This is a genomic window from Stenotrophomonas riyadhensis (assembly GCF_040256885.1).
GTDB classification, from domain to species: Bacteria; Pseudomonadota; Gammaproteobacteria; order Xanthomonadales; family Xanthomonadaceae; genus Stenotrophomonas; species Stenotrophomonas riyadhensis.
Window position 1 is genome coordinate 3,410,907 of the sequence record NZ_CP155568.1, and the last position, 113,001, is coordinate 3,523,907.

Annotated in this window: 96 protein-coding genes, 1 pseudogene and 2 riboswitches (2 of these 99 running past the window's edge); of the genes and pseudogenes, 42 read left to right on the forward strand and 55 right to left on the reverse strand. The window is 66.6% G+C overall.

What is annotated here, in order from left to right:
• Positions 1 to 498, reverse strand: partial view of a response regulator transcription factor gene (locus SriyCCGPB3_RS15940; RefSeq protein WP_110713146.1) — the 5' portion only. It extends 216 nt beyond the left edge of the window; the window shows 498 of its 714 coding nt (coding positions 1-498); it begins with the start codon at positions 496 to 498; the stop codon falls past the left edge of the window.
• Positions 499 to 601: 103 nt separating this feature from the next.
• Between SriyCCGPB3_RS15940 and SriyCCGPB3_RS15945 the strand changes: the two genes are divergently transcribed.
• The 4 genes from SriyCCGPB3_RS15945 to SriyCCGPB3_RS15960 all read left to right on the forward strand — a co-directional run bounded on the left by SriyCCGPB3_RS15945 (position 602) and on the right by SriyCCGPB3_RS15960 (position 7,417).
• On the forward strand, positions 602 to 2,332 hold the full coding sequence (locus SriyCCGPB3_RS15945) for an ArnT family glycosyltransferase (RefSeq protein ID WP_433963277.1): 1,731 nt from the start codon (positions 602 to 604) through the stop codon (positions 2,330 to 2,332).
• 111 nt (positions 2,333 to 2,443) lie between these two features.
• A complete protein-coding gene (locus SriyCCGPB3_RS15950) occupies positions 2,444 to 3,196 on the forward strand; it encodes a phosphatase PAP2 family protein (RefSeq protein WP_164162838.1) in 753 nt (250 codons plus the stop codon).
• Positions 3,193 to 4,842, forward strand: a complete 1,650-nt coding sequence (locus tag SriyCCGPB3_RS15955; protein WP_164162839.1) for a phosphoethanolamine transferase — start codon at positions 3,193 to 3,195, stop codon at positions 4,840 to 4,842. Before SriyCCGPB3_RS15950 ends, SriyCCGPB3_RS15955 begins: the two co-directional genes overlap by 4 nt.
• A gap of 610 nt (positions 4,843 to 5,452) precedes the next feature.
• Positions 5,453 to 7,417 (forward strand): M2 family metallopeptidase, encoded by a 1,965-nt coding sequence (locus SriyCCGPB3_RS15960; RefSeq protein WP_350259494.1) that lies wholly within the window; start codon positions 5,453 to 5,455, stop codon positions 7,415 to 7,417.
• A gap of 119 nt (positions 7,418 to 7,536) precedes the next feature.
• Here the strand turns inward: SriyCCGPB3_RS15960 and SriyCCGPB3_RS15965 are convergent, their stop codons facing one another.
• From SriyCCGPB3_RS15965 to SriyCCGPB3_RS15975, 3 genes are all read right to left on the reverse strand, one after another.
• The gene (locus SriyCCGPB3_RS15965) at positions 7,537 to 7,929 is read right to left on the reverse strand and encodes a hypothetical protein (protein ID WP_180847977.1); all 393 of its coding nucleotides are present in this window, start codon (positions 7,927 to 7,929) and stop codon (positions 7,537 to 7,539) included.
• Between the two features lie 68 nt (positions 7,930 to 7,997).
• Positions 7,998 to 8,894: a siderophore-interacting protein gene (locus SriyCCGPB3_RS15970; protein ID WP_110713154.1), complete on the reverse strand. Its 897-nt coding sequence runs from the start codon at positions 8,892 to 8,894 to the stop codon at positions 7,998 to 8,000.
• Between the two features lie 141 nt (positions 8,895 to 9,035).
• Positions 9,036 to 10,262 carry a multidrug effflux MFS transporter gene (locus SriyCCGPB3_RS15975; RefSeq protein WP_350259495.1) on the reverse strand — a complete coding sequence of 409 codons (1,227 nt, stop codon included), beginning with the start codon at positions 10,260 to 10,262 and terminating at the stop codon, positions 9,036 to 9,038.
• A gap of 300 nt (positions 10,263 to 10,562) precedes the next feature.
• Positions 10,563 to 10,665: riboswitch (glycine riboswitch) on the forward strand.
• A 62-nt stretch (positions 10,666 to 10,727) separates the two neighbouring features.
• Here SriyCCGPB3_RS15975 and gcvP point away from each other — a divergent pair.
• On the forward strand, positions 10,728 to 13,595 hold the full coding sequence (gcvP, locus tag SriyCCGPB3_RS15980) for an aminomethyl-transferring glycine dehydrogenase (RefSeq protein WP_180855354.1): 2,868 nt from the start codon (positions 10,728 to 10,730) through the stop codon (positions 13,593 to 13,595).
• Between the two features lie 92 nt (positions 13,596 to 13,687).
• On the opposite strand, the gene SriyCCGPB3_RS15985 is transcribed toward gcvP, so the two are convergent.
• The 3 genes from SriyCCGPB3_RS15985 to SriyCCGPB3_RS15995 all read right to left on the reverse strand — a co-directional run bounded on the left by SriyCCGPB3_RS15985 (position 13,688) and on the right by SriyCCGPB3_RS15995 (position 16,374).
• Entirely contained in the window at positions 13,688 to 14,098 is a 411-nt protein-coding gene (locus SriyCCGPB3_RS15985; protein ID WP_110713158.1) for a VOC family protein, read from the reverse strand.
• Positions 14,099 to 14,201: 103 nt separating this feature from the next.
• Positions 14,202 to 15,569, reverse strand: a complete 1,368-nt coding sequence (locus tag SriyCCGPB3_RS15990) for an amino acid permease (RefSeq protein WP_014038111.1) — start codon at positions 15,567 to 15,569, stop codon at positions 14,202 to 14,204.
• A gap of 82 nt (positions 15,570 to 15,651) precedes the next feature.
• The gene (locus SriyCCGPB3_RS15995; RefSeq protein WP_164162805.1) at positions 15,652 to 16,374 is read right to left on the reverse strand and encodes an AraC family transcriptional regulator; all 723 of its coding nucleotides are present in this window, start codon (positions 16,372 to 16,374) and stop codon (positions 15,652 to 15,654) included.
• Positions 16,375 to 16,481: 107 nt separating this feature from the next.
• On the opposite strand from SriyCCGPB3_RS15995, the pseudogene SriyCCGPB3_RS16000 reads away from it, so the two are divergent.
• A pseudogene (locus tag SriyCCGPB3_RS16000) lies at positions 16,482 to 16,694 on the forward strand (hypothetical protein); the annotation flags it as partial.
• Positions 16,695 to 16,745: 51 nt separating this feature from the next.
• Positions 16,746 to 17,489: a hypothetical protein gene (locus tag SriyCCGPB3_RS16005; RefSeq protein WP_180860544.1), complete on the forward strand. Its 744-nt coding sequence runs from the start codon at positions 16,746 to 16,748 to the stop codon at positions 17,487 to 17,489.
• A 57-nt stretch (positions 17,490 to 17,546) separates the two neighbouring features.
• On the opposite strand, the gene SriyCCGPB3_RS16010 is transcribed toward SriyCCGPB3_RS16005, so the two are convergent.
• From SriyCCGPB3_RS16010 to hflK, 6 genes are all read right to left on the reverse strand, one after another.
• Entirely contained in the window at positions 17,547 to 19,676 is a 2,130-nt protein-coding gene (locus tag SriyCCGPB3_RS16010; protein ID WP_164162807.1) for a methyl-accepting chemotaxis protein, read from the reverse strand.
• 110 nt (positions 19,677 to 19,786) lie between these two features.
• Entirely contained in the window at positions 19,787 to 20,425 is a 639-nt protein-coding gene (locus SriyCCGPB3_RS16015) for a hypothetical protein (RefSeq protein WP_110713165.1), read from the reverse strand.
• Positions 20,426 to 20,542: 117 nt separating this feature from the next.
• Positions 20,543 to 21,835: an adenylosuccinate synthase gene (locus tag SriyCCGPB3_RS16020; protein ID WP_006463282.1), complete on the reverse strand. Its 1,293-nt coding sequence runs from the start codon at positions 21,833 to 21,835 to the stop codon at positions 20,543 to 20,545.
• Between the two features lie 325 nt (positions 21,836 to 22,160).
• Positions 22,161 to 22,346, reverse strand: a complete 186-nt coding sequence (locus tag SriyCCGPB3_RS16025) for a DUF2065 domain-containing protein (RefSeq protein ID WP_005414170.1) — start codon at positions 22,344 to 22,346, stop codon at positions 22,161 to 22,163.
• A 67-nt stretch (positions 22,347 to 22,413) separates the two neighbouring features.
• Entirely contained in the window at positions 22,414 to 23,277 is an 864-nt protein-coding gene (gene hflC / locus SriyCCGPB3_RS16030; protein WP_088026795.1) for a protease modulator HflC, read from the reverse strand.
• Positions 23,274 to 24,407 (reverse strand): FtsH protease activity modulator HflK, encoded by a 1,134-nt coding sequence (gene hflK / locus SriyCCGPB3_RS16035; protein ID WP_049401370.1) that lies wholly within the window; start codon positions 24,405 to 24,407, stop codon positions 23,274 to 23,276. Before hflK ends, hflC begins: the two co-directional genes overlap by 4 nt.
• 153 nt (positions 24,408 to 24,560) lie before the next feature.
• On the opposite strand from hflK, the gene SriyCCGPB3_RS16040 reads away from it, so the two are divergent.
• Positions 24,561 to 25,556 (forward strand): YhdH/YhfP family quinone oxidoreductase, encoded by a 996-nt coding sequence (locus SriyCCGPB3_RS16040; RefSeq protein ID WP_049463116.1) that lies wholly within the window; start codon positions 24,561 to 24,563, stop codon positions 25,554 to 25,556.
• An 88-nt stretch (positions 25,557 to 25,644) separates the two neighbouring features.
• A complete protein-coding gene (gene pilH, locus SriyCCGPB3_RS16045; protein ID WP_005410644.1) occupies positions 25,645 to 26,016 on the forward strand; it encodes a twitching motility response regulator PilH in 372 nt (123 codons plus the stop codon).
• Between the two features lie 88 nt (positions 26,017 to 26,104).
• Here the strand turns inward: pilH and SriyCCGPB3_RS16050 are convergent, their stop codons facing one another.
• Positions 26,105 to 26,995 (reverse strand): DnaJ C-terminal domain-containing protein, encoded by an 891-nt coding sequence (locus SriyCCGPB3_RS16050; protein ID WP_350259496.1) that lies wholly within the window; start codon positions 26,993 to 26,995, stop codon positions 26,105 to 26,107.
• Positions 26,996 to 27,256: 261 nt separating this feature from the next.
• Here SriyCCGPB3_RS16050 and SriyCCGPB3_RS16055 point away from each other — a divergent pair, with 261 nt between their 5' ends.
• Positions 27,257 to 27,739 carry a peroxiredoxin gene (locus tag SriyCCGPB3_RS16055; protein WP_248858088.1) on the forward strand — a complete coding sequence of 161 codons (483 nt, stop codon included), beginning with the start codon at positions 27,257 to 27,259 and terminating at the stop codon, positions 27,737 to 27,739.
• Positions 27,740 to 27,767: 28 nt separating this feature from the next.
• The gene (locus SriyCCGPB3_RS16060) at positions 27,768 to 28,343 is read left to right on the forward strand and encodes a ferritin-like domain-containing protein (protein ID WP_110713170.1); all 576 of its coding nucleotides are present in this window, start codon (positions 27,768 to 27,770) and stop codon (positions 28,341 to 28,343) included.
• Positions 28,344 to 28,442: 99 nt separating this feature from the next.
• Here SriyCCGPB3_RS16060 and pbpC read toward each other — a convergent pair whose 3' ends face one another.
• From pbpC to prpB, 9 genes are all read right to left on the reverse strand, one after another.
• Positions 28,443 to 30,824, reverse strand: coding sequence for a penicillin-binding protein 1C (gene pbpC, locus SriyCCGPB3_RS16065; protein ID WP_350259497.1), 2,382 nt, complete (start codon positions 30,822 to 30,824; stop codon positions 28,443 to 28,445).
• 49 nt (positions 30,825 to 30,873) lie between these two features.
• Entirely contained in the window at positions 30,874 to 35,781 is a 4,908-nt protein-coding gene (locus SriyCCGPB3_RS16070) for an alpha-2-macroglobulin family protein (protein WP_164161710.1), read from the reverse strand.
• Positions 35,782 to 36,007: 226 nt separating this feature from the next.
• Positions 36,008 to 37,468, reverse strand: coding sequence for a bifunctional 2-methylcitrate dehydratase/aconitate hydratase (locus SriyCCGPB3_RS16075; protein WP_350259498.1), 1,461 nt, complete (start codon positions 37,466 to 37,468; stop codon positions 36,008 to 36,010).
• 124 nt (positions 37,469 to 37,592) lie between these two features.
• Positions 37,593 to 38,771, reverse strand: a complete 1,179-nt coding sequence (gene prpF, locus SriyCCGPB3_RS16080) for a 2-methylaconitate cis-trans isomerase PrpF (RefSeq protein WP_110713177.1) — start codon at positions 38,769 to 38,771, stop codon at positions 37,593 to 37,595.
• 3 nt (positions 38,772 to 38,774) lie between these two features.
• On the reverse strand, positions 38,775 to 39,137 hold the full coding sequence (locus SriyCCGPB3_RS16085) for a type II toxin-antitoxin system RelE/ParE family toxin (RefSeq protein ID WP_164161713.1): 363 nt from the start codon (positions 39,135 to 39,137) through the stop codon (positions 38,775 to 38,777).
• The gene (locus tag SriyCCGPB3_RS16090) at positions 39,134 to 39,376 is read right to left on the reverse strand and encodes a type II toxin-antitoxin system ParD family antitoxin (protein ID WP_110713180.1); all 243 of its coding nucleotides are present in this window, start codon (positions 39,374 to 39,376) and stop codon (positions 39,134 to 39,136) included. Before SriyCCGPB3_RS16090 ends, SriyCCGPB3_RS16085 begins: the two co-directional genes overlap by 4 nt.
• 100 nt (positions 39,377 to 39,476) lie before the next feature.
• Complete coding sequence (gene acnD / locus SriyCCGPB3_RS16095) at positions 39,477 to 42,095, reverse strand: Fe/S-dependent 2-methylisocitrate dehydratase AcnD (RefSeq protein WP_350259499.1); 2,619 nt, start codon at positions 42,093 to 42,095, stop codon at positions 39,477 to 39,479.
• A 97-nt stretch (positions 42,096 to 42,192) separates the two neighbouring features.
• On the reverse strand, positions 42,193 to 43,350 hold the full coding sequence (prpC, locus tag SriyCCGPB3_RS16100; protein WP_014038133.1) for a bifunctional 2-methylcitrate synthase/citrate synthase: 1,158 nt from the start codon (positions 43,348 to 43,350) through the stop codon (positions 42,193 to 42,195).
• A gap of 36 nt (positions 43,351 to 43,386) precedes the next feature.
• Positions 43,387 to 44,280, reverse strand: coding sequence for a methylisocitrate lyase (gene prpB, locus SriyCCGPB3_RS16105; protein WP_075677355.1), 894 nt, complete (start codon positions 44,278 to 44,280; stop codon positions 43,387 to 43,389).
• Positions 44,281 to 44,433: 153 nt separating this feature from the next.
• Here prpB and prpR point away from each other — a divergent pair, with 153 nt between their 5' ends.
• Positions 44,434 to 46,017: a propionate catabolism operon regulatory protein PrpR gene (prpR, locus tag SriyCCGPB3_RS16110; protein ID WP_110713182.1), complete on the forward strand. Its 1,584-nt coding sequence runs from the start codon at positions 44,434 to 44,436 to the stop codon at positions 46,015 to 46,017.
• A gap of 136 nt (positions 46,018 to 46,153) precedes the next feature.
• On the opposite strand, the gene SriyCCGPB3_RS16115 is transcribed toward prpR, so the two are convergent.
• The 3 genes from SriyCCGPB3_RS16115 to pdxH all read right to left on the reverse strand — a co-directional run bounded on the left by SriyCCGPB3_RS16115 (position 46,154) and on the right by pdxH (position 47,871).
• The gene (locus tag SriyCCGPB3_RS16115; RefSeq protein WP_110713184.1) at positions 46,154 to 46,615 is read right to left on the reverse strand and encodes a DoxX family protein; all 462 of its coding nucleotides are present in this window, start codon (positions 46,613 to 46,615) and stop codon (positions 46,154 to 46,156) included.
• A 192-nt stretch (positions 46,616 to 46,807) separates the two neighbouring features.
• Positions 46,808 to 47,275 (reverse strand): aminoglycoside 6'-N-acetyltransferase, encoded by a 468-nt coding sequence (gene aacA, locus SriyCCGPB3_RS16120; RefSeq protein WP_350259500.1) that lies wholly within the window; start codon positions 47,273 to 47,275, stop codon positions 46,808 to 46,810.
• On the reverse strand, positions 47,272 to 47,871 hold the full coding sequence (gene pdxH / locus SriyCCGPB3_RS16125; protein WP_110713187.1) for a pyridoxamine 5'-phosphate oxidase: 600 nt from the start codon (positions 47,869 to 47,871) through the stop codon (positions 47,272 to 47,274). The genes aacA and pdxH overlap by 4 nt, the downstream gene beginning before the upstream one ends.
• Positions 47,872 to 47,911: 40 nt before the next feature.
• Between pdxH and SriyCCGPB3_RS16130 the strand changes: the two genes are divergently transcribed.
• The gene (locus SriyCCGPB3_RS16130; RefSeq protein ID WP_110713189.1) at positions 47,912 to 48,739 is read left to right on the forward strand and encodes a kinase; all 828 of its coding nucleotides are present in this window, start codon (positions 47,912 to 47,914) and stop codon (positions 48,737 to 48,739) included.
• A 6-nt stretch (positions 48,740 to 48,745) separates the two neighbouring features.
• Here SriyCCGPB3_RS16130 and SriyCCGPB3_RS16135 read toward each other — a convergent pair whose 3' ends face one another.
• Positions 48,746 to 48,949 carry a dodecin family protein gene (locus SriyCCGPB3_RS16135; RefSeq protein ID WP_005410663.1) on the reverse strand — a complete coding sequence of 68 codons (204 nt, stop codon included), beginning with the start codon at positions 48,947 to 48,949 and terminating at the stop codon, positions 48,746 to 48,748.
• A gap of 98 nt (positions 48,950 to 49,047) precedes the next feature.
• Here SriyCCGPB3_RS16135 and SriyCCGPB3_RS16140 point away from each other — a divergent pair, with 98 nt between their 5' ends.
• From SriyCCGPB3_RS16140 to mdtD, 5 genes are all read left to right on the forward strand, one after another.
• Positions 49,048 to 49,590 (forward strand): shikimate kinase, encoded by a 543-nt coding sequence (locus tag SriyCCGPB3_RS16140; RefSeq protein WP_110713190.1) that lies wholly within the window; start codon positions 49,048 to 49,050, stop codon positions 49,588 to 49,590.
• Positions 49,587 to 50,699, forward strand: coding sequence for a 3-dehydroquinate synthase (gene aroB / locus SriyCCGPB3_RS16145; RefSeq protein WP_350259501.1), 1,113 nt, complete (start codon positions 49,587 to 49,589; stop codon positions 50,697 to 50,699). The genes SriyCCGPB3_RS16140 and aroB overlap by 4 nt, the downstream gene beginning before the upstream one ends.
• Before the next feature lie 164 nt (positions 50,700 to 50,863).
• Positions 50,864 to 51,103 (forward strand): WGR domain-containing protein, encoded by a 240-nt coding sequence (locus SriyCCGPB3_RS16150; RefSeq protein WP_032127800.1) that lies wholly within the window; start codon positions 50,864 to 50,866, stop codon positions 51,101 to 51,103.
• A 25-nt stretch (positions 51,104 to 51,128) separates the two neighbouring features.
• Entirely contained in the window at positions 51,129 to 52,211 is a 1,083-nt protein-coding gene (gene hemE / locus SriyCCGPB3_RS16155) for a uroporphyrinogen decarboxylase (RefSeq protein WP_019336385.1), read from the forward strand.
• 92 nt (positions 52,212 to 52,303) lie between these two features.
• Positions 52,304 to 53,713, forward strand: a complete 1,410-nt coding sequence (gene mdtD / locus SriyCCGPB3_RS16160; RefSeq protein WP_010482759.1) for a multidrug transporter subunit MdtD — start codon at positions 52,304 to 52,306, stop codon at positions 53,711 to 53,713.
• A gap of 603 nt (positions 53,714 to 54,316) precedes the next feature.
• On the opposite strand, the gene SriyCCGPB3_RS16165 is transcribed toward mdtD, so the two are convergent.
• Together SriyCCGPB3_RS16165 and SriyCCGPB3_RS16170 are read right to left on the reverse strand one after the other, a co-directional pair.
• Complete coding sequence (locus SriyCCGPB3_RS16165; protein ID WP_350259502.1) at positions 54,317 to 57,844, reverse strand: hybrid sensor histidine kinase/response regulator; 3,528 nt, start codon at positions 57,842 to 57,844, stop codon at positions 54,317 to 54,319.
• A 95-nt stretch (positions 57,845 to 57,939) separates the two neighbouring features.
• Positions 57,940 to 61,485, reverse strand: a complete 3,546-nt coding sequence (locus tag SriyCCGPB3_RS16170) for a hybrid sensor histidine kinase/response regulator (RefSeq protein WP_350259503.1) — start codon at positions 61,483 to 61,485, stop codon at positions 57,940 to 57,942.
• A 164-nt stretch (positions 61,486 to 61,649) separates the two neighbouring features.
• Here SriyCCGPB3_RS16170 and SriyCCGPB3_RS16175 point away from each other — a divergent pair, with 164 nt between their 5' ends.
• Genes SriyCCGPB3_RS16175 through SriyCCGPB3_RS16185 form a run of 3 tightly spaced genes read left to right on the forward strand, consistent with a single transcriptional unit; the run spans position 61,650 to position 63,441 of the window.
• A complete protein-coding gene (locus SriyCCGPB3_RS16175) occupies positions 61,650 to 62,282 on the forward strand; it encodes a YceI family protein (RefSeq protein ID WP_110713196.1) in 633 nt (210 codons plus the stop codon).
• A gap of 10 nt (positions 62,283 to 62,292) precedes the next feature.
• Positions 62,293 to 62,865 carry a cytochrome b gene (locus SriyCCGPB3_RS16180; protein ID WP_153855745.1) on the forward strand — a complete coding sequence of 191 codons (573 nt, stop codon included), beginning with the start codon at positions 62,293 to 62,295 and terminating at the stop codon, positions 62,863 to 62,865.
• A 3-nt stretch (positions 62,866 to 62,868) separates the two neighbouring features.
• A complete protein-coding gene (locus tag SriyCCGPB3_RS16185) occupies positions 62,869 to 63,441 on the forward strand; it encodes a YceI family protein (protein ID WP_110713200.1) in 573 nt (190 codons plus the stop codon).
• A gap of 99 nt (positions 63,442 to 63,540) precedes the next feature.
• On the opposite strand, the gene SriyCCGPB3_RS16190 is transcribed toward SriyCCGPB3_RS16185, so the two are convergent.
• Positions 63,541 to 63,771 carry a glutaredoxin family protein gene (locus SriyCCGPB3_RS16190; protein ID WP_110714365.1) on the reverse strand — a complete coding sequence of 77 codons (231 nt, stop codon included), beginning with the start codon at positions 63,769 to 63,771 and terminating at the stop codon, positions 63,541 to 63,543.
• A 99-nt stretch (positions 63,772 to 63,870) separates the two neighbouring features.
• On the opposite strand from SriyCCGPB3_RS16190, the gene SriyCCGPB3_RS16195 reads away from it, so the two are divergent.
• Together SriyCCGPB3_RS16195 and SriyCCGPB3_RS16200 are read left to right on the forward strand one after the other, a co-directional pair.
• Positions 63,871 to 65,253, forward strand: a complete 1,383-nt coding sequence (locus SriyCCGPB3_RS16195) for an L-serine ammonia-lyase (protein WP_049456519.1) — start codon at positions 63,871 to 63,873, stop codon at positions 65,251 to 65,253.
• A gap of 128 nt (positions 65,254 to 65,381) precedes the next feature.
• Positions 65,382 to 66,377, forward strand: a complete 996-nt coding sequence (locus SriyCCGPB3_RS16200; protein WP_153855743.1) for an alpha/beta fold hydrolase — start codon at positions 65,382 to 65,384, stop codon at positions 66,375 to 66,377.
• 106 nt (positions 66,378 to 66,483) lie between these two features.
• Here SriyCCGPB3_RS16200 and SriyCCGPB3_RS16205 read toward each other — a convergent pair whose 3' ends face one another.
• From SriyCCGPB3_RS16205 to metX, 3 genes are read right to left on the reverse strand one after another with little or no spacing between them, the layout of a single operon-like run.
• Positions 66,484 to 67,551 (reverse strand): homoserine dehydrogenase, encoded by a 1,068-nt coding sequence (locus tag SriyCCGPB3_RS16205; protein ID WP_110713203.1) that lies wholly within the window; start codon positions 67,549 to 67,551, stop codon positions 66,484 to 66,486.
• Positions 67,548 to 68,783: an O-succinylhomoserine (thiol)-lyase gene (locus SriyCCGPB3_RS16210; protein WP_153855742.1), complete on the reverse strand. Its 1,236-nt coding sequence runs from the start codon at positions 68,781 to 68,783 to the stop codon at positions 67,548 to 67,550. Before SriyCCGPB3_RS16210 ends, SriyCCGPB3_RS16205 begins: the two co-directional genes overlap by 4 nt.
• Complete coding sequence (gene metX / locus SriyCCGPB3_RS16215; protein ID WP_153855741.1) at positions 68,780 to 69,811, reverse strand: homoserine O-succinyltransferase MetX; 1,032 nt, start codon at positions 69,809 to 69,811, stop codon at positions 68,780 to 68,782. The genes SriyCCGPB3_RS16210 and metX overlap by 4 nt, the downstream gene beginning before the upstream one ends.
• A 77-nt stretch (positions 69,812 to 69,888) precedes the next feature.
• Positions 69,889 to 70,007: riboswitch (SAM riboswitch) on the reverse strand.
• Positions 70,008 to 70,156: 149 nt separating this feature from the next.
• Between metX and SriyCCGPB3_RS16220 the strand changes: the two genes are divergently transcribed.
• The 4 genes from SriyCCGPB3_RS16220 to SriyCCGPB3_RS16235 all read left to right on the forward strand — a co-directional run bounded on the left by SriyCCGPB3_RS16220 (position 70,157) and on the right by SriyCCGPB3_RS16235 (position 75,594).
• Entirely contained in the window at positions 70,157 to 71,050 is an 894-nt protein-coding gene (locus SriyCCGPB3_RS16220) for a M23 family metallopeptidase (protein WP_153855740.1), read from the forward strand.
• A gap of 66 nt (positions 71,051 to 71,116) precedes the next feature.
• The gene (locus tag SriyCCGPB3_RS16225) at positions 71,117 to 72,721 is read left to right on the forward strand and encodes a peptide chain release factor 3 (RefSeq protein WP_049401409.1); all 1,605 of its coding nucleotides are present in this window, start codon (positions 71,117 to 71,119) and stop codon (positions 72,719 to 72,721) included.
• A 177-nt stretch (positions 72,722 to 72,898) separates the two neighbouring features.
• Positions 72,899 to 73,537, forward strand: coding sequence for a PAQR family membrane homeostasis protein TrhA (gene trhA, locus SriyCCGPB3_RS16230; RefSeq protein WP_110713209.1), 639 nt, complete (start codon positions 72,899 to 72,901; stop codon positions 73,535 to 73,537).
• Between the two features lie 83 nt (positions 73,538 to 73,620).
• Positions 73,621 to 75,594 (forward strand): AsmA family protein, encoded by a 1,974-nt coding sequence (locus SriyCCGPB3_RS16235; RefSeq protein ID WP_324187309.1) that lies wholly within the window; start codon positions 73,621 to 73,623, stop codon positions 75,592 to 75,594.
• 481 nt (positions 75,595 to 76,075) lie between these two features.
• On the opposite strand, the gene SriyCCGPB3_RS16240 is transcribed toward SriyCCGPB3_RS16235, so the two are convergent.
• Genes SriyCCGPB3_RS16240 through mtgA form a run of 3 tightly spaced genes read right to left on the reverse strand, consistent with a single transcriptional unit; the run spans position 76,076 to position 78,278 of the window.
• On the reverse strand, positions 76,076 to 76,507 hold the full coding sequence (locus tag SriyCCGPB3_RS16240; RefSeq protein WP_012511858.1) for a CBS domain-containing protein: 432 nt from the start codon (positions 76,505 to 76,507) through the stop codon (positions 76,076 to 76,078).
• A complete protein-coding gene (locus SriyCCGPB3_RS16245) occupies positions 76,467 to 77,486 on the reverse strand; it encodes a glycosyltransferase family 2 protein (protein WP_153855739.1) in 1,020 nt (339 codons plus the stop codon). Before SriyCCGPB3_RS16245 ends, SriyCCGPB3_RS16240 begins: the two co-directional genes overlap by 41 nt.
• A gap of 42 nt (positions 77,487 to 77,528) precedes the next feature.
• A complete protein-coding gene (gene mtgA, locus SriyCCGPB3_RS16250; protein ID WP_153855738.1) occupies positions 77,529 to 78,278 on the reverse strand; it encodes a monofunctional biosynthetic peptidoglycan transglycosylase in 750 nt (249 codons plus the stop codon).
• Between the two features lie 77 nt (positions 78,279 to 78,355).
• On the opposite strand from mtgA, the gene SriyCCGPB3_RS16255 reads away from it, so the two are divergent.
• The 7 genes from SriyCCGPB3_RS16255 to SriyCCGPB3_RS16285 all read left to right on the forward strand — a co-directional run bounded on the left by SriyCCGPB3_RS16255 (position 78,356) and on the right by SriyCCGPB3_RS16285 (position 88,025).
• Positions 78,356 to 79,249 (forward strand): Hsp33 family molecular chaperone HslO, encoded by an 894-nt coding sequence (locus tag SriyCCGPB3_RS16255; protein WP_153855737.1) that lies wholly within the window; start codon positions 78,356 to 78,358, stop codon positions 79,247 to 79,249.
• Between the two features lie 149 nt (positions 79,250 to 79,398).
• Positions 79,399 to 80,214: a hypothetical protein gene (locus tag SriyCCGPB3_RS16260; protein ID WP_180847648.1), complete on the forward strand. Its 816-nt coding sequence runs from the start codon at positions 79,399 to 79,401 to the stop codon at positions 80,212 to 80,214.
• 282 nt (positions 80,215 to 80,496) lie between these two features.
• Positions 80,497 to 83,148 carry a TonB-dependent receptor plug domain-containing protein gene (locus tag SriyCCGPB3_RS16265; protein ID WP_110713219.1) on the forward strand — a complete coding sequence of 884 codons (2,652 nt, stop codon included), beginning with the start codon at positions 80,497 to 80,499 and terminating at the stop codon, positions 83,146 to 83,148.
• 140 nt (positions 83,149 to 83,288) lie between these two features.
• A complete protein-coding gene (locus tag SriyCCGPB3_RS16270) occupies positions 83,289 to 84,263 on the forward strand; it encodes a class I SAM-dependent methyltransferase (RefSeq protein ID WP_162622085.1) in 975 nt (324 codons plus the stop codon).
• Complete coding sequence (locus SriyCCGPB3_RS16275) at positions 84,256 to 86,157, forward strand: tetratricopeptide repeat protein (RefSeq protein WP_180847637.1); 1,902 nt, start codon at positions 84,256 to 84,258, stop codon at positions 86,155 to 86,157. The genes SriyCCGPB3_RS16270 and SriyCCGPB3_RS16275 overlap by 8 nt, the downstream gene beginning before the upstream one ends.
• Positions 86,158 to 86,163: 6 nt before the next feature.
• Positions 86,164 to 87,453, forward strand: coding sequence for a putative 2OG-Fe(II) oxygenase (locus tag SriyCCGPB3_RS16280; protein ID WP_180855004.1), 1,290 nt, complete (start codon positions 86,164 to 86,166; stop codon positions 87,451 to 87,453).
• 32 nt (positions 87,454 to 87,485) lie between these two features.
• A complete protein-coding gene (locus SriyCCGPB3_RS16285) occupies positions 87,486 to 88,025 on the forward strand; it encodes a GNAT family N-acetyltransferase (protein ID WP_110713226.1) in 540 nt (179 codons plus the stop codon).
• Between the two features lie 37 nt (positions 88,026 to 88,062).
• Here SriyCCGPB3_RS16285 and SriyCCGPB3_RS16290 read toward each other — a convergent pair whose 3' ends face one another.
• The 3 genes from SriyCCGPB3_RS16290 to SriyCCGPB3_RS16300 form a co-directional block, all read right to left on the reverse strand.
• Complete coding sequence (locus SriyCCGPB3_RS16290; protein ID WP_110713228.1) at positions 88,063 to 88,701, reverse strand: 2OG-Fe(II) oxygenase family protein; 639 nt, start codon at positions 88,699 to 88,701, stop codon at positions 88,063 to 88,065.
• 34 nt (positions 88,702 to 88,735) lie between these two features.
• The gene (locus SriyCCGPB3_RS16295; RefSeq protein ID WP_350259504.1) at positions 88,736 to 90,055 is read right to left on the reverse strand and encodes a hypothetical protein; all 1,320 of its coding nucleotides are present in this window, start codon (positions 90,053 to 90,055) and stop codon (positions 88,736 to 88,738) included.
• Between the two features lie 103 nt (positions 90,056 to 90,158).
• Complete coding sequence (locus SriyCCGPB3_RS16300) at positions 90,159 to 90,761, reverse strand: TetR/AcrR family transcriptional regulator (protein ID WP_006464233.1); 603 nt, start codon at positions 90,759 to 90,761, stop codon at positions 90,159 to 90,161.
• Positions 90,762 to 90,902: 141 nt separating this feature from the next.
• On the opposite strand from SriyCCGPB3_RS16300, the gene SriyCCGPB3_RS16305 reads away from it, so the two are divergent.
• The 3 genes from SriyCCGPB3_RS16305 to SriyCCGPB3_RS16315 all read left to right on the forward strand — a co-directional run bounded on the left by SriyCCGPB3_RS16305 (position 90,903) and on the right by SriyCCGPB3_RS16315 (position 94,837).
• Positions 90,903 to 91,820 (forward strand): alpha/beta fold hydrolase, encoded by a 918-nt coding sequence (locus SriyCCGPB3_RS16305; protein ID WP_088026830.1) that lies wholly within the window; start codon positions 90,903 to 90,905, stop codon positions 91,818 to 91,820.
• Positions 91,817 to 94,294 carry an acyl-CoA dehydrogenase gene (locus tag SriyCCGPB3_RS16310; protein ID WP_180847638.1) on the forward strand — a complete coding sequence of 826 codons (2,478 nt, stop codon included), beginning with the start codon at positions 91,817 to 91,819 and terminating at the stop codon, positions 94,292 to 94,294. The genes SriyCCGPB3_RS16305 and SriyCCGPB3_RS16310 overlap by 4 nt, the downstream gene beginning before the upstream one ends.
• A gap of 75 nt (positions 94,295 to 94,369) precedes the next feature.
• Entirely contained in the window at positions 94,370 to 94,837 is a 468-nt protein-coding gene (locus tag SriyCCGPB3_RS16315; protein WP_110713234.1) for a hotdog fold domain-containing protein, read from the forward strand.
• Positions 94,838 to 95,307: 470 nt separating this feature from the next.
• On the opposite strand, the gene SriyCCGPB3_RS16320 is transcribed toward SriyCCGPB3_RS16315, so the two are convergent.
• Positions 95,308 to 95,658, reverse strand: coding sequence for a DUF1304 domain-containing protein (locus SriyCCGPB3_RS16320; protein ID WP_153855735.1), 351 nt, complete (start codon positions 95,656 to 95,658; stop codon positions 95,308 to 95,310).
• Between the two features lie 73 nt (positions 95,659 to 95,731).
• Complete coding sequence (locus tag SriyCCGPB3_RS16325) at positions 95,732 to 97,021, reverse strand: NTP/NDP exchange transporter (RefSeq protein WP_153855878.1); 1,290 nt, start codon at positions 97,019 to 97,021, stop codon at positions 95,732 to 95,734.
• A 325-nt stretch (positions 97,022 to 97,346) separates the two neighbouring features.
• On the opposite strand from SriyCCGPB3_RS16325, the gene SriyCCGPB3_RS16330 reads away from it, so the two are divergent.
• Positions 97,347 to 98,747 (forward strand): serine hydrolase domain-containing protein, encoded by a 1,401-nt coding sequence (locus tag SriyCCGPB3_RS16330; protein WP_153855734.1) that lies wholly within the window; start codon positions 97,347 to 97,349, stop codon positions 98,745 to 98,747.
• A 131-nt stretch (positions 98,748 to 98,878) separates the two neighbouring features.
• Here SriyCCGPB3_RS16330 and SriyCCGPB3_RS16335 read toward each other — a convergent pair whose 3' ends face one another.
• A complete protein-coding gene (locus SriyCCGPB3_RS16335; protein WP_153855733.1) occupies positions 98,879 to 99,637 on the reverse strand; it encodes an SDR family NAD(P)-dependent oxidoreductase in 759 nt (252 codons plus the stop codon).
• Between the two features lie 114 nt (positions 99,638 to 99,751).
• Here SriyCCGPB3_RS16335 and SriyCCGPB3_RS16340 point away from each other — a divergent pair, with 114 nt between their 5' ends.
• Entirely contained in the window at positions 99,752 to 100,645 is an 894-nt protein-coding gene (locus SriyCCGPB3_RS16340) for a LysR family transcriptional regulator (protein WP_110713241.1), read from the forward strand.
• A gap of 120 nt (positions 100,646 to 100,765) precedes the next feature.
• Here SriyCCGPB3_RS16340 and SriyCCGPB3_RS16345 read toward each other — a convergent pair whose 3' ends face one another.
• Positions 100,766 to 101,284: a hypothetical protein gene (locus tag SriyCCGPB3_RS16345; RefSeq protein WP_032130057.1), complete on the reverse strand. Its 519-nt coding sequence runs from the start codon at positions 101,282 to 101,284 to the stop codon at positions 100,766 to 100,768.
• Positions 101,285 to 101,395: 111 nt separating this feature from the next.
• On the opposite strand from SriyCCGPB3_RS16345, the gene SriyCCGPB3_RS16350 reads away from it, so the two are divergent.
• Positions 101,396 to 101,767, forward strand: a complete 372-nt coding sequence (locus SriyCCGPB3_RS16350; protein ID WP_350259505.1) for a hypothetical protein — start codon at positions 101,396 to 101,398, stop codon at positions 101,765 to 101,767.
• Between the two features lie 292 nt (positions 101,768 to 102,059).
• Here the strand turns inward: SriyCCGPB3_RS16350 and gcvH are convergent, their stop codons facing one another.
• From gcvH to nudE, 9 genes are all read right to left on the reverse strand, one after another.
• Positions 102,060 to 102,455 (reverse strand): glycine cleavage system protein GcvH, encoded by a 396-nt coding sequence (gcvH, locus tag SriyCCGPB3_RS16355; protein ID WP_005410701.1) that lies wholly within the window; start codon positions 102,453 to 102,455, stop codon positions 102,060 to 102,062.
• Positions 102,456 to 102,549: 94 nt separating this feature from the next.
• Entirely contained in the window at positions 102,550 to 103,662 is a 1,113-nt protein-coding gene (gene gcvT, locus SriyCCGPB3_RS16360) for a glycine cleavage system aminomethyltransferase GcvT (protein WP_153855732.1), read from the reverse strand.
• 144 nt (positions 103,663 to 103,806) lie between these two features.
• Entirely contained in the window at positions 103,807 to 104,250 is a 444-nt protein-coding gene (locus SriyCCGPB3_RS16365) for an NfeD family protein (protein WP_153855731.1), read from the reverse strand.
• 1 nt (position 104,251) lies between these two features.
• The gene (locus tag SriyCCGPB3_RS16370) at positions 104,252 to 105,211 is read right to left on the reverse strand and encodes an SPFH domain-containing protein (protein ID WP_005410704.1); all 960 of its coding nucleotides are present in this window, start codon (positions 105,209 to 105,211) and stop codon (positions 104,252 to 104,254) included.
• A 72-nt stretch (positions 105,212 to 105,283) separates the two neighbouring features.
• Positions 105,284 to 105,586, reverse strand: a complete 303-nt coding sequence (locus tag SriyCCGPB3_RS16375) for a DUF962 domain-containing protein (RefSeq protein WP_110713247.1) — start codon at positions 105,584 to 105,586, stop codon at positions 105,284 to 105,286.
• A gap of 147 nt (positions 105,587 to 105,733) precedes the next feature.
• Positions 105,734 to 106,063, reverse strand: coding sequence for a YnfA family protein (locus tag SriyCCGPB3_RS16380; RefSeq protein ID WP_110714367.1), 330 nt, complete (start codon positions 106,061 to 106,063; stop codon positions 105,734 to 105,736).
• The gene (gene mazG / locus SriyCCGPB3_RS16385) at positions 106,060 to 106,899 is read right to left on the reverse strand and encodes a nucleoside triphosphate pyrophosphohydrolase (RefSeq protein ID WP_153855730.1); all 840 of its coding nucleotides are present in this window, start codon (positions 106,897 to 106,899) and stop codon (positions 106,060 to 106,062) included. The genes SriyCCGPB3_RS16380 and mazG overlap by 4 nt, the downstream gene beginning before the upstream one ends.
• Positions 106,900 to 106,912: 13 nt before the next feature.
• The gene (gene cysQ / locus SriyCCGPB3_RS16390) at positions 106,913 to 107,716 is read right to left on the reverse strand and encodes a 3'(2'),5'-bisphosphate nucleotidase CysQ (RefSeq protein WP_032130106.1); all 804 of its coding nucleotides are present in this window, start codon (positions 107,714 to 107,716) and stop codon (positions 106,913 to 106,915) included.
• Positions 107,713 to 108,276: an ADP compounds hydrolase NudE gene (gene nudE / locus SriyCCGPB3_RS16395; RefSeq protein WP_110713251.1), complete on the reverse strand. Its 564-nt coding sequence runs from the start codon at positions 108,274 to 108,276 to the stop codon at positions 107,713 to 107,715. Before nudE ends, cysQ begins: the two co-directional genes overlap by 4 nt.
• A 77-nt stretch (positions 108,277 to 108,353) precedes the next feature.
• Here nudE and bioA point away from each other — a divergent pair, with 77 nt between their 5' ends.
• Together bioA and SriyCCGPB3_RS16405 are read left to right on the forward strand one after the other, a co-directional pair.
• Entirely contained in the window at positions 108,354 to 109,745 is a 1,392-nt protein-coding gene (gene bioA, locus SriyCCGPB3_RS16400; protein ID WP_228756387.1) for an adenosylmethionine--8-amino-7-oxononanoate transaminase, read from the forward strand.
• The gene (locus SriyCCGPB3_RS16405; RefSeq protein ID WP_110713254.1) at positions 109,736 to 110,473 is read left to right on the forward strand and encodes a 16S rRNA (uracil(1498)-N(3))-methyltransferase; all 738 of its coding nucleotides are present in this window, start codon (positions 109,736 to 109,738) and stop codon (positions 110,471 to 110,473) included. Before bioA ends, SriyCCGPB3_RS16405 begins: the two co-directional genes overlap by 10 nt.
• A 102-nt stretch (positions 110,474 to 110,575) precedes the next feature.
• Here SriyCCGPB3_RS16405 and SriyCCGPB3_RS16410 read toward each other — a convergent pair whose 3' ends face one another.
• The 3 genes in view from SriyCCGPB3_RS16410 to SriyCCGPB3_RS16420 are tightly spaced (each overlapping or abutting the next) and all read right to left on the reverse strand, a layout consistent with a single transcriptional unit that may run on beyond the window.
• Positions 110,576 to 111,040 carry a chemotaxis protein CheW gene (locus SriyCCGPB3_RS16410; RefSeq protein ID WP_110713256.1) on the reverse strand — a complete coding sequence of 155 codons (465 nt, stop codon included), beginning with the start codon at positions 111,038 to 111,040 and terminating at the stop codon, positions 110,576 to 110,578.
• Positions 111,037 to 112,374 carry a chemotaxis protein CheB gene (locus tag SriyCCGPB3_RS16415; protein WP_324187308.1) on the reverse strand — a complete coding sequence of 446 codons (1,338 nt, stop codon included), beginning with the start codon at positions 112,372 to 112,374 and terminating at the stop codon, positions 111,037 to 111,039. Before SriyCCGPB3_RS16415 ends, SriyCCGPB3_RS16410 begins: the two co-directional genes overlap by 4 nt.
• Positions 112,361 to 113,001, reverse strand: partial view of an Hpt domain-containing protein gene (locus tag SriyCCGPB3_RS16420; RefSeq protein ID WP_350259506.1) — the end only. 6,001 nt of this gene lie beyond the right edge of the window; 641 of the gene's 6,642 nt are visible here — the last part of the coding sequence; its start codon lies off the right edge, out of view — the gene reads right to left on this strand; its stop codon occupies positions 112,361 to 112,363. The genes SriyCCGPB3_RS16415 and SriyCCGPB3_RS16420 overlap by 14 nt, the downstream gene beginning before the upstream one ends.

Below are 113,001 nucleotides of genomic sequence, written 5' to 3' on the forward strand. Positions count from 1 at the left end.
GGCCCGCATCAGCACTTCCAGCAGCTTGCGACAGGCCGGGTACAGATGCAGCACCTGGCTGCCGCGCTGGGCCTCAAGGGTCGCCAGATCCAGCACCAGGTCGCCCACCTGCAGGCGCTTGCGCGGGTTGCGACCCTGCGCGCGCAGCAACAGGGCCTCCAGCCGCACCTCCAGCTCGGGCAGCGCGAAGGGCTTGGTCAGGTAGTCGTCGGCGCCAGCGCGGAAGCCGGCGATCTTGTCCGGCAGTTCGTCGCGCGCGGTCAGCATGATCACCGGCACCTCCGACGCATGCTCGGCGCGCAGCCGGCGCAGCACCTCGGGGCCTTCCATGCGCGGCAGCATCCAGTCCAGGATCACCGCGTCGTAGGGATGGCTGCCGGCCAGGTGCAGGCCAGTGATGCCATCCGGAGCCACGTCCAGCACATGCCCGCGCGACTCGAAATAGTCGAACAGGTTGGCCACCAGCTGGCGGTTGTCCTCGATCACCAACAGACGCATGCACGAAACATCCACGGAAGTTCGTAACATGGTAGCGCTGCCCATGTCGGAATGCGGTCGCCTTGGCCACCTCTGACGCTTTTCCCACCCCCGCCACCTCAGAATGGCTGTTTTGCTCCCGGAGCCTGCCGTGCCCGTAGCCCTGCCCCGCCGTTGGCGCCTGCCCCTGTTGTGGCTGCTGATCATTGCTGCGTTGGCGGCCGGTATCGGCCTGCGTCAGCCGCAGCCGCCGGACGAACCGCGCTTCGTGCTGGCGGCGCGGGCCATGGTCGAGAGCGGGCAATGGCTGCTGCCGCACCGCGGCGTGGAGCTCTACGCGGAAAAGCCGCCGGTCTTCATGTGGCTGCAGGCCGCGGCCTACGAGATCGTCGGCAGCTGGCAGTGGTCGTTCCTGCTGCCGTCGTTGCTGGGCGCCCTGCTCAGCCTGTGGCTGATCTCGGACCTGGCCCGCCGGCTGTGGTCGCCCCGGCATTCCGTCTATGCCCTCGCAGCGCTGTTCTGCACCCTGCAGTTCGGGCTGATGGCCAAGCGCGCGCAGATCGACATGGTGCTGGTGGGGATGACCACCGTGGCCCTGTGGGGGCTGATGCGCCACCTGTGTGAACGCCGCAACCTGCCCGCCCTGTGGCTGGCCGGCTTCGCCGCAGGCGTCGGCACGGTGACCAAGGGCGTGGGTTTCCTGCCGCTGCTGCTGGTGCTGCCCTGGTTCGGCTGGTGGCTGTACCAGCGCCGTCGCGGGCACCGAGTGGAGGGTCCGCACCCGGCAACGCTGCTGTGGTTGATCCCGGCGTTCCTGCTGGGCGCGGGCGTGTGGCTGGCGCCGCTGGGCTGGGCCCTGCTGCATACGCCCAGCGCCGAACTGCAGGCCTACGCGCACGAGCTGTTGTTCAAGCAGACCGGCACCCGCTACGCCAATGCCTGGCACCACCGGCAGCCGGCCTGGTATTACCTGCAGGTGATCCTGACCCTGTGGCTGCCGGGCAGCCTGCTGCTGCCGATGCTGTTCAAGCCCTGGTGGCGCCGCATCCGTCGTGGCGATCGCCGCCAGTGGCTGCTGCTGGGCTGGGCCGTACTGGTACTGGTGTTCTTCAGTGCCAGCCCGGGCAAGCGCGAGGTGTATCTGCTGCCGATGCTGCCGGCAATGGCGCTGGCCGTAGCGCCGCTGCTGCCGGGCCTGCTGCGTCGGCTGTGCGTGCGCCGCTACCTGTTCGGCTACAGCGTGGTACTGATGCTGGCGACGGGCGTGCTCGGCGTGATGCTGATGACCGAGCACCCGTGGGCCGTGGCCCAGCTGGAGCGCCGGGCCATGCCCGACACCCTGCTTCCGGTGCTGGGTGACGGCCTGCTGACCTTCGCCATCGCCCTGGCCACGTTGATCGTCTGGCTGCGGGTACGCCGCGCCGCAACGCTGGTACTGCTGACCCACGGCATGCTTTGGATGCTCTACGGTCTGGTGCTGATCCCGGCACTGGACCCCTACGCATCGGCGTCGGCACTGATGCGCCGGGTAGGCGCGCGGATCGGCCCAGACGCGGAGTTGGCACTGGTCGCCTGGCGCGAGCAGAACCTGCTGCAGGCAGACCGGCCGGTGCGCGAATTCGGCTTCAAGCGCCCCTGGGCAGAGCAATGGCACGACGCCGGCCCGTGGCTGGCCGAGGCACCGGACAAGCGCTGGCTGCTGGTACTGGATGATGCGATGAGTCCCTGCGTGGACCCAGCCAAGGTGATCGATATCGGTGTTGCCAATCGCAATCGTTGGCAACTGCTTCCCGGTACGGCCTGGGACCCGGAGTGCCACGCCGAGCGGACAGGATCGACCGCCGAAGAAGACTGAACGCTGACCCGTGCCGGGCAAGCATTAACCCGGCACGAACGAGCGTCCGACCCTTCTCCGACATCCAGGTGACGAGCATGGCCGCGGATTCCCGACCCGCCCTTTCCCAGCATGCCCGTCCGTCCCCTTGATTCGGTAGCGCCGCTTGCGACATCGCCACTGGCGTCAAAATTCGCCGTAACTCACCTCTGGCTGCCTGTCGCAATCGGTCTGCCCTTGTTTACGCTGCTGATGGGTTTCGGCGGCGATCAATGGGTAGCCGACCACCTGTTCCGTCTTGAAGGTGGCCATTGGGCGTTGCAGGACGCCTGGGTTACCCGCACGGTGGTGCACAAGGTGGGCAAATGGCTGAGCACGGCTGCAGCGCTCGTGGCGATCCTGTTGTGCTTCCATCACTGGCGCAAGGGTCGCGATCGCACCCTGCGGTGGGCGCTGCTTTATGTCGTTATTGCCATGGCCCTGGGTACCGGCGTGATCTCCCTGCTGAAGTCGCTGGTGCCGATGGAATGCCCGTGGGACCTGCTGCGCTACGGCGGCCAGCAGCCTTTCATCGGGCTTTTCACCGTGCGCCCGGCCGGCATGGCGCCGCAGGCCTGCTTCCCGGCCGGTCACGCCAGCGCTGGCTATGCATGGTTGTCTCTGTACTATTTCGCCCTGCTGTGGCGCCCGTCGTGGCGCTGGGCCGGACTGTGGATCGGCCTTGGCACTGGCCTGGTGTTCGGCATCAGCCAGCAGCTGCGGGGCGCGCATTTCCTTTCGCATGACGTTGCCACTGCGTTGATATGTTGGCTGCTTTCGCTCGGCCTGTATGTCCTGATCCGCCGTCAGCTGGACCGTCCCAACCGCCAGGAGGCAAACGCATGAGTGCATCGGTCCAACGCCCCGCCCGCCTTCCCGCACTGGCGAGTCTTCGCCGCTGGCGGCCGCAGCTGTCCACCGAAGCACTGATCGCCCTGACCAGCCTGTTCTTCGCGGTGGCCGGCAACGGCCTGTTCTGGCACAGCGCAATGGCCAGCCATCCGGGCAGCCTGCGCTACGCGCTCTCGCTGCTGCTGTTGCTGCTGGGTGCGCACGGCGTGCTGCTGGGCATCCTGGTCTGGCGCTGGAACGCCAAGGTGGTGATCAGCCTGCTGTTGCTGGTAACCGCCTTCGCTGCGCACTACATGAGCCGCTACCACATCTACCTGGATGCGGACATGCTGCGCAACGTGCTGGCGACCGATCCCAAGGAAAGCCGCGAGCTGATGACCATATCGCTGGTGTGGCCGGTGCTGTTGCTGGCAGTGCTGCCGATGGCGGTGCTGTGGCGCGTGCAGCTGCGCCGCCGCAGCTTGGGCCGCAGCCTGCTCTGGCGCGTCGGCTTCCTGGTCGTGGCGGCAGTGACCGCGGTCGGCGGCGCGTTGATCTCGTTCCAGGACGTCTCGGCACTGATGCGCAACCAGCGCGAAGTGCGTTACCTCGCCACCCCGGCCAATGTGCTGCTGGGCATGCCGCGTGCACTGCGTGGCGACAACCCGGTGCAGCGCGCACCGAAGTTGCCGATCGGTACCGATGCCAAGGCCACCCCGCGCGCGCCGGCCAGCAAGCCGCGCCTGCTGGTGATCGTCATGGGCGAGACCGTGCGCGCGCAGAACTGGGGGCTCAACGGTGGCCGTAACACCACCCCGGAACTGGCGCAGGCCAGCGTGATCAATTTCCCGGACATGCACTCGTGCGGCACCAGCACCGAGGTTTCACTGCCGTGCCTGTTCTCGCCATGGGGCCGGCACGACTACGACGAGAAGAAGATCCGCGCGCACCAGTCGCTGCTGCACGTATTGAACCGTGCCGGCATCGCGCCGCTGTGGCGTGACAACCAGTCCGGCTGCAAGGGCGTGTGCGAAGGCCTGGACTTCCAGTCATTGTCCGATGCGACCACCCCGGGCCTGTGCGCTGACGGCCGCTGCATGGACGAAATCCTGCTGCAGGACCTGGCCACCCAGGTACGTGCAAAGCCCGGCGACCGGGTGGTGGTGCTGCACCAGCTGGGCAACCACGGCCCGGCCTACTTCGAGCGCTACCCGCCCGCGTTCCGCCGCTTCACCCCCACCTGCGATACCCGCGACATCGGCCGCTGCTCGCGCGAAGAGATCACCAACAGTTACGACAACGCCGTGCTGTACACCGATCACTTCCTGACCAAGACCATCGGCACGCTGCAGGGCATGCAGGACTACGACACGGCGATGATCTACCTGTCCGACCACGGCGAGTCGCTGGGCGAGAAGGGCCTGTTCCTGCATGGCGTGCCCTACGCCATCGCCCCGGCCGAGCAGACCCGGGTACCGATGACGATGTGGTTCTCGCAGGGCTTCGCCAGCAGCCGCGGGCTGGACCTGCAGTGCGTGCGCAAGCGTTCGGCGGCCTACACCGACCACGACAACCTGTTCCCGTCGGTACTGGGCCTGATGCAGGTAAAGACCTCGCTGTACGAGCGCGACCGCGACGTGTTCGCCAACTGCGAAGGGTGAGGGTTGTTCGGCAGGGCTTGCAGCCCTGCACCTGCAGAGGCAACGGCAACTTCAACAGCCGAAGCAACAGCAACAGCGTGCATTCCGTGGGATGGCGGGGTGGGTCCGGTGGCGGGAGACGCCGTAAACCCATCCCTGGGGGCTTGGCCGCGGCATCCATGCCGCGGACACTCCCGCCACCGGACCCGCCCCGCCTTCGACAGTTTTCCGCGATCTGTTGGAACGACCGTGGGGTCAGATCCGTTTTCCGGAGGAAAACGGATCTGACCCCATTCTTGTTTGTCGATACCTGACAGATGTGTCGACCAAGGTCGACACCCACCAACAGCCGCCGCGATCTGTCAGAGGTGGGGCGGTGTGGGCTTGCAGGACCGCTGGCGCCATGGATGGCGCCATCGAGCCCCCATGGATGGGTTTACGGCGTGTCCTGCAAGCCCACACCGCCGCGCCATCCCACGGATACCCTGCTTTTGCGGTTGCTTCGGCGTTTGCTGTTGCTTGTGCTCTGGCCTCTGCGGGTGCCGGGCGCCGCCCGGCCGACTTCCGCCACTTGCGGTGGCAGCAACTGCCCACTAGCCTTCGGCCGTCGTTCACCACCCAAGGACCGCCCGTGAAACACCGTCATCTCCTGCTGGCCTCGGCAATCGCCGCCGCCACGCTGGCCCTGGCCGCCTGCAAGAAGGAAGCTGCCCCAGGCACCGATACCGCCAGCAGCAGCGCCCCGGCCGGCGAAACCGCCGACCAGTTCGTGGCCCGCATCAATGCCGAATTCAAGGCCGCCTACCCGGAGATGACCTCGGCGCAGTGGCTGTCCTCCACCTACATCAACAGTGATTCGGAACGCATCGCGGCCAAGGCCAACGAGCGTTCGCTGACCCAGCTCAACAGCTGGATCGAACAGGCCGCCACGTTCGACGGCAAGCCGATGAGCGAGGACAGCAAGCGCGCGATCCACCTGCTGAAACTGATGTCCTCGATGCCGGCGCCGCGCGACCCGGCCAAGCTGGCCGAGCTGACCCAGATCGCCACCCGCATGGAAGGCAGCTACGGTGCCGGCAAGTACTGCACCGACGCCAACGATCCGAACTCCTGCCGCCAGCTGGGCGAGCTGGAGCAGGTGCTGGCGCGCAGCCGCGACTACGACAAGCAGCTCGATGCCTGGCAGGGCTGGCACAGCACCACCAAGAGCATGCGCGGCGACTACCAGAAGTTCGTCGGCCTGGTGAACGAAGGCGCCAAGGGCATGGGCTTCACCGATGCCGGCCAGATGTGGCGCAGCGGCTACGACATGCCGCCGGAGCAGATCGGCCCGGAAACCGACCGCCTGTGGGAACAGGTCAAGCCGATGTATGAGCAGCTGCACTGCTATGCGCGCGGCAAGCTGGACAAGACCTATGGCAAGGACAAGGCGGAAGTGGGCAACGGCCTGATCGCCGCACACCTGCTCGGCAACATGTGGCAGCAGGACTGGTCGAACCTGTGGGACCAGCTGGAACCGTACCCGGGTGCCGGCAGCCTGGACATCACTGCAGCGCTGGAAAAGCAGTACCAGACCAACCTGAGCGCAGCGCTGGCCAAGGCCGGCAAGGACGCCAACGTGGCCGCGCAGTACAAGGCGCAGCGCGAGGCCGAACTGCGTACCGCCAAGCAGATGACCGAGCGCGCGCAGGACTTCTACGTGTCGTTGGGCATGCCGTCGCTGCCGCAGTCGTACTGGGAGAAGACCCAGTTCATCAAGCCCGACGATCGCGACGTGGTCTGCCACGCCAGCGCCTGGGACATGAACATGGAAGGCGACGTGCGCACCAAGATGTGCATCAAGCCGAACGAAGAGAACTTCACCACCATCTACCACGAGCTGGGCCACATCTATTACGACCTGGCCTACAACCCGCTGCCGCCGCTGTTCCAGGGCGGTGCCAACGATGGCTTCCATGAAGCGATCGGCGACACCATCGTGCTGGCGATGACGCCCAAGTACCTCAGCTCGATCGGCCTGGTCGATGCACCGACCGAGAGCCGCGAGGCAGTCATCAACAACCAGATGCGCATGGCGCTGTCGGGCGTATCGTTCCTGCCGTTCGGGCTGATGATCGACCGCTGGCGCTGGGGCGTGTTCGATGGTTCGATCACCGCCGACAACTACAACAAGGCGTGGTGGGACCTGAAGGCAAAGTACCAGGGCGTGGCACCGGCCAGCACCCGTGGCGAAGAATTCTTCGACCCGGGCGCGAAGTACCACGTGCCGGGCAACACCCCGTACACGCGTTACTTCCTGGCGCGCATCCTGCAGTTCCAGTTCTACAAGGGCCTGTGCGACGCGGCCGGCTACAAGGGCCCGTTGCATGAGTGCACCTTCTACGGCAACAAGGAAGCCGGCCAGAAGTACTGGGCGATGCTGAGCAAGGGCGCCAGCCAGCCGTGGCAGGCCACGCTGAAGGAGTTGACCGGCACCGACAAGCTCGATGCCGGCCCGATGATCGAGTACTTCACCCCGGTCAACGAGTGGCTGAAGCAGCAGAACGAAGGCCAGATGTGCGGCTGGCAGGCCAACGCGGCACCGGCGGCGAAATGAAAAAAGGGGCGGATCCGCGAGGATCCGCCCCTTTCCGGTAGTGCCGGCCGCTGGCCGGCAACCACGCGATGAAGACCCAACGGGCAGCCGGCCAGCGGCCGGCCCTACCGAAATGCCTGTCAGCTGTCCTTCTTCGCCGCCATCGCGGCAACCAGTTCGGCCTTGAATTCTTCGAAGGTCTGGCCCTTCTCTTTCGCTTCGGCCTGCGCGGCATCGCGCAGCGCATCGGAATACATCAGGCGCACCGGCGTACCGTTGCGCTCGTGCAGTTCACCGGCCTGCATGATCAGCGCCAGCACCTGCGCGGCCGAGTCACTGTGCCCGGCGATGCGGCCATCCATGCCCAGCACCCATTCGCCATCACGGCGCACGACACCGGCCAGCAGGGTGCGCTGCGCATCGCGCAGCTCGGCATGCGGCTCCACCGGCGAGGCCTGGGCAGCGGCCTTGTTGGCGGCCTGCTTTTCCTGGCGACGGCGCTGGTCGCGGCGGGTCTTGGAGCTGGTGGACATGGTGCGGTACCGCTGCGAGGGGGGCGCAAGGATAGCGCACCCCGCCCGCAGCGCCGCTTCACGTCGCCTCAGTCCAGTACTTTGCCGTGCCTCCAGTAGCCCATGAAGGTGATCGCTCGGCGGTCCAGCCCACAGTCGCGGACCAGATGGCGGCGGATCGCCATCACGGCCCCTGCCTCGCCTGCCACCCAGGCATACAGCGGTCCGCCCACACTGGCATCGGCCTGCTCCCAGAGGATCTGCGCGTCGACGTCGATCTCTTCCAGCGCATCGTCGGCAGCCACGCTCGACGACGCCGCCAAGCGCGCCTGCACTGCCTGCAGCAGGGGCTGCCCGTACGTCGCCTGCCCGCGCGGCAACCAGACCAGCTCGGCCGTGGCCGGCGCCTTCAGGGGAACCGCATCACCGGCCTGCGCCACCTCCAGCAGGGCCAGCGTGCGCGGCGGATCCACCATGGCCGCCAGTTCCTCGAGAATCCCGGCCACTGCCGGCAACGCGGTCTCGTCAGCCACCAGCAGCACCTGGCCAACGCCGGCCGGCGGCTTCCATTCCCAGCCCTCGCTGCTCTCGGCGCAGTCGGCGTCCGGGGCCAGCAGCACCACGCGGTCTCCCGGCCTTGCATGCATGGCCCAGCGCGAAGCGGGCCCGGTCACGCCGTGGATGACGAAATCGACGTCGACCTCGCCCTGCTCGGCGCGTAGCTGGCGGATCGTGTAGGTGCGCATCGGCGGGCGCTGATCATCCGGCAGCGCCCGGTAGCGCGGGTACCAGTCCTCGCCGCTGGGGACCTGCGGCAGGTCCTGGCCGGGCAAGGGGAAGAACACCTTGATCCGCTGGTCCGGGCCTTCGGTCTTCATCCGCGCCACGTCGGCACCAGTGAACACCATGCGGTCCAGGGAAGGGGAGAGAACGCGGCGCTCCTTCAGCGCCACCTCGAACAGGCGGTAGGTCTGCTGCGCAGCCATGGGGGAACCTCATGCAACGACATCGGATTGGCTGGCTGTCGTGCACCTGTGCACCGGCTGGCTGGAGTGCCCAGCCTAGTCCCGTGGTTTCCCGTCGCAAGCGCTGCGGGCGTCGCGGCCTGCCCTACCCCTGCACGCTGCTCAGTGACCCGTGCAGACTGCCTGCGCCGCGCGTTCACGTTGGTGTTCCCAGTACCAGAACACGAAACCAGCACCGAAGAAGGCGGCCTGGCCCAACGCCAGGCGCAGCGGGCTGGCGCTCAGCAGCGGCGACACCACGCCGGCCACCACGGTGCTGATCATCAGCTGCACGAAGGCCTGCAGCGACGAGGCCAGGCCGCGCTGGTGCGGGTACATGTCCAGCACCGCCAGCGCCAGGATCGGGAAAATCAGCGCCATGCCCATGCCGCCCAGGAAGATCGGCAGCACCGCCCACGGCAGCACGAACTGCGGGGCCAGCGCCACGTAGCCGACGTTCAGCAGCACCGACAGCGCGCACAGGACGAAACCGATGGCGACCTGGCGGGTGGGCGTGGTGTGCCCGGCCATGCGCCCCGACAGAAACGAGCCGGTGGTCATGCCGCCGATGGTGGGGATGAACAGCCAGGCAAAACCACCCTCGCCCAGATGCAGGTGCTGCATCACGAACACCGGCGCCGAGGAGATGTACAGGAAGATGCCGCCGAAACCGATGCTGCCGGCCAGCGCCAGGCGCAGGAACCGCGGGTTGAAACCAATGCGCACGTAATCGCGCATCAGCACGCGCGGCGACAACGGCACCCGTGCCTCCACCGGATGGGTTTCCGGCAGGTAGCGTGCGGTCGCCGCCAGCAGGACCAGTGCGAACACCACCAGGAACCAGAAGATCAGTGGCCAGCCGGCGCCGCTGAGCAGGATCCAGCCACCGATGATCGGTGCGATCGCCGGTGCGATGCCGAACAGCATCGACACCTGGCTCATCAGTCGCTGCGCGTCGTGGCCGTGGTACAGGTCGCGGATCACCGCGCGGCCGACGATCATGCCGACGCCCGCGGACAGTCCCTGCAGCGCGCGGAACGCCAGCAGCGTGGTCAGGTCGGTGGACAGCGCGCAGCCAACCGAAGCGCCGACGAACACCACCAGGCCGCCAAGGATCACCCGCTTGCGGCCCCAGGCATCGGACAGCGGGCCGTGCGCCAGGCTCATCAGGCCGTAGAACAGCAGGTATACGCTGATGGTCTGCTGCACTGCCACCTCGTCCACCGCCAGGCGCTGGGCCAGCTGCGGGAACGCCGGGAAGATGGTGTCGATCGAGAACGGACCGAACATGGCCAGGCCGGCGAGCAGCAGGGCCATGCGGCGGGTGGAAGGAGCAACAGCGGCGGTCATGGAGAAGGCGTCCGGCAGGGCCATGCGCGGCACGCACGGCGGGCGCCGGTCCCCCTGCAGCAGGGACGGCGCCAGATGAATTCGGGTATCCGCCCATCATAGGTGGGGATTGCACCTGATGCCATGCAGCAGTGCACAAAACGCACGGACGGGCCATCGGCCATTCAGGCGCGGCGGCCAGGTCCGAAGGCGGCCGGCGCGCCCGCAACGGGCTATAATCGGCGGGCAACACGGTGGGAGAAGCGGAACACCGCTGCCGAAGGCGCAACGCCCGTAATCGCTCAGGCCCGATACCACCCGTAACACAACTCTGGAGAGACCGGTTCGATCCGGCGCCGAAGGGGCACGAAGCTGCGGTTCGCCGCGCTTCCAAACTCTCAGGCAAAAGGACAGAGGGGCGCCCCGCAGACCGCCAACCGGCGGCTTGTGCCCGTGCGTGTGCCCTTTCCTGACGGATCCTTCGCCATGTCCCAGAACACCCCTTCCCTGCGTGAGCTCGAGCATCATTCCGCGTTCGTCGAGCGCCACATCGGTCCCAACGATGCCGAGATCGCGCAGATGCTCGACGTCGTCGGCCACGCGTCGCTGGATGCGATGACCGATGCCATCGTGCCGGCCAAGATCAAGTCGCCGGCGCCGCTGGCGCTGCCGGAGTCGATGACCGAAGTGCAGGCACTGGCGAAGATCCGTGCGATCGCCGACAAGAACACCGTGCTGCGCAGCTTCATCGGCCAAGGCTACTACGGTACCCACACGCCGAACGTGATCCTGCGCAACATCCTGGAAAATCCGGCCTGGTACACCGCCTACACCCCGTACCAGGCGGAAATCTCGCAGGGCCGCATGGAAGCGCTGATCAACTTCCAGACCCTGTGCGCCGACCTCACCGGCATGGAAATCGCCAACGCCTCGCTGCTGGACGAAGCCACCGCCGCCGCTGAAGCGATGACCCTGGCCAAGCGTTCGGCCAAGTCGAAGTCGGACACCTTCTTCGTGCACGACGCCGTGCACCCGCAGACCCTGGAGCTGCTGCGCACCCGCGCCGAGCCCATGGGCATCGTGCTGCGCGTCGGCACTCCGGCCGAAGCGCTGGAAGCGGAAGCCTTCGGCCTGCTGCTGCAGTACCCGGACACCTTCGGCCAGGTCGGCGACTACAAGGCGCTGGTCGATGCCGTGCACGCACGCGGTGGCCTGGTGGCCGTGGCCACCGACCTGCTGGCGCTGACCCTGCTGGCCGCCCCGGGCGAATGGGGTGCGGACATCGTGGTCGGCAACAGCCAGCGTTTCGGCGTGCCGTTCGGCTTCGGTGGCCCGCACGCGGCCTTCATGGCCTGCCGCGACGCCTACAAGCGCTCGATGCCGGGCCGCCTGATCGGCGTCTCGGTCGATGCCCAGGGCAACCCGGCCTACCGCCTGACCCTGCAGACCCGCGAGCAGCACATCCGCCGCGAGAAGGCCACCTCCAACATCTGTACCGCGCAGGTGCTGCTGGCAGTGATGGCGTCGATGTATGCCGTCTACCACGGCCCGGAAGGCCTGACCCGCATCGCCCGCCGCACCCATCGCCTGGCCTCGATCCTGGCTGCGGCGCTGCGCAAGGCCGGCGTGCAGGTTGGTGGCGACTTCTTCGACACCCTGCATGTCACTGGCGTGCACGCCGATGAGATCCACGCCAAGGCCCGCGCCGCCGGCTACAACCTGCGCGCGATCGACAGCGACTCGGTCGGCATCAGCCTGGACGAGACCACCACCCGCGCCGACATCGTTGCCGTGGCTGCCGTATTCGGTGCCGCACTGGATGTCGACGCGCTGGATGCCAGCACCGCCGATGCCCTGCCGGCCGGCCTGCTGCGCCAGTCCGCATTCCTGACCCACCCGGTGTTCAACACCCACCACAGCGAGCACGAACTGCTGCGCTACCTGCGTTCGCTGGCCGACAAGGACCTGGCGATGGACCGCACGATGATCCCGCTGGGCTCGTGCACCATGAAGCTCAACGCCACCGCCGAGATGATCCCGGTGACCTGGCCGGAGTTCTCGCAGATCCACCCGCTGGTGCCGGCCGACCAGGCGCTGGGCTACAAGGAACTGATCGATACGCTGGAAGCGATGCTGGTCGAGTGCACCGGCTACGATGCGGTCAGCCTGCAGCCGAACTCCGGCGCGCAGGGCGAGTACGCCGGCCTGCTGGCGATCCGCGCCTTCCACCGCTCGCGCGGTGAGGAACATCGCGACATCTGCCTGATTCCGGACTCGGCGCACGGCACCAACCCGGCCTCGGCACAGATGTGCGGCATGAAGGTGGTGGTCACCAAGACCGATGCCAACGGCAACGTCGATGTCGAGGACATCCGCCTCAATGCCGAAAAGTACAGCGACCGCCTGGCCGCGATCATGATGACCTACCCGTCCACGCACGGCGTGTTCGAGGAAGAGGTGGTGGAGATCTGCGAGATCATCCACAAGCACGGCGGCCAGGTGTACACCGACGGTGCCAACATGAACGCCCTGGTCGGCGTGGCCAAGCCGGGCAAGTGGGGTTCGGACGTTTCGCACCTGAACCTGCACAAGACCTTCTGCATCCCCCACGGCGGTGGCGGCCCGGGCGTCGGCCCGTGCGCGGTCAAGGAGCACCTGGCGCCGTTCCTGCCGGGCAAGCTGGGTGACCACGGCCCGGTCGGCATGGTCAGCGCAGCCAGCTTCGGCAGCGCCTCGATCCTGCCGATCAGCTGGATGTACATCGCGATGATGGGCACCGAAGGCCTGCGCAAGGCCACCCAGGTCGCGCAGCTCAATGCCAACTACATCGCCAAGCGCCTGGCCCCGCACTTCAAGACCCTGTACACCGGCCGCAACGGCCTGGTGGCGCATGAGTGCATCCTGGACGTGCGCCCGCTGGAGAAGACCAGCGGCATCGGTGCCGAGGACGTGGCCAAGCGCCTGATCGACTTCGGCTTCCACGCCCCGACCCTGAGCTTCCCGGTGGCCGGCACGCTGATGGTCGAACCGACCGAGAGCGAGTCGCTGCACGAGCTGGATCGCTTCATCAACGCGATGATCCAGATCCGCGAGGAAATCACCGCGATCGAAGACGGCCGCCTGGACCGCGAGGACAACCCGCTGAAGAACGCACCGCACACTGCCACCGCAGTGACCGCGAGCGAGTGGACCCACGCCTACCCGCGCGAACTTGCCGCCTTCCCGCTGGCCAGCCTGAAGCAGAGCAAGTACTGGCCGCCGGTGGCCCGTGTCGACAACGTGTACGGCGACAAGAACGTGATGTGCGCCTGCATCCCGGTCGATGCCTACAAGGATGATGAAGTCGAAGCGTGATTCCTCGCTGCATCGGTAAAGAAAACGGCCCGCGCAAGCGGGCCGTTTTCATAAGGGCGTATGGACCAGGGCCCACACCCACAAACATCTGATCACGGGTCCGGCATCTGCCCCAAGCTCAACTGCCACGACACGCCGAAGCGGTCCTGCACCCAGCCGTAGCGGTTGCTGAAGTCATAGTCGCCCACCGGCATCAACCAATGGCCGCCCTCACCCAGCACGCGTGCGGCACGTTCGAACTGCTCGGCACCGGAACACTCGACGAACAACGAGATCGACGGGGTGAAGGTGAAATCGTGCACGTCCAGGCTGTCGAAGCACAGGTAGTGGGTGCCACCGAGCAGGAAGATCGCCTGGCGGACCTGCCCCGGCACGCCGGCGCCGGCCCCCTCGGGATGGCGTTGCAGGGCCAGCAGGCGGAAATCGGCAAAGGCTTCGGCGTACAGGGCCAAGGCGGCCTCGGCCTGGCCGGTGAACATCAGGAAGGGGCGGCTGCGCAGCATGCGGTACTCCTGGTCGACGGGCCGCTGACGGCCCACACGATCAGGATGGCACGGCAGATGTGCAGCCCCCGTGGTAGTGCCGGCCGCTGGCCGGCAGCTTCAGTCACGCCTCGCGCATGCGCCGTGCGATGGCGCTGCTGGCGGCAATCGTGGCGGTCAACGCCACCATCGACAGGAACTGCAGGCGGGTATGCGACTCACTCAACAGCAGGCCGAAGATCAGTGCCAGAATCGCCAGCGCGCAGCAGGTCAGCCACGGGAAGCCGGCCATGCGGAACGGCAGCCGGGTACCCAGGCGATCCGCGCGACGACGCAGTACCAGCTGCGACACCAGCGACAGCGTCCACACCAGCAGGCAGGTGGAACCGACGATGTTCAGCAGCACCGGCAGCACCCGGTCCGGGAACAGCAGCTCCATCACCGTGGCGGCGAAACCGAACAGCACGCTGGCCAGCACAGCGATCACCGGCACCTGGCGCGGATCGGTCCAGCCCAACACGGCCGGCGCCTCACGACGCTGCGCCAGCGAATACATCATGCGCGAGGCACCGTAGAGGTTGGCATTGAGCGCCGACAGCAGCGCGATCACGGCAATCAGGGTGATGGCGGTACCGGCGCCCGGGATGCGAGCGATGTCCAGCACGGCGGCGAACGGCGACTTCAGTGCCTCGCTGGTCCATGGCACCACGGCGATGATCACGCTCAGCGAGCCGATGTAGAACACCAGGATGCGCCAGGCCACGGTGCGGATGGCACGGGCAATGCTGCGCTCGGGATCTTCGGTTTCGGCCGCCGCCACGGCCACGATCTCGGTGCCACCGAAGGCAAAAACGACAACCAGCAGCGCCGCACCGATCCCGGCCAGCCCCTTCGGCGCGAAGCCGCCATGCTCGGTGAAGTTGCTCAGGCCCGGCGAGGTCACCTGCGGCAGCCAGCCCATCAGCAGCGCCACACCGATGGCGATGAAGGCCAGGATCGCCGCCACCTTGAGGATGGCGAACCAGAATTCGAACTCGCCGAAGTTCTTCACCCCCAGCAGGTTGATCGCGGTGAAGAACAGCATGAAGGCCAACGCCGCCATTGGTACCGGTATTGCCGGCCAGACCGTGGCCAGCAGCCCGGCAGCCCCCACTGCTTCGGCGGCGATCACGATCACCAGCTGCACCCACCACAGCCAGCCCACGGTGGCACCGGCGGTAGCACCCATGGCGTCGGCTGCATACACCGAGAACGCGCCGCTGGTGGGCTTGGCCGCCGCCATCTCACCCAGCGCGTTCATCACGATGATCACCAGCGCACCAGCGACCAGATACGACACCAGAACCGCCGGACCGGCCGCCTGCACACCCACGCCCGAGCCGAGGAACAGGCCGGCGCCGATGGCGCTGCCCAGACCCATCATGATCAGCTGGCGGGGCTTGAGCGAATGTCCGAGGCGGGACGGCGAAGCGGTCGGAATCGAGTTGGGCATCGGCGGGGCTGGCTGCGGGCTACAGGGGCGACACCTTACCCTGTCCCATGCCCACGGGGATAGGCACAGCGCAGCAGGCGACTCAGGCCAGCGCCGGCTCGCCGACGTTCCCACCGATACGGGCGCGGTAGGCGCGCGGCGAGAAACCGGTTTCAGCCTTGAACTTGCGGGTAAAGGCGCTCTGGTCGCTGAAACCGCAGGCCTGGCCGATGCAGGCGATGCTGTCGTCACCGTGCAGCAGGTGCATGGCCATCTGGATCCGCAGCCGGGTCAGCACCTGCTGCGGGGTCATCTGGAACACCTTGCGGAAACTGCGTTCCAGCTTCGACAGCGAGAAGCCGGTGATGTCGAGCAGGGTCTGCATGCGCACGTTCTCGGCGTAGTGCGCATTGAGGTGGGCCAGGGCCAGCCGCAGCTGCTCGTACTGGGTGCCCAGGCTGTCCTTCTGGCCAAGGTCGCGGGAAATGCCGATCAGGCCCTCGATGGTCCCATCGACCACCAGCGGGCGCTTGCAGGTCAGGCACCAGCCCGGTTCGCGGTTGGCGAACAGGTGCAGCTCCATCAGGTTCTCGATCACCTCACCGGACAGCACGCGGGCGTCCTGGTCGACGTAGTCCGCACTGAGGCCGGTCGGGTAGATTTCAGCCGCGGTACGCCCGATGACGTCCTTGCGCGCGCGCAGGCCCAGCCGCCGCAGCATGGTCTGGTTGACGTGGGTGTAACGCCCCTGAAGGTCCTTGATGAAGAACAGCACATCCGGGATGGCGTCGAACAGGGCTTCGATGTCGGCGGGCTCGACTCGCATGCCACAAGCATAGCCGAGGCCCCTTGCCGGTGCGATCACCCTTGCGGGACTTGCGCTTAACGCCGCCAGGCCCACCGTGGGGGCCAGCCCCCACCGGAGAACCGGCCATGCCCCGCGGTGACAAGTCCGCCTATACCGAAAAGCAGAAGCGCCAGGCCGAGCACATCGAAGAGAGCGAGCGCGAGCGCGGTGCCAGCGAAAGCACCGCAGAGCGCATCGCCTGGGCCACGGTGAACAAGCAGGATGGTGGCGGCAAGCGCAGTGGCAGTGGGCGCAAGGTGGCGAAGAAGCTCGCCACCAGGAAGTCTTCCGCCCGCAGCTGACACCCACGATGACAGCCCTTGCCCTTGTGCCCGAACTCTCCGATAGGCTTGCGCCACCTGCCGGAAGGTCAAATCATCAAAGGCGCCGCTCCTGGAGCCTTCAGAAATCCTGAAACTGCACGGGATCGGACCTCCCCATCCGCACTCTTGGTCTACATGAATCCAGAAACGCTGCTCAACGCTTTCCAGAATGCACACAACGAATACTTCCATCTACTGATGAAGCACTACCCGTCTGGCAGACAGCAGGACCAAGACGACGATTTCGCGGCTCCCCGGCTCTACGAGCTCGCAATTGAGGTTCATGCGTGCTCGATTGCATTGGGCCCAACGCCCTTGAAACGATTGTGCGCGCTGGGGCTGGAGCAGCTCTATCCATTCGACAATCCCGTGGATATCTACACGTGGCGAGTCGAGGTAAGGCAAAAGAACATTCCGCACACCCTGTTCGCGTCGATTGCCATTCGGATCGATTCCGAACTTGCCAGAATGCGTCGACTACTCGCACTGACGCCAGATGCGCCGATTGACGAGCTTCTGCCCGACCGGCAGTTCCTGCGTCGCAGCGGTGAACCCTTCTTCCCCGAATCCAAGACTGAAGTCGCCGATACAACACTTGCATCAATAGACAATCCGGCCTCGGCGTCGGTGATGTACGTCGGCAGTATTCATGTGAACTCAGCACCAGAGCATCAAGCCGTGAGCAAGCTAGAACGCCTGGAGAAAACCACGGCCATCGGCTCACACTCATCGACCATCATCAATGCGATCCGGCTGTTCTTCGGCACCTAGCATTGGCATGAACAACTCCAATGCGCGCTGGAGGTACTCCAGCGCGCGAACCATTCATCACGCGGCGGACTTAGGCCGCATATACTTGTCTTGCGCTTCGCCTTCCACCTTGAACACCGACACCGACGTGGTCAGTGCATGCGCCTGTTCTTCCAGTGCGCGGCTGGCGGCAGTGGCTTCTTCCACCAGCGCGGCGTTCTGCTGGGTCACCTGGTCCATCTGCACCACCACCTGGTTGACCTGCTCGATACCGGCGGCCTGTTCCTTGCTGGCCGCAGCGATATCGCTCATCAGCTGGGTCGTGCGCGAACTTGCCTGTGCCACGCGCGCGATCGCGGCTTCCGATTCAACGGTCACTGCCAGGCCACTCTTCACCTTGGCAGCGGCATCTTCGATCAGTTCCTTGATCTCCTTGGCGGCGACACCGGCACGCTGCGCGAGCGTGCGCACTTCACTGGCGACCACGGCGAAACCACGGCCCTGCTCACCTGCACGCGCAGCTTCCACTGCAGCATTCAGCGCCAGGATGTTGGTCTGGAACGCGATGCCGTCGATCACCGTGGAGATTTCCGAGATGCGTGCCGAGGACTGGTCGATCTCACCCATGACCGACGCCATCTGTGCCATCGCCTGTTCGGTCTCGCGCACGGCGGCACCGGCCGCATGTGCTTCACTGTCGGCCTGACGCGCCAGCTCGGCGTTCTGGCGCACGGTGGAAGTCAGCTCCTCCATCGATGCGGCGGCTTCTTCCAGATTGGCCGCCTGCTGCTCGGTACGGCGCGACAGGTCGTTGTTGCCGGCGGCCAGTTCCTGCGCCGCGTTGTTGATGCTGTCGGCAGCCACCTGGATGCCCCGCACGATGCCGGTCAGCTGTGCGGTGGTGGTATTGGCGTCGTCACGCATGCGTGCGAACACGCCGTCGTACTCGCCGTCCATGCGTGCGGTCAGGTCGCCGTGCGAGATCGCGCGCAGCACGTCGGAGACATCGGCGATGCTGGCCTGTGAACTGGCCATCATGCCGTTGAGGTGCTCGACCATCGCCTTGAACTGGAACTGGAATGCAGCGGCGTCGCCACGCATGCTGAAATCACCGGCGCGCGCGGCGCGGGCCAGTTCATCGATCTGCGCGTTGATTGCCATCAGGCTCTGCTTCACTGCCGCCAGGGTGCGGGTCAGCGTGCCCTTCTCGCCCGGGTAATCCGGCAGGTCACGGCTGAGGTCGCCGATGGCGTAGCGCTGCATCACCTCGGCCATCAGCAGCTCCACCTGCACGTGCGATTCGACCAGGCTGTTGGTGGCCTGCACCATGCGGCCGAAGTCACCGGGGAACGCCGTGACGTCCATGCGATAGCGGATCGCGCCGGCCTCATGCTGCTCTGCCATCTGCAGCTGTGCGCCGATCGCCGCCTGCACACTCTGCCGCACACTGGCCATGGCTTCGCCTAGCTGGGTCAGTTCATCGCGGCCACCAAGACGAAACTCCTGGTCCAACTGTCCCTTGGACAGGCGTTCGGCCAGGTTCACGGCGCGGGCCAGCGGGCCGGTCAGGCTGCGGCCGATCATCACCGAGGCACCGATGCCCACCAGCAGCGCGACACCGCCCAGCACCAGCAGCTGCAGCAGACTGCGCTCACCCAGACGAATCGCCTCGGCGGCGGCATCACGGCTTTCCTTCTCTTCGAAGTCCACGCCATCGGACAGCGCCTTGTTCCAGCCATTGGCCGCTTCCTGCACCGGCCCCAGGGTCAGCGCCACGGCGCCCGGGTAGTCGCCCTGCTCCATCAGTTCGCTGGTCTGCTTGTTGAGCGGGCGCGCAATGGCACGCTTGGCCGCGATGGTTTCGGCAATGGCCTTGCCGTCGGCGTCGCTGGGCAGCGCCTGGTAGGCGGTCCAGCTGGCCTCGTAGCGCTTCACCAGATCGGCGATGCGCTGCTCGTCGTGGCCGCGGTCTTCGCCCTGGCGGATCAGCATCTCGCGGCGCACCACCATCATCTGGTTGTTGGCATCGAGCATCTGCGACAGCAGGCGCACCTTGGCCACGCTGACGTCGACCACCTGCTGCATCGCGCGCTTCTGCACGACACTGGCGGTGGCGCCGGTGGCCACCACGGCGGCGACCAGCAGCAGCAACAGGCCAAAGCCCAGCCCAAGACGCCAGGCAACCCTGACATTCCTCAAGTAGTTCATCGGTACATCCAAAACGGGGGGATGCGCCCCTATCGGCCGCTGCCGGGCGTGGCTTGATGGCGACCATGCCATCCGGCCGGGTACGGTTCAGAGAGGTGATGGCACGGCGGTCACGGCACCCGGCGCTGCCAGCGCCGCAGGGTGAAGGTGAACACCGCCAGCGCAGCGCCCGGAATCAGCAGGAACAACGCCGCCACCTTCCAGAAGAAGAACGGCCACAGCCACACGTAGTCCAGGTCAGTCAGCTTCAGCACGTCCATCGGTGGCAGCAGTTCCACCGAGGCCACGCGCCCCGCCAGCGCGGGCTCGACCTCCAGAACGGTCACCCGCAGCCACGAACGCCCGCGCGGCAGCGCATCCCCCCGGCCATAGCCGAAGTACGAGGCGGCAAATCCACCAGGCTCAACCGATTCCAGCGCGCGGGTAATGCCGGAGCCCGGCACGCCCGAACGCGTTTCGGCGCGGAAGTCAGTTTGATCTGTCGGGGTTTCCGCGCGCAGGCGCACCTCAGGGTCGATCGCCGTGGCAGTACCGTCATCCGCGTAACGCAGGCGCAGCCGCAATTGGTCATCAATGAAGCGGTAGACCGTGACCTCGGCCGTCGCACCCGGGCTCAGCACCAGAGGCAGCACCTGCGTGCGTGAGGCCATGTAGTTGGCGATCGCGCCCAGCACCAGCACCGCGCAGGCAAGCGCCCACAGGCTCCACAGCACCCACAGGGTGATCCGCACCACCGTTACGCCCTTCACGCTGACATCCGGGTCATCACGTCACTTCCCTGCTGGCCGTGCCGACACAGTAACGAAAAAGCCCCGCTTTCGCGGGGCTCTTCCTGTCACCTACGCCGGGCAGCGCCCGGCGCTACCTCAGGCGAACGGATCCTGCAGGACCATGGTGTGGTCGCGGTCCGGGCCGGTGGAGACGATGCTGATCGGGCAACCGGCCAGCTCTTCCAGCGAACGCAGGTAGGCACGTGCGGCCGGCGGCAGCTCGTCCCAGTTGGTGATGCCGTGGGTGTTCTCGCTCCAGCCCGGGAACTCCAGGTACACCGGGGTGCAGTCTTCCCAGCCCTGCGCGTCCAGCGGCGCGTATTCGGTGCGCTTGCCGTTGTATTCGTAGGCGATGCAGACCTTCAGCTTTTCCATGCCATCCAGCACGTCCAGCTTGGTGATGCACAGGCCGCTGATGCCGTTGATGGCCACGGCGCGCTTCAGCGCGACGATGTCCATCCAGCCGCAACGACGCGGACGACCGGTCGAGGCACCGTATTCGGCGCCGCGGTCACGGATGCCCTGGCCGACTTCGTCGTCCAGTTCGGTCGGGAACGGGCCGCCGCCGACGCGGGTGGCGTAGGCCTTGGCGATGCCCAGCACGTAGTCGATCGAATCGGCGCCGACGCCGGAACCGGCCAGCGCACCACCAACAGTGGTGTTGGAGCTGGTGACGTACGGGTAGGTGCCGTGGTCGATGTCCAGCAGCGCACCCTGCGCGCCTTCGAACAGCACGCGCTTACCCTGCTTGCGCAGGTCGTGCAGGATGCCGGCCACGTCGGACTTCATCGGCTGCACGTATTCGCCGAAGGCCAGCGCTTCGTCGAAGGTCTTCTGGAAATCGACCGCGTCAGTGTTCAGATACTTGGTCAGCACGAAGTTGTGGTAATCCAGCGCAGTGCGCAGGAGTTCTTCCAGCTGCTTCGGGTAATGCAGGTCGGCGATGCGGATACCGCGACGCGCCACCTTGTCTTCGTAGGCCGGGCCGATGCCACGGCCGGTGGTGCCGATCGCCTTGCCGCCGGCAGCGCGCTCGCGCGCCTGGTCCAGGGCGATGTGGTACGGCATGATCAGCGGCGCGGCCGGGGAGATCTTCAGGCGCGAACGCACTTCCACGCCGGAGGCTTCCAGCTCGGCGATTTCCTTCTGCAGCGCGGCCGGCGAGATCACCACGCCGTTGCCGATCAGGCACAGCGCGTCGTCACGCAGGATGCCCGACGGAATCAGGTGCAGGACGGTCTTCTTGCCGTTGATGACCAGGGTGTGGCCGGCATTGTGGCCGCCCTGGAAGCGCACGACGGCGCCGATTTCCTCAGTGAGCAGATCGACGATCTTGCCCTTGCCTTCATCGCCCCACTGGGCACCCAACACTACGACAGACTGACCCATGACGGGCTCCTCGATTTGTTGCGGCCATCGGGGCCGCGGACGGTTGAACCGTGGCGGGGCTGGCCAGCACCTGGAAGGCGGCTCCAAACGGGGAGCAGCCGGCGATGGAAGGCCCAGACACGGAAAAAGCCGAACGGGGAGGCCCGTCCGGCTTTTGTGCATTATCCGGGTTTCCGGGGTCGGGTGCCACCTTTCCGACGGACGGCTTCACCGGCCGGTCAGGCGCCCCGCCCGGTCGTGCCGGCCGCTGGCCGGCAATGCCAACCAAGGTTGGCATCTACCAGAGCCGCGCCACGCATGTACCGGCCGGTCAGGCACTACCCTTTCAATGCCGCACCCACCACAGCAGGCTCAGGCCGGCCAGCAGCACCAGCCCGCCAAAGCTGCGCAGGGCCGGGCTGGGCAGGTCCAGCAGGCGCTCGGCCATGCGCTTCCAGGCGAACGGGGCGACGAACAGGAACAGGCCTTCCAGCACCGCCACCAGGCAGACGGCGGCGAACAGATCTTTCATGGGGGACTCCGGAAAAAGCACGGGGCCCGGCATCTGGCCGGGCCCCGTGGGGTACTGCCCTGCGACCTCAGCGGTCGTTCTTCAGGTACTGCAGGAACGGGTCGTTCTTGTCGAGCACGATCACGCCGTTGCCGTCGCTCATGGAGCCACGGTAGGCCTCCAGGCTGCGGTAGAACGCATAGAACGACGGGTCGGCCGAGCCGGCCTTGCCGTAGATGCGCGCCGCATCGGCGTCGCCTTCACCGCGCAGGCGCTGTGCATCACGCTCGGCCTCAGCGATCAGCACGGTGCTGTCACGGTCGGCCTGGGCGCGGATGGTCAGCGACTGCTCCTCGCCCTCCGCACGCAGCTTGGCCGCTTCCTGCTTGCGCTGCGCACGCATGCGCTCGTACACGTCATTGATCACCTGACTGTCGGTCGGCAGGTCCACCTGCTTGATGCGCAGGTCGATCATCTGCATGCCGAGGCCGGCCACCGCTTCGTTGATCCCCTTCAGCTGCTCGGCGATCAGCTCGCTGCGGTCGCCGGACACCAGCTGCTGCAGGGTGCGCGAGTTGATCTGGTTGCGCAGCGAGTCGGTGATGATCGGCGCCAGGCGGGCATTGGCGATACGCGGATCGCCGCCGGTGGCACGGAAGTAGTCACCCACGTTGGAGATGTAGCCGATGGCGAAGAAGTCGACGCTGACGTCCTTCTGCTCGGCGGTGAAGTAACGCGCCGGGGCGGTGTCGAGCACCTGGAAGCGGCGGTCGAAGACCTTCACCGTTTCCACCACCGGCACCTTGAAGTGCAGGCCCGGCTTGATGTCCGAACGCACCACCTTGCCCAGGTTCAGCACCATGGCGGTCTGGTCCTCGCGGACCACGTACACCGAGCCAAGCAGGCCCAGCACCACCGCCACGATCACGGCGATCCAGATAGGACTCTTCATCGGCTGCCCTCCTCACGGCCGCTCGGTCGCCCGGTCGGGCGGCCCACCGGCCGGCCCGGATCACGGGAAGCTTCCGCCGCTGCACCCGGCAGCGACGGCATCACCACCTCCGGATTGGTCACTCCCGGCGGCGCCGAGGTGGTGGGACGGGTATCGCCGGTCATCGGCACGTAGATCAGCTGGCGGCCATCGCCACCGATCACCTTGCGGTTCTCGCTCAGCACCTGCTGCACGGTCTCCAGCCACAGGCGCTTGCGGGTCACTTCCGGGGCGTCCTTGTACTGGGCCTGCAACAGGCTGAAGCGCTGCGCGTCACCCTCGGCCTTGGAGACCACGGCCTGCTTGTAGCCTTCGGCGGTGGTACGGGCGCGCGAGGCCTGGCCTCGGGCTTCCGGCACGACCTTGGCGGCGTAGGCCTGGGCTTCGTTGATCAGGCGTTCCTTGACCTGCTGGGCACCGTTGACCTCGTCGAAGGCCGGCTTCACTTCTTCCGGCGGACGGGCGTCCTGCAGGGTCAGGCCGGTCACGGTCAGGCCGGTCTTGAACGCCTTCAGCAGTGCCTGCAGGCGCTCCTCGGCGGCCACGGCCAGCGGGCCACGGTTGTTCAGCACCGCGTTGAGGTCGGCACGGCCGACTTCCTCGCGCACCGCGCTCTGCGCCGACTGCTCCAGCACCTGGTTGGCATCGACCGTGCCGAACAGGTACTGCTGCGGGTCGTCGATGCGGTACTGGACGTTCAGCGAGACGTTGACGATGTTCTCGTCGCGGGTCAGCACCGGCACCTGGATCGAGAAGGTCTTGATCTCGGTGGCATTGACCTTGGTGACCGATTCGATCGGCCACGGCAGCTTGAAGTTCGGGCCGGGCTGCAGGATGCGCGAGAACTGGCCGAAGCGCAGCACCACGCCACGCTGCTGTTCGCCGATCAGCTGGAAGCTGGAGAACAGCACCAGCAACACGACAGCCGCCACCACCCAACGCATGATGCCGCCGTCGAACAGGTCCTTCAGCGGCCCGGGCAGTCCGCCCCAGCCACCACCATTGCCACCGCCGCGCGACCCGAACGGCCCGCGTCGATTGTCCTCGGGGCCTTGTCCGCCCTTGTTGCCGCCGGGTGTATTCCAGGCCATGCACGCTCCATCAAGATTTGGGCTGCGGCGCGGGCCCTTCCCGCACCACCAGCCGTGAAACCATCACCGATCATACAAGATGGGGCGGATCGGCAGGATCGAAAGGGGGGCAACGGGGTAAGGTGGCGTTTTCCTCGAAGTCAGGCAACGCCGATGGCCCCCACCACCCCGTTCACCGCCTTCCGCATCGAAAACGACGCCGCCGGTTACCGCAGTGGCCTGGCCCAGCTCAATGTCGACGACCTCAACCCCGGCCAGGTACTGATCCGCGCCCACTGGTCTTCGGTCAACTACAAGGATGCCCTGGCCGGCACCGGCAAGGGCAGGATCCTGCGCCGTTTCCCGCTGGTGGGGGGCATCGACGTGGCCGGCACCGTGGTTGCCAGCACCGATCCAGACTGGCGTGAAGGCGATGCGGTGCTGGCCACCGGCTGCGGCCTCAGCGAAACCCGCGATGGCGGCTACAGCCAGTATGTGCGGCTGGAGTCGCGTGCGGTGATTGCCCAGCCGGCCGGGCTCAGCCCGCGCGAGGCGATGGTGCTGGGCACCGCCGGCTTCACGGCGGCGCTGGCGCTGCTGCGCATGCAGGACAACCGGCAGGTGCCGGAACTCGGCCCGCTGGCGGTCACCGGCGCCAGCGGCGGTGTCGGTGCGCTGGCGCTGTCGATCTTCAGTCGTGCCGGCTACACCGTGCACGCAGTCAGCGGCAAACCGGACCAGGCCGAGTTCCTGCATGGTATCGGCGCCGCTGAAGTACTACCGCGCGAGGCACTGTCCGACACCGGCCCGCTGCAGTCGGCCCGCTTCGGCGGGGGCCTCGACAATGCCGGAGGCGACATGCTTGCCAGCCTGCTGGCGCAGACCGTGCCCTACGGCAGCGTGGTCAGTGCCGGCCTGGCCGCCAGTCCGACGCTGGATATGACGGTGATGCCGTTCATCCTGCGCGGCGTGTCGCTGCTGGGGGTGTCCTCGGCCAATGCACCGCGTGGGCTGCGCGAAGAAGTGTGGTCGCGGCTGGGCAGTGACTGGAAGCCGCAGCACCTGGACCGCATCTGCACCGCCGAAGTCGGCCTCGATGGCCTTCCTGCCGTATTCGAACGGATGCTGGTGGGTGGTTCGCTGGGCCGTACCGTGGTGCGGATCGACTGAACGTCGCAGGCAGGCGACGGACGGCAGATGCGCCCCTCCCGCCAGTAATGTGCCCGCACTACACTGCGGGCATTACATGGGGAACAACATGGCACGCATTCTGATCGTCGACGACTCACCGTCGCAGCTGTTGGGGATACAGCGCATCGTCGAGAAGCTCGGGCACCAGATCCTGACCGCCACCGATGGCGCCGCCGGGGTCGAAACCGCCAAGGCCGAGCTGCCCGACCTGGTCCTGATGGACGTGGTGATGCCCAACCTCAATGGCTTCCAGGCCACCCGTACCCTCGCCCGCGACGAGGCGACCCGGCATATCCCGGTGATCCTGGTGACCACCAAGGACCAGGACACCGACCGCATGTGGGGCATGCGCCAGGGCGCCAAGGCCTACATCACCAAGCCGTTCTCGGAAGACGAACTGTCCGAGGTGCTGGAACGGGTGTTCGCCGGGCAGGGCTGAGACACGCGCGGTAGTGCCGGCCGCTGGCCGGCAACCACGCATCACCGTCCCGGGCAATGAAGTTGCCGGCCAGCGGCCGGCACTACCTTCAAATGGTCTCGCCGAAGGCCTTGGCCAGGTTCCGGTAGGCCTTCTTCTGCGCCTCGTCGGTCGCGGCCGGGGCCACGATCTCGATCTCGACGATCTGGTCGCCATCCGGGTTGCCCGGCAGGCCGCGGCCGCGCAGGCGCAGCTTGCGGCCGGCATCGGAATCGGCCGGGATCTTCAGTTCCACCGTGCCACCCAGCGTCGGGACGCTCAGGCTGGTGCCCAGCGCGGCCTGCCACGGCGTGACGGGCAGCGTGTAGAGGATGTTGCGGCCGTCGACCTCGAACTGCGGGTGGGCGGCGTACTCCACTTCCAGCAGCAGGTTGCCGCCCTGGTTGCCCTGCCCGGCCAGCCGGATCACCTGGCCTGGGCGGATGCCCTTGGGCACGCGCACGTCCAGCTGCTTGCCGTTGACGGTGATGCGCAGGCTGTCGCCGCTATAGGCCGCTTCCAGCGGAACCGACAGCTTGGCGCGGGTGTCGCGGTTGGGCGCGTGGCCCTGGCTGCTGAAGCCCGGCCCCGGACCGGCTCCGCCACCGCGCTGACGCGCGAACAGGCTCTCGAAGAAGTCGCTGAAGCCGCCATTGGGGCCGCCACCGCCGAATACTTCCTCGAAATTGAAGCCGCCGGCACCGCCGTAGTTCGGCGGTACGTTGAACTCCTCGCCCGGGCGATAGCCCTGTGCGCGCAGCTGGTCATACGCCGCCCGCTTTTCGGGGTCGCGCAGCGCCTCGTAGGCCTCGTTGACCGCCTTGAACTTGTCTTCGGCCCCGGCCTCCTTGCTGACGTCCGGGTGGTACTTGCGTGCCAGCCGGCGGTAGGCGGTCTTGATCTCCGCCTCGCCCGCGCTCGGTTCCACCCCCAGGGTGGCGTAGTAATCCTTGAATTCCATCCAGCTACCTCGATCTGCTTCGGCCGCGCCGGTGGCGCCGCCCCGGGTTCATTCTACGCGCCGGCGATGCTACGCCGCCCCTCGTGCGGCCCCGGTGAGGCCGACTGATCCTGCGCAATGCGGCTGCCATCCCGATGCCCCAGGCTGTGGCTGGAAGCCCCCGCCGCAAAGCCTGAAGATGGGGCCTGCACGCCGGGTTTCGAATGTCTTGACGCCCCTGTCCCATCCGGCCCACTAGCCTGCCCCAGCAAGGAGTTCCCCATGACCATCCATGTCGGCGACCGCGTTCCGGAAGTGACCCTCAAGCGCATCCGCGAGGGCATCGAAACGCTCGATACGCACTCGCTGTTCGACGCACGCAAGGTGGTGCTGTTCGCGGTGCCCGGCGCGTTCACCCCGACCTGCTCGGCGCGCCACCTGCCCGGCTACGTCGAGAAATTCCAGGCGTTCCGCCAGCGCGGCATCGACGTCTACTGCATGGCCGTCAACGACCCGTTCGTGATGAAGGCCTGGGCGGCAGACCAGAGCGTGCCGGACGGCCTGCTGATGCTCTCCGACGGCAATGCCGAACTGACCCGCGCGCTCGGCCTGGAGCTCGACGCGAGCGCCTCGGGCATGGGCATCCGCTCACGCCGCTTCGCCCTGTACGTGGTGGATGGCGTGGTACGCGCGGCCTGGATCGAACAGCCCGGCCAGTTCGAGGTGTCTTCGGCCGAATACGTGCTGGACCACCTGCCCACCTGATCTTCCACCGCAGAGGAAACGGCCAGCCATGTCCAGCAAGCCAGCCAAAGCTCCCAGATCTGCCGCCAAGGTACCCGGCATCAGCGATCGCAAGACGCTGCGCGAGCGTGCACGACGCAACATCGAGGACGGTGCAATCACCGACAGCTACAGCGCCGACCGCAAGGTGGTGATCAAGCTGCTCAACGATGCGTTGGCCACCGAGTACGTATGCGTGCTGCGCTACTACCGGCACTATTTCATGGCCAAGGGCATGCTGGCCGACGCGGTGAAAGCCGAATTCCTCGAACATGCACAGCAGGAACAGGCGCACGCCGGCAAGCTGGCCGAGCGCATCGTCCAGCTCGGCGGCGAGCCGGACTTCAACCCCGATACGCTGACCGCGCGTTCGCATGCCGAATACAAGGAAGGCAGCGACCTGCGCGACATGGTCCGTGAGAACCTGGTCGCCGAACGGATTGCCATCGACAGCTACCGCGAGATGATCAACTTCATCGGCGACCGCGATACCACCACCAAGCGCATCCTCGAAGAAATCCTCGCGCAGGAAGAGGAGCACGCCGACGAATTCGCCGACCTGCTGGATGGGTGGATCGGGGAATAGCGGCCCAACGCTCTCTGTAGAGTCGAGCCATGCTCGACTGGGGAAAAGCAGTCGAGCATGGCTCGACTCTACAAGGGCCCGGTACCTACCGCAGGACATTTACCGGAGAACGTTGAACCGCACCTGCGTCCACGCGCCGTCGGTCGCCAGCGCGGTCAGGGTGTGTGCGCCCGGCTCGGCGAACTCGCGCTGCATCAACTGCGCGCCGTGGGTCTGCGCGATCCAGCGTCCATCCAGCAACCAGTCCACTGCCTGCTCACTGCCCAGCGCGCGCAGCTGCAGGCGCACGCCATGTTCCGCATTCGGCGCGCGCGCCAGCGTGGCGCCGTCGTTGAGCCCGTCCACATGCAGCGCCACACTGGCTTCACGCCCATCGTCGCGGCAGTCTGGCGACAACGCCGGCAACTGCGAGGCAGCGCGCGTGGCCTTGGGCAACCACGGCGACAACAACGCCGGCCAGCGCGCGATCTCGCGCGCTACTTCCTCATGTGGATTGCGGCAATCGGCCGATACACGCAGACCGGTGTGCGCATCAGCCAGGTAACGCTGCCGGCCCGGTTGCCAGCGCCGCGCCTCGCGCTCGGGGAAGGTCGGTGGTGCCGCGCCGTCCAGCAGATAGGCCGACATCCGCCGCTGGCACAGTGCCGTCGGCAGGCCTTCGGCGCGTTCACCGGTCGGCCAGCAGATGTCTTCCTGGCTGACACTGGCCGGCATCGGTGCAGCAGCCGAATCGCCGCGCTGGCGCGGCAGGCTGTCCACCACTTCGAACATCAGCGGCAGCGCGGTCACCGCGCCGTACTGGCCCGGTAGCGGTGTGCCGTCCGGCCGGCCCACCCACACGCCCACGGTGTAGTGGCGCGTGCTGCCGATTGCCCACGCATCGCGGTACCCGTAACTGGTGCCGGTCTTCCACGCCACGCGCGGGCGTCCACCGACATCGAAGGTGCCGACGCTGTAGCCTGGGCGAGGGTTCGATTCCAGCATCTCGCGCACGATCCAGCTGGCGCCCGGCGAGGCCAGGCGCCGCTCGATCATCGGTTCGTCATCGGTGTAGCGCACGCGCCCGGCGATGCCGTTGCGGTTGAGCGCTGCGAACGCACCCACCAGATCTTCCAGCCGCGCACCGGTGCCGCCCAGGATCAGCGACAGGTTGGGCGTGCTGCCCGGCGGGAAGCGCAGCTGGATGCCGGAGTGCGACAGGCGTGCGGCGAAGCGCGCCGGACCGACCCGCTGCAGCAGGTCCACCGAGGGCACGTTGAGCGACAGCCGCAATGCGCTGGAGGCACCAATCGGCCCATTGAAGGCCATGTCGAAGTTGCCGGGCCGGTAGCTGCCGAAACTCTGCGGCGCATCGACCAGCAGGCTTTCCGAATGGATCAGGCCATCGTCCAGCGCCATCGCATACAGGAACGGCTTGAGCGTGGAGCCCGGCGAGCGCCATGCCTGCACCATGTCGACGTGACCGAGGCGCTGGCGGTCACCGAAGGACAACGTGCCGACATAGGCGCGCGCCTGCAGGGTCTGGTTGTCGACCACCAGCAACGCCGCCGAGGTGCGCTCGGGCAGCGTCGAGAAATAGCTGGCCACGCGTTCTTCCAGCGTGCGCTGCAGGCCGATGTCGATGCTGCTCTGGATGCGCGCCTGTCCTGGATGCGCCGAATGCAGGCGCTGCGCCAGCAGCGCGGCGTGCATCGGAGGTCGCAGCGAGCGTGCCACCACGTTCTCGATGCGCGCATCCTGCACTTCCTCCGGCGTCCACGCGCCCAGTTCGGCCATGCGTGACAGCACCTTGTCGCGCGCTTTCTGCGCCGCTTCCGGGTGGCGGTCCGGGCGCAGCCGGCTTGGCGCCTGCGGCAGCACCGCCAGCAACGCGGCCTCGGCGTGCGACAGCTGCGCCGCCGGCTTGCCCAGATAGGCCCAGCTGGCCGCTTCCACGCCCTCGATGGTGCCGCCGTAGGGCGCGCGTTCCAGGTACAGGGCCAGGATCTGCGGCTTGCTCAGGTGTACTTCCAGCTGCACCGCGCGCAGCATCTGCTTGAGCTTTCCCCAGGGCGTGCGCGTATGCGGATCGAGGATGCGGGCGACCTGCATGGTCAGGGTCGAGCCACCGGACACGATGCGACCGCCGCGCAGCAGCTGGCCGCTGGCGCGCAGGATCGCCAGCGGGTTGATGCCTGGATGGCGCCAGAACCAGCGGTCCTCGTAGGTCAGCAGCGCCTGCAGGTACAGCGGCGAGACGCTGTCGATGGAAGCAGGATAGCGCCACACGCCCTCGGCATCGGCGAACGCACGCAACGGTGTGCCGTCTGCAGCCACCACGAGGGTGCTGGTATCACGCTGCTTCGGCAGCGGCGGCGGGAAGGCGAAATCCAGCACCAGCAGCAGTGCCAACAGACCCGCCGTACCCCAGCGCAGCCACGGCCACAGCGGCCGCAGCCGGCGGCGCAGGGCCGCCAGCCGGGTCGTCATCGTGTTCTTCATTGCGGGTTGCCAGCAGGACGGGCCGCGCCGTCGCGGCCCGTCCGCGCGGTCACGGCTGTACCACCGTGATCGTGGTCGGGTTGCTGCGGCCGACGCCGCGCAGCTGCGGCCGGTACATGTCCTCCACCAGCGGCGGCGGCACCGAGTAGGTACCCGGGGTCACCGCACGCACCAGATAGAACACGTTGGCCTTGCTGCCACGCGAGAGCTTCAGCGCGGCCACATAGCGGTCGTCGCGGAACTCCTCATGCTTGGTGTCGGCGGCTTCACCGCGGTCGCTGATGGTGATGCCATCAACCACCACATCGGCCCACTGCTTGGCGTCGCCCAGATTGAAGTTCTCGATCTCCAGGCCGGCCGGCAAAAGGTCGGTCAGCAATGCATCGGGCATCGTGGTGTCGGCGGTAACGGTGACCCGCACGATCAGGGCTTCGCCCTCCTTCAGCGGACGCGGCGACCACGGTTTGCCATCGGTGCCGTAGTAGCTGCGCTCGACGCCCAGCACGCTGTTATCCGGTGCCGGCGCGCTGCGCGGGATACCGGCCACGTCGATGCTGGCGAACATCGGCGGCTGCCCCTGCGGAGTGAAGCGCACGCCGCTGGCCAGCTCGCTGGCGCTGAAGTTGCGGCCGAACAGCTTGCGCTCGCCGATCGCTTCGGTCGTGCCGCCGATCACCAGTTCACCGGCCACCAGCGCCTTCTGGTTGGCGGCCAGTGCCTTGCCAAGGCGGGCAATCGCTACCTGTTCCTGCGTGCTCAGCCACATCCAGCCGGCATTGCGGCGCGCATCCAGGCCACGGCCGAGGTCAACCGCACGTGCATCCCAGGCTGGCTTGGCCAGCTTGTTTTCGTGGGTCAGCGCGATCATCAGCGCGTCATCACGGATCGCACTTCCGTAGTCGCCGAAGTACGACGGGCGTTCGCTGCTGGACTTGGCGAAGGCGGCGGCCAATGCCGCCTGGCCACGCTTGGCATCGCCCTGCAGCGACAGCGCCACGCCCAGATGGACCAGCGACAGGCCGCCGACCGCCTTGCTGCGCTCGTTGTCATACAGCGTGCGCAGCGTCCCCAGCGGAGCGCGGTTGACCCGGGCCAGCACGTAGCCCGAATAGGCCTGGTTGGCGAACTTCAGCTTCTCGCGGTCGTCCTGGCCGTAGAACTGGTTGCCGCCGGACAGCAGATCCTCGCTGAGACGGTTGAGCGCCTTCTGCAGCACGTTGTCGGGCACCGCGAAACCGGCGTCCTTCGCGTCGAGCAGGAACTCGGTGATGTACGGGGTCAGCCACGGGTTCACGTAGCCGTCGTCACCCCACATCGAGAAGTTGCCATTGGCCACCTGCATCGACGCCAGGCGGCCAAACGCACCTTCCATGCGCTCGCGACGGGTCTTGGCATCCAGCCCGTCGGCACCGAGCATCGACGACGTCGCCTGGTCCAGGATCAACGCAGCGTAGCCCTTGCTGGTGGTCTGCTCGGCACAGCCATACGGGTAGTTCAGCGCGCCCTGCAGTGCACTGGCGAACGGAATCGGCGGCAGCGGACTGACCAGCAGGCGAGCATTCACCGACTCGGACATCAGGCCATCGGTCAGGCTGTTGTCGAGGCTGACCGCGGCCAGCGGATCCAGCGTACGCACCTGCGAACGCAATACCTGCGGCCACGCCGCACGCACCGGCAGGTCGTAGCGGCGATCGGCCTTGAAGCCGTTGCCGTCCACCCGCACCCGCACCTTGGCCACGCTGTGGCCCTCGCGCGCCGACAGCGGGAAGCTCAGCGTGGTCTTGGCATCGGCATTCAACTGCACGCTGCGGCTGCCCTCGCCCAGGTTCAACGGGCCTTCGCTTTCCACCTTCACGATGAACTGGCCCGGCTTGCCGGTGAAGTTCTGCACGTCCAGGGTCACCGTGCTGCGGTCGCCCGGGGCGAGTACGCGTGGCATGCTGGCTTCGGCCAGGATCGGCGCGCGCACGATGGTTTCCACATCGCGCTTGCCGTACTGGTCATCGCTGTAGACCAACGCCGACACGCGCAGGGTACCGTTGAAGTCCGGCACCTTCAGGCGGATCCGGGCGATGCCCTTGGCGTCGAGCTGCACCGGGCCGGAGAACAGGTCCACGGTCTGCACGCGCGCGGTCGGGCGCTTGGCCTGCGGCAACGCCTGCAGCGCCATGTCGCCACCGAACTTCAGCTTGCCGGCACCGCCATCAAAGCTCTCGATCACCCGGCTGTAGATGTCGTAGGCATCGATGCCGAGGCGACGCTGGGCGAAGAAGTGCGCACCGGCATCGGGCACCGGGAAGCGGGTGATGTTGAGGATGCCCACGTCCACCGCCGAGACGGTGACGTGCGCCATCTTGCCGGCCAGCTGCGGTGCGCTGACCGTCACCGGCAGGTCCTGCTCCGGGCGCATCTGCTTGGGCGCAGCCAGGCCGACGGCCACGGTGCGGCCCTTGCGGTCCATCGGCACGTGCACCACGCCCACGGCACGGGCCGGGGTGATCTTGCTCGGCGCACTGCCGCCACGGAACACCAGCGCGGTGATATAGACGTCGTGGCGTTCCCAGTCGGCGGTGACCGGAATCTTGAAGGTCGAACCCGGCTTGGCCTCGATGTCCTGCACGTACAGCATGCGGTCGGTCTCGACCATCAGGATGCCCTTGCCGGCATGCGGCGGGGTCACCGTCACTTCCAGGGTGTCACCGGCCTTGTAGCCGGTCTTGTCCAGGCCCAGCTTGACCTTGTCCGGGCGCGCGTCCAGGCCGCGGTTGTCGTCGCCCCAGCTCCAGCCGGCGCGGAACGGGTAGCGGCTGGTCAGGCCGGTGGACGGATCGAACACGTCCACCCGGTACTCACCCCACTCCACCGGGAAGTCGAAGGCGACCGCGCTGCTGCCGGCATCGACGGTGCGGGTTTCCTTGTTCTCGAAGCGGCGGGTGTAGTCGTAGTCCCAGCGGTTGTCGTTGAAAGTCCAGTGGTAGTCGCGCAGTTCGCGCACCAGGGTGATCTTCAAACCCTTGGCCGGCTGCGGCGCACCGGCGGCATCCACACGCATCAGTTCGAAGCGCGCATTGCCGTTGGAATCGGCGCCGTCCTCGGGGTTGAACAGCGGGCGCACGCCGACCAGCGCATTGGCCGGCCACATCACCCGCTTCAGGGTACGGGTGACCGTGCGGCCACCGGTTTCATACAGGCTGCCGGACAGCACCACGGCGATCGGTGCCTTGGCCTTGGCCGCCTCTTCCGGCAACGCAACGTCCTCACGCAGCTGGCCATTGGCCGGCAGCGTGGTATCGATCACGTCCTTGGCCTCGCGCGGCAGCTGCAGGGTCGGGTCACCGAAGAAATAGCCCGGCAGGCCGTCCACCGGCTTCTGCTCGACGGCCACCGCCATGCGCGCGGTGAAACGGTTGCCATCGGCCGGCGCGCCATACAGATAGGCGCCATTGGCCTGCAGGCGCAGGTCCTCACCCGGCTTCAGCGTCTTCTGCGCGCTGTCCAGGTCAAGCTTCATGCGCTCGGGCAGGAACTCTTCGATGCGCAGGGTCATGCCCTGGATCGCTTCCTTGCTGGCCGGATCGGTGCGGAACTCGACCTGCCAGCGCCCGGTCGGCGCCTCGGCGGGGATCACCTGCTCGAAGTTGATGTAGCCCTGCTCGCCCGGCTGCAGGCGAGTCTCGCGGAAGGTCTTGCCGTCGGGCTGCTTCAGGCGCAGGAACACCGGCTGAGCCTTGACCGGCTTGCCGTCGTTGTCGCGCAGCAGCGCGGACAGGCGCACGGTTTCGCCCGGGCGATACAGGTCGCGCCCGGACCAGGCGTAGACGTCGAACCAGGCGTTGTCACGGCCGGCCACGGCGAATTCGCTCAGGTCCAGCGCCGGCTGGTTGAACGGCAGGAAGCTGGTGTCCTTGCCGCTGCTGGCGACCAGCACGTGGGTGGCATCCAGGGTGTAGTTCAGCAGCGCATTGCCATTGCCGTCGGTGCTGCCCTTGAGCACCACCTCGCCCTTGGCATCCAGCACGCGCAGGTCGATGTTCTTCAGCGGCGCACCGTCCTTGAGGCCGGCGGTATGTACGAACAGCTTGTCCTTGTAGGCACGGGTATGCAGGCCGATGTCGCTGACCGAGAAAAACGCGGTGTCGAACTCGCCTTCATAGTCACCGGTGCGCTTGAGCAGGGCGAAGTACAGGCCCGGCTCCTGCAGTTCCTTGATGTCCTGGGTCGGCAGGTAGGTCAGCACCCGCTCGTTCTTCTTGCCGCCGAGGATGAAGCGGTTGACGTAGACCGGCTCGGCCAGCTTGTTGATCGGGCTGCGCTCGTAGTCGCTGCTCAGCTCCCAGCTGCCACGGCGGCCGCCGCGCTGGTACTGGCTGAAGAAGGTCGGCAGGTCCTTCTCGCGCACGCGCAGGAACTCGACGTCGACCTCGGGCACGTTCACCGAGACCACCGGCAGGCCTCGGCTGTCCTTGGCCGGCAGCACGCTGCCCTGTGACGCGAAACCGACCACCGGCTTCAGCTCGCCGCTGAACACCTTCTGCTTCAGTTCCTTGCCCAGGCGGCTGCCATCGGCGGCGAGCAGGTCGGCCGAGACCACCAGGCTGAACTCCTTGCCAGCCTCGACGAACGGGTAACGCAGGGTCAGGCCGTCATCGGACAGCGTCCAGCTGCTGTCGTCGGTGCCGACCTTCTCTTCGAAGCGCACCAGCTTGTCGAAATCCTGGGTGCCGACCAGCGGGCGCGAGAACTCCAGCGCCAGCGACAGGCCGTCATTCTTCTGGTCCGGGTAGGCGCGCAGCAGGGTGAATTCCTTCACCTGCTCGGCCTTGGTGGTGATCGCTTCACCGCTGGTCTTGGGCAGCTGCCCGCTGTCGTTGCGGCAGCCGGCCAGGCCCAGCAACAGGCCTCCTGCCAGTACAGCCGCCGCCCATCCCCACCGCTTCCGCCGTGCCGGACCGCTCATGTCGTCACTCCTTGATCGAGGCGGCCATTATAGGCGGGCTGCGTCAAGGTGTTGACGCGAATTCGGCAATTGCTCCGGGCGCGGGTAGCACCGGCCGCCGGCCGGCGGGATCGGTAGTCGCCAACCTTGGTTGGCGTCGGCCGTGCCAACCAAGGTTGGCACCTACCAAAGCAGGTGCAGCCACGTGCCCGGCAAGCAGGCGCAGCGCCAGATCCGGCGAAGCCCCCTACCCCGGCAGGTACAGATCCACGTAGTCGGTCACCGGCATCGCCGCCAGCGCCACCGGGTCCAGCGAGGCGGCCAGGATGCGCTGCTGCTGGGCGGTCGGGAAGCGGTGGGCCAGGTGCCGGCGGAACTTGTCCATCAGCAGCGGAATGCCCTCCCCGCGGCGCCGGGCGTGGCCGAGCGGGTACTCCACCAGCACCTCCGGCAGTTCACTGCCATCGTTGAAGCGCACGCTGAGGCCGTTGGCGATGCTGCGCTTGCCCGGGTCCAGGTAGTCGGCGCTGAGCTGCGGATCCTCGTGGCAGGCCATCTTTGCGCGCAATGCGTCGATGCGCGGATCGGCAGCGACGTCGTCCTCATAGTCCTCGGCCACCAACCGCCCATGCAGCAGCGCGATGGCGACCATGTACTGCACGCAGTGGTCGCGGTCGGCCGGGTTGTGCAGCGGCCCCTGCTTGTCGATGATGCGGATGCAGGCTTCCTGGGTGCGGATCGCGATGTGCGCGATGTCCTCGACCCGCCGCCCCATCATGCGCAACTGCTGGTGCAGCGTGATCGCCGCCTCCACCGCGGTCTGGCCGTGGAACTCGGCCGGGTAGCTGATCTTGAACAGCACGTTCTCCATCACATAGCTGCCCAGCGGTCGCCCCAGCGTCAGCCTCTGGCCATGCATGGACACCGCTTCGAAGCCCCAGGTCGGTGCGCTGAGCACGCTGGGGTAGCCCATCTCGCCGCTGGCCGCCATCAGCGCCAGGCGCACGCCACGGCTGGTCGCGTCGCCGGCCGCCCAGCTCTTGCGCGAGCCGGTGTTGGGCGCATGCCGGTAGGTTCGCAGCGCCTGGCCATCGACCCAGGCCAGCGACAGCGCATTGAGCATGCGTTCGCGATCCAGCCCGAGCAGCTGCGCCACCACAGCGGTGGTGGCGACCTTGACCAGCACCACATGGTCCAGCCCGACCCGATTGAAGGAATTCTGCAGGGCCAGTACACCCTGGATCTCGTGCGCCTTGATCATCGCCAGCAGCACGTCGTGCACGGTCGGCGGCGGGCGGCGCAGGGCCTGCGCGTTGCGACCCAGCCAATCGCAGACGGCAAGGATGCCGCCCAGGTTGTCCGACGGATGGCCCCATTCGGCCGCCAGCCAGGTGTCGTTGAAATCCAGCCAGCGCACCATCGCGCCGAGGTTGAAGGCGGCCTGCACCGGGTCCAGCACGTAGTGCGTACCCGGCACACGCGCACCGTTGACCACGCTGATGCCCGGCACCAGTGGACCGAGCAGCTTGCTGCAGGCCGGGAAAGACAGCGCCTCCAGGCCACAGCCCAGCGTGTCGAGCAGGCAGTGATGCGCGGTCTGGAACGCCAGCGGTGAGTCGATGCGTGCGTCGCGCACGTAATCGACGATGTCCACCAACAGCGCATCCCACGCTGCACGCTCGTTGGAGGGGGTGTGGCTGTCGGACATCGTCGATCTCCTCGTTGGGGTGCACGGTTGCCCGTGCACCATGCCAACCAAGGTTGGCATCTACCAAAGCAATCGGTCTCTGCGGCCCGGTAGTCGCCAACCTTGGTTGGCGTTTACCAACGCATCACTCGGCCGGTACCCGCACCTTGCCTTCCATCAGCACGCGGGCGCTGCGGCTCATGATGGCCTTGGTCACCGTCCACTGGCCGTCAACGAGACCGGCCTGCGCACCCACGCGCAGCGTGCCGGAGGGATGGCCGAAGGTCACCGCTTCGCGTTCGCCACCACCGGCGGCACGGTTGACCAGGGTGCCCGGAATCGCCGCCGCAGTACCGATCGCCACGGCGGCCGTGCCCATCATCGCGTGGTGCAGCTTGCCCATCGACAGCGCACGTGCGTGCAGGTCGATGGCCGAGGCCGCAATGGCCTTGCCGCTGGACGACACATAGTCCTGCGCCGGCGCCACGAAGGCCACCTTCGGCGTGTGCTGGCGGGTCGCCGCATCTTCCAGGTTCTTGATCAGACCCATGCGCAGCGCGCCATGTGCGCGGATGGTCTCGAATTTCTGCAGTGCGGCCTTGTCCTCGTTGATCGCCGGCTGCAGCTCGGTGCCGGTGTAGCCCAGGTCGGCGGCGTTGAGGAAGATGGTCGGGATGCCGGCGGTGATCATCGTCACCTCGAAGCTACCCACGCCGGGCACTTCCAGGGTATCGACCAGATTGCCGGTCGGGAACATCGCGCCCGCATCGCCGTCATCGGACGGATCGATGAATTCCAGCTGGATCTCGGCGGCCGGGAAGGTCACGCCATCCAGCTCGAAATCGCCGATCTCCTGTACTTCGCCATCGCGCATCGGCACGTGCGCGATGATGGTCTTGCCGATGTTGGCCTGCCAGATGCGCACGGTGCACAGGCCGTCACGCGGCACGCGGGCCGGATCGATCAGACCATTGGCGATCGCGAACGGACCCACCGCAGTGCTGAGGTTGCCGCAGTTGCCGCTCCAGTCGACGAAGGCGGTGTCGATCGACACCTGTCCATACAGATAGTCCACGTCGTGGTCAGGCACCGAGGCAGTGGAGATGATCACGCACTTGCTGGTGCTGGAGGTGGCGCCGCCCATGCCGTCGGTCTGCTTGCCATACGGATCGGGCGAACCGATCACGCGCATCAGCAGCGCATCGCGTGCGGCGCCAGGCACCTGCGCGGCCTCGGGCAGGTCCTGCAGGCGGAAGAACACGCCCTTGCTGGTGCCGCCGCGCATGTAGGTGGCGGGAATACGGAGTTGCGGGAGGAAGGTCATGGATCAGTATCCTGGATGCGACGAACCAATATCGGGGTTGAGCTCCTCGTCTTCGAACAGTGCTTCCATGCCCCGCGAAGCATTCCAGATGCGCACGATGGAAACGTGCCCAGGTAGCTCCACGTAGTAGACCAGGTAGCCGTTGAAGCGACGAACCGGATGAAAGCGCAACGGGGCGGCGAGGCAGGGCAACAAATCCGCATGCAGTGCGGAACCAGCACCCGGGTGCGCCTCGATCAGCTTTACAACGGATTCCACCGCATCGATGAAGCCGATTTCCAGCACTTCTCCGCCTTGATCTGCATACCAGCCTGCTGCCTGGTCAAGATCTCGAACCGCTGCGGGGGACCAGTGCGAGGGCTTCACTTGCGGTTCCGTGCACGCTCACGCAGCTTGTCGAAGTGATCCGGCGGCAGAGGCGCCGAAGGTCCCGACGCCAGCCCCTCGGCAATCAACTGCTTGAGCAGCGCTTCAGCCTTGCTGCGCTGACGCTGGCGGATCAGGTCACGCACGTAGTCCGACGTACTGGAGTAGCCGCCTTCGCGCACTTCTTCGTCCACGAACTGCTTGAGCGGATCGGTCAGCGAAATGTTCATGGTGGCCATGAAACTCTCCTTTGGCAGTTTTTGCCAAGTCAGTGTGCGCCCTGCCCTGGTGTCGGACAAGCCCGCCCCCGGCCTCCGGGGGCAGGCATTCAGCCCGGCATCACGCCACCCTGGCGCCTTCCAGGAAGTCCTGGGCGAAGCGCTGCAGCACGCCACCGGCTTCGTAGATCGCCACTTCCTCGTCGCTGTCCAGGCGGCAGGTGACCGGCACGATCACGTCCTGGCCGTCGCGGCGGTGGATGACCAGGGTCAGGTCGGCGCGCGGGGTGCGCTCGCCGACCACGTCGAAGGTCTCGGTGCCGTCGATGCCCAGGGTCAGGCGGGTGGTGCCCGGCTTGAACTCCAGCGGCAGCACGCCCATGCCGATCAGGTTGGTGCGGTGGATGCGCTCGAAGCCTTCGGCCACGATCGCCTCCACGCCAGCCAGGCGCACGCCCTTGGCGGCCCAGTCACGCGAGCTGCCCTGGCCGTAGTCGGCACCGGCGATGATGATCAGCGGCTGTTTGCGGTCCATGTAGGTTTCGATCGCTTCCCACATGCGCATGACCTTGCCTTCCGGCTCCACGCGCGCCAGCGAACCCTGCTTCACGCTGCCGTCGTCGTTGCGCACCATCTCGTTGAACAGCTTCGGATTGGCGAACGTGGCGCGCTGCGCGGTCAGGTGGTCGCCGCGGTGGGTGGCGTACGAATTGAAGTCCTCTTCCGGCAGGCCCATCTTCGCCAGGTATTCACCGGCGGCACTGGACGCCAGGATCGCGTTGGACGGCGACAGATGGTCGGTGGTGATGTTGTCCGGCAGCACCGCCAGCGCGCGCATGCCAGACAGCGTGCGCTCACCCGCCAGTGCACCCTCCCAGTATGGCGGCCGGCGGATGTAGGTGCTCTGCGGGCGCCAGTCGTACAGCGGGCTGACCGCCGCACCGTGCTCCACGCGCACGTTGAACATCGGGTTGTAGACACGGCGGAACTGCTCCGGCTTCACCGCGGCCTTCACCACCGCGTCGATCTCGGCGTCGCTCGGCCAGATGTCCTTCAGGCGCACCTCGTTGCCGTCGGTGTCCACGCCCAGCACGTCCTTCTCGATATCGAAGCGCACGGTGCCAGCGATGGCATAGGCGATCACCAGCGGCGGCGAGGCCAGGAAGGCCTGCTTCGCGTACGGGTGGATGCGGCCGTCGAAGTTGCGGTTGCCCGACAGCACGGCGGTGGAATACAGGTCGCGGTCGATGATTTCCTGCTGGATCTTCGGGTCCAGCGCACCGCTCATGCCGTTGCAGGTGGTGCAGGCGAAGGCGACGATGCCGAAGCCCAGCTTCTCCAGGTCCGGCAGCAGGCCGGATTCTTCCAGGTACAGCTGCACCGCCTTGGAGCCCGGCGCCAGCGAGGACTTCACCCACGGCTTGCGCAGCAGGCCACGTTCGTTGGCCTTGCGCGCCAGCAGCGCGGCGGCGATCACGTTGCGCGGATTGGAGGTGTTGGTGCAGCTGGTGATGGCGGCGATGATCACCGCGCCATCGGGCATCAGCCCCTGCGACTGTTCGGCCTTGCCCGCTTCCAGCTTGGCTGCGTCGGCAATGCCGCGCTCGGCCAGTTCGGCGGTGGCCACGCGCTTGTGCGGGTTCGACGGACCGGCCATGTTGCGCACCACGCTGGACAGGTCGAAGCGCAGCACACGCTCGTACTGCGCGGTGGCCAGGTCATCGGCCCACAGGCCGGTGGTGCGTGCGTAGTTTTCGACCAACGCCACCTGCGATTCCTCGCGGCCGGTCAGGCGCAGGTAATCGATGGTCTGCCCGTCGATGTAGAACATCGCGGCAGTCGCGCCGTACTCCGGGCACATGTTGGAAATGGTGGCGCGGTCACCGATGGTCAGTGCCGCGGCACCCTCGCCGAAGAATTCAAGATACGCACCCACCACGCGTTCCTTGCGCAGGAACTCGGTCAGTGCCAGCACCACGTCGGTGGCGGTGATGCCCGGCTGCGGCCTGCCGGTCAGCTCGACACCGATGATGTCCGGCAGGCGCATCCAAGAGGCGCGGCCCAGCATCACGTTCTCGGCTTCCAGGCCGCCAACACCAATCGCGATCACGCCCAGCGCGTCCACGTGCGGGGTATGGCTGTCGGTGCCCACGCAGGTATCCGGGAAGGCCACGCCGTCCTGCACGTAGACCACCGGCGACATCTTCTCCAGGTTGATCTGGTGCATGATGCCGTTGCCCGGCGGAATCACGTCCACGTTCTCGAACGCCAGCTTGGTCCAGTCGATGAAGTGGAAACGGTCTTCGTTGCGGCGATCTTCGATGGCGCGGTTCTTCTCGAACGCCTGCGGATCGAAACCACCGCACTCCACCGCCAGCGAGTGATCGACGATCAGCTGCACCGGCACCACCGGATTGACCTTGGCCGGGTCACCGCCCTTGTCGGCGATCGCATCACGCAGGCCGGCCAGGTCGACCAGTGCGGTCTGGCCGAGGATGTCGTGGCAGACCACGCGTGCCGGGAACCACGGGAAGTCGAGGTCGCGGCGGCGCTCGATCAGCTGCTTCAGCGAATCGCCAAGCGTAGCCGGATCGCAGCGGCGCACCAGGTTCTCGGCCAGCACGCGCGAGGTGTATGGCAGGGTGGCATAGGCGCCGGGCTGGATTGCATCGACAGCGGCGCGCGCGTCGAAATAATCCAGCGTGCTGCCGGGGAGGTTCTTGCGGTAATCGGTATTCATGGGCTGGCGGAGTGCTTGAGGCGGGCCGGGTGCCGGCGGTGCGGCGGCGAAAGCATCCGGCCGGCACGGGGCCGGCCGGATGGGTACAGCAGGGGGATCAGACGCGCTTGTCGATGGCGACGAAGTCGCGGTCTTCCGGACCGATGTAGTTGGCGCTCGGGCGGATGATCTTGCCGTCGATGCGCTGCTCGACGATGTGCGCGCTCCAGCCGGCGGTGCGGGCGATCACGAACAGCGGGGTGAACATCGCGGTCGGCACGCCCATCATGTGGTAGCTGACGGCACTGAACCAGTCCAGGTTCGGGAACATCTTCTTGATGTCCCACATCACCGATTCCAGGCGCTCGGCGATGTCGTACATCTTCATGCTGGACTGTTCTTCGGACAGCTCGCGGGCCACGTCCTTGATCACCTTGTTGCGCGGATCGGAGACGGTGTAGACCGGGTGGCCGAAACCGATCACCACTTCCTTGCGCTCGACGCGGGCCTTGATGTCTTCCTCGGCCTCATCCGGGTTGTCGTAGCGCTTCTGCACTTCGAACGCCACTTCGTTGGCGCCGCCGTGCTTCGGGCCGCGCAGCGCGCCGATGCCACCGCAGATCGCGCTGTACATGTCGCTGCCGGTACCGGCGATGACGCGGCAGGTGAAGGTCGAGGCGTTGAACTCGTGTTCCGCGTACAGGATCAGCGAGGTGTGCATCGCCTTCACCCACGATTCCTGCGGCTTCTCGCCGTGCAGCAGGTGCAGGAAGTGGCCACCGATCGAGTCGTCGTCGGTTTCCACGTCGATGGCGCGGCCGTTGTGGCTCCAGTGGTACCAGTACAGCAGCATCGAACCAAGGCAGGCCATCAGCTTGTCGGCGATGTCGCGCGCGCCCGGATGGTTGTGGTCGTCCTTCTCCGGCGCCACGCAGCCGAGCACGGACACGCCGGTGCGCATCACGTCCATCGGGTGCGCCGACGGCGGCAGTTCTTCCAGCGCCGCCTTCACCGCGGCCGGGATGCCACGCAGCGACTTCAGCTTGGCCTTGTACGAAACCAGCTCGGCGCGGGTCGGCAGCTTGCCGTGCACCAGCAGGTAGGCGATTTCCTCGAACTCGCTGGTGTTGGCCAGGTCCAGGATGTCGTAGCCACGGTAGTGCAGATCGTTGCCACTGCGGCCCACGCTGCACAGCGCGGTGTTGCCGGCGGCGGTGCCGGACAGGGCGACGGACTTCTTCGGCTTGAAGGTCGGGGTTGCGGTCGTATCGTTCATGTTTCCCTCCGAAAACTTGATGGTGCAGGGTACTGCTTATTTCTTGGCGGCGAACAGTGCATCGAGCTGCTGCTCGAACGCGTGGTAGCCGATGCGGTCGTAGAGTTCTTCGCGGGTCTGCATGGTCTCGACCACATTGCGCTGGTGGCCATCACGGCGCACCGCCTGGTAGACGTTCTCGGCGGCCTTGTTGGCGGCACGGAACGCCGACAGCGGGAACAGCTGGATGGCGACGCCGGCCGAGGCCAGTTCATCACGGCTGAACAGCGGGGTGGCACCGAATTCGGTGATGTTGGCCAGCACCGGCACCTTCACCGCGTCGACGAAGCGGCGGTAGGTCTCCAGGTCGTAGGCGGCCTCGGCAAAGATGCCATCGGCACCGGCCTCGACACAGGCGATGGCGCGCTCGATGGCCTTGTCCACGCCGTCCACCTGGATGGCGTCGGTGCGCGCGATCAGGAAGAAGTCCGGATCGGTCTTGGCATCGGCGGCCGCCTTCACCCGGTCGACCATTTCACCCTGCGAGACGATCTCCTTGCCCGGGCGGTGGCCGCAGCGCTTGGCGCCGACCTGGTCCTCGATGTGGCAGGCGGCTGCGCCGGCCTTGATCAGCGACTTCACGGTGCGCGCGATGTTGAACGCGCTCGGGCCGAAACCGGTATCGATGTCGACCATCAGCGGCAGGTCGCAGACATCGGTGATGCGGCGCACGTCCACCAGCACGTCTTCCAGGGTGTTGATGCCCAGGTCCGGCAGGCCCAGCGAGCCCGCGGCAACGCCGCCGCCCGACAGGTAGATGGCGCGAAAGCCGGCGCGCTTGGCCAGCAGGGCGTGGTTGGCGTTGATCGCGCCGATCACCTGCAGCGGCGATTCGGCAGCCAGCGCCTCACGGAAACGGGCACCGGCGGAGAAAGGGGCGGAAGCAGTCATGCGGCAATCCAGGTTGAAGAACGGATGGGTAGGCGCAAGCACCATGCCAAGCTGCAAGCAGTTGATTTCACGGGGATGACCGACACGCAGCCGCGAAACAAATGAAACATTGAAACAGATGTATCATGAAACACCCCGTCTGAACCCGTCGCCATGTACCTGCCCCGCTCGCCCCTGCGCCATGCCGATGCCGACCCCGGCCGACCGGTGATCTGGACGGTCAGCGTCTCGCGACTGACCGGCCTGCTCGGCGACGTCATTCCCGAGTTCGACCGCCGCGCGCGCATCGAACAGATCAACCTCGGCTTCGAGGAAGCGGTGGAGGTGATCGGGCAACGCCTGCGCCGCGAGCACTGCGATGTGGTGATTGCTGGCGGCTCCAACGCCGCCTGGCTGCGTGGCCGGCTGGATCTGCCGCTGGTGCCGATCCAGGCCAACGGCTTCGACCTGATGGAGGCGCTGGCGCGCGCGCGACGCATCGCCGGCCGCATCGGCCTGGTCACCCACGCCAGCGACGTGCCGGTGTTCAGCAACTTCCAGCAGAGTTTCGGCCTGGATATCGAGCATCGGCGCTTCGTCACCCGCGAGGACGCGCGCGACTGCATCGCCGACCTGCGCGCCAACGGCATCGAAGTGATCGTCGGCACCGGCATGGCCATCGACCACGCCGAACAGGCCGGCCTGCCCGGGGTGCTGCTGTATTCGGCCGACTCGGTGCGGCAGGCCTTCGAGCATGCGCTGGAACTGACCCAGACCCTGGCCCGCTCCAGCGGCAATCGGCCTACCCCACGCCGACGCCCCGCAGCGCGCGCCGACGCGCATGAACTGCTCGGCGACAGCGAGGCGATGGCGCAGGTGCGCGCGCAGATCGCGCTCTACGCCCCACATGACAGCACCGTACTGGTCAACGGCGAAACCGGCACCGGCAAGGAACTGGTTGCGCGCCAGCTGCACGCGGCCAGCGGCCGTCGAGGCCGCTTCGTCGCGTTGAACTGCGGCGCGATCAGCGAATCGCTGCTGGAGGCGGAGCTGTTCGGCTACAGCGATGGCGCCTTCACCGGCGCACGCCGTGGCGGCCGTGTCGGCCTGGTCGAGGCGGCAGATGGCGGCACCCTGTTCCTGGACGAAATCGGCGAACTGCCGCTGCCGCTGCAGACCCGCCTGCTGCGGGTTCTGGAAGAACGTGAAGTACTGCGCGTGGGCGCCACCGAACCGACACCGGTGGACCTGCGCGTGGTCGCCGCCACCCTGCAGTCGCTGGAGCAGCGCGCGGCGGCCGGCAGCTTCCGCCGCGACCTGTATTACCGTCTGGCCGCGCTGCGCATCGCCCTGCCCTCGCTGCGTGCGCGACGCAGTGACATCCCACTGTTGGCGCAGCACTTCTTCCGCCTGCTGCGTGGCATCGATGCGCCACTGGATGAGGATGCGCTGGCGGTGCTGACCGCCGCCAGTTGGCCAGGCAACGTGCGTGAGCTGCGTAATCTGGTGGATCGGCTGCGCATCCACTGGCAGCCCGGTGAAGGGCTGATTGATGCTGCGCGACTGCTGCAGCTGGCACCCGAACTGGTGAATGAGGGCGCCGCTGCGCTACCACTGGAAAGCAACGGCAAGCGCCCGCCGCGTGCGCAGTTGGAAACGCTGTTGCAGGAACATCGCAATGATCGCGAGGGCATGGCGCAGTCGCTGGGCGTGTCACGCACCACGCTATGGCGCTGGCTGCGCGCGGAGGGATTGTAACCACTCGTTGCCTGGTGGGTGCGAACCTTGGTTCGCACCGCTCTTCCGTCAAGCATCTCATCCACGCATGGCGTGGATCTACCGGAACACACCAAATGCTACAGGCGCACTCCGGCTGCGCGCGGACGATGAGCACTCACCGTACCCAGCGCGCCTCGATGGCGAACCGTCCACTCCCCACCGCCGCAATCCAAAGCAGCAACACCCCCAGCGGCACTTCGCTCAGGTAGAAGAACCAGCTCAGCCAATCGGGCAGGCTCAATCCCGCAGGAATGCGCGCGATGCCATCGGTCATTGCGGCCACCGCACAGATACCCGCCAGCAGCAGGGCCGAGGGGCGACTCAACAGACCCAGCACCAGCAGGCCGCCGGCGATCCATTCAATCGCGCCGAGTACCGGCGCACTGAACACCGGGAACGGAATGCCCGCATCAACCAGCGTATGCACCATGCGCTCGCGCCCCGCGTCGGTGAACACCTTGTTCCAGCCGGACACGCAGAACATCACCCCGGCGACGATGCGGGCAAGCAGCAGCAGGAAGGCTTCCACGCCGCGGCGCGGTGGAGGCACGGCAAACAGGCAACGCCAGGAGGGCATGGCAATTCCGGAAGTCGAGGGCATCCAGCCGAGTGTGCAGGTCACTGGCCTGCTCGCAGATGAAGCGAACCCGTCGGTTCGCGACAATCTGCTCCTGTAGCGTCGATCCATGCTCGACTGCTTTTCGTACCGGAGCAACAGCAGTCGAGCATGGCTCGACACTACGGGAGCATCGCCAACCAAGGTTGGCGGCTACCGGGGCAGCTCGGCATCCAACGCCATGCGGAAATACACGACGCGCTCGGTTTCCTCGAAGCCACACGCGCGATGCGCGGCGTGCGCCTGTACGTCTTCCATGCGACTGTCAGAGGCCAGCTCGCTGCAGCCGGCTGCGCGCGTCCACGCCTGCACTGCCGCCAGCAGAGCGCGGCCCACGGCGTGGCCCTGCCACGGCGGCTGCACGTACCAGCCTTCCAGGAAGCCGACTGGCGAAGACTCGGTGCCATTCACGTAGTCATGACGCAGGCGTACTTCGGCAAAGCCCACCGTTTCGCCACCGGCCAGACAAGCGAGGAATACCGCGCCTTCGGCATCGGCCAGCGACTCCGCCAGTTCCTCCAGCGGATCATCGGCATCGGGCCACAGGCCCAGCCGCAACTGCGCCCACGCGGCCGCATCGGCCGGCGTGGCCTGGCGGATCGTGGGCGCGCTGTCGATCACGGGTACAGCAGGCGCTTGCTCCAGCGCCCTTCGGCACCGGCTTCATAGCACCAGCGTTCGTGCAGGCGGAACTGCGCGCCGTACCAGAACTCGATGCGGTCAGGCACCACGCGCAGGCCGCTCCAGCCGTCCGGGCGCGGCACGTCCTTGCCCTCGAAGCGGGTTTCGATCTCGGCCACGCGCGCGTCGAATTCCTCGCGCGTCGCCAACGTCTTCGACTGCTGCGAGGCCCAGGCGCCGATCTGGCTCATGCGCGGGCGGCTGGCGAAATAGGCATCGGCCTCGGCGTCGGCAACCTGCTCGACACGGCCTTCGATGCGCACCTGGATGCCGGCCTCGCGCAGGCTGCGCCACAGGAACAGCAGCGCGGCCTGCGGATTGGCCTGCAGCTCCTGGCCCTTGTGGCTGTCCAGGTGGGTGTAGAAGACGAAGCCACGCTCGTCGAAGGCCTTCAGCAGCACGGTGCGCGCCGAGGGACGGCCCTGCGTATCGGCGGTGGCCACGGTCATCGCGTTCGGCTCGACCTCGCGGCTCTGTTTGGCCTCTTCGAACAGGCCGGCAAACGTGGACAGGGCTTCGGCGTACAGGTCGCTCATGATTGCGTTCTTCTCACACGGATTGGGCTATTGTGGCTGCATGGCCGCTGCTGCGTATATGCCCCAGGTGAAAGGATTCCCCGAAACATTGGCCGAACAGGCGCTGGATGATGCGCTGGGCAGCGGTGCAGCGGTTCCAGTATTGGCGATCAGCGGCCTGCAGGGGAGCGGCAAATCGACGCTGGCCGCGCAGGTGGTGGCGCGTGCCCAGGCACGCGGCCTGAACGCGGCCACGCTGTCGATCGATGACGTCTACCTCACCCGTGCACAGCGCCAGCGACTGGCCCGCCAGGTGCATCCGCTGCTGATCACTCGCGGCCCGCCCGGCACCCACGACCTGCCGCTGGCCCATGCCGTGCTGGACGCGGTGGCCGCACGCCAGCCCTTCGCCATGCCGCGCTTCGACAAGCTGGCCGACGAACGCCTGCCCGAAGCGCAATGGCCGCAGCTGCAACAAACGCTGGACCTGCTGGTATTCGAAGGCTGGTTCCTGGGCACGCCCGCGCAGGACGACGACGCGCTGGACAGCCCGCTGAACGCGCTGGAACGCGAGGCCGACGCCGATGGCCGATGGCGTCGCTGGTGCAACCAGGCGCTGGCCCGAGACTACCCGGCGCTGTGGCAGCGCTGCGACCGCCTGTGGTTCCTGCAGCCACCGGATTTTTCGGTGGTACCGCGCTGGCGCTGGCAGCAGGAACAGAACCTGCAGGCCGCGCAGCCGGGCCGGCACGGCATGAGCCGGCCACAGCTGGAGCGCTTCGTGCAGTACTACGAGCGGGTCAGCCGGCAGGCACTGCACGCCCTGCCCGCCTTGGCCGACCACGTGGTGGTGCTGGACGGCCAGCGCCAGGTACAGGACGTGCGCTGAGCGCGCCTATTCCACCAGGAACGTCACCCGCAGGTTGACCCGCCATTCGGTGATCTCGCCGCTGCCATTGGTGACCACCTTGGTCTCGTTCACCCAGGCGCCCTGGATGCCCTTGACCGTCTCGGAGACCTTCTTCAGCCCGCTGCGCACGGCGTCTTCCACGCTCTTCGGCGAGGAGGCGGTGATTTCGATGACCTTGGCGACCGTCATGGCCTGTACTCCGGCTGGCGCGGGAGACCCCGCAGGAACGCCTACCCTGACGTGAAGAACGTAAAGGCCGGGGCACGGAGGTGTTAGCATCAGAGGGCATGAATCCTGCTCCGAACCTGATCCTGATCGGCCCGATGGGCGCCGGCAAAACCTGCATCGGCCGCCGCCTGGCCGAGCGCTTCACGCTGGACTTCGTCGATGTCGACCAGGCCATCGTCGATGCCGCCGGCGCCAGCATTCCGACCCTCTTCGAGCACTCCGGCGAAGCCGGCTTCCGCAGCCATGAACGCGAGGCGCTTGCGCGCGTGCTGGAAGGCCGTAACCAGCTGGTCTCCACCGGTGGCGGCGCGGTGCTGGATCCCGGCAACCGTGCACTGATCGCCCGGCGTGGCTTCGTGGTCTACCTGCGGGTCAGCGTGGCCGCGCAGCTGGAACGCCTGGCCCGCGACAAGGGCCGGCCGCTGCTGCAACGCCCGGACCGCGAGCAGGTGCTGCACGATCTGGCTGCTCACCGCGACCCGCTGTACCGCGAACTGGCCGACCTCACCCTCGATACCGACCCGTATACCGCTGCCGACGCGACCGCCCACCTGGTGGTCAAGCTGGCCACGCAATGGCAGCGCCAGGACCTGACCGCATGACTCCCCCCGCCCTGCTGCAGGTCGCCGTTGGCGGCGACCGCCCTTACTCCATCACCATCGGCGCCGGTGCCCAGGCCGACGGCGCTGCGCTGGCCTCGCATGTCCGCGGCCGCCACGTGCTGCTGCTCAGCGACAGCGAAGTGGCCCCGCGCTACCTGGACGCCGTGAAGCAGACACTGTTGGCCGCACGCCCCGACCTGATCGTCGGCGAGCACGTGCTGGCCGCCGGCGAAGCCTCCAAGACCCTGGCCGAATTCGGCCGCGCGATCGAAGCGCTGGCCGCGCTCGGCGCCACCCGCGACGCCTGCGTGTTCGCCCTCGGCGGCGGCGTGGTCGGTGACCTCGCCGGTTTCGCCGCCGCCTGCTGGATGCGCGGCGTGGACTGCGTGCAGCTGCCGACCACCCTGTTGGCGATGGTTGATTCATCGGTGGGCGGCAAGACCGCGGTCGACATTCCGGCCGGCAAGAACCTGGTCGGCGCGTTCCATCCGCCGCGCGCGGTGATCGCCGATACCCGCGTGCTGGCCACCCTGCCGCCGCGCGAGCTGCGCGCCGGCCTGGCCGAAGTGGTGAAGTACGGCGCGCTGGGCGATGCGGTGTTCTTCGAATGGCTGCAGCAGCACGCCGATGCGCTGCTGGCCGGCGAGGATGCGGTGCTGGCCGAGGCAATTGCACGCAGCTGCCGGCACAAAGCCGCCATCGTCGAACGCGATCCGTTCGAGAAGGGGGAGCGTGCCCTGCTCAACCTGGGACACACCTTCGGCCACGCCATCGAGACCGAACAGGGCTATTCCGCCCCGGGCCGTGATGCGCTGAACCATGGCGAGGCGGTGGCGGTGGGCATGGTCCTGGCGGCAAAGCTGTCCACCGACCTCGGCCTGGCCGACGATGCCGACCGCGTGCGCCTGCAGGCACTGCTGGAGCGTCTGGGTCTGCCGGTGACGATCCCCGCAGGACTGGACCCGCAGGCCTTGCTCGGCCGCATGCGGCTGGACAAGAAGAACGTGGCCGGCCGCCTGCGCCTGGTGCTGTGGCGCGGCATGGGCCGCGCCGAAGTGGTGCCGGACGTGGATGAGGCGGCAGTGCTGAAGGTGCTGGGCGCGGGCTGACCGTATCCGGGGTCCGGTAGTGCCGGCCGCTGGCCGGCAACTTCAGCAAACGGGGAAGCCGGCCAGCGGCCGGCACTACCGGGCTGCGCGGCAGGATTGCCGGCCAACGGCCGGTACGACCGCGTTGCGGCCGGGGTCACCCTGGCCCCGCTACAATCGGCGCCATGCACGTCTACCTGCAACATCCCGACGCCGGTGCGCAGGCACCGCGCTTCCTGCGCCTGAGCCTGCAGCCGGATCTGTTCGGCGGCTGGGAACTGCTGCGCGAGAGCGGTCGCGTCGGCAGCCGCTCGCAGCTGCGGCGCGAGCTGTTCCTGCAGGCCGACGAAGCCCGCCACGCCTTCGAGAAGGCCCGCGATGCCGAACTGCATCGCGGCTTCCAGATCCTTTCGCACGGCGACTGACGCCGCTGCCTCATTCGCCCAAGGAATGCCCATCGTGACCAGCCCTCTCCGCAACGATCGCCTGCTGCGCGCCCTGCGCCGCGAACCGGTGGACTGCACCCCCGTCTGGCTGATGCGCCAGGCCGGCCGCTACCTGCCGGAGTACCGCGCCACCCGGGCCAAGGCCGGCAGCTTCCTGGCCATGGCCAAGAATCCGGAGATTGCCTGCGAGGTCACCCTGCAGCCGCTGCGCCGCTTCCCGCTGGATGCGGCCATCCTGTTCTCGGACATCCTCACCATTCCCGATGCGATGGGCCTGGAGCTGTACTTCGTCGAAGGCGAGGGCCCGAAATTCCGCCACCCGGTGCGTGATGAAGCAGCCATCGCCAGGCTGGCGGTGCCGGACATGGAACAGGACCTGGGCTACGTGATGGACGCGGTGCGCCTGATCCGCCGTGAGCTGGACGGCCAGGTGCCGCTGATCGGTTTCTCCGGCAGCCCGTGGACGCTGGCCTGCTACATGGTGGAAGGCGGCGGCAGCAAGGACTTCGCGCGGATCAAGGCGATGGCACTGAACCATCCGCAGGCCCTGCACCGCCTGCTGGAGGTCACCACCGAGGCGGTGATCGCCTATCTCGGCGCGCAGCGCGCGGCCGGCGCACAGGCCCTGCAGGTGTTCGATACCTGGGGCGGCGTGCTGTCGCCGTCGATGTACCGCGAGTTCTCGCTGCGCTACCTGCAGCGGATTGCCGAGGGTCTGGAGCGTGGCGAAGGCAGCGAGCGCACGCCGCTGATCCTGTTCGGCAAGGGCACCGGCCTGCACCTGGAAGCGCTGTCGCAGACCGGCGCCGATGCGCTGGGCCTGGACTGGACCCTGGACCTGGACGAGGCGATGCGCCGCACCGGTGGCCGCGTCGCCCTGCAGGGCAACCTCGACCCGACCACGTTGTACGCCTCGCCGGATGCGATCGCCGCCGCTGCAGCACGCGTGCTCGACACCTATGCCGCCGGCAACGGTGGTTCGCGCGAGGGCCATGTGTTCAACCTCGGCCACGGCATGTCGCCGGACATGGACCCGGCGCACGTGCAGGTGCTGGTCGACGCGGTGCACGCGCACAGCCAGCGCTGAACAATGCCCATGCGGTTGCGGCGCGATGTTGATCGCGCCGTGACCCGCAGTGCGCGATCATGGCGGCCCCCACGCTGCACCGGCCGCACCCCATGTCCACATCGCCATCGACCTACAACCGCCAGCGCCCCCTGCTGTGGCTGGTTTCGTTGGCGATCTTCATGCAGATGCTGGACTCGACCATCGTCAACACGGCCTTGCCGGCGATGGCGGCCAGCCTGGGCGAGAGCCCGCTGCAGATGCAGTCGGTGGTGTTCAGCTACGCGCTGGCGGTGGCCACCTTCATTCCCGCCTCCGGCTGGATCGCCGACCGCTACGGCACCCGCCGTACCTTCCTGGTGGCGATCATCCTGTTCACCCTCGGCTCGCTGGCCTGCGCGCTGGCCCAGCACCTGCACCAGCTGGTCGGTGCGCGCGTGCTGCAGGGCATCGGCGGTGCGATGCTGCTGCCGGTCGGTCGCCTGGCGGTGATGCGTTCGGTGCCGCGTGAGGATTTCCTGCGCGCGATGAGCTTCATCGCCATCCCGGCCCTGGTCGGCCCGTTGATCGGCCCGACACTGGGCGGCTGGCTGGTCGAGATCGCGTCGTGGCACTGGGTGTTCCTGATCAACCTGCCAATCGGCGTGATCGGTTTCATCGCTGCGATGAAGATCATGCCCGACCACTACGCCAGCCATCGCACCCGTTTCGACCTGCGCGGCTACATCATGCTGGCCTTCGCGATGGTGGTGCTGTCGTTGGCACTGGACGGCATCTCCGGGCTCGGAACGCCACATGCGCTGGTGATGCTGATGACCGTGGCTGGCCTGGCCGCGCTGGTCGGTTACTGGCTGCATGCCGCCAACTCCACCGCACCCTTGTTCTCGCTGGCCCTGTTCCGCGTGCCCAGCTACCGCATCGGCATCCTCGGCAACCTGTTCTCGCGCATCGGCAGCAGCGCCATGCCGATGCTGATCCCGCTGCTGCTGCAGGTCGGCCTCGGCCTGGGCCCGATGAATGCCGGCCTGATGATGGTGCCGGTGGCGGCGGCCGGAATGGTGTCGAAGAAGCTGGCGGTGAAGCTGGTCGAGCGCTACGGCTACCGCCGCGTGCTGATGGTCAACACCGTGCTGGTGGGCCTGGCGATGGCCAGCTTCATCCTGATGACACCCGGCCAGCATCTGGCCTGGCGCCTGCTGCAGCTGGCGTTCTTCGGCGCGGTCAATTCACTGCAGTTCACCGTGATGAACACCGTGACGCTGCGGGATCTGGACCGCGAGTTCGCCAGTTCCGGCAACAGCCTGCTGTCGATGGTGATGATGCTGGCCGCCGGTTTCGGCGCCGCGGCCGCCGGCAGCCTGCTGGCCGCATTCGGCAATCACCTGGACAGCAACAGCGCGACCGCCGCGCTGCACGCCACCTTCCTGTGCGTGGGCGCGATCACCCTGACCTCGACGATGATCTTCTGGCAGCTGCCGGACACCAAGCCCGAACCACGGCAGGTCGAGCACGTCGCGGAGTGAGGCGGTTCGGCAGGGTTGCACCCTGCACCCGCAGAGGCCGAAGCCGAAGCGACAGCGAGCATTCCGTGGGATGGCGCGGCGGTGTGGGCTTGCAGGACACGCCGTAAACCCGTCCATGGGGGCTCGATGGCGCCATCCATGGCGCCAACGGTCCTGCAAGCCCACACCGCCCCACCTCTGACAGGTTCACGCGGCTTTGGGTAACGGCGACTGTTGGAACGCGCGGTTGTTGGTAGGTGTCGACCTTGGTCGACACATCTGTCAGATATCGAATTCCAGATTGGGGTCAGAGCCCGTTGCGCAGCAACGGGATCCGACCCCGTGCTCCGACAGATCGCGGAAAACTGTCGAAGGCGGGGTGGGTCCGGTGGCGGGAGTGTCCGCGGCATGGGTCCGAGGCATGCCTCGGGCGGGTTGGGCAGGATGCCCAGCCCCGGTCTTGCCGTGTGCGCAGCAAGCCGCGGCCAAGCCCCCAGGGACGGGTTTACGGCGTCTCCCGCCACCGGACCCACCCCGCCATCCCACGGAATGCAGGCATTTGACGTTGACGTTGACGTTGGCGTTGATTCTGCAGGTGCAGGGCTGCAAGCCCCGCAATAAACCCTACCTTCCCATCACCCTGGCAATTGCTTCGACCAGCAGTTCCCCGGTCACCGGCTTGCGCAGGAAGCCGCCGATGCCGGCCGCTTCCACCTGCTGCTGAAGGTCCGGATCAGTGCGCGCGGTCACCGCCAGCAGCGGCAGCATGTAGCCCTGGTTGCGCAGGTGCTGCGCCAGTTCGAAACCACTCAGGCCCGGCAGGTCCAGATCCAGCAGGCCGACATCGAAATCACCCGCGCTGATCTCGCGCAGCGCCGCCAGTGCATGGCCTGCATGCACCACCTCATGCCCGCGCGCACTCAACAGGCCTCGCACCACGTCGGCCACGGTGGCATCGTCCTCGACCAGCAGCACCCGCAACGGCGGCATGTTGGCTACGTCCTCGCGATGCGCTTCGCCCTCGGCCTCGGCACTGGCATCGACCACCAACGGCAACGGCAGGGTCACGCCGAAGCAGGTACCGCGGCCCAGCTGGCTCTCCACCTGGATTCGTCCCTGCATCGCCTGCGCCAGTTCGCGGCAGATCGCCAGGCCCAGACCACTGCCACCGTACTGCGCGGCAGTGCGGGCACCATCGGCCTGCTCGAAGCGGCGGAACAACCGCTGCTGCTGTTCCTGGCTGATGCCCGGACCTGTGTCGCGTACCTCGAAATGCAACGCGCGCAGCTCGCCATCACTGCGTGCATGCAGGGTAATGGTGCCACGGCTGGTGAACTTGACCGCATTCGAGAGCAGGTTGAGCAGGATCTGGCGTACCCGCATCGAGTCGCCGGTGGCCTGCAGGCCTGGGGGCAACTGGTTGTCGAGGGTGAAGCGCAGGCCCTTCTGTGCGGCCAACGGGCCCATCAACGCCGTCAGATCCTGCAGCAGGCAGCTCAGCGCGAACGGCTTGGACTGCAGCTCCAGGCGGCCGGACTCGATGCGTGCCAGGTCCAGCGCATCGTTGACCAGGTGCAGCAGATGTTCGCCAGCGTGGCGGATCGACTGCGTGTAGCCGCGCTGCTGCGGATCCAGGTGCGAAGCCAGCAGCAGCTCGCTCATGCCGAGCACGCCGGTCATCGGGGTACGGATTTCGTGGCCGAGGTTGGCCAGGAAACGGGTCTTCGCCGCCGAGGCCTGCTCAGCCAGTTCCTGCTTGTGCAGCGCCAGCTGATAGGCGTGGCGGCGCTGCAGGCGGCGGCGATACAGCCAGGCGAACCAGCTGGTCAGCAGCAGCGCGATCGAGGCCAGCACCAGCAACCCGGACAGACTACGCCACCACGGCGGCTGTACGCGGAACTCCAGACTCTGCACCCGCGACCAGACGTGATCGGCCGAACGCGCCTGCACTTCCAGGCGGTAACTGCCCGGTGGCAGGCGCGAGAAAAGACGCTCACCGGCCGGTCCCACTTCCACCCAATCGGGGTCGTAGCCGGCCAGCCGGTAGCGGTAGCTGTTGGACGCCGAATCAGCGAACGACAGCAGGCGCGCGACGATGCGCAGGTCACGATCACCATCGGCAATCTGCAACGGCGTGTCGTGGGTCAGGTCGAGCACCTGGTCATTGCGACGCACCTCGACCCGCTCGATCACCAGCGGTGCACGCCGCACCGACGGTCGTACCTGCTCGGGGTCGAACACCACCACACCGGCCGGTGTACCGGCCACCAGGTGTCCGTCCTCCGACATCACCAGCGTGTGCTCGCGGAACTCCTGGCTGGGCAGGCCATCGTGCACACCGTACAGGCGCACGCTCTGGCCATCGGCGCCGATCCGTACCAGGCCGCGCGCGCTGGTGGCCCAGACCACCCCTTGCGCGTCGACCACCAGCCCGGACGCGGAAATCGCCGGATAGCCCTGCTCGGCGCCGACCACGGCCTGCCGTTCCAGCCGGCCCTGGCTCCAGCGGTAGCGCGAGAGGCGACCATCCTCGGACAGCCATACCTGGCCATCGGCACCCACGTGCAGTGCGTGGATCGCCGTCGCCGGCGCACCCGGCACCGGCTGGAATCGTTCGCTTTCCGGCAACCACTGCAGCAGGCCGCGGCTGCTGGCCAGCCAGATGTGGTCCTGCGGCCCGCATTCCACGTCGAGGTTGAGCTGCCCCTGCTGCAGGCCGCGCTGGCCGTTGTCCAGCTGACGGCGCAGGCGCCCGTCGAGGTCGCGCTGCTGCAGGCCGGACGACAGCATCAGCCAGAGGCTGTCGCCATCACAGGTCGTCATCGACTCGATGATGCCTTCCATGGTTGCGTCGGCGCCGGCGTCGCGGCCCCAGCGACGTAGATCGCGCTGCTCCGGGTCATAGCGCAGCAGGGCATCGTTCGAACCGATCCAGACCTGTCCACGGCGGTCCTCGCGCACCGAGCTCAGCCAGTGCATGCCGTTGACCCAGGTGCGGTGCTGTTCGATCTTGCCGGTCTTCGGGTCGAAGCGGTCCAGCGCACCATGGCTACCCACCGTCCAGATGCCGCCATTCCGGGATGGGCTGGTGCCCAGCACGTAGGCGTTGCGCAGCGAGCGGGAATCGTCCTCCAGCCGCGACAGCACCGAGAACTGCCACCAGCGGGGCAGCAGATGCCACAGCCCGGCGTTGGTGCTGGCCAGCCAGATGCCGCCTTCACGGTCCTCGTAGGCACCGGTCCAGTTCGGCCGTACCGGTCCACGTGCCACCGCGCTGTACAGCGGTACGGTCCGGTACTGGCCGTCGACCGCGCGGCCGAGGCCTGTACGGGTGTCCAGCCAGTTCCCGCCCTGTTCATCGCGCAGCATCATGCCCAGCACCTGCTCGCCTTCAGGCAGCTTCCACGGCGGCGCCTCGAAGCGACCATCAGGGCGGCGCACGATGGCGCCGGCCATCGTACTGATCCACAGGCTGCCGTCGGGCTCGGTGGTCAGGCCATTGATCAGGAGACTGGGAATGACGTCGGTGCCAATGCGTTCGAAATCGGTGCCGGTCCAGCGCGCAACGCCGTGCTTGGTGCCGATCCACAGGCTGCCGTCGGCCAGGGTAGCCAGATACGGAACCGATGCCGCAGGCAGACTGCGCGGATTGTTGGCTTCCGGCAGGAAGCGCTGCAACCGATCCTGGTTGTCCAGTCGGTACAACCCACCCTCGTGGGTTCCGAACCAGATCGAACCGTCGGGCGTAGTCGCCAGGCTCCAGACCGTGTTGGTGCCCATCAACGGCTGGCTGCTGCGGTCGTAGAAATGCAGTTGGCGGCGATCGGCCGACATCCGCACCAGACCGGCATTCTCGGTACCGATCCAGAGCTGGTTGCGCGCATCGACCAGCACCGTCCAGATGCGGTTGTCGCGCAACCCGTCTTCCGAGCGCCAGATCCGGTAGTTGCGTCCGTCGTAGCGGGCCAGGCCATCGTTGGTGGCGATCCACAGGTAGCCGTAGCGATCTTCGGCCATGCGATTGACGGTATTGGACGGCAGGCCGTCGAACACCGTCACCTGGCGCGGGCTTGGCGGCACCGGCTGCGCTGCAGCGGGTGACAGGCAGCACAGGAGGACCAGCAGCAGCATCGCCGCCCGCAGATACGCCACCGATTGCCTCCTCACGCTGCCCTGATGATTCCCGCGCTGCGGGCGTCGGCATGGTAAACCGAAAGTCGCGCCGTTCACGCCCGGCGCCGACGCTTTCACGTTGCGGTCTGTCGTTTTGTACGGGCCTGGGCGATCGCCGCCACCAGCATGTCGCCGGTGACCGGTTTGCGCAGGAAGCCATCGAAACCGGCAGCCAGCACCTGCGATTCGGCATAGGCATCGGAGCGCGCGGTCACCGCCACCAACGGCAGCTCATACCCCAGGGCACGCAGCTGGCGGGCGATGGCGGTTCCGTCCAGCGCCGGCAGGTCGAGGTCGAGCAGGCCGACATCAAAGCCGTCGGTGGCGATCTCCGACAGCGCGCCCAGACCATGCAGAACGTGCACCACGTCATGGCCACGGCTGCGCAACAGGCCTGCGATGACCTCGGCCACGGTGGCATCGTCTTCGACCAGCAGGATGCGCAACGGCGGCAATACCGGCTGCGCCGGAGCATCGCCCACTGCGACGGCCGCCTGCCGGGTCCAGGGCAGCGGCAACCGTACCCGGAAGCGCGCGCCCTTGCCCGGTTGGCTGTCCACTTCGATGCGCCCGCCCATCGCCACGGCCAGCTCCTGGCAGATCGCCAGGCCCAGCCCGCTGCCGCCGTAGCGCGATGCTGTGCGTGGGCCATCGGCCTGTTCGAAGCGGTGGAACAGGCGGTCCTGCTGCTCGGCATTGATGCCCGGGCCACTGTCATGCACCTCGAAGCAAAGGCCACCGCCGTTCTCCTCCAGGCGCACCGCCAGGCCGACATGGCCACGCTCGGTGAACTTGATCGCATTGCCCAGCAGGTTGAGCAGGATCTGCCGCACGCGCATCTCGTCGCCGCTGACACTGATCGGGCCTGGCGGATCGTCGCCACGCTGGAAATCCAGCTTGCGCTGTTTCGCCATCGGCTGCATCAGCGTCTGTACCTGGTCGAGCAGGCCGGCCAGGTCGAACGGACGCAGATCCAGCTCCAGTCGACCGGCTTCGATGCGCGCGAGGTCCAGCGCATCATTCACCAGCCGCAGCAGATGGCTTCCAGCCTGCTGGATCGAACCGGCATAGCTGCGTTGCACCGGGTCCAGCGGCGTGGCCAGCAGCAGCTCGCTCATGCCCAGCACCCCGGTCATCGGCGTGCGCACCTCATGGCCCAGCGTGGCCAGGAACCGGCTTTTGGCCTGCGAGGCCTGTTCGGCCAGTTCCTGCTTGTGCACGGTCAACTGCCATTGCTGGCGGCGACGCAGGCGCACCCGGATCGACCACACCAGGGTGAGCAGCAGCAGCGAGCCGATCAGGATGTAGCCGAAGATCGCCATGCCGCTGCGCCACCAGGGCGGCAGCACCTTCACCTGCAGCTTCTGTGAGGGTGTCCATGCACCACTGGCAGTGGCTGCCTGCACTTCGATGACATAGCTTCCGGTAGGCAAACGCGAAAGCGTACGCTGGCCGTTGCCGCCCTGCTCCACCCAGTTCTGGTCGTAACCGCGTACCTGGAAGCGGTAGCGGTTGCCCTGGGGATTGGCATATGACAGCAGTCGAGCGTCGATCTGCAGATCGCGATCATCCGGCCCCAGCAGCAATGTGCCAGCGTTCGGCAGTGGCTGCCAGCCACGCGCATCGTCGCGGCGCACGCGCACGTCGGCAATCACCAGCGACGATTCCGGCAGCACGACGTCAGCGGCATTCACATCGAAGGCGACCAGGCCGGTCTGGGCGACTGCCAGCACGCGGCCATCGGCATTCACCGCTGGCGGTCGGCTGGTGAATTCGGCGTCGGACAGGCCATCGCGTTCGTTGAACTGCTGCAGGCGCCGTGCCTTGGGGTCCCAACGCAGCAGACCACGCGGCGTGGTCGCCCACAGGCGTCCGTTGTCGGCCAATGCCAGGCCCCCCATGCTGACCGGTGGTACGCCGGCACTTCCATCGATGCGCTGGATCAGGCGCAGGCTCATGCCATCCCACTGGTAGCGCTCGAGCGCCCCTTGGCGGGCCAGCCACAGTTGTTGCGGATCAACCCACACCAGATCGTAGATCAAACCACGCGAGACACCCGGCACCGCCTCGAAGCGCCCGGCATGCTCGCGCCAGATGCCCATGTCGCCCATCACCCAGACCTTGCCCTGGGCGTCGAAACGGATCTGCTCGATCGGTGAATCGGCCGCCTTGCGGAAATCGTCCAGCGGATAGCTGCGCAGCACGCGGCCGTCGGCACTACGCTGCTGCAGACCCAGGTTCATGACTGAAAGCCAGACCGTGCCATCAGGCGCCTGGCGCATCAGATCGATGCGCTGGCGCAGGTCGGCGCCACCATCGATGTGCCAATCCTGCAGTGCGCGTGTCGTCGGGTCATACACAGTGATGCGACCAGCACGCCCCAGCCACAGGCGCCCATCCGGGCGCGGCAGCACCGACCACACCGCACCGCTGCCGATCTCACGATCGCTGGCCAGCAGGCGCAGCGTGCCGCGCGTATCCAGCTGGTACACGCCGTGCGCCGATCCCACGTAATAATTCTGGCCGTCACTGGCAGCGCTCAACAGGTACTGGCTGTCCAGTGGCTTGCCATCGAGCTGGTTCCAGATCGAAAAGCGGCGCCAATCCGGCGGCAGGTAGGCCAGGCCCTGGGTCAGCAGCGCCACCCACAATCCGCCCTCATGGTCCTGCAGCAGATCAAGCACGCCACTCTGCGCCGTGAGGAAGCCGCTGCCGCGGTCGCCCTCGAGCCGCCGCAGTGCGCTGGCATCGCCACGCAGCAGACCGTCTGATGTACCCGCCCAGTAGCCCCCCTGGCGATCGGCCAGCACCAGTGCCGAACGCAGGCGGGCACTGTCGATCCAGCGCGGGCGGCTGACCCGGTCCTGCGCATCGATGCGGTACAGACCGTCGTTCTGGCTGCCGATCCAGATCGAGCCATCCGGATCGCGACTCATCCGCAGCACGCTCAACACGCCCAGCTCGCGTGGTGCCACAGATTCGAATCCGCGGCCGTTCCAGCGTGCCACCCCACGCTCGGTGCCGATCCACAGGCGCCCCTGCGCATCAACCAGGCTGCTGTAGATGGTGTTGCTGGGCAGGCCGTCCAGGCGCGCGGGGTCGTGCTTGAAGAAGCGCAGGGTGCCATCCTCCCCGAATCGGCAGACACCCTGGCTGCTGGTGCCGATCCAAAGCGCATCCTCGGCGTAGGCCAGCGTCCAGAACTGGCCCAGGCACGGACCATTGACGGCATCGAAGGTCCTGAATCGCTCGCGGTCCGCATCCAGGCGTGCCACACCCTTGCCATTGATACCCACCCAGACGCGGTCCAGCGGATCGACCAGCAGGGTCTCGATCTCATTGCCGGGCAGCGAGCCCGGCTGTTCCGGATCATGTTCCCAGACCCGCAGGGTATCGCCGTCATAGCGCACCAGGCCACCGTCGGTGGCCGCCCAGATGTGCCCCTGGCGGTCCTCGGCCAACGCCAGCACCATGCGCGAGGGCATGCCTTCGGCTGCACCGAAACGGCGCAGGCGCGGTGTTTCTGCCATGTCCGGGGCCGCAGCTGCCGAGCTCAACGCCATCAGCAACAGCCCCATGCCCACGATGCCTCGGCACCACCGGCGCCAGCCACTCGTCATCCTGAACCCCCTGTCCTGGCCCGATTGTCACACAGGGCCGGGTTCATGGCTGCAACAGCCTGTTTCCACGGGTGGTCCCACCACGAACTGTTGCAGCCATGTGCGCATCGTTGGCAGGGGCCTGTGCGTATGATCACAGCGTCCCCTTCCGGAGCCCGCCATCGATGCGTCCCTGCCTGGCCCTGCTGCCCATGCTGCTCGCCACCGCCCCCGCCTGGGCGGACGCAGACACCTATCGCCTCGATCCGGTGCATACACGGGTGTTGTTCACCATCGACCATGCGGGCTACTCGCAGGCCATGGGTACGGTCTCCGGCAGTGAAGGCCGCCTGCAGTTCGATCCCGACAACTGGCGCGAAGCCACGCTGGACGTCGAGGTACCCGTGTCGCGATTGGACCTTGGTGACGCCAAATGGAACCAGGCCACGCTGGCCCGCAGCCTGCTCGACGGCGAGCGTTTCCCCAGCGCACGCTTCGTCTCCAGCCGGGTCGAACCGATCGATGCCAAGCGTGCGCACGTGATCGGTACCCTGACCCTGCGCGGCGTCAGCCAGGAAGTCACCCTGGACGTGACCCTCAATGCCATCAAGCGCTACCCCCTCCCCCCGTTCCGACGCACCGCCGGTTTTTCCGCCAGCACCACGCTGAGCCGGCGCGCGTTCGGCATCACCGCCTGGCCGGGCGTCATCGGTGATGCAGTACAGCTGAGGATCGAGGCTGAAGCCACCCTCGACCGCAGCGACGCCCCGGGAACTCCCGCTCCCGTTCCGCACTCCGACCCCAAGACGGCCCGCTAGAGGACCTTTCATGACCGCCAAGAACACCCCCGCCGCCTGGGGGAGTGTCAGCCAGATCCTGCATTGGTTGATCGCACTGCTGATCCTCGCCCTGGGCGTGGTCGGCCTGACCATGGGCGAACTGCCCAAGACCCCCAAGTACTTCTGGGTCTACACCGCACACAAGTCGATCGGCATTACCGTACTGGCGCTGGTGCTGTTCCGCCTCGGCTGGCGCCTGTACGCCGGCGCCCCCAAGCCGGTGCCGGGCGTGCCCAGCTGGCAGGAGCGCATCGCCAGCGCCACCCACGTGCTGTTGTATGTGCTGATGTTCGCCATCCCGCTGTCGGGCTGGCTGTACGACTCGGCCAGTGGCCTGCGCCCGTTCCGCTGGTTCGGCCTGGTCGACGTGCCCAAGCTGAGTGGCCCGGATCCGCAGGTCGTCGCGGTGTCCCATGCCCTCCACGAATACGGCTTCTGGCTGTTGATCGCGGTGGTGCTGGCCCATGCCGGTGCTGCCCTCTACCACCACCTGTTCCAGCGCGATGCGACGTTGTCCCGCATGTTGCCGCGCGGCTGGCTCGCCTCCCCTCAGAAGGACTGACCGATGAACCTGAAACTGACCACCCCGGCCGCCGTGGCCGCCGCCCTGGCCGGCATGCTGGCCACTGCTCCGGCGCTCGCCGCCGACTACGCGCAGGCTCCCGGCGCCGGTTCGATCCTGGTGTTCGCCACCAAGTACGACGGTGAAGTGTTCACCGGCAGCTTCCCGGGCTTTGCCACCAAGCTCAGCTTCGACCCGGCCAATCCGGCCGCCGGTTCGCTGGACGTGGTGATTCCGCTGGCCGGTGCCAAGAGCGGCAACAGCGACCGCGACTCGACCCTGCAGGGCGCCGACTTCTTCAACGTCGGCAAGTTCGCCACTGCGCGCTACACCGCCAAGGGCTTCCGCGCGGTGGGCAATGACCAGTTCGCCGCCGATGGCACGCTGGAGCTGCGCGGCGTCAGCAAGCCGGTCACCCTTACTTTCACCTGGAAGCCGGGCACCCAGCCGGTGCTGACCGGCAAGGCCACGGTCAAGCGCCTGGACTTCGGTGTCGGCGGCGGTGACTGGGCCGATACCAAGACCATCCCGGACGACACCGCGATCAGCACGATCGTGAAGTTCAACGCGAAATAAGCAACAGGCCGGGGCACCGCCCCGGCCATCATCTCCGGTAGTGCCGGCCACTGGCCGGCAACCTCACCGATCCGGGCAGTTGCCGGCCAGCGGCCGGCACTACCGATCGACGGCCAGCCAGGCCTGCACCGTGGCGGCATCGAACGGCCAGTCCAGCTCACGCTCGCCGCGCTCGTCACGCAGCACCGGCACCCGCGCGCCGTAGCGTGCTTCCAGCGCCGGCTGGTCATCCAGGAACACCGATTCGAACTCCGGGGCCCGCGCCTTGGCCAGTTCGGCCAGGGCCATGTCGCACAGGTGGCAATCGTCACGTTGGATCAGGGTCAACACCGGTCGGGCTCCCATGGCGGAAATGCTGCGCCGCAGCCATCGGATGGCCCGGCAAGCCGTTAGAATAGCGGCTTGTCCGGTACCCGCAGTTTGGCATCCATGGCTGTCAGCACGTTCGACGTTTTCAAGATCGGCATTGGTCCGAGTTCCTCGCACACCGTCGGGCCGATGAAGGCCGCCGAGCGATTCATCCATCGCTGGCTGCTCGATCCGGGCCGCCTGCACGAGGTCGCGCGCATCCGCGCCGATGTCTATGGCTCGCTGGCGCTGACCGGCCGCGGCCATGGCACCGACAAGGCAATCCTGCTGGGCCTGGAGGGCCAGCGGCCGAACCTGATCGACCCGGACATCATCCCGGCCACCCTGGAGCGCATCCGCAGCAGCAAGCGCATCCAGCTGATGGGCCAGCACGAGATCGCCTTCGACGAGAAGCGCGACCTCGGCATGAACAAGCGCCAGAAGCTGCCGTACCACACCAACGGCATGCGTTTCACCGCGTACAACGCCGACGATGAAGTGATCGCCACCCGCGATTACTACTCGGTCGGAGGCGGCTTCGTGGTCAACCAGGACGACGCGGCCGATGACCGCATCGTGCCCGACGAGACCCCGCTGCCCTACCCGTTCAAGAGCGGCGACGAGCTGCTGGCGCAGACCGCACGCAGCGGCCTGAGCATCGCCCAGCTGATGTTCGAGAACGAGAAGTGCTGGCGCAGCGAAGACGAGATCCGCGCCAACCTGCGCGAGATCTGGAGCGCGATGCAGTCGTGCGTCGCGCGAGGCATCCGCGAGGAAGGCGTGCTGCCGGGTGGCCTGAAGGTCGGCCGTCGTGCACCGGCGCTGTACCGCGAGCTGTCGTCGAAGCCGGAAGCGGCGATGCGCGACCCGCTGACCACGCTGGACTGGGTCAACCTGTACGCACTGGCAGTGAACGAGGAAAACGCTGCCGGTGGCCGCGTGGTGACCGCGCCGACCAACGGTGCAGCCGGCGTACTGCCGGCGGTGCTGCATTACTTCGACCGTTTCTGCCCGGGCGCGAACGAGCAGCGTGTGTTCGATTTCCTGCTGACCTCGGCGGCGATCGGCATCCTGTACAAGGAAAATGCTTCGATTTCCGGTGCCGAAGTGGGCTGCCAGGGCGAAGTGGGCGTGGCCTGCTCGATGGCGGCCGGGGGCCTGGTTGCGGCGCTGGGTGGCAACCCGAGCCAGATCGAGAACGCCGCGGAAATCGGCATGGAACACAACCTTGGCCTGACCTGCGACCCGATCGGCGGCCTGGTGCAGATCCCCTGCATCGAGCGCAACGCGATGGGCGCGGTGAAGGCGATCAATGCCTCCCGCATGGCGATGCGTGGCGACGGCAAGCACAAGGTGTCGCTGGACAAGGTCATCAAGACCATGCGCGATACCGGCCGCGACATGCAGGACAAGTACAAGGAAACCAGCCGCGGTGGCCTGGCGGTGAACGTCATCGAGTGCTGAGTTGTAGAGCCGAGTCCATGCTCGGCTGATCGGGTAGGAGCAGCCGAGCATGGGCTCGGCTCTACATCGGACGACACCGTCACCATGTTCCGGTTAGGCTCGGGGCTCCCCTGCCCCGGATTGCCCCCATGCGCGTGATCGCTGCTGCCCTGCTTGCCTGCCTGCCGCTGTCCGCGCTTGCCGCGCCGACCTATGGTCCGCGGCTGGAAGGTTTCGACTACGGCTATCCGGTGAAGATCTTCGCGCTGGAGTCGCAGCGGCAGCCACTGGAAATGGCCTATCTGGATGTCCTGCCCAAACGCCGCGCCATCGGCGTGGTGGTGCTGCTGCACGGCAAGAATTTCTGCGCAGCCACCTGGCAGCAGACCATCGCGCCGCTGCTGAACGCCGGCTACCGGGTGATCGCCCCGGACCAGGTGGGCTTCTGCAAATCCAGCAAGCCCGAGCGTTACCAGTACACGTTCGCGCAGCTGGCGGCCAATACCCACGCCCTGCTGCAGCAGCTGCAGCTGGAGGACATGCCGGTGCACCTGGTCGGCCACTCGATGGGCGGCATGCTGGCGGTGCGCTACGCGTTGATGTACCCGCAGGACCTGCACAGCCTGTCACTGGTCAATCCGATCGGGCTGGAGGACTGGAAGGCGCTGGGCGTGCCATGGCGCAGCGTCGATGCATGGTATGCCGGCGAACTGAAAACCAGCTATGACAGCATCCGCCGCTACCAGCTGGACGTGTACTACGACGGCACGTGGAAGCCGGCGTACGAACCATGGGCACGCATGCAATCAGGCATGTATGAAGGCCCGGGCAAGCAGGCCGTTGCGTGGAGCCAGGCACTGGCCTCGGACATGGTGTTCAACCAGCCGGTGGTCTACGAACTGAAGAACCTGCAGGTACCGACCACGCTGTTCATCGGCCAGAAGGACCGCACCGCGATCGGCCGTGACCTGGCGCCGCCGGAGGTGAAGGCGACGCTGGGCAATTATCCGGCGCTGGGCAGAGCAGCGGCCGAGGCGATTCCCGGCGCGACGCTGGTCGAGTTCCCCGAACTGGGCCATTCACCACAGGTGCAGAACCCCAAGCAGTTCAACAGCGCATTGTTGAAGGCCTTGAAGTCCCGCTGACCGACGGCTGCTTGTGTAGAGCCGAGCCCATGCTCGGCTCATCCAGCAGGAGGCGATTCCGCCAGGAGCAGCCGAGCATGGGCTCGGCTCTACACAAGCGATGCGGTCAACCTACGATCCGCAGTACATCATCCAGCAGCGCGGCTGCGGTGACTTCCGCGCCCGCGCCCGGTCCCTGGATCAACAACGGTTGGCGGCGGTAGCGATCACTGTGGATGGCCACGCGGTTGTCGGTGCCCGCGCCCTGTGCCAGCGGATGATCGGCCGGCAGCTCGCGCAGGCCCACCTGCGCCCCTTCGCCATCAACGCGGCCGACGAAACGCAGCACACGACCGTTGTCACGCGCCTGCTGCCAACGCGCCTGCAACGGCGCATCCAGTTGCTCCAGTGCGGCCACCGCATCTTCCAGCGGCAATGCCGCCAGCGCGTCAGGCACCAGCGAATCCACCTGTACCTGCGACGCATCCAATGCCAGGCCGCTGCTGCGCGCCAGGATCAGCAGCTTGCGGCGTACATCTTCGCCGGACAGGTCCAGGCGTGGATCCGGCTCGGTGTAGCCCGCCGCCAGTGCTTCCCGCACCGCCACCGAAAACGGCGACTGGCCGTCATAGCGATGGAACAGCCATGCCAGCGAACCGGACAGCACGCCTTCGATGGCATGGATGTGATCGCCACCGGCCACCAGCGCACGCAGGCTGCTCAACAGCGGCAGGCCCGCGCCCACCGTCGCGCTGTCGCCATAGCGTGCGCCACTGTCGGCACAGCTTTCAGCAATGGCCTGCGCGCGGGCCAGCTGCGCACCACGGCCCAGCTTGTTGGCGGTCACCACGTGCACGCCGCGCGCAAGCCACTGCACGTGGCGTGCGGCGACGTCTTCGCTGGCGGTGGCGTCGACCACCACGTCACCCCGTTCCAGCCCTTCGGCGCTCGCCCACGGCGGCGAACTCTGGCCATCGCGGGGTGCACGACGTGCCAGTTCCAAGGGCAGCGCCAGGTCGCGATCAATCTCCAGCGCGGTGCGTGAATTGGCCAGCCACTGCACGCTGGGCAGTTCCAGGCCACGTGCCTGCAACGCCTGGTAGCGCTGCACGAAGGCTGAGCCGACCGTGCCAGTGCCGAGCAGCGCCAGGCGCCCCGCGCCCAGCGCAGGAATGTCAGCGGCGAGCGCGCTCATGCATCCACCACCTGTTTGCGGCGCGCAGCCGCATCGATCACGGCTTCGGCGCGCTGCAGCGCTGCGCCGAGATCAGCCAGCAGGTCACGCTCGGCCTCGATGCCGACCGACAGGCGCAGCAGGCCCTCGCTGATGCCGGCGGCCGCGCGCGCTTCGGCGGTCATCGCTGCATGGGTCATGGTGGCCGGGTGCGCGATCAGGCTTTCGACGCCACCCAGCGATTCGGCCAGGGTGAAACAGCGCAGGCCATCGACGAACGCACGCACCGCCGCATGCGGATCATCGCCGGCGCAGTGCGCCAGTTCGAATGACAGCATCGCGCCGAAGCCATTCTGCTGGCGCGCGGCGATGGCGTGGCCCGGGTGATCGGCCAGGCCCGGGTAGTACACCGCGCCGACCGCCGGATGCTGGTCCAGCAGGGCGACGATCGACGCGGTGTTTTCCTGGTGCACGCGCAGGCGCGCATCCAGCGTGCGCAGGCCGCGCAGGGTCAGGAACGCATCGAACGGCGAACCGGTCAGGCCCAGTGCGTTGCCCCACCACACCAGCTGCTCGTGCAGTGCCGGATCGCGCGCGACCACCGCACCACCCACCACATCGCTGTGGCCATTGATGTACTTGGTGGTGGAATGCAGCACCAGGTCCGCACCGAACGACAGCGGCTGCTGCAGCGCCGGCGACAGGAAGGTGTTGTCGACCACCACGAGCGCACCGGCCTTGTGCGCGGCCTCGATGACGAAGCGCAGGTCGGTGATGCGCAGCAGCGGGTTGGACGGGGTTTCCACCAGCACCAGCTTCGGCTGCGTGGCCAGCGCCTGTGCCAGCGCGCGCGGATCGGTCAGGTCGGCGGTGACCAGCTCGAAGTGGCCCTTCTTCGCCAACGCGTTGAACAGGCGCCAGCTGCCGCCGTACGCATCGTGCGGAACCACCAGGGTGTCGCCCGGCTGCAGCAGCGCGTTCAACACCAGGTTGATCGCGCCCATGCCGGTGGCGGTGATGACGCCGCCGGCGCCACCTTCCAGTTCGGCCAGCGCTTCACCCAGCAGGTCGCGGGTCGGGTTGCCACTGCGCGTGTAGTCGTAGTGGCGCTTGTTGCCGAAACCTTCAAAGCTGAAGTTCGACGACAGCACGATCGGCGGCGTGACCGCGCCATGTGCGGTGTCCCGATCGATGCCGGCACGGACGGCGGCAGTGGTGCGACTACAGGACGGCTCGTTGGCGTGCAGGCTCATGCGGACTCTCCAGAGGTGCGGAAGGCGGTGACGAGGATCGCGTCGATGCGATCGGTTTCTTTGAGGAAGGCATCGTGGCCATAGGGCGAGCGCAGCACGCGCAGGCTGCCGCGCGGGCCCAGCCCTTCGACCAGGCCGACCAGGTCGGCCAGCGGCACCAGGCGGTCGCCCTCCACGGCCACCACCACGGTCGGCGGCAGGATCGCGGTGGGGTCGACGCGGTGCAGGTCGATCGATTCAGACAGGCGCAGGTAAGCGGTCACCGGCGTGCGCGCGACGTACTGCGCACCGGCCGCATCGAGATAATCTTCGGCGGCCACGCGCACGCGGCCATTGATCACTTCCGGCGCGGCATCGAAGCGCTCGCCGAACTCTTCCGGGGTGCGGTAGCTGAGCATGGCGAACTGCCGGGCCAGGGCCAGGCCGTGGTCTTCGCCGCACTGCAGCTGGCCCAGCGCGACCGCGCGGCGCTGCAATGCGCGCCAGGCGGCGGCATACGGATGCGGGCGATGCGCGCCACTGGCCAGCACCAGCTGGTGCACGCGTGCACGGTGGCGGATCGCGAACTGCTGGCCGACCAGCGCCCCGTAGGAGTAGCCCACGAACGCCTTCAGCGTGCGGATGCCGAGATGGTCCAGCAGCAGCGCCAGTGCATCGGCCTGGTCGGCGGTATCGATCGGCACATCCAGTGCACCGTCGGCGCCGATGAAGTCGAAGGCCAGTACACGCAGCTGCTGCGGATCCAGCGCGCGCCCGCTGCCGACCAAGTCTTCGGCCCAGCCCTTCTCGCTGAACTGTGCATTGGACGCCACATGGCGATGGGCGGAAATGCCGCCGGCCAGCACCACCACCGGCGCATTGGCCGGGCCGACCCACTCATAGCGCAGGCGCACCGGGCTGGGGCCGGCGTGACGCATCGACAGCACCGCGGCGAACTCACCGCGCTCGGCATGCACGCGGTCTTCGACCGGCACGCTGACGGGGACAAAGGGTTCGGGGCGAAGCGCGGTACTGGCGGCGAAGCTCATGGCGGGATCCGGTTGGGGAATCGGCCATCGAGCCTTCGCGGGGCCCGCGTTCGAGATGCACGTGGGGTGCATGGTTCGAACCATCTTTCGGTGGACGCCACGGTCCCCGCAGGATTTGGCACCTACGCAGACGCTTGCGCGCCTGCGGGCTGCCCCGGCTTCAAAGGGCCTGTCCCTCTGCCGGTCTCGATGGTGGAGCCACGATGCCAGCCCTTTCCGGCACTGTCAATCCCTTCATACGGATAAAGCGATGAATATTTTCAACGCAACTATGCGAAGGCGGTCGCGGCCGTCCTGTTCAGGATCGGCTACAGTCCCGGCGGTCCCTACCCACTGGAACCACTGATGCTGCGCCTGCCCCTGACCTGCCTGCTGTTGTCCCTGCTGGTGAGCACGACGGCCAGCGCCGGTGACTGGCGCCAGGGCTGGGGACTGGTGCCCAAGGCCGCCCCGGCCGCTCCGCCCCCCCGTGGCGAGGCCGCGCAGAGCGCTGCGCCGATGGCCCAGCTGCGCCTGCAGCCGCTCGGCGAGCACTGGCAGGCCCGGGTCGACAACGCACTGGCCGGTCCGCTGCAGGTCGAACTGCGCGCCGCGCCCGGACGCCCGGTCGAAGGCCTGCCGGTGCAGTCGCTGATACAGGGCGACAGCAGCCTGGTGGTCGGCCACCTGCCCGCCCCGCTCGATGGCCGCACGCTGGATCTGCGCCTGCAGTCGGTGCCGGGCAACCCGGCCGCACAGGCCGAGGATGTCGCCTACCGCCTGCCGTTCGATACGACCCGCCCACGCGTGGACCAGGCGCCACAGGGCCGATTCAGCCACGATGACGAGGAAAACCGCGATGCGGTCGACTTCGCGCTGCCGGAGGGCACCCTGGTGCTGGCCGCGCGCGAGGGCACGGTGATGCAGATCCAGGATGGCTTCCGTGGCAACGGCCAGGACCGCGAACGCGATGGTGCCCGCGCCAATTTCATCCGCGTGCTGCACAGCGACGGCAGCATGGCCCTGTACGGCCACCTGCAGGCCGGCGGCATGCGCGTGCGCCGTGGCCAGGCAGTGGGCGCCGGGCAGCCGATCGGCCTGTCCGGCAACAGCGGCTACAGCAGCGCGCCGCACCTGCACTTCGTGGTGCAGGTCAACCGCGGCATGGGCCTGCGCTCGGTACCGGTGCGCATCTTTGCCGAGCAGGGCCAGTTGCAGTTCGCCCGCCAGGGCGAGGCCGACGGCGGTACCGGGCGCTGACCGGCCCTGGCCGGTATAATCGAGCGCTTATCTCTTTGAAAAGCGCCCCGGGCGGGCGCCACTGCCATGTCCGAAGTCGCCAACGAAGCGTCGCGTCGCCGCACCTTCGCCATCATCTCCCACCCTGACGCCGGCAAGACCACGCTGACCGAAAAGCTGCTGCTGTTCGGAGGCGCGATCCAGATGGCCGGTTCGGTCAAGGGCCGCAAGGCCGCCCGCCACGCCACTTCCGACTGGATGGCGCTGGAAAAGGAACGCGGCATCTCCGTCACCTCCTCGGTGATGCAGTTCCCGTACGAAGGCAAGATCGTCAACCTGCTCGACACCCCCGGCCACGCCGACTTCGGCGAGGACACCTACCGCGTGCTGACCGCGGTGGACTCCGCGCTGATGGTGATCGACGTGGCCAAGGGCGTGGAAGAGCGCACCATCAAGCTGATGGAAGTCTGCCGCCTGCGCGACACCCCGATCATGACCTTCATCAACAAGCTCGACCGCGAGGGCAAGGACCCGATCGAGCTGCTGGATGAAGTGGAAACCGTGCTGGGCATCCAGTGCGCGCCGGTGACCTGGCCGATCGGCATGGGCCAGCGCCTGAAGGGCGTGGTCCACCTGCTGACCGGCGAAGTGCACCTGTACGAACCGGGCCGCAACTTCACCCGCCAGGACTCGACCATCTTCCCGTCCATCGATGCGCCCGGCCTGGCCGAGAAGATCGGTGCGCAGATGCTGGCCGACCTGCGCGACGAGCTGGAGCTGGTGCAGGGCGCCAGCCACCCGTTCGACCTGCAGGCCTACCGCGCCGGCAAGCAGACCCCGGTGTTCTTCGGCTCGGGCGTGAACAACTTCGGCGTGCAGCCGTTGCTGGACTTCTTCGTCGAGCATGCGCCGTCGCCGCAGGCACGCTCCACCACCGGCCGAGAGATCGCCCCGGAAGAGAACAAGCTGACCGGCTTCGTGTTCAAGATCCAGGCCAACATGGACCCGCAGCACCGTGACCGCGTGGCGTTCATGCGCGTCTGCTCGGGCCGCTTCAGCGCCGGCATGAAGACCTTCCACGTGCGCACCGGCAAGGAAATGAAGCTGGCCAACGCGCTGACCTTCATGGCCAGCGACCGCGAGATCGCCGCCGAGGCGTGGCCGGGCGATGTGATCGGCATCCACAACCACGGCACCATTTCCATCGGCGATACCTTCACCGAAGGCGAAGCGGTCACCTTCACCGGCATCCCCAACTTCGCCCCGGAACTGTTCCGCCGCGCACGCCTGCGTGATCCGCTCAAGCTCAAGCAGCTGCAGAAGGGCCTGGCCCAGCTGTCCGAGGAAGGTGCGACCCAGTTCTTCCGCCCGCTGACCAGCAACGACCTGATCCTGGGTGCGGTCGGCGTGCTGCAGTTCGACGTGGCCGCCTACCGCCTGAAGGACGAGTACGGCGTGGAAGCCACCTTCGAGCCGGTCAGCGTGACCACTGCGCGTTGGGTCCACTGCAGCAACGAGAAGAAGCTGGAAGAGTTCCGCGAGAAGAATGCGCTGAACCTGGCGCTGGATGCGGCCGGCCACCTGGTCTACCTGGCACCGACCCGGGTCAACCTGCAGCTGGCCCAGGAACGCTCGCCGGACGTGCGCTTCTCGGCTACCCGCGAAGCGGCGCATACCGTTTCGGTGGGCTGATGCCACGGGGTCGGATCCCTTTCCGGCAGGAAAGGGCTCTGACCCCGGCCGTCGCAGGCGGTTCATCCCCGCAACACAGGAATTCACCGACCATACGGTGACGGGCGTGCACACACCGCCCATCGCGGCGATGATAGGGGGGTGCGGGTCCCCCTCCCCGCGAACGATGCCTACGCCATGTCCACGACTTCCGTTGCTTCGATCCGCGAAGAAATCGCCAGCGCCCTGACCCACGGCCTCGGTGCCGTGTTTGCCCTCGGCGCCGGTGCGGTGCTGATCACCCTGGCCGCCATCTACAGCGATGGCTGGCAGCTGGCCGGCGCCATCGTGTTCGGCATCGCGCTGCTGCTGCTGTACACCGCCTCCACCCTCTACCACGCCATCCAGCACCCGGTCGCCAAGGGACGCCTCAAGGTGTTCGACCACTGCGCGATCTACGTGCTGATCGCCGGCACCTACACCCCATTCACCCTGATCGGCCTGCGCGGCCCGTGGGGCTGGGGCCTGTTCGCCGCAATCTGGACCCTGGCCCTGGCCGGCGTGGTGTTCAAGCTGTTCTACACCGGCCGCTTCAAGCGCCTCTCGACTGCCATCTACGTGGCCATGGGCTGGCTGGTAATCGTGGCGATCAAGCCAATGCTGGCCTCGATCGACGGCTGGACGCTGGGCTGGCTGCTGGCCGGTGGCCTGTCGTACACGCTGGGCACCTACTTCTATCACCGCGAATCGATCCCTTACTCGCACGCGATCTGGCACCTGTTCGTGATCGGCGGCAGCGTCTGCCACTTCGTCGCGGTCACCATGCAGGTGCTGTAGATCCCAGTCCGTGCGCGGTGCGTGCACACCGCGCACATGGACGCTTCGCGCCCCGTCCACGATGAGGGAGCAACCATGGCCGCGTGAATGCCGCCGCCTCCCCCGCCGCGCCGCGCACCTCGCGCTGGCGCCTCCGTCGACCCGGCCCACGTGGCCGACGCTGGCTGACCGCCCTGGTCTTCCTGCTGGCGGCGATCCTGGTGCTGATCGCCCTGTGGGACTGGAACTGGTTCAAGGGACCGGTCGAGCGTGCCGTGCAGGCGCGTACCGGCCGTGTGCTGCACATCGGGAACCTTGATGTCGACCTCGGCCGCACCAGTACGATCCGCGCCGATGCGATCACCTTCGCCAATGCCAGCTGGGCGAAACAACCCGATATGGCCAGCGCCGACCGCGTCGAGATCGATGTGCGGGTCTGGCCCCTGCTGCGCGGCAGCGTACAGCTGCCTGAAGTACGCCTGACCCGGCCGGACGTGCTGCTGGAAACCGCGCCGCGCAAGGGTGAACCCGGCAACTGGGATTTCCTCGGTGACAGCTCCGGCGGTACAACTCTCCAGCTCAAGCGCCTGCGCATCGACGACGGCCGCCTGCAGTTCCTCGATGCGCTGGGCCGTACCGACATCCGCGTGGACGTGCGCAGCGGCCAACCCAAGCAGGCCGACGCCGCACCACCCCTGCTGGTGCAGGGTAAGGGGCACTGGCAGGGCAATCCGTTCACCCTTCGCGGCGGCACCGAATCTCCACTGCAGCTGACCGACAGCGACCACCCGTTCCGCATCCACCTCGACGGCCGGGCCGGCGCCACCCACGCCATAGCCAGCGGTACGTTGACCAACCCCTTCCAGCTGCGCGTGTTCGACCTGCAGTTCGCGCTCAGCGGGCAGGACCTGGCCGACCTCTACCCGCTGCTTGGCATTGCCATTCCGCCCTCCCCGCCCTACGCGTTGAATGGCCGCCTCAAGCGCGACCACAACGTCTGGCGCTACGACGCTTTCACCGGCAAGGTCGGTGACAGCGACCTCGGCGGCAATCTGCAGTTCGAAGTGGGTGGCGCACGCCCGCGGTTGACCGCTACGCTGGAATCCAAGCGCTTGGACTTCGATGATCTGGCCGGTTTCGTCGGCGCCCCACCGAAGACCGGCGGTGGCGAAACCGCGAACGCGGAACAGAAGATCGAGGCCGCGCGCATCGCCGCGCGCGCGCGGGTGCTGCCCGATACGCCCTACAACCTCGGCAAGCTGCGTGCGATGGATGCCGACGTGCGCTGGAAGGCCCACCGCATCAACGCGCCATCGCTGCCATTGGATGACATGGATGCGCACCTGTTGCTGGATGACGGCGTACTGCGGCTGGACCCGCTGAACTTCGGCGTGGCCGGAGGCGATATCCGCAGCACGATCCGCATGGACGCGCGCCAGCCGCAGATCAGTACCGCGCTGAAGGCCAGTGTGCGCGGCGTGCAGCTGGGCCAGTTGTTCCCCGACGCCAAACTGGCCGAACAGGCCAAGGGCGGCATCGGCGGCGAAGTGGACCTGAGCGGTCGCGGCAACTCGATCGCCGCAATGCTCGGCAGCAGCAGCGGCAAGGTCGGCCTGGCGATGGGTCGTGGTCACGCCGGCAACCTGGTGATGGAACTGGCAGGGCTGGATATCACCGAATCACTGAAATTCCTGGTGACCGGCGACAAGCAGATTCCCCTGCGTTGCGCCTTCGCCGACTTCGGCGTGCGCGACGGCCTGATGACCAGCCAGGCACTGGCGGTGGACACCACCGACACGATCATCATCGGCGAGGGCACGGTCAGCCTGCGCGACGAGACCCTGGACCTGCTGCTGAAGCCACGACCAAAGGACAAGAGCATCCTGGTACTGCGCTCGCCGTTGCACATCGCCGGCACCTTCAAGGACCCGTCATTCCGCCCGGACTTCAAGGCGCTGGGCATCCGCGGCGCGGTGGCCCTGGCACTGGGCAGCATCGCCCCGCCGGCGGCGCTGTTGGCAACCATTGAACTGGGGCCGGGCAAGGACGCCGACTGCGGTGGGCAATATGCGAAGTAGGAGCGGATGTTCGCGGCGCCCCGTTTTTCCGCGCGTAGAGCCGGAGCAAGGCGACAGGCAGGACACGCCGTAAATACGTCCCTGTAGGCTCGGTCGGCGCATCCATGCGCCTCACGGTCCTGCCTGCCGCCTTGCTCCGGCTCCGGACAGTTTCCAGCGCGCGGAACGAGAGCGGAAATTCAAAGTCAAAAGAAGAAAGCAAAGTCAAAAGCTGTTGCCAACCAAGGTTGGCAGCTACCAAAGGCGAGGCACCGCGCATGTGCGCACCGCGCTCGCAGGAACGTGTCCAGAGGCGGAAGGCATGGCCGTGCAGGACCGTTGGCGCCATGGATGGCGCCATCGAGCCTACAGGGACGTACTTGCGGCGTGTCCTGCACGCCCATGCCCTCCGCCTCCCGACGTATCAGATAGGCGCTGCTTTGGCTTTGGCTTTGAGCTTCGAAAAGCGGGCCGGCGGGCCGCAGGCCCGCCAGCGAACAACTCACCCCGCCACGATGTACTGCTGCAGCTGATCCAGCTCGCGCCGCTGCGCATCGATCACCGACTTCACCAGGTCACCGATGGAAATCACCCCCAGCACCTGCGCGCCCTCAACCACCGGCAGGTGGCGGATGCGGTAGTCGGTCACCAGCTGCAGGCAATGCTCCACCTGCTCGCCCGGCGAGACCGTCACCACCTGCGCCGTCATGATCTCCGCCACTGCCGTATCCCGCGACGAACGATCACGCAGCACGATCTTGCGCGCGTAATCGCGCTCGGACAGGATCCCGACCAACCGCGGCCCGTCCATCACCAGCACCGCGCCAATGCCCTTTTCCGCCATCAACCGGATCGCATCGATCACCGCCGCGTCCGGCGCGACCGCGTGAACTTCAGGAGACTTGCCGTCCAACAGTTGCCGTACCGTGGTCATCTGCCTTCCCTCCGAGGGTGGGTTGCAGGGCCGAGTCTGCCACGGCGGATGCTAGCCACGCGTCAACCAGGTACAACGGCCGCTGCTTGGACTCTTCGTACAGCCGCCCCAGGTACTCGCCGATCAGGCCCAGCGCGATCAGCTGCACCCCGCCCAGGAACAGGATCACCGCCATCATCGTCGGCCAACCCGCCACCCGGTCACCGTACAGGGCCGCCTTGGCGATCACCCACACGCCGAATACGAAAGCCACCGCCGCCGTTGCCAGCCCCATGTAGGTCGCCGCCCGCAGGGGAACGGTCGAGAACCCGGTAATGCCCTCCAGCGCGAAGTTCCACAGTCGCCACAGGCTGAACTTGCTGGTGCCGGCCACGCGTGCATGGCGGTGATAGGGCACCGCAATCCGCTTGAAACCGACCCAGCTGAAGAGGCCCTTCATGAAGCGGTGGCGCTCGCGCATCTCGCGCAGCGCACTCAGTGCGCGTGCCGAAAGCAGGCGGAAATCGCCGGTATCGGCAGGGATCGGCGTGCGCGACAGGCGACCGATCACCCGGTAGAACATCGCGGCCGTGGCCCGCTTGATCCAGTTCTCGCCATCACGCACCAAGCGCGTGCCATAGACGTTGTCGTAGCCTTCGCGCCATCGCTCGACGAACTGCGGCACGAGTTCCGGTGGATCCTGCCCGTCAGCATCGAGGATCATCGCCGCTCCGTCGCGCACCAGGTCCAGGCCCGCAGTCAGCGCGGCTTCCTTGCCGAAGTTGCGCGACAGCTTCAACGCCGACACGCGCGTGTCGGCCTGAGCCAATCCTGCGATCACTTCCCAGGTGCCGTCGTGGCTGCCGTCGTCCACATAGAGGATGTGGCCCTCGATATCGGGCATGCCGTCCAGCACCGCGCACAGGCGTGGATGCAGGCAGGGCAGCGCCTGGGCTTCGTTGTAGGCGGCAATGACTAAAGTGAGTCGTTCGCGGGTCATGCACGGATTGTACGTTGCCTGCCGACCCGACAACCCGCGCGCTCAATCCTCCGACAGGTACGCCGCACCGCCCAGCTGCCGTGCCTGGCGCTGGATCCATGCCGCACGGCGCTGCACATACGGCCCCGGTGCCGCCGCGTTGTAGCGCCGCGGTGCCGGCAGCACCGCCGCCAACCGCGCGCTCTCGGCCGGGCTCAGCCTGGCCGCGTCCTTGCCCCAGAATTTCTGCGCCGCCGCCTGCGCGCCATAGACGCCGTCGCCGAACTCGGCGATGTTGGCGTACATCTCCAGGATGCGTTCCTTCGGCCACAACGCTTCGATCAGCACCGTGTACCAGACCTCCAGGCCCTTGCGGATCCAGCTGCGGCCCTGCCAGAGGAACAGGTTCTTGGCCACCTGCTGGCTGATCGTGCTGGCGCCACGCAGGCGCCCCCCCTTGGCGTTGTGGTCGCGGGCCTTCTCGATCGCCTGCAGATCGAAGCCGTTGTGGTCGGGGAAGCGCTGGTCCTCGGCGGCCACCAGCGAAATCGGCAGGCTCGGTGCCATCTGGTCCAGGTCGCGCCACTGGTAATGCAGACGATACGACCAGTCAGCCTCGCCCAGCGCCTCGCCATAGCGCCACAGCATGACCGTGGACAGCGGCGGGTCGATGAACCGCAGTACCAGCACCTGCAGGCAACTGAAGGCGGCCAGCAGCACCGGCAGCCACAGCAGCCGTTTCCAGCGCCAGCGCCTGCGGCGCGGGACATCCGCCCCGGCCTCTACCTTGTGCTGCTCTCCCCCTGCCCCCATTACTGGTGCATCCTTCTTCTGTCTGGTTGTCGGCGCATTATCCGGCAACCGTCCCCGTTTACGCGCGATGTGAGCCGATGACCGCCAACCCCGATTCCCTGATCCGCTTCCTGCTCCCCGACGCCGGCGTCCGAGGTGTCCATGTGCGCCTGCAGGCCACCTGGCAGGAAATCCTGTCCCACGCCGAATACCCGGATACCGCCGCCGAACTGCTCGGCGAGGCCTGCGTGGCCTCGGCGCTGTTCACCGGCCACACCAAGATCGATGGCCGCTTGTCGATCCAGCTGCGCAGCAGCACCGCCCTGCGCACCCTGTTCGCCGAGTGCACCGCCGCCGGCACCCTGCGCGGCATCGCCCAGCTCAGCGAGGGCGCCGATGCGCCGCGCGACCTGTCCAGCCTGGGTGATGACGCCCTGCTCGCGATCACCATCGAGAACCCGGGCCTGGACCCGCGCGAGCCGCAGCGCTACCAGAGCCTGGTCGGTCTGACCGCGCCGGAGCTCGACGAGGCCTTCGAGGATTATTTCCGCCAGTCCGAACAGCTGCCGACCCGCCTGCTGCTGGCCGCCGACCGCAACGGCGCCGCCGGCCTGCTGCTGCAGAAGCTGCCGGGCGACGAAGGTGACGAGGACGGCTGGGCGCGCGCCAGCGCCCTGTTCGAGACCCTGGGCAAGGCCGAGCTGCTGGCGACCCCGGCCGAGCAGCTGCTGCACCGCCTGTTCCACGAAGAGAAGCCGGAGCTGATGGGCGACAAGCCACTGTCCTTCGCCTGCTCCTGCTCCCGCGAACGGGTCGCGTCGATGCTGCAGTCGCTGGGCGAGGACGAGGCCCGCGCCGCGGCCGCAGATACCGGCGCCGTCGAGGTCCGTTGCGAATTCTGCGGGCGGGAGTATCACTTTGCTTTGACGGAGTTCGGCATACTGTTCCACGGTGCCGAGGGGACTGTACCGGCACCTGAACGGCTTCAGTAAACAGCTTGTCTTGCATCTGGGGGGATCAAGGCTTGTTAAGAATTCATAAACACCCTAGGATCAAGTTCCCGTCTCCACGGGAACTTCCGTTGTCCGTCCCTGTCTGAACTGGTCCGATGCGTACCTTCCTGCGTCTACCGCTGGCTTTGATGATCGCCCTTGGCGCGATCACGGGCGTGCATGCGCAGAGCAAGGACACCCGCACCGTGCTTCCGGTGTGGAACAAGGGCAGCGGCAAGGTCGAGGCCCTGCTGTACCTGGAGCCGACCGGCGAACAGGCAGCTGGCGCCCGCTGGCACTTCGGCCGCAATTCGCTGGACGCGGCCTTCGGCCTGTCCTCGGGCGACTCGCTGGGCCTGCTCTGCAACAGCAGCAGCGGGACCAGCATCAGCGGCCTGGCCAGCCATTGCATGCTGGCCAGCCTCGGCGACGAGGATGACCTCAACAGCCGTCGTTTCACCGGCACCGCCGCGCTGAACCGCGGCAACAGCCGTCTGGGCATCACCGCCGGTACCGGCCGCGAAACCCTGCCGGCGTGGCTGGCAGGCCCCAACAAGACCCCTTCGCTGCGCGCCGAACAGAACGATCTGACCGTGTTCGCGCAGAAGAACATCGGCCGCGAAGGCTTCGTTTCCATCGCCGGCACCTACGCCAAGGCCCGTCTGGTGCCGCTGGCCGATGCCTCGCCAGCCCTGGTCGATCGCTGGGACAGCAAGAGCCTGAGCATCGGCGCCGGCTACGGCAACTTCACCGGCAGCATCATCGGCCGCGTCGTCGACGTACCGGGCAAGCCCGGCAAGTGGGAAGGCCTCGGTATTGGCCTGACCTGGCGCACCCCGTGGTCCGGCCAGCTCACCGTAGGCGCCGAGAACGTGATCAGCCGCGGCAAGAATCCGTTCTCCCCGCGCAATGAAAGCAACGACGACGGCACCGTGCCGTACGTGCGTTACGAACAGGACCTGTAACTCCAGTTGCGGCGCAGCATGCGGCCCCGCATGGCCGCCAAGCCCAACAGCTGCAAGTCCTTGGGTCAACGCGCTGAACGCCCGTCACACTAGGCATTGCGGCTGCGGCACGGCGCGAGTCCGAGGCCTGCCTTCATCTATTTCATACAAGTCATTAACAGCCCTTTAATTATTGGAAAAGGGCAGTTAGTATCGGCTCAGCTTCACGTGTTTTGGTGGCGCCTTTCGCCTCCCGCGTGAAGCACTCAGCAGCACCACCAAGAATCCTTGGAGAGAGAGCCAATGAACAGCAAGACCTGCAAGCTGCGCGATGCAGTTGTCCTCGCGTTGATCGCAAGTGCCGGTACGGCGGCTACCGCCAGTGCCCAGGAAGGGAAGTCGGGGCAGGCGGGTACGACCCAGCTCGACCGTATCGAAGTAACCGGTTCGCGCATCAAGCGCACGGATGTTGAAGGCCCCAGCCCGGTCAGCGTGATTTCCCGCCAGGACATCGAAACTTCCGGCGAAATCTCGGTCGCGGACTTCCTCCGCAACAACATCTACAACTCGTTCGGTTCCACCCGTGAGTCGTCGGGCTCGGCAACCGGTTCCGCAGCCACCATCAGCCTGCGCGGCCTCGGCTCTGAGTACACGCTGGTCCTGCTGGACGGCCGTCGCATGACGTCTTCGCCGACCCTCGGTGGCGGTGCGCAGAACATCAACCTGATTCCGACGGCCGCCGTCGAGCGCATTGAAATCCTGCGCGAAGGCGCAGGTGCAGTGTACGGTTCGGATGCCATCGGCGGCGTGGTCAACGTGATCCTGCGTAAGGATTATGAAGGCCTGGGCTTCAGCGTCGGCTATGAAAATCCTGAAATCGGCCCGGCCGGTCGCACCGGCAGCCTGTCCGGTGGCATCAGCTCCGACCGTGGCAACCTGACGTTCGTGATCGACCATCAGGAACGCGAGTTGATGTACAACCGTGACATCAAGAAATACGTCACTGATGCAGGGCTGACCTGGGGCCTCAGCCCGTACAACTCGAGCGCGACCTTCTCCGGCGCCCGCACCGGCAGCGCCAGCGTCGCCAACTGCGACACCTTCGAGAACAGCGTCCGCATCAGCCCGACCCGCTGCGGCTTCGACCACGGCGCGACCTCGGCCAACGAAGCCTCGATGTCGCGTGACTCGCTGCTGCTGAACGGCAACTACCAGCTGACCGACAACACCTCGTTCTTCTTCCGTGCAATTGCGTCGGATACCAAGAGCGTTGGCGTTTATGCGTCGGCCCCGGTCGACAACGCCGGCGGCGGCCGTCCGCTGACCATCGCAGCCAACAATCCATTCAATCCGTTTGGCGAGGACGGCGTCCTGTCCTACCGGTTCACCCCGCTGGGTACCCGTGATGCCGTCCGTCGCGATACCTATCGCGATTTCAACTTCGGCCTGCGCGGTACGCTGGACCTGTTCGGCGGCGCCGACTGGGAAGTCGGTGTTGGCCATGGCCGTGTCCGCCAGAGCTCGGTGAACTACAACTACGGCATCGGCAGCATCCTGCAGGACATGGTTGATTCGGGCGAGTACAACCCGTTCGATCCCACCCATCCGAGCGTGGCCGCTGCGGCTCCGAAGATCGCACACACCGTGTACGTGGAATCGGAACAGCGCACGGTCTCGGCCGACGGCAACATCTCCTTCGACCTGTTCCAGATGCCGGCCGGCGCCGTCAGCTTCGTGACCGGCTTCGAGTACCGCGATGACCGCCTGTCCATGGCCTACGACGCACAGAGCGCCGCAGGCAACGTGTTCGGCTCGGCAGGTGCAGGTACGGGTGGTGAGCGCTCCTACTACGCAGGCTACTTCGAAACCCTGATCCCGCTGTTCAGCAGCCTGACCGCCACTGTGGCGGGCCGCTATGACAGCTACAACGATCTGGGCAGCAAGTTCTCGCCGCGCGTATCGCTGGAGTTCCGTCCGATCGACTCGCTGCTGGTTCGTGGCTCTTGGGGTAAGGGCTTCCGTGCTCCGACCCTGGATGACATGTACGGCTCCAACTCCACGACCAACCTGAACAGCCCGGTCCTGAGTGCCATCGGCCACAACGGCGGCGACGAACTGGCATGCAAGGCCTTGTCCGCCGTCCGCGCTTCGACCGGCAATACCGGTTACCAGCCGTACCCGGTTGATCCCTGCAGCACCAGCAGCCAGTACCAGTGGCTGGTTTCCTCGAACCGCAATCTGAAGCCGGAGGAATCGAAGAACTGGAATGTCGGCTTCGTGTTCAGCCCGACCGAAGCACTGTCGATGGCAGTCGACTACTACGATGTGCAGATCGACAACGTGATCACTTCGGTGCCGCGTCCGCTGGCATGGCGCTACGGCGACGCAGGCCAGCCCGGCTATGGCGTTGATCGTGGTCCGGACATCACTGCACCGAATGGCGCAGTACTGCCGGGCATCCCGTTCCAGATCAAGCTGCCGATCGACAACGGTGCTTCGAAGAAGGTCCGTGGTATCGACGCCGAGTTGAACTTCCGCCAGAGCCTGGGCACCTACGGGGACCTGATGGCAAGGCTGAACTGGGCCCACCAGATCGAATTCACCGAAACCTCGATCATCAATGACAAGGTTGAACTGCTGGGCACCGGCGGCTATCCGAAGGATCGCGCGCAGTTCACCCTGGGCTGGAGCTACGGCGACGTCAGCATTGCGGCGATCACCAACTACATCGGCAAGAGCGGTTCGGAAGACACGCGCCTGCCGAGCTGGATCACCAATGATCTGCAGTTGACCTGGAATGCGCCGTGGAAGGGCAAGGTGACTCTGGGCGTCCGCAATGTCGGCAACAAGCTGCCGCCGTTCAACGATGCACTGAACTCCTTCCCGTATTACGACAACAGCCTGTACAACATCTGGGGCCGTACCCCGTACATGCGTTACGAACAGAACTTCTGATCCACGCCTGTCAGCAGTAACGCAGCGACCCGCTTGTGCGGGTCGCTGCTTTTGGGCAGTCTTGCAACTGCGTCAACTCCCCATGAGGGGCATAACCTGTGCACCGGGCCCCGCCGACAATGCATGACGGAAGCGCCACAATGAGCGCAGATCCCCACTCCCTCTCGCAGGCAGCGCACTGGACCCAGCTCTGGCGCACCGGCGTGCTTCATTCGTGCAGTCACGGCATCGAAGGAAACTACGATGGCGAGCTGCGTCTCTTCTGGGAGCGCAACGCCGCGGTTCTACCACAAGGCGCGCGGGTGCTTGACGTGGGCACCGGCAACGGCGCCATCGCCCTCTTGATCCATCGGTTCCGCCCCGATCTTCAAGTGGTGGGCACCGACCTGGCCGATGTCGACCCTCGCTCGAATGTCGCCAATGGCACGGAGATTTTCTCCGAAATCACCTTCCTGCCTCGTACGCCGATGCACGCCATTCCACTGGCAGACGGTAGCGTGGACCTTCTGGCATCTCAGTATGCATTCGAATATGCAGCGCAGGACCCAGCACTTCAGGAGTTTTCCCGGCTGATCGGGCCGGGAGGGCGAATCGCGTGGATCCTGCACAGCACGAACAGCGAAATCGCGCGCATCTCAGCGCGCCAAGCCCAGGCCATCACCGATGTACTTCGGAACGATGGCATCTTCGATCGGGCTGAACAGGTGATCAAGGAACTGTACTTGGCCAGGGCCCGCGGCCCCTCCTCCCTTTCGGGGAACGAAGCTGCGGAGCGATCCCGCCTAGCCTTCAACGAGGCAGCAGGCGCACTTGTCGAGCGTACCCTGGCGGAGCGGGATCTGCCGGTCCTGGGCAGGAGCGTGGGCATTCTGCAAGACGCGTTGGGCCCCGCCGCGCAGGATCCATCGACCGCGCTGCGGCGCCTTCAGAGTGGTCGTGCCGTGCTTGCAGAGGAAGCCGCCCGCCTGCAGGAGCTCATGCGGGCGACCCGAAGCGAGGACGAGATGAAGTGTCTGGCGGAAGCATTGCATGCCCATGGCATGCATTCAGGATTTGAACCTCTGATGTATCGCGGGGTGAACATGGGCTGGGCCCTGGAGGCAGTGCGTGAATGAGGCCGCAGAGGCGCGCCGGTATCACCATGCGGCTCGGCTGGATGACGCCCTCCCACACTACAAGCGAGCACTGCTGCTGGATCCGTCTGACGATGTTCTTCGCTACGACACAGCGCTTTGCATGATGCAACTCGGCCACGCAGAAGAGGCCACAGTACTGTTCCAGCAGATCCATCCCGCATCCATCGCCTGGCAACCGGCACGCGCCCCTCTTGCGATCTGTCTGCGCGACAGCCATCGTGCAGAAGAGGCGCTTGAACCCGCACGCCAGGCGATCACGACGGCAGAGCCACAAGCGTGGCAATGGATGCTGCTTGGTGACCTGCAGCAACGCACAGGCCAACAAATGGCTGCTGTCGGCAGCCTCCAACGCGCGCTCGCGCTGGATCCCACCCTTCTTGAGGCCCATCACCTGCTGGGTCTCGCCCTGCAGGAAGCGGGCAGGTACGAGGAGGCGATCACCAGTTATGAAGTTGTAGCCGCCCAACTTCCCATGGAGCTCATCAACATCGCTCAGTGCCTTCAGCACCTCGGCCGATGGGAATCCGCACGTGACGCACTGGCGCAGCTTCACACGCTGCAGCCAGCACGTGTGGACGTAATGTGCTGGCTCGCGCATGTCCATGCACAGCTGTGCGAATTCGATGCGATGGACCGGATCGTTGCGCGGCTCATCGCACAGTTGCGTGTGGCCGCGCCCACAGCCGACGACATACCGCAACCATTCACCTTCGCGACGCTGCCATTGAGCAACGACCTGCACCGGCAGCTGCTGGATCATGCGGCCGAATCGATCCAGGCCGGCCGGCAACCGTTGGTACGGGCGACTACCCGTCGGGGCGGCCGTCCAAGAATCGGCTACCTTTCCAATGACCTGCGCCACCACACCGTGGGCACCCTGTTGCACGGATTCTTCGCAGCCCATGATCGAAGCCGCTTCGAAGTGCATGTGTACGATTCCGGCCGCCAGCCGGCGTCCATCAACGACGCAGAACACATCGAGCACGTTGGCGCGCTGAGCGACGCTGAACTGGCGAGGCGCCTGCACGAAGCGGATCTGGATATTCTCATAGATCTCAATGGCCCAACGTACGGAAGTCGGTCCGGAGCCCTGGCGTATCGACCGGCGCGCATGCAACTGGGATGGCTGGGCTACCTCTCCGGACAACAATCGCCGTGGCTTGATGGCGTCATCCTCGACCACAGCCTGGCACCGGCGGACACCCCGTGGCCATTCTCCGACCGGGTACTTCGCCTGGCTGGCAGCGTATTTCCCGCAGCAGAGTCCCGCTCTCCGCCTGGGCGAGACCGTGCGCGCTGGAAGCTACCCCACGCATCACCGGTAGCAGCCAGCTTCAACAGCAGCCACAAACTGAGCAGGTCGCTGCTGCAATGCTGGACGCAAATCCTGCGCGAGGTACCCGATGCGCTCTTGCTGGTCTGCTTGGCACCACAGGCACACCGCGGTTTTCTGCAGTCGTGGGACCTTCTCGGGGGTGAACGCGACCGACTTCGCCTGCTATCACCCATGCCGGCCGAGCAATACCTGGAGTGTATGGCATCATGCGATCTGTTCCTTGATGCATTCAACTACCAGGCCGGTGCGACCGCGATTGATGCAGCATTGGCAGGGTTGCCACTGCTGACCTGCCCCGGGGAGCTACCGCTTGCACGGCTGGGGAGCAGTGTGAACAGGCAACTGGGAATGCCTGACCTGATCTGCAACGGACGGCATGATTATGTGAAGCGCGCCGTGACGCTGCTCCGCAACCCGGCTGTGCTCGCAGAACTCCGCCAGCGGGTCACCGTCCGAAACAAAGACAGCGCGTTGCATTCGGCAGCACGAGCGGCTACCGATCTTCAAGCGCTTTATCAAGGCCTGCTGGGGGAGTGAACACCCATGGAGACACTGGACCATATCCCTGATGTGGGACTTGAGCGCGAGATCGCCATGTTGTTTCTATCCGGCGAGAAGGACCGCGCGCTGCTCCGCCTGCAGGATGACCAGCTTGCGCAAACCCATCCCAGACTGGCATTCCAGCTGGCTCTGCTTCTGATCGAAATCGGCGACTGGAAACGAGCGAAGCAACAGCTTGATCGGGTAATCAGCCTTGAGCCGCGCTTTCTGCCAGCACTGCGACGTCGCGCAGCGCTGCTGGCCCGTGATGACGATCTCACCGCAGCAGAGGAAGACTTCCAGCGCATCGTGAAGATCGCGCCAGATGAAACGTCGGCTGTCGCCAACATCGGTGTTGTTCTGTTGCGGCGCGGCAACCACGCGGCTGCATTGCCTTGGCTGCAACGGGCTGCAACTCAGTCGCCTGCTGACACTCGCATCCAGCACAGCCTGGCCAACGCCCTCAGCGGAGCCGGTCAGCATGCCCTGGCACTGGATCTGTTCCAACGGCTTGCGCAGATTTCTCCCGGTAACATCGATCTGGCCGCAGACCAGGCCACGGCCCTGCTGCGCGGCGGTGATGCGGCGTCGGCCCACGCACGTTTTCTGACCCTTCTTTCAGAACATCCCTACGATCAGCGCTGCTGGGCCGGGCGCTATCTGTCCGCATGCGCCCTGAAGCTACCGGAAGCCCGCATGTTGATGGACTACCCGCTCCTGCTGCGGCGGATCAGGACTGATCTGGACACCGATGCGTTGATCAACGCAGTGCTGCAGTTGCCGTCATTGCGCTGGGAGCCTGCGGGCAAAACCACTCTTGGCGGCCTTCAAAGCGCGATGCTCGACCTGACACCGCCAAGTCCATTCCACGGGTTCGGCCAGCAGGTGAGCAACGCACTCCACGATCATCTGCTGCAGTTGCACGGCAGCCTGTTCGACGCCCCCACCGACGCCTGGCGACTGAGCCTGCCCTCACGATGGACGCTGCAGGCCTGGGCAACGGTGCTGCATGGCGATGGAGGACACCAGGATCCACACCTGCATCCTGCCGGACGCATCAGCGGGGTGCTTTACCTCGATGCCGGCAACTCTGCAGAGGGAGACGGCGATCTCGTGTTTGGCCACGCCCCCAGGGACATCGACACAGCAGGCGAACCGCATGCTCATCGTCATGTGGCCCGCAGCGGCGAAATGCTGATTTTTCCCTCCTGGTTCCTCCATCACACAACGCCTTACCACGGAACGCGGCCGCGCATCAGTCTGGCATTCGACCTGCTGCCAGCGTCTCCGTGAACAAATCCCCTCCATTCGCTGGAGCAATTCACATGGAACGTCGAATAGTTACGGAACGCCTCATTCTGCAGCCCCACTGCCGGGATGACCTCGATGAATGCACCAGCATGTGGTCAGACCCGGCGGTCCTGCGCATGATCCGCGACCACCCTTTCAGCCGGCACGAGACCTGGCTTCGCATACTGCGATATGCAGGCCACTGGGCAATGCTTGGATATGGCTACTGGACCATCCGTCATCGCAACGATGGAAGATTCTACGGAGAGCTCGGCTTCGCGCTTACCCTGCGTGACCTGCCTGGAGAGGCCGCCGGCCTGCCTGAGTTCGGCTGCACGTTGTCACGTCGTGGCTGGGGACGCGGCATCGCCCAGGAGGCCACTGCCGGCGTGCTGGAATGGATGGATCGCGTTGCTCGGATCGAAGCCACTTCAGCGATTACCGATCTCCGCAACCGATCGGCGCTGGCGTTGGCCAACGCCGTCGGCTACAGCATCGTCGAGGAAATGGATTTTGAAGGCAATCCATTCGCAGTGCTCACACGCACCTCCAGCCTCTCGACGCTCACTTCATGATGTAGTTCCGGCAACAGACGCCGGATGACGGGCAACGTCAGGCGTCGTGGCGACGATTGGCGCCATCGTGCCGCGAATAGAAATAGACCAGCGCATTGCGCTCGCCGGCCGTCACCCGTGCGACCTCGTGCCGCAACTTGCAGGTCGTAAGCAGCACCGTGCCGTAGGTCGCCGCATAGGCATGGCGCGCACCGGCATCGTCGTGGACGACGAAATCACCGCCTGCGAAATCGTGCCCCAACTGGATGATCATCGAGTAGTCATAGTCCGGATTGCTGGCAGCATCCAGATGCAGGCCGATGAAGGAACCCGCCGTCATGCGGTTCATCTGTGCCCGACGGATATGGAAGGCATCCTGTGACTGGAACAGTTCTGCAATCGCGTTCCGGCACTCCTCCCGGTTGAGAATGTCCAGGATCTGGTCTGCGTGCGGGCGATTGACCACCTGCGGAACCTCGCCTTGCCGATCAACCATGATGCGACGCACGTAGATGTCATGCGTGTCGCCCGCGTCGCCCTGCGTCACGGCTTCTTCAGGCAGCAATGACTGGAGCCTTTCAAGCTCCTTCAATGTCGAAGCATCAAACACAACGCCCATCGGGATCAACGTACTGCCGGTCGTTTTCAACTCATCCGCATAGCGGGAAAGTCGAGAGGCTTCCAATACCATACTCATGCAGCGTCCTCCTTTCGTTTGGGAAAGCAATCAATCAAGCCAGGGCAGAAAATTTCTCCAGGAATGCGCCGCGCTCATCGGGGTTCAGTACCGGTGCCCAGCCGATGCTGGCGCCACTGCTGGCATTGACAACCCGATTGCCAACCGCTGAGCGCACGACGCAACCGCTGGCCGCGCCCTCATGCAGGTACACGCCCACCACTGTACGGTGAGGCGCCAAGCCAAGGTCGCGATCGTCCAGATGGACCAGTTCCGGAACATCGAGCATCGGCTGCTGGACCCAGTCGCCAGCTCCAGTTGTGCTCAACCGGCGCGCCAACAGGGCAGCGGCGGCGCTACCGGAGGGAACGACATCCTGCCCGCCGTAGCCGTACTTTTTCTTGAACACGATGTTGCTGTCGGATTCGTTCAATGCGGCTACATCGTCGACAGTGACGAAATGCGTGGGCACCACCCAGCGCTGTACTGCCTCCCATTCCATCGGCGTCAGTACCTGCCGGTAGCCCTCATCCCACAGCAATGCCAGCCATGCCTTGCTCATCAGCAGTTCGGCTTCAAGGCCATTGGAGAACCTCGCACCGCTGTCGAGGATGTCCAGGTACACATCGTGATCAGAAAGCACGTCGTCATAGGTAAAGCGACGATGGACCAGTGTCCTGCTCATATCCATGCCCGAGCGCCGCGCATCGCGCCAGCTACGTTCATCATGCACCGAAATGTCCAGTCCAGGCAGAGAACGCCGCAACCACTGCCGGCTGAGATCGCCACTGGGATAACCCATTGCCGAATGCGTGCTCCAGTCGAGCAGATGGAGGCTAAGGTAGCCCTCACGCACGATGCTTCGCGCGTACATGCTGGCAAGATTGTTTACCGGTACCGCCTGACTACCCTCTGCGTCCCAGCCAAGCACGTCGGCGAACGCTCGATAGTGTTCGAACAATTCGAAGCCACCCACCGCTGCGGAGAAATTGAGCTCGCATATCCGCATGCCATCTGCGCAAGGCAACAGATCGGCACGCATCACGCGATGTTGGCCGCTGCGAAGCTGCTCCCAGTCCACCAAGGGTGCCCATGCAGCGTCGACCCCCATCAGCTGCATAAGGTCACTACGCGCATGCCGACGCAATGCTTCGTCGACCACGCGCTGCAGGCCGGATGCAACCAGCTGCAAGCCGTCTACCAGTTGCTCGTAGTCGTTGCGATCAAACAACAACGGATGCGCGGAAAAGCGCATCCGAGGTGCGTTCAAGGCGATCCGGAAGGCCTCAAGGCGTCGCTGTATCTCTGCGTATGCCATGGTGCCGGGCAACGATTGGAAGGCCGGCAATGCCTGCTGATTGATTCCGTGGAACATCCCTGTCCTCGCCCGAGATCCGTGAAGGCATCCTGAACATTCAATCATCCAGCACTTGCTGTCAAGCGACGGGCAGCCGGCTATTGGCCGCAGGCTTTCAACTTCAGCCGTTCGGGATCAGCGTCTCGATCAGGTGCTCGACATAGGCTTCGAAATCCTCGCGCGCCTGCTTGGGCTGCTGCAGCTGCAGCGACAGCTGCAGGAAGCCGACATAGGCCGCGTAGGCCAGGCGCGCGCGATGCCGCGCGTCGGTCGAACTGAGCCCGGCCTGGCGGAACGAGGCGATCAGATAGTCGAGGCGGCGCTGCGATACGCGATCGATCACCGGTCGCACCATCGGGTGGTCCAGCGCCTTCAGCAGTTCGCTGTAGATGATGTGCGGCTGCACTTCATGCGCGACCATCTGGAACAGCTGGCGCAGGCGCACGCGCGGATCCGGCACGTCTTCCAGGCTGCCGAACACCTGTTCCTGTTCGAACAGTTCCCAGCGTTCCAACGCGGCCTGCAGCAGTGCGTCACGCGAGGGAAAATGCCAGTAGAAACTGCCCTTGGTCACGCCCAGCCGCCGTGCCAGCGGCTCCACCGCGACGGCGCCTACGCCTTGTTCAGCAATCAGGTCGAGGGCCGCCTGGGCCCAGTCTTCGGCACTCAGGCGGCTGTTGCGGCCGGCGCGCGGTTCGCCGGCGGAAGCGTCAGGTTGATTCATGCGCTGATTTAACCATACGCCGGGGTTCGTTGCAGTACGCGGTTGCTGTCGAAACCGTCAGAACCCGAGCCGGAAGGCCTGCCGCACCGCACCATACGATACAGTATTGACTTCCCATTCAAGCGATCCATACTAGCAAGTATGGTTACGTCCCCTACTCCCGCTGCGTTCCATGATCTGCGCCTGGATGCTGCCCATGGCGCGCGCCTGGCGGCGACCGCCAGCGACCACGGCCGGCGCGGCCGCGTCCTGTTCGCACATGGCTTCGGCCAGACCCGCCACGCTTGGATTGCCACCGCCCGCGCCCTGTCCGCAGCGGGCCTGCAGACCCTGGCTTACGACGCACGTGGCCACGGCGATTCGGACTGGAATGCCGCCGACCTGCCCTATCACGGCGAACAGTTCGCCGATGACCTGATCGTGCTGGCCGGTGAACAGCCGCGCCCGCCGGTGCTGGTCGCGGCATCGATGGGCGGCCTGTTCGGCCTGCTGGCCGAGTCGCGCTGGCCGGGCCTGTTCTCGGCGATGGTGCTGGTCGACATCACCCCGCGCTGGGATACCGCCGGTGTCGAACGCATCCTGGCCTTCATGACCGCCCACCCCGACGGCTTCGCCTCGCTGACCCAGGCCGCCGACGTGATCTCGGCCTACATGCCGCACCGCCCGCGCAAATCCGAGCAGTCGCTGCGTGCGTTGCTGCGCGAAGACGGCCACGGGCGTTGGCGCTGGCACTGGGACCCGCGCCTGGTGGCCGAGCTGGCCCGCGACAGCGAGCAGCACCAGGATGCACTGGCCGAGGCCGCACGCCAGGTCAAGTGCCCGCTGCTGCTGGTCAGCGGCGGCCGCAGTGACCTGGTCACGCCGCAGACCGTGGCCGAATTCCTGGCGTTGGCGCCGCACGCGCGCCATGTACAGCTGCCGCAGGCCACGCACATGGTCGCCGGCGATGACAACGACGCCTTTACCGCTACTGTGTTGGACTATCTGGACGTGTTGCCCGCAGCGGACGCTGCGGCTTCGTCCGCCACAAACGAGCACGTCACCGGAGCACGCTCATGAGCATCGTTCTTCCCTTCCTCGCCCTGCTGCTGGCAGGCGCGTTCGTCGCCTACCACCGCATGCGGCTGGTTACCTGGACGCTGATCAGCGTGGCCCTGCTGGCCGCCTGCTGGTTCATTCCCTACGTCAACCAGACCGCTACGATCGTCGCGGCCGCCGTGCTGGCGGTGATCGCCGTGCCGCTGCTGCTGCCGTTCATCCGCAAGCCGCTGCTGACCGGCCCGATGATGAAGGTGTTCCGCAAGGTGCTGCCGCCGCTGTCGCAGACCGAGCGCATCGCGCTGGAAACCGGCTCGGTGGGTTTCGAGGGCGAACTGTTCACTGGTGATCCGGACTGGAACATCCTGCTGAACTATCCCAAGCCGCAGCTGACCGCCGAGGAACAGGCCTTCCTGGATGGCCCGGTGGAAGAACTATGCACCATGGTCAACGACTGGGAAATCACCCACGTCCACGCCGACCTGCCGCCGGAGCTGTGGGCCTTCATCAAGAAGAACAAGTTCTTCGGCATGATCATTCCGAAGGAATACGGCGGTCTGGGCTTCTCCGCGCTGGCCCACCACAAGGTCATCCAGAAGCTGGCGTCGGTGTCGTCGGTGGTCAGCTCCACGGTCGGCGTGCCGAACTCGCTGGGCCCGGGTGAACTGCTGGTGCATTACGGCACCCAGGAACAGAAGGACCAGTACCTGCCGCGCCTAGCCGATGGCCGCGAAGTGCCCTGCTTCGGCCTGACCGGTCCGTTCGCCGGCTCCGACGCCACCTCGATTCCGGATTACGGCATCGTCTGCAAGGGCGAATGGAACGGCGAGCAGGTGCTCGGCGTCAAGCTGACCTTCGACAAGCGCTACATTACCTTGGCCCCGGTCGCTTCGCTGATCGGCCTGGCCTTCCGCATGTACGACCCGGATGGCCTGATCGGCGATACCCGCGACATCGGCATCACCCTGGGCCTGCTGCCGCGCGACACCGCCGGCGTTGAAATCGGCCGTCGCCACTTCCCGCTGAACTCGACGTTCCAGAACGGCCCGATCCGCGGCAAGGACGTGTTCATTCCGCTGACCCAGCTGATCGGTGGCGCCGCCATGGCCGGCAAGGGCTGGAACATGCTCAACGAGTGCCTGGCCGTGGGCCGCTCGATCACCCTGCCGTCCACCGCCAGCGGCGGTGCCAAGGCCGGTGCCGCGGTGACCGGCGCCTATGCGCGCATCCGCAAGCAGTTCGGCCTGTCGGTCGGCCGCTTCGAAGGCGTGGAAGAAGCGCTGGCCCGCATCGGCGGCAAGGCGTACAAGATCAGCGCACTGTCGCAGGCCACCGCCGCCGCGGTTGACCGTGGTGACGTGCCGTCGGTGCCGTCGGCGATCGCCAAGTACCACTGCACCAACATGAGCCGCGAAGTGATCTCGGACATGATGGACGTGATCGGCGGCAAGGGCATCATCCTGGGGCCGCGCAACTTCGCCGGACGCAGCTGGCAGGCCGCGCCGATCGCGATCACCGTGGAAGGCGCCAACATCATGACCCGCAGCCTGCTGATCTTCGGCCAGGGTGCGATCCTCTGCCACCCGTGGGTGCTGAAGGAGATGAAGGCCGCGCAGGATCCGGATACCCGTGCCGGCCTGCAGGAGTTCGACCGCAGCCTGTTCGGCCACATCCGCTATGGCCTCTCCAACGCCGTGCGTTCGTTCTGGTTCGGCCTGACCGGTGCGCGCTTCGGTGCTGCCCCGGGTGACGCCTACACCCGCCGCTACTTCCGCAAGCTGGATCGTTACTCGGCCAACCTGGCGCTGATGGCCGACATCTCGATGATGACCCTCGGTGGCAAGCTGAAGTTCAAGGAATCGCTGTCCGGCCGCCTGGGCGACGTGCTGAGCCACGTCTACATGACCAGCGCCATGCTCAAGCGCTACCACGACGAAGGCGCACCGCAGGCCGACCAGCCGCTGCTGGCTTGGGCCTTCCATGACAGCGTGCACAAGATCGAGGAATCGCTGTCGGCCGCGCTGCGCAACTTCCCGATCCGTCCGATCGGTTGGCTGATGTGGGCGCTGATCTTCCCGCTGGGCCGTCGCGCCGAGGCCCCGGGCGACCGCCTGAGCCGTCGCGTCGCCGCTCTGCTGATGGCGCCGAACGAAGCCCGCGACCGTCTGGCCAGTGGCGTGTTCCTGACCCCGTGCGAGAACAACCCGGGCGGCCGCATCAACAGCTACCTGAGCAAGGCGATCATGGCCGAGCCGGTGGAGCGCAAGTTCCTGAAGGCGCTGAAGAGCAAGGGCATCGAAGCACTGGATTTCAAGGCGCAGCTGGACGAAGCCGTGGCCGAAGGCGTGATCACCCAGGACGAGCGCAGCCTGCTGGAAGAACTGCGTACGCTGACCCTGGACACCATCACCGTGGACGACTTCGACACCCACGAACTGCGCGCGGCCAGCTACTACGACCGCCAGCACAAGGACCCGCATTCGCAGGCGGCCTGATCGCCCGCGACACGCGTTGCCTCGACGGCGGGCTTCGGCCCGCCGTCGCTTTGTCCGCCGACCGGAATACCCCTCATGTCCACGCCCCTGCTCTCGCTCTACCACCGCCTGCAGCGCTGGCCTGCCGGCAACTGGCTGTTCTCACGCGCGGTGTGCTTCAAGGCGCCCTACTTCGCCAGCATCGCACCGCGCATCACGCGCCTGGAACACGGCCGCTGCGAAGGCACGCTGGCCGACCGCCGCAAGGTGCGCAACCACATCGGTACGGTGCACGCGATCGCGATGTGCAACCTGGCCGAACTGACCGCCGGGCTGATGGTCGATGCATCGCTGCCGAAGGGCATGCGCTGGATTCCAAAGGGGATGCAGGTGCAGTACCTGGCCAAGGCGCGTGGCACGTTGCAGGCGGTAGCGCTTCCGGCGCAGCCGATCGTGGCCGCTGCCGAGGGCTATGCGCTGCCGGTGACGGTGAGCGTGCGCGACCGTGCGGGCACGGAGGTGTTCAGCGCGGTGATCGACATGTGGATGTCGCCGGCGAAGTAGCGTTCCCGCGAACGGCGCAGCCCCTCGTGGGGTGGACGGTTGGTCACGGAAAGCCTGGGTTTGGCTGGGGGCGGTGGGTTCGTGGGGGACGCCGTGAACCCGTCCCTGGGGGCTTGGCCGCGGCATCCATGCCGCGGACACCCCCGCGAACCCACCGCCCCCAGCCTCTGACAGATCTCTGCGGCGTCCAGCCCACGGAAGAGAAAAAAGAAGAGCAACAGCAAAAGCGGCCCACCGGCCGCTTTTTGCTGTTGCTGTTGATCTTCTTTTTCTTCTCCGTGGGCTGGCCGCGCACGGAAACTGTCAGGGGTGTGGCGGGTGGGCCGTGCAGGGGCGTTGGCGCCATGGATGGCGCCATCGAGCTTACATGGACGTACTTGCAGCGTCCCCTGCACGGCCCGCCCGCCACACCGAACACATGACCCGCTCTACGCGACCATCCCACGAGGGGCTGCGCCGTTGGCTGGAAACTACGCCACCGCGCGAAACACCAACGCCAGGATCGCCGGCAGCGCCTGGATCATGAAAATGCGACGGCTCACGCTGTACGCGCCATAGCACCCCGCCGCCACCACGCAGGCCAGCGAGAACGTCACCAGCACCGGCTGATCGATCACCAGCCCCACCACGATGCCCGCCGCCAGGAAGCCGTTGTACAGGCCCTGGTTGGCCGCCAGCACGCGCGTGGCCTCTGCCTTCTCCGGCGTGTTGCGGAAGGTCTTCAGGCCCAGCGGGCGGGTCCACAGGAACATCTCCAGCACCAGGAAATAGACGTGCAGCAGGGCGACCAGCAGGGTCAGGGCGAGTGCGATCCAGTACATGGCGGTTCCTTGGATGGATGGGGTGATGGGGTCAGAGCCCTCTCCGTGGAAGAGGGATCCGACCCCGCGCGGCTCAGCGGTCGCGCGGAAGCTTCTTTTCTTCGCGTAGCACACCGAATGCGGCGGCGGTCATGCACGCGGCAACCACCACGCCACCGATGAACACCACGTGTGAACCGAACAGCGACAAGCCCTTGTGCACCCACGCAAAGCTCAGGTCCGCGCCGCGGTACACCACGGTATCGATGGCCGCACCGGCCTTGTAGCGCCACTGCCGGTCCACGCGGGTATAGATGGTTTCGCGTGCCGGCTTGGCCAATGCGAACTCGCTGGCGCGGGTCATCACCTGCACCACTGCGACCATCAACGGCATGGGTGAAGCGGCAAGCACCGAGAAGCCGATCAGGATCGCAAAGCCAGGGATCAACAGGGCCGGCGCGATGCCGTGACGCGACAGCAGCCAGCGGGTCAGGCCGAGCTGCATCAGCAGCGCCAGTGCGTTCACCGCCAGGTCGATACGCGAGAAGAAGGCCGTGGCAGCGCCTGCATCGTTGAACGCCGCACGCACGATGCTGGCCTGCTGGTTGTACAACAGGGTGCCCACGCCCACACCGAACACCACCATGATCGCCAGCCAGCGCAGCAACGGCTCACGCACGATCAGTTTCAAGCCGTCCAGCACGCTGCCACCCATCGGCTGCTCGCCGGATACCAACTGCTGCTCCTGCTCGCGCAGCACCGCCCAGTGCCGTAGCCGCCAGATGCTCAACAGGCAGATGGCGAGGAATCCGGCCGAAACCAGCATCAGGTTGGCGATGCCCACGCGCTGTACCAGCGCACCGGTGATGATCGGACCGAGAAAAGCACCGATGGTGCCGGCCGCGCCGATGTAACCGTAGAAAGCACGTGCCTGCGCGTTGGAAAACACATCGGCCATGAAGCTCCAGAACACCGCCACCGCGAACAGGTTGAAGACGGTGATCCAGAAAAAGAACGCCATGCCGCGGCCCGGCACACCGCTGTCGAACAGTATGTAGAAACCCAGCAAGGTGACGATGAAGAACCCATACACCGCCGGCAGGAACACCCGCCGCGGGAAGCGGCTGACCAGCCAGCCGTACACCGGCTGCAGCACCAGCATGATCACGAACACGCAGGAGAACAGGAACTGCAGCACGAAGTCCTTGAGCGCGATGCCATGGCTGGCGAACCAGGCAATGAGCATCGGCGGGAACACCGTTTCCAGGTCGGCCGAGGCGGCCATCGCCTCCCGCACCGGGCGCAGCACGTAGTAGCCGCTGAGCAGGCAGAAGAAATACAGGAACGACCACCACAACGCCGGCGACTCGCGCAGCGCCACCATCAGGCCCCGCAGCGGCCCCCTGCCCTGTACCGCGCTCACGCGGCGTCCCTCGCCAGAAGACGGCGGTTGGACAGCGGCATGGCAGGCTCCGGGGGGCGGTGAAGCGCGTACGTTAGCCAATGCACTGCAACATCGCTAGCAGGAGGCCGTTTGAAGGCTGCAACGCAGTGTCATGAGGAGTCCGGATGACACGTTCCGATACACGCCTTGAGAGCGTCAAAATTCCAACTTTTTCAACGAGATGCGCATTCATCTTCGCTTTGTTTGTGCACAAGGGAAAAGCGGCGCTAGAATCGCCATCAGCAGTCGCGCACGGGTCCAACCGATGAAAAAGAACAGCCTGCGTCGTCCGATCCGTTCGGCGGCCACCGGTTTGCTGGGCATGTTGATGCCCGTTGCCTTGTCCACCACCGCGCAGACACCGCCGGCATTGCCGCCGATGCCGACCAACATCGAATCCGCTACGGCTCCCACCGTCGCCCACACCCAGCCAGCCGCCTACCGCACCGGCCTGGTGCCGCAGGTGCAGGCCCCGGCGGCTGGCTTCAACGTCGCCAACATCGAATCAATGGCGCAGCAGCTCACCTATGGTGAGCGCGTGCCCGGCATGGCGGTGGCGATCGTGCAGGGCGGCCGCGTGCTCAGTGCGCGCGGCTATGGCGTCACCGACGTCAACAACCCGCTGCCGGTCGATGCCCACACCGTGTTCCGCCTGGCGTCGCTGTCCAAGGCCTTCGCCGGCACCATGGCCGGCCTGCTGGTCAACGACGGCACCCTGCGCTGGGACAGCAAGGTCACCGACTACGTGCCCGGCTTCCGCCTCAACTCGCCCGAAGCCACCGATCGCCTGACCGTGGCCGACGTGCTCAGCCATCGCGTCGGCCTGCCCTACAACGCCTACGACCGCGACATCGAAGGCAATGCCGAGTACTACTCGCTGACCCAGAAGCTGGCCAACACCAGCCTGAAGTGCCTGCCGGGCGACTGCTACGCCTACCAGAACGTGGCCTTCAGCCTGATCGGCGACGTCGTCTATGCCGCCTCCGGCAGCTTCTACGAGCAGTCGGTCGAGCGCCGCATCTTCAAGCCGCTGGGCATGAACGACGCCAGCCTCGGCCTGGCCGGCATCCAGGCCAGCTCGCGCTGGGCGCGCCCGCACGTGCGCAGCCGCAACGGCTGGGTGTCGCTGACACCGAAGCCGACCTACTACCGTGTTGCCCCGGCAGCCGGCGTCAACGCCAGCGCCAGCGACATGGCGCAGTGGCTGCTGGCCCACACCGGCCATCGCCCCGATGTGCTGCCGGCACCGTTGCTGGCCACCCTGCACTCCAGCCTGATCAACACCCCCGGCGAGATGCGTTCGGGCTGGCGCCGCGAGCGCCTGCACTCGGCCGGCTACGCCCTGGGCTGGCGCACCTTCGATTACGCCGGTCACGACGTGGTGTTCCATGCCGGTGCCGTGCAGGGCTACCGCGGCCTGGTCGCGCTGGTACCGGAACGCGATCTCGGCATCGCCATCATGTGGAACGGCGAAAGCGGCCTGCCCAGCGGCCTGCTGCCGACCGTGCTCGATTCCGCCCTGGGCCTGCCGACGCAGCGCTGGCTGGACGTGGACACCGACTTCGGCAGCGACAACCTGATGGCCGAGGGCGCGGGTCCCGCGCAGCAGGACAAGCGCAAGGGCAAGGGTGCCTCGGGCAATCGCGCGGTGGCTTCGCCGCGCTGATCTGTCGGACTCGACCGTGTGTGCGAAGGGCGGCCTGCGGGTCGCCCTTTTTGTTGGCTCTTGTAGAGTCGAGCCGTGCTCGACTGTTCGGGCAAAGCCGTCGAGCATGGCTCGCCTCTACAAACGGAAGGCTAATGCGCGAAGTAGTGCATGCCGCCATCCACCGGAATCACCGCGCCGGTAATGTAGGCGGCCAAGGGCGAGGCCAGGAAGGCCACCAGCGGCGCCACCTCCTCCGGATCACCAAAACGCCCGATCGGAATGTTGCGTTCGATGAACTCACGCCGGCTTTCCTCGGTGGGATGCAGGCGCTCCCGGATCTGTGCGCTGTTGATCCGTCCCGGCGCGATTGCATTGACCGTGATGCCCTGTGAGGCCAGCGCCGACGACAGCCCTTTGCTCCACAGATGCAACGCCGCCTTCGCCGCGGTAGCCGCGTTCACCGCGCGTGGTTCCATCGAACCGCTGAAGTTGATCACCCGTCCCCAGCCCTGCGCCTGCATCGCCGGCAGCAGGGCCTGGGTCAGGCGCCGCGCCGCAGAGAAGTTCAATGCGATCGCCTCTTCCCAGACATCGTCACCGGCATCCACTGTGGTCGGCCGCGATCCACCCGCCGTGTTGACCAGGATGTCGACGCGCTGCAGCGCCGCCAGGGCGGTTTCGGCAATACGGCGTACATCTCCGGCATCCGTGACATCGCCCAACACGATGATCGGTGCCTGTCCGCCTGCAGATTCGATCTCCGCCGCCAGTGCCTGCAGCGGCTCGATGCGGCGGGCGCTGATCGCGATGCGTGCGCCCTGTGCCGCCAGCAGCCTGGCCACACCGGCACCGATGCCACTGCCCGCCCCGGTGACCAGCGCGGTACGCCCTTCAAGCCCCAGATCCATGTTGTTCTCCCAATCAGCCAGCCGGCACATCCGGCGCGTGCTGTGCATGCTGTTTGATCACCCCTGATTGATAAACTCCGCGCAGGTTTCAGCATTCAACACCCGGAGTGTCAGATGAACCTGCTGGAAAGCATGCAGGTCTACGTGCTGATCGTGGACAAAGGCAGTCTCAGTGCCGCCGCTACGGCACTGGATATCTCCGCGACGATGGCCGGCAAGCACCTGCGTGCACTGGAAGCACGCCTGGGCATGCAGCTGCTGAGCCGAACCACGCGGCGCCAGCACATGACGCCCTTCGGCGAGGACTACTACGCCCGTTGCAGGGAGATCCTGCGTCTGGTGGACGAAACCGATGCCCAGGCCCAACATCAGCAGTTGGCACCGGCAGGCACGCTGCGCATCAGCGCACCGGTGATCTTCGGCACGCATGCGCTGGTGCCAGCACTGGCCGACTACATGGCGCGCCACCCTGGCGTCCGGGTCGAAGCAACGCTGACCGACCGCGTCGTCGACCTCGCCGAAGAAGGATTCGAAGCGGCGCTGCGCATCGGCACGCTGGCCGACAGCAGCACGCTGGTCGCGCGCGCACTCGCGCCCTACCGGTTGATGATGTGCGCCTCCCCCGGGTACCTCGCCCGGCATGGCACGCCCACCAACCTGCAGGCACTTGCCCGGCACCAGTGCCTGTCCTTCGAACCGACGGCACTCGCGCAGTGGCTGCAGGCCGACGCTGGCGAACTCGTCCGTACGCCCGACGGCCGGCTGCAGGTCAACAATGGTGAGGCGCTGCGCTTGGCCGCATTGCATGGCATGGGCATCGTCCTGCAATCGGCATTGCTGCTGTCCGCGGATGTCGAGGCAGGTCGGCTGGTGCCGCTGTTCCCCGAACATGGCCAGGCCGGTCGACCGATGCACCTGGTCTACGCCCACGACCGCTACCGCTCGACCCGTCTGCGCAGCTTCATCGACTTCCTGGTGGAACGTTTCCCACCAGCGCCGCAGCGCTAGCGTCGACCGCCAGAAAAGCAGTCGAGCATGGCTCGACCCTACAAACGGCCCCATAAAAAAACCCCCTCCCCGCTGGGCAGCCGGGGAAGGGGGTTTCAGGATGCGGCTATCGGGAAGTACTTAGATCAGCGGCGCCGGGGTGGCCGGCAGAGCGACCGGAGCGGCCTTCTTCTTGCGGGCGGCCGGCTTGCGCTTGGCAACCTTCTTCGCTGCCTTCTTCGGGGCAGCCTTCTTGGTGGCCTTCTTCGCGGTCTTCTTCACTGCCTTCTTGGCGGTCTTCTTGACGGCCTTCTTGGCAGTGGCCTTCTTCGCGACCTTCTTGGCCGGCTTGCGGGCCGTTGCCTTCTTGGCAGTCTTCTTGGTGGCCTTCTTGGCTACCTTCTTGACGGCCTTCTTCGCGGTCTTCTTGACGGCCTTCTTGGCGGTGGACTTCTTGGCTACCTTCTTCGCCGCCTTCTTCACTGCCTTCTTCGCAGTGGTCTTCTTGGCGACCTTCTTCGCAGCCTTCTTCACTGCCTTCTTGGCGGTCGCCTTCTTCGCGACCTTCTTCACTGCCTTCTTGGCAGCGGCCTTCTTCGCGACCTTCTTCACCGCTTTCTTGGCGGCGGGCTTCTTCTTCGCAGCTTTCTTGGTTGCCATGGGATGGCTCCTCGTCAGTGATAGGGAGTTGAAACGCCCAGGTGGATCAAACCCGCGGATGCTGCGTGCGGGGACCGCCGGCGCGTCAGGCGCGCCGTTACGGATGCGGCAATGCCCGCCTCGATCGGCGGAGCGGGCATCGGAACGGGAGTTGCCTTGCATTTCTCCGGGGGAAGCGGGGCCATGTCCACCGTCATCAGGGTCGCGGTGGTCTTGAAGGGGCTGCTTCGCATCGGACGATTGATTCTGCGCACTCGGTTGGGCAGGCAAGGTCTGCTGAGGCGAAACCTAATCACGGTTTTTTTTACTGTCAACAACCCCCGCGAAAAATTTTCACATCCGCGCCATCCCGGACGCCGCCCTCGCCACCGCCGTGCGCGCCCTGCAACGACCATTGAAGCGGCGCGCACGCGCGCCGCATACGACGAAGTCGATGCGCTCTCTGAACAAAAAACACTTGAAATAAGCACTCTGCGCAGATAGGCACATGTTCCGGACAACAGCGCACGTGCATCGCCGATGGTCACCCGCACCGTCGCCGACGCCAGCACAACGGGGCCGCAACGGGGGGCGAAAAGTTTTCACATTCGATCGCTTCGGCGCGGGGCGGAAACGCGGATTTGCGCAAAACTGCGCACGCTGATCGGCACCGTTCGTCTGTCGGCTGATGCCACGCCGAGGGTGCAGAGCGAACCCGCCGTCATGAGTCCGACGCACTCGCCAAAACAAAAACGGCCACCCGAAGGTGGCCGTTCCAGAACCCGGAAGTGACGACTCAGTGGTCGTCGTTTTCCAGGGCTTCGGCATACGCGTCCGGATCCAGCAGTTCGTTGACCTCTTCAGCGTTGGTCAGTTCGACCACGAACATCCAGCCTTCGCCGTAGGCATCTTCATTGATGGTTTCCGGCTTGTCGGACAGCGCCGAGTTGACCTCGACGACCTTGCCGCTGATCGGGCTGTAGACGTCCGAGGCGGCCTTCACCGACTCGACAACGGCGATCTGCTCGCCAGCCTTTGCGTCGGCGCCGACTTCCGGCAGTTCGACGTAGACCAGGTCACCCAGCAGGCCCTGGGCGTGGTCGGAAATACCGACGGTGACGCGGCCATTGCCTTCGACACGGGCCCACTCATGGGACTTGAGGAACTTGAGGTCGCCGGGGATCTCGCTCATGGGACTGCTCCAGAGATATGCAGGGGGTGGAAAAAACGGGGCTAGTGTAACCAACCGGCCGCCACTGCTGTCAGTGACGATCGGCAGTTTCGGATCAGGCGTCGGCGAGCACGCCGGGCTGGGCCTGGCCTTCGCGCACGAACGGGAACTTGACCACGCGCACCGGCACCTGCCGGCCGCGGATGTCGACGGTGACCTCGCCAAGCTCACCGGCCGGCACGCGGGCAAAGGCGATGCCCTTGGCCAGGGTCGGCGAGAAGGTGCCGGACAGGATCTCGCCCTGGCCGCCCGCGGTGGTCACCGCCTGGCCGTGGCGCAGCACGCCCTTCTCGTCCATCACCAGGCCGATCATCTGGCGTGCGGTGCCGGCAGCCTTCTGCGCTTCCAGCACGTCGCGGCCGATGAAGTCGCGGCCTTCGTCCAGCGACACGGTCCAGGCCAGTGCCGCTTCGTACGGGCTGATCTCTTCGTCCATGTCCTGGCCGTACAGGTTCATGCCAGCTTCGAGGCGCAAGGTGTCGCGCGCGCCGAGGCCGGCCGGCTTCACGCCAGCCGCCAGCAGGCGGTTCCAGAACGCGACCACGGCATCCTGCGGCAGCAGGATCTCGAAACCGTCCTCACCGGTGTACCCGGTGCGAGCGACAAACAGCTCGACAGCGTCGTCCGACTGCACCTGCAGGGCGGCGAAACGGCCCAGCTTGGCCAGCGCTGCGCGATCGCTTTCGCGGGCCAGGCCGATGACGATGTCGCGTGCCTGCGGGCCCTGCACGGCGAGGATGGCCAGGTCCGGGCGCTGTTCGACCGAAACGCCGAACGGCGCAGCCTGCTCACGCAGCCAGGCCAGGTCCTTCTCGCGGGTGGAGGCATTGACCACCATGCGGAAGAAATCGTCGCCCAGGTAGTAGACGATCAGGTCATCGATGACGCCGCCGCGCGGATTCAGCATGCACGAATACAGTGCCTTGCCGGTCACCTTCAGCTTGTCGACCGAGTTGGCCAGCAGGCGGCGCAGGAACGGCTTGACCTGGTCACCGTGCAGGTCGACCACGGTCATGTGGCTGACGTCGAATACACCGGACTCGCGACGCACCAGGTGGTGCTCGTCGAGCTGCGAGCCGTAGTGGATGGGCATGTCCCAACCCCCGAAATCGACCATCTTGGCGCCAAGGGCGCGGTGGGTATCGTTGAGCAGCGTCTTCTGGGTCATGACCGGGTCCGGCAGCAGAGGAAACAAGAATCCCCATTATCCCAGATCGGTCGCCCGCAGGCGTGCCGCAGCGCAGCGGGAGAGCTGTAGAGCCGAGCCCATGTTCGGCTGCTCTTCGTGCAGGAGCCGAGCGTGGGCTCGGCTCTACAGGGGACGGTCTGCAGCCTCGACCCGTAGCGTGCTGCCCTGCACCGCCACCACCCGTACCAGGCTACCGGCCTGCAGATCCGGTCCACTCACCTGCCAGGACGCATCATCGATGCTGACCCGTCCCTGGCCGCCGACGATGGCCTGCTGCAGTGCGACCTCCCGGCCGATCAACTGCTCCGTGCGGCGGTTGAGCAGCGGCGCATCGCTGGGCCGTGCCCGCGATCGCCCCCAGCGCCGGTAGCACTGGATCGAGACCACGCTCAGCAGGACGAAAGCAATCACCTGCCACAACAGCGGAATGTCACTGAACACCGCAACCAGTACGAACACCGCCGCCGCACCAATGCCGATCCACAGCATGAACGCACCCGGCGCCAGCGCTTCGGCCGCGAACAGCAGCAGCGCCAACGCACCCCAACCGACGACTTCCCAGCGCATGTCAGCCTCCGAGCGGCGGCGGCCGCTTGCCGGCGGCCTTGTTGTCCTGGCTGGCCAGCGCCTGTTTTGCCAGTTCGGCCACGCCTGCGATCGAACCGATCACGCCACTGGCCTCCATCGGCATCAGCACCAGCTTCTGGTTCGGCGAACTGGCCAGTTCCTTGAACGCTTCCACGTACTTCTGCGCGACAAAGTAGTTGATCGCCTGCACGTCACCCTCGGCGATCGCTGCCGACACCACCTTGGTCGCCATCGCTTCGGCCTCGGCCAGGCGTTCGCGCGCCTCGGCATCGCGGAACGCGGCTTCGCGGCGGCCTTCAGCCTCCAGCACGGTGGCCTGCTTCTCGCCATCGGCGCGCAGGATCTCCGACTGCCGTGAACCTTCCGCTTCGAGGATCTGCGCACGCTTCTCGCGCTCGGCCTTCATCTGCCGCGCCATCGCATCCAGCAGATCGCGTGGCGGCTGGATGTCGCGGATCTCGATACGATTGACCTTCACACCCCAGGGATTGGTGGCATGGTCGACCACGCTCAGCAGCTGGGCATTGATCACCTCGCGCTGGCTGAGCGATTCATCCAGGTCCATCGAACCGATCACGGTACGGATGTTGGTCTGCACCAGGGCGATCATCGCCACTTCCAGGTTGGCCACCTCGTAGGCGGCCTTGGCCGCATCCAGGACCTGGAAGAACACCACGCCATCCACGCGCACGGCCGCGTTGTCCTTGGTGATCACTTCCTGGCTGGGCACGTCCAGCACCTGTTCCATCATGTTCACCTTGCGCCCGACCCCGTAGACGATCGGGATCAGGAAGTGCAGGCCCGGCGTCATGGTGTGGGTGTAGCGGCCGAAGCGCTCAACGGTCCATTCATACCCCTGCGGCACCATCCGCACCGCCTTGAACAGGATCACCACGGCCACGAAGGCCAGTACCACGGTAAAGAACATGGTCGGGAACATCGCGCTTTCCTTATCTATATCTATGTCGCCCAGGCCCCAGCATAGCGCGTGAGGACGGCGGGCACAGCGAGGCTACCAGGGCACCCGCCCACGCAGGATGTCGGCGAACATCACCCAGTCGCCCATGAATGAATACAGCGGGTGCTGGAAGGTGGCCGGGCGGTTCTTCTCGAAGAAAAAATGGCCGACCCAGGCGAATCCGTAACCACAGAACAGAGCACCGAGCAGAAACATCGGCTGGCCGCGCAGCGCGGCAACGGCGACCAGCAACAGCACGCCGCAGCTGCCGATGAAATGCAGGCGCCGCGAGACCGGGTGGCGGTGCTCGTCCAGATAGAACGGGTAGAACTCACGGAAGCTGGCGAAGCGGGACATGTGTGTGCTCCGGGCCATCACTGCCTACATCATGCACCTTCGGAGGCGGCAGCGCTGCGCGAGCATCCTTGCCCTTGGAGAGCCGAGCCATGCTCGGCTGCCTAGGCTCGACGGATACTGGCAGAAGCAGTCGAGCATGGCTCGACGCTACACCGAGGGCGTGCGCGGCCCGAACATGATCACCGCCATGCCGGCCAGGCACAGGGCTGCACCGAGCAGGTCCCAGCGGCTGGGGCGGATGCCGTCGACCAGCCACAGCCAGAACAGCGCGGTACCGATATAAACGCCACCGTAGGCGGCATAGACGCGGCCACTGGCGGTCGGATGCAGGGTCAGCAGCCACGCGAACAGGGCCAGGCTGGCCGCCGCCGGCAGCAGCAGCCAGATGCTGCCACCCTTGCGCAGCCACAACCACGGCAGGTAGCAGCCGACGATTTCGGCCAGCGCGGTCAGCAGGAACAGCGCAAGCGTCTTCACGCCTTCTCCGCCGCCTTGGCGTGCTGCCACAGCGCTTCCTGCGCATCCAGGTCCATCGACGCCAGCGCCCCACCCTGGGCGTCGGCCTGCGCTTCCATCGCACGGAAGCGGCGTTCGAACTTGTGGTTGGCCCCGCGCAGCGCCGCGCCCAGATCGATATCGGCGTGGCGGGCCAGGTTGGCGCAGACGAACAGCAGGTCGCCCAGCTCTTCCTGCAGGCGCGCCTTGTTGCCGGCGATGTCGCCGCGCTCGAACTCCTCGCGCAGCTCCTGCAGTTCCTCGGCGGCCTTGTCCAGCACCGGCAACGGGCCCGGCCAGTCGAAGCCGACCTTGGCCGCGCGCGACTGCAGCTTCACCGCCCGCTGCCATTCCGGCAGCCCGCGCGAGATGCCGGCCAGCGCGGAGGTATCCTGCTCGCCCTTGGCCGCGCGCTCGGCGCGCTTGATCGCCTCCCAGTTACGCGTCACGCCGTCGGCATCGTCAACGCTGACGTCGGCGAACACGTGCGGATGGCGGCGCTGCATCTTGTCGCTGATCGCGCGTGCGACTTCGGCGAAGGCAAAGGCGCCCTGCTCCTCGGCCATGCGCGCATGGAACACCACCTGCAGCAGCAGGTCGCCCAGTTCGTCGCAGAGATCATCCAGGTCGCCGCGGTCGATCGCATCGGCCACCTCGTAGGCTTCCTCGATGGTGTACGGCGCGATGGTCGCGAAGGTCTGCTCCAGGTCCCAGGGGCAGCCACCCTGCGGATCGCGCAGGCGCGCCATGATCGCCAGCAGGCGTTCCAGTTCATGGGCGGCGGCGCTGCCGCTGGTAGGGGTGTCATGCGCGCTCATGCGGCCTCCAGGGTCAATCGGACAACCAGTCGCGCCACGGCAGGCTGGTATCACCAAGGGCAATGAAATCGCCGTTCAACAGGGTCTCGCGGCGGTTGTAGCGGAACGGCTTGCCGGTCGCTGCCGACAGTACCGCACCGCCGGCGGCGTGCAGTACGCACTGGCCGGCGGCGGTATCCCATTCAGAGGTCGGGCCCAGCCGCGGATAGACATCCAGGCCACCTTCGGCGATCCGGCAGAATTTCAGCGACGAGCCCTGCGCGATGGTCTCGATGCGGCCCATGCGCGCCAGCAGCGCTTCGGTTTCCGGCGACCGGTGCGAGCGGCTGGCGGCAACCCGCAACGGTGCGGTGGCCGGTGTGCGGGTACGCAGCACAGTGTCGTGCAGGCCCTGGCGCCGATACGCCAGCTCGCCGCGCATGGCATGCCAGACGATGCCGGTCACCGGGGCCAGCACCACGCCGAAGGCCGGCGCGCCCTGGTAGATCAGCGCGATATTGACGCTGAACTCGCCGTTGCGCTTGACGAACTCACGGGTGCCATCGAGCGGATCGACCAGCCAGTAGGCGCCCCAGTGGCGGCGCTGTTCCCAGGGGACCTGCGCCGATTCCTCGGACAGGATCGGCAGATCCGGGGTCAACTGCTGCAGGCCCTGCTCGATCACCTGGTTGGCGGCCAGGTCGGCGGCGGTGACCGGGCTGTTGTCATCCTTGATCTGCACATCGAAGCCATCGGCATAGACCTGCATGATGGCCTGTCCGGCTTCCTGGGCAATGGCGATGGCGGTCTCGCGCAGGTCCGTGGTCAGTTTGATCATCGCGTTCCCTGCAGCCACTGGCGGGCGATGAACAGCGCTGCCAGCGAGCGTCCCTCGGAGAAGTCTTCGCGCAGCATCAGCTGGTCCAGCTCGGCCAGCCTCCACGGTACGACTTCCAGTTCTTCCGGCTCGTCGCCGGCCAGCTTTTCCGGGTACAGGTCGCGCGCCACCACCAACCACGACTGGTGGCTCATGTAGGTCGGGGCCAGGGTCATCGCGCGCAGCACGTCCACCCGGCGCGCGCCGTAACCGGCCTCTTCCTTCAGTTCGCGGTCGGCCGCCTGCTCCGGCGTCTCGCCGGCATCGATCCGGCCCTTGACCAGGCCCAGCTCGTAGCGGTGCATGCCGGCCGCGTATTCACGTACCAGCAGTACGGTCTCGTCATCGAGCATCGGCACCACCACCACCGCGCCATGACCCCGGCTGACCAGGCGCTCGAAGCGGCGGCGTTCGCCGTTGGAGAACTCCAGGTCCAGGTGCTGGCGCTGGAAGGGGCCGTTCTCCTCATCGGTGATCCGATGGATGATCGGCAAGCGACGGCCGGCACGGTCATCGTTCATGCGGAATCTCCGCGGCGGCCGGCGCCTGCGCCGGGGCCGATAGAATGTGCAGGCAGCAACATGTTCATGAGCCCGAAATGCTAGCAGACCCAACCCCTTCCCCGCTGGCCCAGCACTGGCGGCAGCGCGACCTGCAGGTGCTGTGGCACCCGTGCACGCAGATGCGTGAACACCCGGACACCCTGCCGCTGGTACCGATCGCCCGCGGCGAAGGTGCCTGGCTGATCGACCACGACGGCAACCGCTATCTGGATGCGGTCAGCAGCTGGTGGACCAACCTGTTCGGCCATGCCGAACCGCGCATCGGTGGCGCCATCGCCGCCCAGGCCACGCAGCTGGAACAGGTGATGCTGGCCGGATTCGGCCATGAGCCGGCCATCACCCTGGCCGAACGCCTGCTGGCGCTGGCCCCGCGCCAGCCTGGCCGCGAACCGCTGGCCAAGGTGTTCTACGCCGACAACGGTTCCGCCGGCGTGGAAGTGGCGCTGAAGATGGCCTTCCAGTATTTCCAGAACCGTGGCGAGCCGCGGCGCACGCGCTTCATCGCACTCGAAAATGGCTACCACGGCGAAACCCTGGGCGCGCTGGCGCTGGGTGACATCCCGCTGTATCGCCGCGTCTACGCGCCGCTGCTGGCCGAAGGACTGTTCGCGCCCTCGCCCGACGCTTACCTGGCCGAGCCCGGCCAAAGCGCAGCCGATCGCGCGCGGCAGGCGGCGGATGGACTGGCCACGCTGTTCGACCAGCATCCGGGCGAGATCTGCGCTGTGATCCTGGAACCTCGCCTGCAGTGCGCGGGCGGCATGCGCATGCATGACCCGGTGTACCTGCAGCGCGTGCGCGAACTGTGCGATGCCCACGGCGCGTTCATGATCGCCGACGAGATCGCCACCGGCTTCGGCCGCACCGGCACCCTGTTCGCCTGCGAGCAGGCCGGGGTGATGCCGGACCTGATGTGCCTGTCCAAGGGCCTGACCGGCGGCTTCCTGCCACTGGCCGCCGTGCTGGCGACGCAGGCACTGTACGACGCCTTCCTCGACGACTCGCGCGAGCGCGCGTTCCTGCACTCGCACAGCTACACCGGCAACCCGCTGGCCTGCGCGGCCGCGCTGGCGACGCTGGACATCTTCCGCGACGACGATGTGATCGCCCGCAACCGCGGCATCGCCTCGGTGATGGGCACGCTGACTGCACCGTTCAGCGACCATCCGCACGTGGCCGACGTGCGCCAGGCGGGCATGGTGGTGGCGTTCGAGCTGTCGCGCGACGGCAACAAGCGCACCCCGTTCGACCCGGCGCTGCGGCTCGGCCTGCACGCCTACAAGGCCGCGCTGAAGCGCGGTGTGGTGCTGCGACCACTGGGCGACGTGCTGTACTGGATGCCACCCTACTGCGTGGATGACGAACAACTGGAGCTGCTGGCACATACCACGCTGGCAGCGATTGACGAGGCGATTGCATGCGCGTGACCCGCTGTCCCATCGACCTGGCGCTGCACAGCGGCCAGACCGTGACCCTGCCGGAAGAGACGGCCAACCACCTGGTGCGGGTGATGCGCCTGCGCGAGGGCGATACCTGCGTACTGTTCAACGGTGACGGCCACGACTACAGCGCCACCCTGACTGTGGCCGGCAAGCGCGAGGTACAGGTCCGCATCGACGCCGTGCAGGCCATCGACACTGAATCGCCGCTGGCGATCACTCTGCTGCAGGGCATCGCCCGCGGCGAGAAGATGGACCTGATCCTGCAGAAGGCCACCGAACTGGGCGTGGCGGCGATCATTCCGGTCAACGCCGAGCGTACCGAGGTGAAGCTCGATGCAGCACGGGCGGAGAAGCGCGTGGCGCACTGGAACAACGTGGTGACCTCAGCCTGTGGCCAGTCCGGGCGCGCGCGCATTCCGCAGGTGGGCCCGCCGCTGTCGCTTGCGCAGGCGGCAGCGGCGCTGCCAGTGGATACGCTTCGGTTGACCCTGGACCCGCAAGGCGCGCACCGGCTGTCGACGCTGGACGCCGCCCCCGTCGGGGGCATCGTGATCGCGATCGGTCCGGAAGGCGGCTGGTCGCCGCGCGACCGGGATCAACTGGCGGCGGCGGGGTTCCAGGGCCTGCAGCTGGGCCCGCGCATTCTGCGCACCGAAACCGCCGGCCTGGCCGCGATTGCAGCACTGCAGGCGCGGTTGGGCGATCTGGGCTGAGGCTGATTCGTGGTAGTGCCGGCCGCAGGCCGGCATCCACGGGATCATGAGGCTGCCGGCCAGCGGCCGGCACTACCGGGAATCCGACCGGCGGATGTCCGATCAGGCCGCCAGCGATTCCAGCGCGGCTTCCAGCGCATCCAGGTTCGGCAGCAGCGCACTCTTTTCGCCCAGCAGCACGCGCATGTGCACGATCTGCGGCAGGGTTTCCTCGGAGGCGTCGGCCAGCAGGCCGTCGCGCGGCACCGAGATCAACTGCGGGAAATTCTGCGTCAGCAGCGCATAGTAGGGGCGCTGCGCGTTGCCGCTCAGGGCCTTCAGCACCACTACCTTGTTGTGGCCGCTCACGGCTTCTTCGCCCAGACCGGACAGCCGTGCGAACGACACCAACGGCACCTGCCAGCCATGCCAGCCGATCTCGCCGACCAACCAGCGCGGGGCATCGGAGACTGGCTGCACCGGCACGCGCGACATCATTTCGGCCACCGTGGCATTGGGCAGCAGCACGCGCTCATTGCCGGCCTGGATCAGGACGCCGCGGATCTCATCATTGCTGGCGTAGCTCATGGTGCCTCTCCGTTGTCGTCTTCCACGCCCCAGCGCGCGGCAATGGCCTGCGCCAGTTCCTGCGGTTCTCCGGCGACCCTGCCGGCCGCAACCACGGCCGTGGCCGCAGCCGGGTCATAGCAGCCCTCACCCACCTGCCCGGCCACCCAGGCACCGGCGGCCGCCAGGTCCAACGCCGGTCCGACGTGGGCCAGATCGGCACCACTGAGCAGTACCAGCGCGGTGTGGTCAGCCGGCAGCGCGGCAATCGCGATCCCCTGCGCGTCGCTGATGAAATGCAGGCCATCGCTGGCCGCACGTACGCCGATATCATCGGCCAGCACGTGCACTTCACCGGGTGTGGCGCGCTGGCCGGCTTCGGCCAGTTGCACCGGCAGCGGCGATACGCGTGCCATCTGCTTGACGAGATTGCCGTAACGACCGCCATCCAGGCGCATGTGCACCAGGACCGGCACGCTCAGCGAAGACGGCAACGCGCCGAGCAGGCGACGCAGCGCATCCGGGCCACCGATGCCGGCCAGCACCAGCAACGATCCGGCACGTGCACCCACAGGCGCAGCAGCGTCCAGATCGACCAGGCTGAGGTGGTCGGTATCGAAAGAAGGCAACGGCGCGTCGTCGGCAATGTTGCTGACGGTGGCCGGCGCGTCCACCGCGTCCTCGACCAGCGACCACGCGGTGTGGTCGAAGGAGATCGGCGGCACGGCCGGTGCTGCAGCAACGGGCTCAGCCAGCGACGGCGGTACTGCTGCCTCCAGCGGCTCCGACACGATCGGCTGCAGCGCGGCCAGTGCCTGCTCCAGTGCGATCGGCTCGTGCAGTTGTGCAGGGGGGGAATACAGGCTGTCGGCCGGCACCTCGTCGGCCCAGCTCAGCGCCTGGTCCAGATGCGGTTGCAGCGCCTCTTCCTGCGGTGCCGGTGCCGGTGCCGGGTGGCCCGGTTCCAGCTGCAGGCTGGGCTCGTCCTCGGCCCCTGGCGGCAGTACCTGCTGGTGGCCGTGCAGCTTGGCGGCCAAGTGGCGGCCCCAGCGCTGGGCTTCCCAGCCATCGCGGCGCGCGGCCAGCTCGGCCTCGTCGAAGACCAGGGTCAGGCCCGGGGCGGACAGCACGCTTTCCAGGCGCTCAAGTGCATCCTCGATGGCCGCCTCGAGGGCGATCACCACGATCTGCGGACGGGCGTCCTGCAGCAGCTGCGGCTCCAGGCTGTTCGGGTCGTCTTCCAGCACCAGCTGCACATCCGCATGCGACAGCGCCTCGCGCAGGCGCTCACGCGCCGCACCGGGGCGGGCCAGCAGGGCCACGGCCGGAGCCGCTTGGGTTTCACTCACGGACACGGGCGATCCCCAGCAGGTCGTACACGTTACGCATCAGGTCCAGTTCCTGGTACGGCTTGCCCAGGTAACGCTGGACGCCGATCTCGAAGGCGCGCTGGCGGTGTTTGTCGCCGCTGCGCGAAGTGATCATCACGATCGGCACATCCTTGTAGCGCGGGTCGGCACGCATCGCGGTGGCGAGCTCGTAGCCATCCATGCGCGGCATCTCGATATCCAGCAGCATCAGGTCGGGCACGCGCTCTTCCAGGCGTTCCAGCGCTTCCACGCCATCGCGGGCGACGCTGACCTCGAAGTTGTGGCGTTCGAGGATGCGGCCGGTGACCTTGCGCATGGTCAGCGAGTCGTCGACCACCATCACCAGCGGCACCTGGCGCTCCTGGCGCGGCGCATTGGCCAGCACGGGCAAGGTCGGGTTGGCGAGGAAGCGGCGCACCAGCGGCGCCACGTCCAGGATCACCACCACGCGACCATCGCCGGTGATGGTGGCGCCGTAGATGCCCGGCACCGATGCGATCTGCAGGCCGACCGGCTTGACCACGATTTCGCGGTTGCCCAGCACCTGGTCGATCGCCACGGCGGCACGCAGATCACCGGCGCGGACCAGCAGCAGCGGCACCTGGTCCTGGC

What these genes read in the sequence shown, in the direction of transcription:
- SriyCCGPB3_RS15945 (WP_433963277.1), top strand. Translation starts at nt 602, where the DNA reads ATGGCTGTTTTGCTCCCGGAGCCTGCCGTGCCCGTAGCCCTGCCCCGC.
- SriyCCGPB3_RS15950 (WP_164162838.1), top strand. Translation starts at nt 2,444, where the DNA reads ATGCCCGTCCGTCCCCTTGATTCGGTAGCGCCGCTTGCGACATCGCCA.
- SriyCCGPB3_RS15955 (WP_164162839.1), top strand. Translation starts at nt 3,193, where the DNA reads ATGAGTGCATCGGTCCAACGCCCCGCCCGCCTTCCCGCACTGGCGAGT.
- SriyCCGPB3_RS15965 (WP_180847977.1), bottom strand. Translation starts at nt 7,929, where the DNA reads ATGTCCACCAGCTCCAAGACCCGCCGCGACCAGCGCCGTCGCCAGGAA.
- SriyCCGPB3_RS15970 (WP_110713154.1), bottom strand. Translation starts at nt 8,894, where the DNA reads ATGGCTGCGCAGCAGACCTACCGCCTGTTCGAGGTGGCGCTGAAGGAG.
- SriyCCGPB3_RS15975 (WP_350259495.1), bottom strand. Translation starts at nt 10,262, where the DNA reads ATGACCGCCGCTGTTGCTCCTTCCACCCGCCGCATGGCCCTGCTGCTC.
- gcvP (WP_180855354.1), top strand. Translation starts at nt 10,728, where the DNA reads ATGTCCCAGAACACCCCTTCCCTGCGTGAGCTCGAGCATCATTCCGCG.
- SriyCCGPB3_RS15985 (WP_110713158.1), bottom strand. Translation starts at nt 14,098, where the DNA reads ATGCTGCGCAGCCGCCCCTTCCTGATGTTCACCGGCCAGGCCGAGGCC.
- SriyCCGPB3_RS15990 (WP_014038111.1), bottom strand. Translation starts at nt 15,569, where the DNA reads ATGCCCAACTCGATTCCGACCGCTTCGCCGTCCCGCCTCGGACATTCG.
- SriyCCGPB3_RS15995 (WP_164162805.1), bottom strand. Translation starts at nt 16,374, where the DNA reads ATGCGAGTCGAGCCCGCCGACATCGAAGCCCTGTTCGACGCCATCCCG.
- SriyCCGPB3_RS16010 (WP_164162807.1), bottom strand. Translation starts at nt 19,676, where the DNA reads ATGAACTACTTGAGGAATGTCAGGGTTGCCTGGCGTCTTGGGCTGGGC.
- SriyCCGPB3_RS16020 (WP_006463282.1), bottom strand. Translation starts at nt 21,835, where the DNA reads ATGGGTCAGTCTGTCGTAGTGTTGGGTGCCCAGTGGGGCGATGAAGGC.
- SriyCCGPB3_RS16025 (WP_005414170.1), bottom strand. Translation starts at nt 22,346, where the DNA reads ATGAAAGATCTGTTCGCCGCCGTCTGCCTGGTGGCGGTGCTGGAAGGC.
- hflC (WP_088026795.1), bottom strand. Translation starts at nt 23,277, where the DNA reads ATGAAGAGTCCTATCTGGATCGCCGTGATCGTGGCGGTGGTGCTGGGC.
- hflK (WP_049401370.1), bottom strand. Translation starts at nt 24,407, where the DNA reads ATGGCCTGGAATACACCCGGCGGCAACAAGGGCGGACAAGGCCCCGAG.
- SriyCCGPB3_RS16040 (WP_049463116.1), top strand. Translation starts at nt 24,561, where the DNA reads ATGGCCCCCACCACCCCGTTCACCGCCTTCCGCATCGAAAACGACGCC.
- pilH (WP_005410644.1), top strand. Translation starts at nt 25,645, where the DNA reads ATGGCACGCATTCTGATCGTCGACGACTCACCGTCGCAGCTGTTGGGG.
- SriyCCGPB3_RS16050 (WP_350259496.1), bottom strand. Translation starts at nt 26,995, where the DNA reads ATGGAATTCAAGGATTACTACGCCACCCTGGGGGTGGAACCGAGCGCG.
- SriyCCGPB3_RS16055 (WP_248858088.1), top strand. Translation starts at nt 27,257, where the DNA reads ATGACCATCCATGTCGGCGACCGCGTTCCGGAAGTGACCCTCAAGCGC.
- SriyCCGPB3_RS16060 (WP_110713170.1), top strand. Translation starts at nt 27,768, where the DNA reads ATGTCCAGCAAGCCAGCCAAAGCTCCCAGATCTGCCGCCAAGGTACCC.
- pbpC (WP_350259497.1), bottom strand. Translation starts at nt 30,824, where the DNA reads ATGAAGAACACGATGACGACCCGGCTGGCGGCCCTGCGCCGCCGGCTG.
- SriyCCGPB3_RS16070 (WP_164161710.1), bottom strand. Translation starts at nt 35,781, where the DNA reads ATGAGCGGTCCGGCACGGCGGAAGCGGTGGGGATGGGCGGCGGCTGTA.
- SriyCCGPB3_RS16075 (WP_350259498.1), bottom strand. Translation starts at nt 37,468, where the DNA reads ATGTCCGACAGCCACACCCCCTCCAACGAGCGTGCAGCGTGGGATGCG.
- prpF (WP_110713177.1), bottom strand. Translation starts at nt 38,771, where the DNA reads ATGACCTTCCTCCCGCAACTCCGTATTCCCGCCACCTACATGCGCGGC.
- SriyCCGPB3_RS16090 (WP_110713180.1), bottom strand. Translation starts at nt 39,376, where the DNA reads ATGGCCACCATGAACATTTCGCTGACCGATCCGCTCAAGCAGTTCGTG.
- acnD (WP_350259499.1), bottom strand. Translation starts at nt 42,095, where the DNA reads ATGAATACCGATTACCGCAAGAACCTCCCCGGCAGCACGCTGGATTAT.
- prpC (WP_014038133.1), bottom strand. Translation starts at nt 43,350, where the DNA reads ATGAACGATACGACCGCAACCCCGACCTTCAAGCCGAAGAAGTCCGTC.
- prpB (WP_075677355.1), bottom strand. Translation starts at nt 44,280, where the DNA reads ATGACTGCTTCCGCCCCTTTCTCCGCCGGTGCCCGTTTCCGTGAGGCG.
- prpR (WP_110713182.1), top strand. Translation starts at nt 44,434, where the DNA reads ATGTACCTGCCCCGCTCGCCCCTGCGCCATGCCGATGCCGACCCCGGC.
- SriyCCGPB3_RS16115 (WP_110713184.1), bottom strand. Translation starts at nt 46,615, where the DNA reads ATGCCCTCCTGGCGTTGCCTGTTTGCCGTGCCTCCACCGCGCCGCGGC.
- pdxH (WP_110713187.1), bottom strand. Translation starts at nt 47,871, where the DNA reads ATGAGCGACCTGTACGCCGAAGCCCTGTCCACGTTTGCCGGCCTGTTC.
- SriyCCGPB3_RS16130 (WP_110713189.1), top strand. Translation starts at nt 47,912, where the DNA reads ATGGCCGCTGCTGCGTATATGCCCCAGGTGAAAGGATTCCCCGAAACA.
- SriyCCGPB3_RS16135 (WP_005410663.1), bottom strand. Translation starts at nt 48,949, where the DNA reads ATGACGGTCGCCAAGGTCATCGAAATCACCGCCTCCTCGCCGAAGAGC.
- SriyCCGPB3_RS16140 (WP_110713190.1), top strand. Translation starts at nt 49,048, where the DNA reads ATGAATCCTGCTCCGAACCTGATCCTGATCGGCCCGATGGGCGCCGGC.
- aroB (WP_350259501.1), top strand. Translation starts at nt 49,587, where the DNA reads ATGACTCCCCCCGCCCTGCTGCAGGTCGCCGTTGGCGGCGACCGCCCT.
- SriyCCGPB3_RS16150 (WP_032127800.1), top strand. Translation starts at nt 50,864, where the DNA reads ATGCACGTCTACCTGCAACATCCCGACGCCGGTGCGCAGGCACCGCGC.
- hemE (WP_019336385.1), top strand. Translation starts at nt 51,129, where the DNA reads ATGCCCATCGTGACCAGCCCTCTCCGCAACGATCGCCTGCTGCGCGCC.
- mdtD (WP_010482759.1), top strand. Translation starts at nt 52,304, where the DNA reads ATGTCCACATCGCCATCGACCTACAACCGCCAGCGCCCCCTGCTGTGG.
- SriyCCGPB3_RS16170 (WP_350259503.1), bottom strand. Translation starts at nt 61,485, where the DNA reads ATGACGAGTGGCTGGCGCCGGTGGTGCCGAGGCATCGTGGGCATGGGG.
- SriyCCGPB3_RS16175 (WP_110713196.1), top strand. Translation starts at nt 61,650, where the DNA reads ATGCGTCCCTGCCTGGCCCTGCTGCCCATGCTGCTCGCCACCGCCCCC.
- SriyCCGPB3_RS16180 (WP_153855745.1), top strand. Translation starts at nt 62,293, where the DNA reads ATGACCGCCAAGAACACCCCCGCCGCCTGGGGGAGTGTCAGCCAGATC.
- SriyCCGPB3_RS16185 (WP_110713200.1), top strand. Translation starts at nt 62,869, where the DNA reads ATGAACCTGAAACTGACCACCCCGGCCGCCGTGGCCGCCGCCCTGGCC.
- SriyCCGPB3_RS16195 (WP_049456519.1), top strand. Translation starts at nt 63,871, where the DNA reads ATGGCTGTCAGCACGTTCGACGTTTTCAAGATCGGCATTGGTCCGAGT.
- SriyCCGPB3_RS16200 (WP_153855743.1), top strand. Translation starts at nt 65,382, where the DNA reads ATGCGCGTGATCGCTGCTGCCCTGCTTGCCTGCCTGCCGCTGTCCGCG.
- SriyCCGPB3_RS16205 (WP_110713203.1), bottom strand. Translation starts at nt 67,551, where the DNA reads ATGAGCGCGCTCGCCGCTGACATTCCTGCGCTGGGCGCGGGGCGCCTG.
- SriyCCGPB3_RS16210 (WP_153855742.1), bottom strand. Translation starts at nt 68,783, where the DNA reads ATGAGCCTGCACGCCAACGAGCCGTCCTGTAGTCGCACCACTGCCGCC.
- metX (WP_153855741.1), bottom strand. Translation starts at nt 69,811, where the DNA reads ATGAGCTTCGCCGCCAGTACCGCGCTTCGCCCCGAACCCTTTGTCCCC.
- SriyCCGPB3_RS16220 (WP_153855740.1), top strand. Translation starts at nt 70,157, where the DNA reads ATGCTGCGCCTGCCCCTGACCTGCCTGCTGTTGTCCCTGCTGGTGAGC.
- SriyCCGPB3_RS16225 (WP_049401409.1), top strand. Translation starts at nt 71,117, where the DNA reads ATGTCCGAAGTCGCCAACGAAGCGTCGCGTCGCCGCACCTTCGCCATC.
- trhA (WP_110713209.1), top strand. Translation starts at nt 72,899, where the DNA reads ATGTCCACGACTTCCGTTGCTTCGATCCGCGAAGAAATCGCCAGCGCC.
- SriyCCGPB3_RS16240 (WP_012511858.1), bottom strand. Translation starts at nt 76,507, where the DNA reads ATGACCACGGTACGGCAACTGTTGGACGGCAAGTCTCCTGAAGTTCAC.
- SriyCCGPB3_RS16245 (WP_153855739.1), bottom strand. Translation starts at nt 77,486, where the DNA reads ATGACCCGCGAACGACTCACTTTAGTCATTGCCGCCTACAACGAAGCC.
- mtgA (WP_153855738.1), bottom strand. Translation starts at nt 78,278, where the DNA reads ATGGGGGCAGGGGGAGAGCAGCACAAGGTAGAGGCCGGGGCGGATGTC.
- SriyCCGPB3_RS16255 (WP_153855737.1), top strand. Translation starts at nt 78,356, where the DNA reads ATGACCGCCAACCCCGATTCCCTGATCCGCTTCCTGCTCCCCGACGCC.
- SriyCCGPB3_RS16260 (WP_180847648.1), top strand. Translation starts at nt 79,399, where the DNA reads ATGATCGCCCTTGGCGCGATCACGGGCGTGCATGCGCAGAGCAAGGAC.
- SriyCCGPB3_RS16265 (WP_110713219.1), top strand. Translation starts at nt 80,497, where the DNA reads ATGAACAGCAAGACCTGCAAGCTGCGCGATGCAGTTGTCCTCGCGTTG.
- SriyCCGPB3_RS16270 (WP_162622085.1), top strand. Translation starts at nt 83,289, where the DNA reads ATGAGCGCAGATCCCCACTCCCTCTCGCAGGCAGCGCACTGGACCCAG.
- SriyCCGPB3_RS16280 (WP_180855004.1), top strand. Translation starts at nt 86,164, where the DNA reads ATGGAGACACTGGACCATATCCCTGATGTGGGACTTGAGCGCGAGATC.
- SriyCCGPB3_RS16285 (WP_110713226.1), top strand. Translation starts at nt 87,486, where the DNA reads ATGGAACGTCGAATAGTTACGGAACGCCTCATTCTGCAGCCCCACTGC.
- SriyCCGPB3_RS16290 (WP_110713228.1), bottom strand. Translation starts at nt 88,701, where the DNA reads ATGAGTATGGTATTGGAAGCCTCTCGACTTTCCCGCTATGCGGATGAG.
- SriyCCGPB3_RS16295 (WP_350259504.1), bottom strand. Translation starts at nt 90,055, where the DNA reads ATGTTCCACGGAATCAATCAGCAGGCATTGCCGGCCTTCCAATCGTTG.
- SriyCCGPB3_RS16300 (WP_006464233.1), bottom strand. Translation starts at nt 90,761, where the DNA reads ATGAATCAACCTGACGCTTCCGCCGGCGAACCGCGCGCCGGCCGCAAC.
- SriyCCGPB3_RS16305 (WP_088026830.1), top strand. Translation starts at nt 90,903, where the DNA reads ATGGTTACGTCCCCTACTCCCGCTGCGTTCCATGATCTGCGCCTGGAT.
- SriyCCGPB3_RS16310 (WP_180847638.1), top strand. Translation starts at nt 91,817, where the DNA reads ATGAGCATCGTTCTTCCCTTCCTCGCCCTGCTGCTGGCAGGCGCGTTC.
- SriyCCGPB3_RS16315 (WP_110713234.1), top strand. Translation starts at nt 94,370, where the DNA reads ATGTCCACGCCCCTGCTCTCGCTCTACCACCGCCTGCAGCGCTGGCCT.
- SriyCCGPB3_RS16320 (WP_153855735.1), bottom strand. Translation starts at nt 95,658, where the DNA reads ATGTACTGGATCGCACTCGCCCTGACCCTGCTGGTCGCCCTGCTGCAC.
- SriyCCGPB3_RS16325 (WP_153855878.1), bottom strand. Translation starts at nt 97,021, where the DNA reads ATGGTGGCGCTGCGCGAGTCGCCGGCGTTGTGGTGGTCGTTCCTGTAT.
- SriyCCGPB3_RS16330 (WP_153855734.1), top strand. Translation starts at nt 97,347, where the DNA reads ATGAAAAAGAACAGCCTGCGTCGTCCGATCCGTTCGGCGGCCACCGGT.
- SriyCCGPB3_RS16335 (WP_153855733.1), bottom strand. Translation starts at nt 99,637, where the DNA reads ATGGATCTGGGGCTTGAAGGGCGTACCGCGCTGGTCACCGGGGCGGGC.
- SriyCCGPB3_RS16340 (WP_110713241.1), top strand. Translation starts at nt 99,752, where the DNA reads ATGAACCTGCTGGAAAGCATGCAGGTCTACGTGCTGATCGTGGACAAA.
- SriyCCGPB3_RS16345 (WP_032130057.1), bottom strand. Translation starts at nt 101,284, where the DNA reads ATGGCAACCAAGAAAGCTGCGAAGAAGAAGCCCGCCGCCAAGAAAGCG.
- SriyCCGPB3_RS16350 (WP_350259505.1), top strand. Translation starts at nt 101,396, where the DNA reads ATGCCCGCCTCGATCGGCGGAGCGGGCATCGGAACGGGAGTTGCCTTG.
- gcvH (WP_005410701.1), bottom strand. Translation starts at nt 102,455, where the DNA reads ATGAGCGAGATCCCCGGCGACCTCAAGTTCCTCAAGTCCCATGAGTGG.
- gcvT (WP_153855732.1), bottom strand. Translation starts at nt 103,662, where the DNA reads ATGACCCAGAAGACGCTGCTCAACGATACCCACCGCGCCCTTGGCGCC.
- SriyCCGPB3_RS16365 (WP_153855731.1), bottom strand. Translation starts at nt 104,250, where the DNA reads ATGCGCTGGGAAGTCGTCGGTTGGGGTGCGTTGGCGCTGCTGCTGTTC.
- SriyCCGPB3_RS16370 (WP_005410704.1), bottom strand. Translation starts at nt 105,211, where the DNA reads ATGTTCCCGACCATGTTCTTTACCGTGGTACTGGCCTTCGTGGCCGTG.
- SriyCCGPB3_RS16375 (WP_110713247.1), bottom strand. Translation starts at nt 105,586, where the DNA reads ATGTCCCGCTTCGCCAGCTTCCGTGAGTTCTACCCGTTCTATCTGGAC.
- mazG (WP_153855730.1), bottom strand. Translation starts at nt 106,899, where the DNA reads ATGAGCGCGCATGACACCCCTACCAGCGGCAGCGCCGCCGCCCATGAA.
- cysQ (WP_032130106.1), bottom strand. Translation starts at nt 107,716, where the DNA reads ATGATCAAACTGACCACGGACCTGCGCGAGACCGCCATCGCCATTGCC.
- nudE (WP_110713251.1), bottom strand. Translation starts at nt 108,276, where the DNA reads ATGAACGATGACCGTGCCGGCCGTCGCTTGCCGATCATCCATCGGATC.
- bioA (WP_228756387.1), top strand. Translation starts at nt 108,354, where the DNA reads ATGCTAGCAGACCCAACCCCTTCCCCGCTGGCCCAGCACTGGCGGCAG.
- SriyCCGPB3_RS16405 (WP_110713254.1), top strand. Translation starts at nt 109,736, where the DNA reads ATGCGCGTGACCCGCTGTCCCATCGACCTGGCGCTGCACAGCGGCCAG.
- SriyCCGPB3_RS16410 (WP_110713256.1), bottom strand. Translation starts at nt 111,040, where the DNA reads ATGAGCTACGCCAGCAATGATGAGATCCGCGGCGTCCTGATCCAGGCC.